Genomic DNA, 115,343 nt, shown 5'->3' on the forward strand with positions numbered 1-115,343 from the left:
GTCAGTGGCAAATATAACGCAATCAACTCAATAACTAGCACTTCGTGCTTCGTTCATCTCGCTGTATCGCGTCGGGATGCTGCGTATTCTATACAGTTTTGATTCGAGCGCAAGCCCATTTTATAAATTATTTATAAAATACGACCCAATTGATCAATTAACCATCTAATTTTCTATTTTTATCATTAAAAAGTGAAGAATTGAATCTTTTTTACACATTGGAACACTAAAAAACCCAGTCTTTGATTCAGTCCTGGGCTTTAAATAGAATATTTGAATTAATTAGCTTGTTCAGCAAGCCAACTCATAAATTTCTGCTTTTCTGCCTTATCTGCTTTTTTCCAAAGCTCAATTAACTGTTGGTCCACTGCATTTGATTTTGTAGTAGTTACAGCTTGCACTGGTACTGCTTGAGTGGTGCTAGTTGATTGTGCATAAACCGCAGGAGGTTGATTCACTGGCGCTGTCTTTTTTTGCGTTAAATCCATTGCTCCACCAAACATGCTGCGTCTAAGCCAAGGTTTCTGCTCTGTATTGGCACCAGTTTGCTGAACTAACACTTGTTGCTTTTTATCATATAGAGCCACTGTAGGCTGTTCGGCATATTTTTTAGCTTGTTCAAATGTTTTTGGTGCATTAATCAAAGCAAGTTGATACGTTTCATTATCTTGTAAATTTGGAGTTTTTATAGTCACCACACCAGATTTCACAATATCATGCTCACCTGACATATGCTCGAAATATTGAATATAGCGAAGACTGATACTAGAACTACCCGCATCTAATTTATAGACATTATTCTCTGATCGGAAAAGACCAGTGTTTACTTCTTGATCATTGACTGCAAGAATTTTGATTTCTTCTGGTGCTGTGACTGTAACTGCTGAAAATACCGAACCACTCATCAATAATGCTGCTGTAGCAAATGTTAAACGTAAAGCCATTTCGCCTTCTCTTCATTCATTGTTAAATTTTAGTTGCACTATGCAAGTTATAAATGACAGTTTTATGACAGAAAGGTTTGCGTTACACAACCTTCTTTTAGTCTTACTTTTATAGGTTTTGATTGATTTAATTTTAGCAATCAACAGCAGAGTTAACCGCAATAATGACAAATTCTACCAGGCTATAGTTGGCAGTATGAAAAAAGTCACAGCTCTAGAAGCTGTGACTACATGCGCTTAATTAAATGTTTTAAAGCGTACATTGTCATCCATATAGGTTTTTTCACCCGCAGCAGCTTCAATTGAACCCAATACCAACTGCGCCCGTAGTTTCCAACTTTCAGGGATTGCAAAAGTGGTTGCCACTTCTTCATCAATTACAGGGTTATAGTGCTGTAAAGATGCACCGAGATTATGTTCAGCTAAAATTGTCCAAACTGCATATTGTGCAATCGCCGATGAATGTTCAGACCAAACTGGAAAGTTATCTGCATATAATGCGAATTGTTCCTGCAGAGATTTAACTACCGCTTGATCTTCATAAAAAAGAACAGTGGCGTAACCTGCAGCAAAACTATCTAATTTCTTATTTGTATTTTCAAAGGCTTCAGCAGGAACCATTTTACGTAAAGTTTCACGCACGATATCCCAAAATTTATGATGAGACTCAGCAAACAACATCACGACACGGGAGGTTTGCGAATTAAATGCAGATGGGCTTTCACGAACTGCATCTTTCACCAGTTGCTCAATTTCACTTTGCTGAAGAGTGACATTTTTTCCTATTGAATAAATTGTACGGCGTTTTTTCATATGATCTAAGAATGCCATTTTTTTGTCCTCAATCTTATACAAGTTAAAAGCGTATGGTTTCGCCTATGACATTGTTCCATCTTAATCACTTTGTAAATTTAATAAATGTATCTCATAGTGACAGTGTGTCTTATATTTAGAACGCTAAATAATTGAATCCCGCATATTCATTAGCAATTCAATTGGATCTTAGATGGTTTGCTTAGCTTAAAACCATAAATTCAGCTTCATTCGGCAACATTGTTGTATTTTCAATGACTTGTTCTATAGAACCAAAAACCATTTGGGTTTGCAGCTTCCAGTGAGGGTTTATTTGCAAATGTTGCGAGACTCGATAATCGATAGCAGGATTATAGTAATTGAAATGAGCTCCTATCCCCTCATCAGCCAGCGCAGTCCAAACCGCATATTGAGCCATGCCTGCACTATGTGCTGACCATGATGGTAACTGCTCTGCATTTATCGCTAAAGTCTTTTGTAAGTTTTGTAGAATTGATTGATCTTCAAAAAAAAGTACCGTGCCATACGCTGCCAACGATTGATCGATTTTATACTCAATGGCAGAAAAAAATTGCTCTGGGACTTGTGTTCTTTGTATCTCTTTGACTAAATTCCAAAAATCTGCATGTGCTTTCGCCAGCAGAATCACGATGCGTGTAGTTTGTGAGTTTATGACTGATGGACTGCTTTTTACTGCAGATTGAATCAGCTCAATGAGATACGCGGGCTCATGTGGCAATTTTTTCCCTAATTTTTGAACACTCTTTCTTTGTTTTATTTGTTGTATATGGGCCGATTCGCTAAGCTCAGCCTGATTTTTTCGATTAAAAATAAAATCTGCGGTGATTTCAGTCGTTAGCACTTGACCTAGTTTATTTAACAATGCCATTGGTGTCCCCATCTAAGCCAGAATAAACACTTATTTTTTTTAGTGTTTATTATTCTAACGCCAAGACTTGAGCAAAATGTCATTTCATATTTTTTAATTGTTCTCTTTTAAATCAATTAATTAGCAAAAAAACAATAAACTCCGCATTTAGCGGAGTTTATGTGAAATCTACAACATTTTACTTTTCAGTTTCAAACAGTGCAGCAACGAATGATTTAGCAGAGAATGGACGTAAATCGTCAATTTTTTCACCCACACCAATAAAACGAATTGGCACATGGGTACGACTCGCGATATTAAACAGTACCCCACCTTTAGCAGTACCATCTAATTTTGTAATCGTGATACCGGTTAAACCAACCGCCTCATCAAATAACTCAACTTGGTTAATTGCATTTTGACCTGTACCCGCATCAACAACCAACATGATCTCATGCGGTGCAGTCGCATCAATTTTTTGCATGACACGTTTAACTTTAGTCAGCTCCTGCATCAAGTTACTTTTGTTATGTAAACGCCCAGCGGTATCTGCAATAAGTACATCAACCCCTTTTGCTCTTGCACTTTCAAAAGCATCAAAAATGACGGAAGCACTATCCGCACCATGACCTTGAGCCACGACAGAGATATTGTTACGCTCGCCCCAAATTTGCAATTGCTCAGTGGCTGCCGCACGGAATGTATCACCCGCAGCCAACATGACTTTTTTACCTTCACCTTGCAATCGTTTCGCCAACTTTCCAATTGTGGTGGTTTTACCCACACCATTCACACCAACAACCAAAATCACAAATGGGTTTTTATTGGGGTCGATATGTAGCGGTTTTACACGAGGTGCCAGTAGATCGACCAGTTCTTCTTGTAGCGCTTTATACAATGAATGTGAATAAATCAGATCGCCACGAGCCGTACGTTCAGTCAAATTCGCAATGATGGCTTTGGTTGCCTCAACACCAATATCTGCAACCAATAACTGTTCTTCAACTTCTTCAAGAAGTTCATCATCGATTTCTTTACCACCGATTAAGATATTGACCATACCATCGGCAAAGTTTTTACGGGTTTTAGTCAACCCTTCTTTCATACGACTAAAAAAGCCGCCTTTTGACTTTTCTTCTGACTGTTCGTTGGAAGTTTCTACTGTCGAAGCAATGACCTCTTCAGGCTTTGGTGATTCAACAATAGGAACATTGACCGCAGGTAAGCTGGGTAAAGTTACATCATCATCACCAATATCAGCATCAATCAAAAATTTATTTTGCCCTGTAGATTGTTGTTGCATGCCGAATCCTTTGAAAAGCAGCGCGTTAAAAGTAAATAATCTTAGCATAAAAGATCAAGATTTTCTTTATCTTGGCTTTCTCACAAAATCTCAGCACAAAAAAGACCAGACTGTGGTTGCATTTCATCCATAATTTCTGAAAAATGAACTTTAATCCCAGCATTTCAGAGTAAGACAAGTGTTTGGTGAAAATAATAAGAATATCCAGTCCCAATTTATGCTTTTTCTCAGCATTCTTGGTTTTTTTTGCCTCCTTCAACCTTCCACCAGTACTGCTAAACCGCAACCTAGACAAGCACGTACCACCATCGAATCTACCCTCGAAAATGGTCTTAAAGTCATTATCCGGGAAGATCACCGCTCACCGATGGTCATGACACAAATCTGGTATGGCGTAGGCAGCAGTGATGAAGTTGGAAATCATCTAGGGATTTCACATGTCCTTGAACATATGATGTTTAAAGGCACAACAAAAGTTCCAAATGATGAATTTACTCGCTTAAGCCGAATTTATGGCGGTAGTGTCAATGCCGCAACATCGAATAACTCCACCTATTATTATCAACTCTATCAGAAAAACTATTTAGCCCTTGCATTAGAGCTTGAAGCGGATCGCATGAATCATTTGGTGCTGCGTCAAGCAGATTTTGACACCGAAATTAAAGTGGTCAAGGAAGAACGCAGGCAAAGAACAGATGACAATCCGCGTGCATTAGCATTAGAACGATTTAAATGGATCAGCTATCCGACAAGTACTTATAGACAACCTGTGATTGGTTATATGAAAAATCTGGATCAGCTTCAGCTCGATGAAGTAAAGCAATGGTATGCCAAATGGTATGTTCCCAACAACGCTGTTTTAGTGATTGTGGGCGATGTAGATGCTGATCAGACACTTAACTTGGTTAAGCAATATTTTTCGTCGATTCCCTCAAAACCCATTCCTCTACGCAATAATGTCATGGAATATCCAGATCTCGGATATAGACATTTGGAAGCCGAATTAGCCGTACAAGTACCTAACCTCTACTTGGCATGGAATGTCCCATCCATCGCTACAGCCTCAAATCCTCAAGATGCATATACTTTAGCCATTATCAAAAATATTTTAGACAGCGGCATCACATCTAGATTGCAACGTAATCTAGTGCGAGAGCAAAAATTACTCGCATCTGCCAGTGTTTCCTATGAATTATACAATCGCGGCGATAGTCTATTTATTATCTCTGCGCTACCTGTAAATGGTATCTCGTTAGACACTATAAAATCCGCTTTATTAGCAGAAATAGAGCAACTCAAAACAACACCCGTATCAACTGAAGAAATTAATCGTGTGATGACTCGTCATATTGCGGATTTAATTTACAATCAAGATGATATTGCGGGACAAGCCAAAATGATTGGCACACTCGAAATCAATGGCTTAAGCTTTCAGCTGATTAATAAAATTCCACAATATTATCAATCTGTTACTCCGGAAGATATTCAGCGCGTTGCCAATACATATTTGATTCACTCTAATCTTGCCAGCATGTACATACAACCCAAGCAAAAATAAAACATGAAAGAAGGTGTAGAGATGCGAATAATACTGCCATGCTTCATAACCTGTCTGTTACTTTCAGCGCAGAGCTCAGCCGAACTGATTGATCTTACATTGAGTTCGGCTGATGAGCAGTTAACCGCATTTAACCAATTACAGAGTCTCAGATACATTCATCATCCTGATCTGGTCGCTGTACCCGATGTACACGAACTCAAAAACAAATTTTTGGTCCGTAGTTTGTTTGTGGAATCCAACGATTTACCCATGATTGATATCCAGCTGACATTCAATGCAGGATCATCGCGGGATCAAGAAATTGGTGCAGGGCTGTATGGATTAGCCAATATGGCGGCACAACTCATGGATGAAGGCACTACAAAATATTCAGCCGAAGAAATCATCTCTACTTTTGAAAGTGTCGGAGCAAAATTGAGTGTCACCGCTTATAACGATATGTTTGTAGTCAAACTGCGTGTACTTTCTAACCCAGAAAAATATGAACCCGCAATTGCCATGATGCTTGAAGTTCTGAAGCAGGCCACCTTTAGATCTTCGAGTATTCAACTGGTGTTAAGTAATACGGAAATAGGGCAAAAGCAACTGAAAGAGAATCCTGGACGAATGAAAAATATCGTCTTTTACCGCAGCCTTTATGCTAAGCATCCCTATGCAGAACCCACCACAGGCACACAAGCCAGTATTAGAAAAATTAGACCTGAAGATTTAGTGCAATTTCGAAAGCAATTTCTAGTTCGAAGTAATTTAAATATTGCGATTACAGGCAATCTAACCGTGAAACAAGCCCAGAGATTAGCTGAAAAAATTATCGAGAAGCTTCCTGCTGGTATAAAAGCACCGCCCCTTCCTGCTCCTATCGTCCAATCACAATTCAATATTTGTCATATTCCCTACGCATCAAGCCAAGCACATGTGGTGATGGGAGAAATCGTAACCACTCGTCATGATCCCGACTATTTAGCCTTACAACTTGCAAATCGAATATTTGGAAGCGGTGGTTTTAATTCCATCCTAAGCAAAGAACTGCGCGTTAAACGCGGACTAACATATGGTGCATATAGCAATTTTAGTTTTATGCAAGTAGCTGGACCATTTAGCTTAGGCTATTCTACAGAGCAGCAACACTTATTAGAAACGATACAAATCGCTCATAAAGCATTGGTCGACTTTGTTAATCAACCAATAGATCCTAAACAATTTGAAGAAGCAAAACAGGGTTTATTGCTTTCATTTCCGAATAGTTACAGCAGCAATGCTGCAATGAATGCGCAACTCGGATCAATAGGCTTTTATGGATTACCTAGCAATTATTTAAATCAATATTCAGAACAACTCAGCAAGTTGACCATTGAACAAGTACAACATGCTGTTCGCAAACATTTACATCCTGATCGATTAACCTTAGTCATTTTTAGCAGCACATTAGATAAAACCAAGCTAAATCAAATTTTAAACCATAATTTAACTTCTAATTCAGCCCTTCCTGAAGTACGACAAGCCCCCGTTATCGACGAGTTTCATCCGCCAAAGCCGGAAACTCCTTCGCCCGAGACTGCTCCGCATGATAGGCCCGCATTAATTTCAAATAATGACCAATTGTGACCTGTTGCTTTTTCATAAGCTCAGTCGCCATATCTTGTGTGGAAGGATAATAGGCTTGATGGGCCAATTGTCTCACTTGTTGATATTGAGAAAAACTGACAGGTCGAAACAAGGCAAAACTAGCAATAAAAAGAATTGCGACAATAATACTGAAAACCAGTAAATAGTAGAAATTTTCTAATTTGAATTGATGGAAAAAATGAAGAATTTTCTGTTTTGCACTATGCATACACTACCTCTAATGATGAGGTAGTGTAGGATGGCTAATCTAGAATCTCAAGTTGATTTACCCATTCTTCAGTTTAACGGATTGAAAATGAGCAAATATCACCATTAACCACTTGTGATATTACGTACTACTGCAAAATAGAGAATAAAAGCAATTAAAGCCAAAGCTAAAATAATGGCAAACACCCCCACGCCATGTTCAGCATCAGCAGGATGCAGGTCTTCATCATCTGCTATACGGCGCAATTCCCCATCATAAGTTTTATAAAATTCGACTCTCTGTTGTGGTTCCAGTGTGCGTGTAAAATCATAAACACGCTTACGCTGTGCCAAACAGTAATCCCCTAAATGAATTTCATTATGAAAAATTGCTTCATCTAATTGTTGACGATGATAATGTGCCAACTCAACAATTTTCTCAGCATTCAGCGGTAATTCAAAAGTAAAGCCGTCTATTGTATTTGTCATATTATTCTCCTTTTATTTACAGTATCCTGTAGTTCCATATTAATAAAAAAAGTTTTCGTCTATTGTTTAATCATGTAACTTGTTTTTATTAAAGTATGCCCCATATCTTATTTGACTTTTCACCCAATTTGTAATATTAGTTTAATAATACTTATGTAAATTAGTATGAAGACTAAAAAAGTCGAGCTGTGCAATCATAATTACAATAAGGAGTTACCTATGATTCAACAAATCTCTCAACATGACTTAGAGCATGTATATGCAACTGCGGTAAATACTATTCAATCGCAAAAAAACTTCGTTGACGCTGTTCAACAATTGGAAGAAGTTGCTCGTGCAGGGCATGGTAAAGCTGCAATGTTCTTAGCAGAACTTTATTTCCAAGGTTTCCGTGTAGAACGTGATTCACTTAAAGCGCAATACTGGCAAAAAATGGCCACCATGCAAGCATAATCAAACGTCACCTAGGTGGCGTTTTTTTTCCTCTGATTTTTTTGAAATATATTTACTTACGATTTTTCGCAAAGCTTACACTGAAATTTAATGTGTTTTTTTTACAATAACCCATGACTTCACAATGTCTGCTCAATATGAAACAAATTAGTCAATTACAACCGATAGCAAAAGACTTATTTTTTAAAATTACTGTTTTAAAATCCATGATGTACTGCGGTGTGTTATGGGGCTTATATGATCAAGGCTGGGCAATCATGTCCGATCAAGACGATTATATTTTTCCATTCTGGATGAATAGTGTGCAAGCGCATAAGTATGCGAAAATTCACTGGCCAAGTTACACACCGCGTAAAATTACTCCTGCTGATTTTCAAAAATCACTATTACCGACTCTGACTCGCCTAAAAGTCATTCCCGCTTTGTGTAATTCATCTAGCCAGAAGTTTAAACTGACCACTCAACAAATGCGTCATTTTTTCTTTTCAGATTTGCACCTACAACCCGCCTAAAGCCATATAAAGCCCAAGGGACTTGAACTAAAGTCCCTTTATTCTTGTATTAAATGCAATTTATGACTGAATAGGTATTTGCAATTTTTTCGTTTCAAGTTAAGTTAAATATCAAACAATAAACAACAACAGAGATGCTAAGTATGACCAAAGTTGCACAAGTCCTTCAAGATAAATCAGAACAAGCCATTTTCACCATTCGCCCAGATTCAACCGTATATGAAGCAATTAAGCTGATGGCTGATAAAGGTATTGGAGCGCTAGTTGTCACCCAAAATGAACAAGTAGTTGGCATTCTTTCTGAACGCGATTACACCCGTAAAGTCGCCTTAATGGAACGCTCTTCTTTCACAACCAATGTCAGTGAAATCATGACCGCCAGTGTCCTCACTGTTACCACAAGCAGTAGTGTCGAAGACTGTCTAGATTTAATGACTGAGCGCCATCTTCGTCATTTACCAGTGGTGGAAAATGATCGACTCATTGGACTCATTTCGATTGGTGACTTGGTTAAAGCCGCAATGGCTGACCAAAAAAACCTCATTGAACAACTACAGCAATATATTTCTGGTTAGGTTTTATAATTGCATAAAAAAGGTCAGCCCAATCGAGCTGACCTTTTTCTATTGCTGACTGATTAATTTAGTCCCAATTTCTCTGCAACATAGTCCGAATCCTTGTCACCACGACCAGACAGGTTCACGACGATTTTAATGTCTTTTGCTAGCTTTGGTGCTTCGCGTAAAGCCCATGCGACAGCATGAGAGCTCTCAAGCGCAGGTACAATACCTTCTACACGCGACAAGGTCATAAACGCATCTAAGCACTCTTGGTCTGTAGCCGAGGTGTATTCAACGCGTCCCAAATCTTTCAGAAAGCTGTGTTGCGGTCCTACACCTGGATAATCCAATCCCGAAGCAATCGAATGTACAGGCAGTGGTTCACCTTGCTCATCTTCAAGCACATAACACGCCATACCATGAATTTGGCTTGGCTTACCCAAAGTCAGTGTCGCTGAATGCATGCTTGTATCCAAACCATGTCCCGCAGGCTCAACACCCACCAGTTTCACATCCGCTTCATTCAGAAATGCTGTGAAAGCTCCTATCGCATTTGAGCCACCACCGACACAAGCCACGACGTAATCAGGATTTTGACCAAATCGGTCATGACTTTGAACTTTAATTTCATTGCCAATAATACTTTGGAAATCTCGAACCATTTTTGGAAATGGGTGTGGACCAACGACTGAACCAATCGCATAAATATAGTTTTCAGGGTCATTTAAATATTCTTCAAAAGCACTGTCTACCGCATCTTTTAAGGTTGCAGTCCCGCGTGTAACCGAAATAAGCGTCGCGCCTAAAATTTTCATTTTAACGACATTAGGGTGCTCTTTTTCGATATCTACCTGCCCCATATGAATTTCACAAGGGATGCCGACCAAGGCACACGCTGTTGCTAATGCTACGCCATGCTGCCCTGCGCCTGTTTCTGCAATCACTTTGCTTTTGCCCATATACTTGGCAAGTAAAGCTTCACCTAAGCAATGGTTAATTTTATGCGCACCAGTATGGTTTAAATCTTCGCGCTTTAAATAAATTTGCGCCCCACCCAACTGTTCAGATAAACGCTTGGCATGGAATAAGGGACTCGGACGCCCGACATAATTAGCAAACAAATCAGCGAGTTCATTTTGAAATTCTGGGGTATGACGAATTTCCTCATAAGCCTGATTAATTTCATCCATTGCTTGTTTTAAATGCGGAGGAATATACTGACCACCATAAGGTCCAAAGAAACCCTCTTCATTCGGTAAATCAATACCATTAATTTGTTGATTCATTGTTTATTCCCCTCTTATAAACTTATTCAATAATGTCTAAACTGGCAGCCCAAAGTCAGTAAATTTAACGGGCTAAATATTTCGTTAAATCCTCAATACCCTTGAGTGTCATCGGATACATATGCTGGTCAAAGATCTGTTTAATCGCACCAATAGTTGGTGTGTAATGCCAATAACTCTCTTCTTCAGGATTCAACCAAGCGGTCTTATCAAAATGATGTCGTAAGCGCTGTAACCAAACTTGCCCAGACTCATCATTCATATATTCAACCGAGCCACCCACCGAATTCAGCTCATAAGGTGCCATACTGGCATCCCCAACCACAATTACACGATAGTCACGACCATAAGTATGAAACAAATCCCAAGTATTCATACGGGTATTCGAGCGACGGACATTGTCTTTCCAGACATAGTCATATAAACAGTTATGAAAATAGAAATATTCGAGCGTTTTAAATTCAGTTTTTGCTGCGCTAAAAAGTTTTTCACACTGTGCAATATGGGAGTCCATCGACCCCCCTACATCAAATAACATCAATACTTTGACGCGATTACGGCGCTCAGGTACCAACTGAACATCCAAAATACCTTGTTTTGCAGTTTCTTTGATGGTGCCATCAATATCTAGTTCTTCTGCTGCACCCTGACGTGCAAACTTACGTAAACGGCGCAATGCCAGTTGCATCTGCCGCGTACCCAAAATCTGCTCATCATCTAGATTGCGATATTTACGCTGTTCCCAAACTTTGACGGCAGAGCGCTTGCGCCCTGGACCACCAATACGCACCCCTTCAGGATGATCGCCATAAGCACCAAATGGCGATGTGCCACCCGTACCAATCATGCGATTTCCCCCTTGATGTTTTTTATGTTGTTCGCGTAACCGCTCTTCTAACATTTTCATCAGCTCTTCGAGAGAACCTGCTTTTTTTAACTCTTCTCGTTGCTCAGGTGTAAGATGCTTTTCCAAAAGCTCCAAATCAAACCAATCTTTTGGCAATTGCTGAACTTGGCTTAACAATTCGTCTAAATCGAAGGTGGAAATGCCATCAAAATAGTCTTTCATGCCACGGTCAAACTTATCGAAAAACCGTTCATCTTTCACCATAATGGTTTTGGCGAGTTGATAGAATTCTTCTTGATCGGCAAATACCAAGCCTGATGCAACCGCCTCATTCAAATCAATGAGTTCGCGTGTAGATACAGGCACACCATATTTGCGTAAGGTATAAAACAAGCGCACAAACATGCGTGTTTCTCCTTAACGACGTGACATAAAGGCTAGTCGCTCAAGCAACTGTACATCTTGCTCATTTTTAATGAGTGCACCGTACAGCGGCGGAATGGCTTTGGACTTGTCGTGATTACGCAGCACATTTTCAGGCATGTCATCCGCCATCAATAAACTCAGCCAATCGATCAACTCTGAAGTTGAAGGTGGTTTTTTAAGACCTGGGATTTGACGTAATTTAAAGAAGACTTGAAGTGCTTCATTCACCAAGGCAGCCGAAACCTGAGGGAAATGCACATCAATGATTTCACGCATGGTGGCTTCATCAGGGAACTCAATATAGTGAAAGAAACAACGACGCAAGAAGGCATCTGGTAGTTCTTTTTCATTATTTGAGGTAATAATCACAATTGGACGTTGTGTTGCCGTAATGGTTTCGCCTGTTTCGTACACAAAGAAGGACATTTTGTCCAACTCATGCAGCAAGTCATTCGGAAACTCAATATCTGCCTTATCAATCTCATCAATTAACAGTACACAGCGCTCTTCGCTGGTAAAAGCTTCCCACAATTTGCCGGGTTTAATATAATTCTTAATGTCATAGACACGATCATCACCCAACTGGCTATCTCGTAAGCGGGAGACAGCATCGTACTCATATAAGCCTTGCTGAGCCTTAGTGGTCGACTTGATATGCCAAGTAATAAGTTTTAAGCCCAAACTCTGTGCAACTTGCTCCGCCAGTAAAGTCTTACCCGTTCCCGGCTCGCCTTTGACCAATAATGGTTTCTGCAATGCACGAGCAGCTTTAACGGCTAACTTCAAACTGTCAGTGGCGATGTACTGGCTTGTACCTGTAAATTGTTGAGATTCAACAGACATAAGATAACCTTATTTTTTATTTAAAGTGGTGAACTTTTCTTGTTAACAATATGAGTTTGGCGTTTATCCGCATATTTAGACCAACAATAGCCAACGATTAAACCCAAACCAAGCACACATAAAATAGCAGCTAAATTAAACCAAATCAGCGAGTGTTCTTTGGTCAATACACCAAACATTAAACCGAAAAATGCGGGTGCAATCGAAGCATTCGTACCTTCAGAAACCGTAGGTGTGAGCATGACTGCAAAAATAATCACCCAACTAATTCCACCAAAGGGTTTCGGCAACCGCTTTGCGATTGCATACCAGCACCATAAGATAATGATGCTGCCGATCAAATACACACTGACTGCAATCGTATCTTCAGGAATTGAGTCTAAAATTGAAAGTAAACTATCCACACTACAACTCCTGAAAAAAATTATGCACCACGTAAGCCTTCTGGAGCTACTGCATTCGGATTAATTAAACCCTCTGGTGGCATTTGAATAAAGAAGCCTTTCGTTTGAATGGAATCCATCACATGCAGTACGTTTGCGCGTGCTAGCTTACGCGTTTCTGTTAATTCAATATGCATGACAAACGTCGCACGGCCAAAAGCATTACGTAATACTTCAGGCACAACGTCTAATGGATTTGATGTTTCAGCTTCATTTTCAGAAGGTCGAGAGACGTAAAGATACATCTCGTCTTTTTTACTCGATTTATAAATTGAACAATGCATGCTTAGAACATTACTTTAGAAAACACAGCGCCAAGCATACAACAAAAAATACTCGGATACATTAATGATTATTAACGCAACAGTCGTGATGCGGCTTAAACGCAAATTCTTTAAACAAATTTTACCGGCGTTATACCGCTTGCATTTGCGTGGTTAAATATTGTTGATCTTGCTGCAACACTTGAATTAACGGTGTCGTCAGCATTTCGTAACGCCATCCGAGCAAATAATTTGGTAAATCTTGCTCATCACGACCAAAGACCACATGTTGATACAAGGCATTCAGCCATTTTTTACGTAACAATACTTCTTTAGGAATAGTGGTTTCATTGACTACCGCTTGAATTACCGCTTCAACCTTATTACCAATCTCTTTCGATGAATGACGAATTGGTCGAGCCATACGCAGTGGCCATTCTTCTTGTGCAGGTAAGAATTTGAGTAAATCGAGAATAGTTTTACCATATTCACGAAGCGTGTTTTGACGGATATCTTTGATACCACTGAGTTGAAAATGATTCTTTGGATTCTTCTCAACCAAATCAATAATGCTGGAGTTTTTTAAGATAAAACTACGCGGCTGATTCAAGGCTTTGACCATCTGCTCACGCCAAACAGCCAATTGCTGAATCTGCATTAATTGACGGCGAGAATGTCGATAATTTCCAATATCTTGATATAACTGAGGAATAGGCGTTTCTTGCCCAATTTCAAAAGTCAGATTTTGGCAATCTTCTTGAGCAAATGCCAATAAATGTTTTTCATCCAGACTACTGCGCACCTTGTCTGCTAGAGACATTAAGTACAGTACATCATTGGCAGCATACGTTAATTGTTCAGGAGACAGTGGACGAGCTAACCAGTCAGAACGCGTTTGATCTTTATCAATATCCACATTTAACATATGTTTTAATGCATTTTGATAACTGACTTGCAAACCATGTCCTAAAAATGACATGCCGACTTGGGTATCAAATACATTATTCAGCGATTTGTCTTGTGCATAATGGTAGATTAAATCAATATCTTCACCGCAAGCATGGAATACATTCAATTGGGCGGCAAAAATCTTTTTCCAGAACTGACTTAAATCCAGCGTGGTGCCATCCAACAAATAAACTTGCTCAGCAACATTAATTTGGAACACACCTAGTTTTGGCCATAAGGTGTCCACTTTAATAAATTCTGTATCCAATCCGTATATGGAATTTTGATCCATAATGGACAAAAAGTTATCTAAATCTGTCTGATGCTGAATAAACTGAAACATACTGCCGAGTCTAGGAATAGATTCTCTAAAAATATATCTTACCTGATATATAACAATTAGCTATAAAAATTTTAATTTTATCTAAAAGAATTACTTTATTTTTAGGGTATAAGCTCTATTTATCTGTTTATTTATACTTTTTTCCTATTAACTTATTATTTAAAAATATACCAATCGTTAAAATATTACATTTTAAATCAGCTAACAAATCCTCAAAAAAAAACATGAAATAAGTCAGGGCTTATTTCATGCGCATACGGTTATGAACGGCCTGACTTAATGTATGACTATCAACATATTCAAGCTCGCCACCTTGTGGCACCCCTTGAGCGATTCGGGTCATGTGTACAGGCAAATGCTTGCACGCTTCCACCAAGTAATGTGCGGTCGCTTGTCCCTCTACCGTGGCATTGGTCGCAAGAATAATCTCTTTAATTTTCCCATCGCTTAAACGCTGAATCAAATGCGGAATGCCTATTTCATCAGGCCCAATCCCATCCAACGGTGATAAGTGCCCACCCAAGACATGATATTTACCGCGAAAACTGCCACTTTGTTCAATCGCCATGACATCTGCTGGTGACTCGACTACACACAGCTGTTGTTCATCGCGCTCTGTAGACAAACAAATATCACAGACTTCATCTTCGGTCAGTGAATGACAAATACAGCATTCATGAATATGATTGGTCGCCTCATTTAATGCATGCGCCAAACCCACTGCCCCTTCACGATTCTTCATAATTAAATGTAGGGCCATACGTTGTGCAGACTTTGGACCTACACTTGGCAAAATTCTTAAAGCTTGAACTAACTGTTCAAATCGATCACTAAACACTGAAATTCCTAAATAAAAATACCTCCCTAATAAGGGAGGTAAAACACCACTAGGGATTAGAACATACCTGCAAGGCCTGGTGGTAAGCCCATACCTGAACTCGCCCCTTTAAGACGCTCTTCAGAAATAACTTCCGCCTGACGAGCAGCATCATTCATGGCTGCAGCGATTAAGTCTTCAATCATATCTGGATCATCTTGCAACAATTCAGGATTAATCTCGATACGTTTTACCACATTACGGCAAGTCATGGTCACTTTCACCAAACCACCGCCCGCTTCCGCGTGTACTTCAGTTTGTGCAAGCTCTTCTTTGGCTTTTTTAAGATTGCCTTCCATCTCTTTTTGCATGCGCTGTGCTTGCTGCATCAACATATTAATGTTCATAAAAATCTCCGAACAATATTTAAAACTTAAAGCTGTATTTAAATCAGATCTAAACCACGGTTTAAATCGCGAATAATATCATCAATATCTTCAATACCGACTGAAACACGGATTAAACCTTCACGAATACCCGCAGCTTCTTTTGCTTCAGGCGAAAGCTTACCATGAGTCGTGGTAGCTGGATGTGTAATTGTTGATTTCACATCGCCCAAATTACCTGTAATCGAGATAAATTGGGTATTGTCGATGACTTTCCAAGCCCCTTCACGACCACCTTTGACCTCGAAGGAAACAATGCCACCAAAACCTGTTTGTTGTTTCGCCGCCAATTCATGCCCCACATGTTCAGGCAAGCCCGCGTAGTAAACTTTTTCTACTTTTTCGTGTTGGTTTAAATACTCAGCCAGCTTTTGCGCACCTTCAGAATGTGCTTTCATTCTTAAGCGTAACGTTTCCAAGCCTTTAAGGAATACCCAAGCATTAAATGGGCTCATAGATGGCCCTGTGGTACGTACATAGCCAAACACTTCTTCTAGAAGCTTATGGCTACCAACGACCGCACCGCCTAAAGCACGACCTTGCCCATCCAAATATTTGGTTGCAGAGTAAACAATCAAATCCGCACCAAACTCGATGGGACGCTGTAATACTGGTGTACAGAAACTGTTATCAATCGCTAACAATGCACCATTTGCATGTGCAATATCAGCCAAGGCCTGAATATCCGCCACTTCAGCCAAAGGATTCGAGGGTGACTCGACAAATAACAACTTCGTTTCAGGTTTAACTGCATTTTTCCATGCGCTTAGATCGGTTAAATCAACAAAATCAACCGCAACACCAAATTTAGCCACATACTTTTCAAACAATGAAACCGTCGAGCCAAAAACAGCACGTGAACAAATCACATGATCGCCCATTTTTAAAAACGACATTGCAACAGCCATAATGGCTGCCATACCCGAACTGGTTGCAACTGCTCGTTCAGCACTTTCTAAGGCCGCTAAACGCTTTTCAAACATAGATACTGTCGGGTTGGTAAAGCGCGAGTAAATATTACCTGGCTCTTGTCCAGAAAACTTCGCTGCAGCTTCTGCCGCATTTTCATAAACAAATGAAGAAGTTAAAAAGATTGGCTCGCCATGCTCACCCTCAAAACTACGCGTATGACCAGTACGAATCGCTAATGTATCGAGTTGATATTCAATGTCGTCTTGTTGGCTCATTTCTACGATTCAGTTCTCAGAACTGCCTTTGTGAATAATTGCCAACATTTTGAGCGCCTAGCGCATTTCAGGTCAAGGTAAAATGTAAAATTATCGTTTAGACTTCGAGCAAATCTTTAGGCAGGTCAACAGAAATGTCCGCGATGTCAAAACTAAAACAACGGATCGCCCAGAAAAAAGTGCAAGTCTCTAATTTATCAACACGTATTTTAAAGCAGCACGCTCTGATTCTATCCGAATCAACACCCTATGACATCATAGCGTTCAACGATTACGCTAAAGTCCGTTATTACGCCGCCAATCAAAGAAAATATCTTGAGCCTCTAGTTTTCGTTGCACCTTTTGCCATCAATATGGCGATTTATGACCTGTTTCCTTATCGCTCTTTGGTTCAGTATTTTCAAGGTCAGGGCTTTGAAGTGTATTTGATCGAATGGAAACGTTTTGGATTTCGTGATCGACATATTGATTTCATGACAATTATTAATTATAGCCTGCCAGACTGTATTCGTCAGATTCGAGAACATGCCCATTCAGAACAGCTTTCCTTGCATGGCTGGAGTATGGCGGGGATTTTTGTCCTACTGTATAGCGCCTTACAACAACCAAATTTTGTTAAAAATCTGATTGTGTTAGGCAGTCCAATCGACAGTTATGCTTCGGGCTTTATTGGCAAACTCAATCAAGCAATGTACGATTTTATTCAGCACAATAAAAGCTTAGAGCAATGGTTATTCTCCAATAACATTCCTAAAAAATTTACCCATACGCCAGGCAAGCTCAATTCGATTGGTTTTAAAATTTTAGACCCCAAAGGATGGTATGCCAGTTATAAAACCTTACTCGGTAATCTAGATGATTTAGAAATCGTGAAGGAGAATGCCACGATCAGTAAGTTTCTCAACAATATGATTGATTATCCTGGTGGGATCAATCAGGACATGATTTTTAAAATCTGGCTTCAAAATGGTCTTAAACATGGCAATATTCTATTAGATCATAAGCATATACAATTAAATTCAATCACTTCCTCTCTATTGATTGGTGCAGGTCAGACTGATCAACTTGTCACTGCAAATGCAATTAAACCCTTATGTGAATTGACAAACAGCCAAGATGTCACGTTTACTCTTATCCCAGGTGGACATTTAGGCCTAATGTCCAGCAAAGCGAGTGCCGAACAATTTTGGCCTCAACTCACGGCTTGGCTAGCACAGAGATCAACAAAGATATAAAGGAAATAGCATGATTCATTCAGTTGCATTTATTGGTTTAGGCGCTATGGGTTATCGTATGGCAGCTCATCTTCCTAAGCACTTCGAAACCGTATTCGTTTGGAATCGTAATTTTGCCAAAGCTGAGCAACATGCAACTGAATATGGAACGCTTGCCGTATCGCTACAAGAAGCCGTACAAGCCGATATCGTTTTTTCCTGTCTTCCAACCAGCCAAGATGTCGAAACACTGATTGCTGGACTTGAACTCAAAGCTGGTAGTATCTGGATTGACTGCACCAGCGGAGTTCCTGAATCAGCGAAAAGAGTTGCCGAAGCTTTAAACATTCAACAGGTGGCTTTCCTCGATGCACCAGTCAGTGGGCAAACCATTGGTGCTGAAAATGCAACCCTTACGGTCATGGTCGGTGGTGATGCGGATGCTTTTAGCAAGGCATTACCAGCCCTGAACGCTATAGGCAAACTAATTAAACATGTCGGTGATTCTGGTGCAGGTTTTGCCGTGAAAGCCGTGAACAACATGTTGCTTGCTGTTAATTTATGCGCTGCTGCAGAAGGGTTTACAACCTTAAAAGCACATGGCGTAAATCTTAATGAGGCACTGGATTGTATTAATGCATCTAGTGGCAAAAGCGGTGTAACTGAAACCGTATTACCACAACGCGTATTAAATCGCAGTTTTCCTCTAACATTTGCATTACCTTTATTGGCCAAGGACACTGGAATTGCGCTAGATTTGGTCAGAGATGCCAAACTTTCAGCGCCTGTAATTGCACTAACACAAAGTCTTATACAGGCAGCAAGTGATCTTGCAGTAGAAGAAAGTGATTTTTCTAGTGCGGTGAAACTCTATGAATCTTGGAGCAAAATTACACTTGAGTAATAACTTGCCATTGAACTACTCGATTTAAACCCAATATTGTAATAAGGTGTTTAACATATACTGTTACAAACAATGAGGAAACTCTTATGAATAAGTTGCTGATTGCCTGTCTTACAGGTTTATCAACTTTAGTTGCGGCAAATGTGTTTGCTGCAACACCAGAGCAAGAGTGCCAAAAGTTGAAAAATGATCATGATGTCATTTATGCATCAAAAGGTTTCTGCTTTAAAGACCCGGAAGCAAAAGCAAAGTTTGGTAATGAAAACTGCTATACCACCAAGCCGAAGTTTTCTGAGAAAGAGCAACAACGTCTTGACGAAATCAAAGCACGCCAGAAAGAACTTAATTGTAAATAATGACTAAATTCCCCGATATAAGGGAAAATGATAAAGGATGCATCATGGCTTACGATGATCAAAATATTTTTGCAAGAATTCTACGTGGCGAACTTCCTGCCATTAAAGTATATGAAGACGATCAAGTTCTTGCTTTTATGGACATTATGCCACAAGCGGAAGGTCACACTTTAGTCATTCCAAAAACGCCTGCAGTGAGTCTACTGGATCTTCCAGCAGACGCTGCAGCCTATACCATTCAGATTACACAGAAAATTGCGCGTGCAATGGAAAAAGGTTTAGGGGTTGATGGCATTGTATTAATGCAACTCACCGGAGCCTCTGCTGGACAAACGGTTCCACATGTCCATTTCCATCTTATTCCAACCAATGTGCATCAATTAGGTAAACATGCCGCACAAATGGGCGATCAAGAAAAGATTAAAGCGCAGGCAGAAAAAATTAAGGCTGCTCTAGAAGAGTAAACAAGTAGTCACAATACTTAATGGAGCTTCGGCTCCATTTTTTTATTTTATAAAAATTAAAAATAAATTAAATCTGAGAGTTATCTATTCACGATTCGTCATCAAACTGTCATCTATTTTTCACTTTGCTGTCACAAAGTTTGCAGATACTGCATAGCAAGTTGGTGAGCTATGTAACGAATTGTACAGAAGCGAACTAAAAATAAGAGTTTGTTGGCACTTGCCATAAAAATTGTGTTTTGGAGAAATCTCAATGAAAAAATTGCTTCTTGCTGCAGCAGTAACAACGTTAAGCTTAAACGCAGCACAAGCAGCGCCAACTTTGTACGGTAAATTAAACGTATCTATCGACAATGTTGACAACTATGATTTCAAGGGTAATGACGTTTCTGAAGTAAGCTCGCATGCTTCACGCCTAGGGGTTAAAGGCGAAGAGAAACTTACAGACAACCTTTCTGCAATTTACCAAGCTGAATGGGCTGTTTCTACTGATGGTTCTGGTTCTGATACAGACTGGAGTGCACGTAACCGTTTCCTCGGTTTAAAATCTGAAGGCGTTGGTGCATTAAAAGTAGGTAACTACGACTCGTATTTCAAAACTGCAGCTGGCAAATATCAAGATATTTTTAATGACCACACTCGCTTAGACATGGGTAAAATCATGTATGGTGAAGAGCGTCTTAAAAACGTGATTGGCTTTGAAACTGATAAAAAATTAATGGGTGGCTTGCAGTTCAGCGCAATGGCACAGCAAGGCGAAAATAGCGCTTCAGATTACACTACTGAAAAACGCGATGGTTTCGGTGATTCAGTTTCTACAGCTCTCAGCTACGAAAACAAAAACATCGGCTTAGCTCTAGCCGTTGCTGGTAACTTCGGTGTACAAGGTGACTACGCGGCTTACAAACTAAAAGATGTAGAGTCTGATGCTATTCGCGTAACTGGCTCGTATAATTTTAAAGCATTAGGGCTTTCAGGTTTAACACTTGGTGGCTTATGGCAACAGGCAGAATTGTCAGACTCTCCTTCTGCTGCAGCATTAGAAGCTAATGCTTTAGTAAAAGAGGCTGCATCTCTTGAAGAGCAAGCTTGGGGTGTAACGGCAACATATAACTTTAATAACTCACCTTGGTCTTTAAAAGGTGAATACCATACTGCAGTATCTACAGCAGACGCTCAAGATGACCGCACTATTGATTTATATGGTCTTGGTCTAGACTACCAGATGAATAAGCAAGCGCGTATGTACACTTTCCTTGCACAACAAAAACGTGACTGGGTTAAAGAAGACGATATGATGACAGCTTTCGGTTTAGGCATGGAATACAACTTCTAAACCAATCCTTAAAAAAAACACGCTTCGGCGTGTTTTTTTTGCTTTAAGTTTCTAAAAACCAATTTTTCCAAGAGCTAGTACCACGCACCTCGATTGGTACCGTTTCAATAATTCGCTCTTTAAGCAGTACAGTTTGATTAACCTGTTGTGCCAATCGAGCCTTAATAGAGTGGATACATTCACGGTCTCCGAACTCACAGCGATCTAGAGTTGTTCCACCACAAGGACCATTTGCCAAGCCTTTTGGACATGTTTCTGGACAAATATAGAGTGTCTCTGCCAAACGGCATTGCCCACAACTTTCGCACCCTACCACACCATGTTTAGAAATATATTCTGACTTGAGTAACAACTTGCTTGCAAACTGACCTGACCAAAACTTGGAACTAAAGACCTTACTTCCAATGTTACGAGCCACCTTTGAATCAAACATTGCGTCATGCATGAATTGCATTGACTTATATTTTAATAACTGCTCACCCGAAACTGTCATTTCCTGAACTGCCAGTTGAGGCTTTAATTCATCCCCTTGTTCTATGTGATGCAGCTCAGTCCATTTTTGTACACATTGCTCTAGTGTTAGATTTTGAAATTCCTTTAGAACCTTCGCTAAAGCCTCCTGCTCATCACTTTTATGACAAGCCGATAAATGTACGCCAGCAAAGCCTAAATGCTGACAAATCAGAATTTGTAACGCACAACGTGCATAAACATTTTGCGCTGCCAGCTCTGGACTGATTGCTTTTTCTCGTCGCAACAGGTCGATTAAATGATCGGTCAAAACAATACCCGCAACTTGGTATTGATGCATAAATTCTGCACGTGGCAAAGTTAAAGGCATGACACATGCATAGAGCTCGATTTCAGCATGGTGTGTTTCTAAATATGTTTTGATTTCTTTTAATGCATCCAAATCAAATCCCAATTGCGTAACCACATAATCAGCACCAGCTAAAATTTTCTTTTCTAGCTTAAAGTACTGGGCGTCATGTTCGGCCTTTGCATATTTAAAAGGATTAAATGCCACACCAATTTTTAAATCTGGCAGAAGCTGCCTAGCATGTATCACAGCATTCACAGATTCTAAATAACGCGTACGAGGTTGATCTGAATCCAATCCATCTTGATGTTGCTTGAGCTTATCCCCCGTCAACAATAGAACATTTTCATGTCCTTCTTTTTTAACGACCTGCAGGAATTGTTGAAAATCTGATATATCTCGATCCTTACCCGAGAAATGTAAAATCTTGCGAAGCTGCGATGGATAGCTTTGTGCAATCGTTAATGGTACAGGGTCATGATCTGTACGCACCCGATCTGCAATTGTCATGGTTACAGGATAACCCGCCAAATCCGCAGGCACAGGCAAGACGTGTTTTGTGGGTAAATATTCTAGAAAAATAGAAAAATGCTGATGAGGCAAACAATTGGAGGGCTTAGACATATCGCTCGGGAGATTTTGACTAATGTCAGAAATAGAGCGCCATATTATAAAAGATGAGAATGTTTATATGCAAAATAAATAATAAGCTTGCAAAAAATTCACAAGCTTTTGCCGTGCTAAATATGTTTAATTACCAACGGAATTTATTCCAATTTTCAGGATTAGCCCAATATTTCGAATTAAACCAATCTGGAACATGCTTATAAGTTAAAATATTAAATTGCCAAATCGCAATATCCCCTTGCTGATCAGACTTCTCGATCAACTGGGTAAACCCCAAAGCACGCATCATTTTTTCATCTTGAGTTCGGGTAACCACCACCAATTTTTTGGCCATCAAATCACGCAGTTTCACTAAAAACTGGGATTTATACCCTTCCGATAATTCAGACATCTCAGGGCTATCTAGTAACACAAAACCCAAATCATAACGCTGCGTAAAAGGCAGACTTAGCAGCTCAGTTACGCTAAAATGACTCCAACGAATTGATTGATTCTGGTCATATTGCTCTAAATTTTGACCAATACACAATGCAGTTTGGATAGGCTGTTCCTGAGATAAATCGTCTAGCATAGAAGTGATGACATTCTGTTCAGCCATAACTGCATCCTTATTATTTGAGTGAGCTTTTCATGGAACTACAAGGCATTTGTCATAAAATGCATGCAGGTCTCAAGGACCTTAGTGTAACTGATCAACAGACTCGCAAGGCAAATGTTGAATACAAATTTATCTTAGATCGTGCAGAAATTGAGCTTCCATTCAGTTTAGGTCAAGAAATTGAACTTGAATGGACAGGTAAAATTTCCTGCGTTTCTTGTGGTAGCAAGACACCTAAGTCCTATTCGCAGGGACATTGTTTTAAATGTTTCAAAACCAAAGCTTCTTGTGACATGTGCATCATGAAGCCTGAAACATGCCATTATCATCTCGGTACTTGCCGTGAAGATAATTTTGCTCATGAAGTTTGCTTCCAACCGCACATTGTTTACCTCGCCAACTCCAGTGCGCTGAAAGTAGGAATTACTCGCCTTGGTCAGATGCCTACCCGTTGGCTAGATCAGGGGGCTACGCAAGCACTGCCGATTATGAAAGTTGGGTCGCGTCGTTTATCCGGTCAGCTTGAAGTGATGTTTGGCACGCAAGTTGCGGATAAAACAGATTGGCGTAAACTGCTCAAAGGCGAAGCAGAACCGCTGAACCTTATCGATGTTAGAGAACAACTGATTGAAGAATTTGCACCTAAAATTCAGACCATTCGAGATGAATTCAGCCAAAATCTTGAATTTAATGAAACAGTCGAATTGCTTGAAAATGAACAACCGCGTGAGTTTATTTATCCTGTAGCTGAATATCCTGAAAAAATTAAGTCCCATAATTTAGACAAGACTCCCGTAATACGTGGCAGATTACAAGGGATTAAGGGTCAGTACCTGATCTTAGATACTGGGGTAATCAATATTCGTAAATATACAGGCTATGAAATTATTCTTCGCTCTGAATAGTTTTTAAATGCGTGAGATATAAAAAAACCAGCCTCGGCTGGTTTTTTTATGAGGACTGATTATTTAATCTTAGCTTGACTCTTGAGGTACTGCGTATAGTCATCAAGTTCTTGCTGTCCACGTAATTGCTGATAAAGCTTAGACAACTCAGTTAATTGTTCTGGTGTTAAAGCATTCGCAGCAGTCTTATTCACATTTGAAATAGCCACAACAACAAACTCATTGGGTAAAGAAGCGGTAGTCACTGACCACATTCCAGCTTTTGGTGCTGGAACACTAAAGGCTGCACGCTCGATTTGACGTTTCAAACCCTGTGAACGAGTGAATACACCCACATCTTCAAAAACCAATGGGTTTTTCGCTAACACAGCTGAAGCAGCTTGAGTTTTAAACTCATCCAATGCTTTTTGGATTTTAGCTTTAGCCGCAGCGGTTGCTTTCACTTCAATCAATTTGGCTTTTACACGTGAATTTGCTTCAGCCAATGATTGCTCACCTGCCGCATGATAGTCACGAACTTTAACCCAAACGACATCACCGTTTGCCAATTGTATGTTACTCGATGCATTACGATCGCCATTTTTCACATCATCATTAAACAGCTTCGCTTTAACATTTGCATCACTTAAAACTGGGTGTTGCATACCTAAGGTTAAACCTTTAACCGACTGCACTTGTACACCCTTCACTTCTTGAGCGACGGTATCTAATGCATCGCTACCCACCACCATTTCATTCAGATTATTCACCGTATCTGAGAATGCATTCACAGTTTTTGCTTTTTGCGCTTCCGCAATTAAACGCGGCTTTTCTGCTTCAAACGAAGGTAATTTCAGCGCAGGCGCTTCCGCAGCAATTAAATGATAACCATATTGGGTTTTAACTGGCGCAGAAACCTGACCCGATTTTAATCCCGCAACAGCTGTATCAAATGCATCGCCAAACACGCCTTTATCATAAACAGCAACTACACCGCCATTCGCTTTAGATGCTGTGTCATCTGAATATTGTTTAGCTGCATCTGCAAAGCTCATACCTGCTTTTATTTTTGCAGCGACAGCATCCGCTAATTTTTTAGCTTCAGCATCAGAGCGAGCATCTGTAGTAATTAAAATATGTTTCACCAGAGGCTTCACTTTTGCTTTTTCAGCTTCTACAAATTTTGTATACGCTTGTTGCAATTCTGCTTCTGAAATTTGTACATTTGCAGCAGGTAGGTTGCTCGGGCTCAACACCACAAAATCAACATCTACGCTAGCCACTTGTCGAAACGCATTTTTGTGCTTGTTATAATAGTCAGTGATTTCTTGCTGAGTCACTTGAATATTTTTCTTATAATCATCCAATTTGATGCTTGCCAAATGAATCGTACGTTGCTCAGTTTGTAAATTGGCAATTTGCTGAATATCAACCTTGCTCACCAAAGCATAATCCATCACTGTCGAGGTCATCATTTTTAATGCATGATCTTGACGTAAGTTTTCAATTAAAGCCTGGCTCGTTAATCCGACTGATTTTAAGTAATTCGCATAAAGTGCTTCTGAAAATTTGCCATTTTCTTGCAAGCTAGGTTGTTGCGCAATCATTTGCTCAATTTGAGCATCGCTCAATGAAATACCCAGTTTCTCAGCTTGTTGCAATAACAAAGTTCGTGCAATTAGCGACTCCAACGCCTTATCCTTAATATATGACTGATTCAACATCGTTTCATCACCATTTACATAAGACAAATATTGCTGGCTATAGGACTTAGTCGCATTTTCCAGCTCTTTATTACTGATTGCTTGCCCGTTTACTGTTTTTGCAGCATCTTTCGAAGTTCCACTACTAAAATATCCTTCAATACCTACAAGTGCTAAAGGGGTCAAAAACAAAATGAGCAAAACTTTGCCCAACCAGCCCTTAATAACTTTACGAAAAGATTCCATAAGTATTCCAATATTTTATTTGTGCCGCATTTTAACCGAAAAGATAAAATGAATGAATGCGTTTAGATATTAAATCAGCATTATTAATAAAAAACGCGCCAAAAAGGCGCGTTTAGCAAACTGTTAAAAGATTAAGCTACAGAATCTTTTAAACCTTTACCCGCTTTGAAGCTAGGTACTTTGCTTGCTTTAATTTCAAGAGTCGCACCAGTTTGTGGGTTACGACCAGTACGTGCAGCACGCTCTTTCACATTGAAAGTACCGAAGCCTACAAGTGTAACTGTATCACCAGCTTTAAGCGCTTCAGTGATTGAAGCAATTGTCGCGTCTAAGGCTTTACCTGCGTCAGTCTTAGACAATCCCCCTTTTTCTGCAATTGCATCAATTAATTCTGATTTATTCATGAAGATGAAGTCCTCTAATATCGTTTATTTAAGGTTCAAGGATATAGTTTAAATTACCATAACGCCTTTATAGCAATGCTTTAGGGGAGAACGCAATACTCCTCTTGAGCTTTTATGCAAATTTAATCGCAAATTAGTCTGGAAAAAATATCAATCTCTCCAAAACTGTCACTTTTTTTCTATTTTCGCTTTCAGTTGTTCATTTTCTATAATCAAAGCATCAACTTTACTGTGCAATTGTAAAATTAGATTTTCTAAATGCTGAATATCCTTTGCCGTAATCAAACCTATGCGGTTTAAGGAATGATGCACACTATGATCAATGAGTCGCTCAACTTTATCTTTAGTATCCACCACAGACTCTTTGGCTTTTTCTGAAACTTTTTCTACCGTTTGGTCAGCTATTTCAGAGGTTTTTAACTCTAGCTCCTCACCTACCTTGACCAATGAGTCAAATAATTTATTGCCTTCTTCTTCTGCACGAGAAAATGCCCCCAACCCTGCAAGCCAGATCTGTTTGGTATATTTCCTAAAATCTAGACCAGACTTTGACCGCGTACGCATTTTGTGTTTTTGAACTTTTTCACTAGAGGAAAGCATTTCATCATCATTATTTTCTGTTTTTGTCGTTTTATTCATACACGCCACTCCTGCCTATTTATTGTCCTATCCTGCACTTAAACCGTACAAATAAACTCATCATAGCAAACTTAACACTTGATCGATTTGTAAAACTGTTCTACAAAGCTCGTCTAAAGTGCAATTTATTTCAGTCCTCACACCAATACAATGAGACAGGACACTCAGTTTACCCGTAAGGATTAGATTTTATGAGCGATTCGCAACAAAGACAAAATCAACCACATTTGTTGCTGACAACATCCATGATTGTTTTAGAAACGATTTTCACTTTTATAATTAAGCGCGATCCTGTTGTAGCATTACAGGCAAAAAAATTCGTCGAACAAAAAATAGCAATCAAAATTAATAGCTATGTCCCTTACTTTGACTTTTATGTTCAATTTAATGAACACGGCATTCTGTTCGATAGCAAAGCACCTGAAAAGCCTGTAGAACTGGATGTCAGAACCACATTGATGGATCTAATCAAAATTTTTATCTTTGCTAATCGACGTAGCATCAAAACCATGCGCATTGATGGTGATATCACCTTAAAAGATGAGTTTCGCGATCTGGTGCTTTTATTTAGTGCGCCTAAAGTACTGGCGGATTGGAAACAATGGTTCTTGCAACCCGTGGATGATGAGCAAAACATTACCTCTTCAAATAAACGCGTGGCGCCATTATTAGAGAAAATTGACCAGCAACGGTCTAAAATTAATTCACTAGAAGTAGAAGTAAAACAATACAAAAACCGAATTCGTCGTTTAGAGCAAAATCAAAAGCGGATCAATATCGCGTTTTTTGTAACCACAGTTATACTTATTATTTTATTTGTGTATAATGTTTGGCTTGCATAAATCACTCTTTTTATTATTAATTAAAACAAACTAAATCGTCTTAAAAAAACTTGACTATTTTAGTCAGGATTCATAGAATCTACACATCTAGTCTAAACATGTGTATCGAATCATGCGCTTAACAACTCGCGGTCGCTACGCGGTGACTGCTCTACTTGATCTAGCTTTGCAGCCTACTGAACAAACGATCACTCTAGCCGAAATTGCAGCTCGCCAAACTATCTCCGTTGCGTATCTTGAGCAGCTTTTTGCCAAGTTAAAACGCCATGGTCTAGTTTCTAGTGTTCGCGGTGCAAATGGTGGTTATCACCTTGCGCGTAATGCCGAAAGCATCACTGTGTTAGAAATTATTGAAGCTGTAAATGAAACTGTAGACGCAACGCGCTGTGACCATAAAGGCAATTGCCAAAATGGTGCCATGTGTCTGACTCATGATTTATGGCAAGAACTCTCTCACCACATTGCCGATTATCTCGCTAAAATCTCACTTGCTGATCTTGTAGCTCGCGACAACGTACAAACTGTTGCCATCCGCCAAAACACAGCATCTTTTGATTCAGCCCTTTTATCGGTTACAGGTAGTATTTGAAATGAAACGTCCGATTTATCTTGATTATGCCGCAACAACTCCTGTCGACCCTCAAGTTGCAGAGCGCATGATGGAATGTTTAACTTTCGATGGTACTTTCGGTAATCCTGCATCTCGTTCTCATGCGTATGGCTGGCAAGCTGAAGAAAAAGTTGAATACGCACGCGAACAAGTTGCAAACCTTATCAAAGCAGATCCTCGCGAAATCGTTTGGACTTCTGGTGCAACTGAGTCTGACAACCTAGCATTAAAAGGTGTAGCTCAGTTTTATGCTTCTAAAGGCAAGCATATCATCACCAGTAAAATCGAACACAAAGCTATTTTAGATACTTGTCGCGAATTGGAATCTGAAGGTTTCGAAATTACGTATCTTGAACCACTTCCACAAACAGGTTTAATTACTCCTGAAATGGTTCAAGCAGCTATTCGCCCAGATACCATTCTTGTTTCCCTAATGATGGTAAACAATGAAATTGGAACAGTCACTGATGTTGCTGCAATTGGCGAAATTACACGTGCAAACAAAATTTTCTTCCACGTTGATGCTGCTCAAGCTGCAGGTAAAGTTGAAATTGACCTTTCGACTTTAAAAGTTGATTTAATGAGCTTCTCTGCCCACAAAATCTATGGCCCTAAAGGCATCGGTGCTTTATTTGTCCGTCGTAGCCCGCGTGTTCGTTTAAAAGCACAAATGCACGGTGGCGGTCATGAACGTGGCATGCGTTCTGGTACTTTACCAACACATCAAATTGTGGGTATGGGTGAAGCATTTGAACTTGCAGGCAAAAATCTGGTTGCTGAACAAGCTCGCTTACGTGGACTCCGTGACAAACTTTGGAACGGTTTACAAGATCTTGAGCAAGTATTCCTTAACGGTCACCCAACACAAAACGTTGCTAACTACCTGAATGTCAGCTTCAACTTTGTGGAAGGTGAATCATTAATGATGTCACTTAAAGACGCAGCAGTTTCTTCAGGTTCTGCATGTACATCTGCAACCTTAGAGCCATCTTATGTACTTCGTGCATTAGGTCTTTCTGATGAGTTGGCTCATAGTTCAATCCGCTTCAGCTTTGGTAAATACACCACTGAAGAAGATATTGATCATGTGTTAAGCGTGACCCGAGCTGCTGTTGATAAGTTACGTGAACTTTCTCCGCTTTGGGATATGTATAAAGAAGGTATTGACCTTTCTACAGTCGAATGGGCTGAACACTAATTCTCAGCTTTCAATGAGATCATGCCAAATGATCTCATTGATTAAAACGAATTTAACCCCATATTAATATTAACGCTGACCCCGAGGTTTGGAGAAGCATCATGGCATATAGTGAAAAAGTAATTGATCATTACGAAAACCCTCGTAATGTAGGTGTTTTAGACAAAAACGCTGAAAATGTTGGTACTGGTATGGTCGGCGCGCCTGCTTGTGGCGACGTTATGCGCCTACAAATTCAAGTGAACGACGAAGGTGTAATTGAAGAAGCGCGCTTCAAAACTTATGGTTGCGGTTCTGCAATTGCTTCAAGCTCGTTGGTAACTGAGTGGTTAAAAGGTAAAACTTTAGACGAAGCTCAAGCCATCAAGAATATTGATATTGCAACCGAGCTTGCACTTCCACCAGTAAAAGTACACTGCTCTGTACTTGCAGAAGATGCAATTAAAGCTGCTGTTGAAGATTATCGCAACAAGCGAACTAAAGCTTAATTGTTTCCAGACCAGTGAAAGAATAACGGAGTTTTCATGATCAATTTAACTGAAAATGCTGCAACTCATATCAGCAATTATTTAAAAAATCGCGGTAAGGGTGAAGGTATTCGCGTTGGTGTGAAAACTTCAGGCTGTTCTGGTTTGGCTTATGTGCTCGAATTTGTTGATGATGTTGATGCGCATGACCAAGTTTTTGAACAGTTTGGTGTTAAAGTTTTTGTTGATCCAAAAAGCTTAGTCTATCTCAATGGTATGGAAATGGACTATGTCAAAAATGGCTTAAACGAAGGCTTCGAGTTTAACAACCCAAATAAAAAAGGCGAATGTGGTTGCGGTGAGTCTTTCACTGTCTAACACCATATTGTCCTCACCTATTAAAACAGTGTCTTTACACTGTTTTAATTCTATTTATTTACATGAAATAATTGCGGATCCCATCTCCCATGAATCATTTTGAGTTGTTTAACCTTCCAGTAGCGCTCGATATTGATTTAGCCAGTTTAAAAAATGAATTTTTAAAGCTGCAGCAACAATATCACCCTGATAAAGCTGAAGATAAAGATCAAGCCCTGATTAAATCAAGTGAAATTAATCATGCATTCAAAATCTTATCTCAGGTTGACAGCCGTGCTGGATATTTATTGGCGCTCAAAAAACAAGATTATCATCTCGACCAATCCATCAATGATTTTGAGTTTTTACAATCCGCGCTTGAAATTCGTGAACAATTAGATGAAGCATCATCTGCGGATGATCTGATCTCTCTTAAAAAAGAAGTTTCACAATGGATTGATGGCTTAGTCCGTGAATTCAAAATCGATTATCAAGATGAAGACTGGGCCGAGGCTCGAGATACCGTCCGTAAATTACGTTTTTTCCAAAAAGTCATGAATGATATCGACAAAGCTGAAGATCGTTTCTTAGATGATGACAGTTTTGATCTTGATGATGATTTTTAAGTTTTCAAATTTTACTGCTCAAAGGATGTAACGCATGGCACTTTTGCAAATTGCAGAACCGGGGCAATCAAGTGCACCACATGAACACCGTATTGCGATTGGTATTGATTTAGGCACAACCCACTCTTTAGTCGCAACTGTGCTTTCTGGTAAAGCCAAAGTTCTACATGATGAACAAGGTCGAGTGTTACTTCCTAGTATCGTTCATTACACCGAAAATCAAACCCACTACGGGGATGATGCGAAACCCTTTATTACAGCCGACCCTAAAAACACCATTGTTTCCGTGAAGCGTTTTATGGGTCGCTCTAAAGCCGACATTAAATTCCAACACCCATACACACTAGTGGGTGAAGATCATCAGATGCCGGCCTTTGAGACCGCTCAGGGACGTAAAACTCCAGTCGAAATTTCGGCAGAGATTTTAAAACAGCTCAAAGACCGTGCTGAAGCAAGCTTGCAAAATCCAGTAAATGGTGCAGTAATTACCGTACCAGCCTATTTTGATGAAGCCCAACGCCAAGCGACTCGCGATGCAGCTCAACTGGCTGGATTAAATGTACTGCGCTTACTGAATGAACCTACAGCTGCTGCTGTTGCTTATGGTTTAGATCAAGATACCAATTTAGCGACTGATCACAACTATGTCATCTATGACTTGGGTGGCGGTACATTTGATGTCTCTATTCTTCGCTTCTCGCAAGGTGTATTTGAAGTTTTAGCCACTGGCGGTCACACTGCTTTAGGTGGTGACGACCTTGATCGTCTGATTGTAAAATGGGCAAAAAAACAGCTCAACATTGAACACTTAGATGATGCCGAATACGCACATTTTGTAGTTGCCGCGCGCAAAGCGAAAGAAGCACTGAGCGATCAAACCACGGTTGAATTAAAGCTTTTAGATCAAAGCTTAAAGCTTGATCGCCCTACCTTTGAAAGTATTATTCAAGTTGCATTAGACAAGACCATCAGTGTATGTAAGCGTGTTATGCGCGATGCCAAACTTGAATTATCTGATATTCAAAATGTCGTTTTAGTGGGTGGCTCTACACGCTCTTATGCGGTACAAAAAGCGGTCCGTGATGTGTTCAATCAAGAACCTCTTTGTACCATCAATCCAGATGAAGTTGTTGCGATAGGGGCTTCAATTACCGCAAATCAATTGATTGGCAACTCTACAGATGGCTCTTTGCTACTGGATGTCACCCCACTGTCGTTGGGTTTAGAGACGATGGGTGGACTGGTTGAACGCCTCATTTCTCGCAACACGGCTATCCCCGTTGCACGTCGTCAGGAATTCACGACTTATCAAGATGGCCAAACCGCGATGTTGATTCATGTTGTGCAAGGTGAGCGTGATCTGGTTGAGCATTGCCGTAGTTTGGGTCGTTTTGTTCTACATGGCATCCCTCCGATGACAGCAGGTCAGGCCCGAATTGAAGTGACTTTCCAAGTCGATGCAGATGGCTTACTTACCGTTGCTGCCAAAGAAACTACATCGGGTGTTCATGCTCAAATCGACATTAAACCGTCATATGGTTTATCAGAAGCAGATACTGAACGACTGTTACTCGACGGTTTTAAATATGCCGAAGAAGATAAAAGCCTTCGTCATCTACAAGAAACCAAAGTTGAAGCGCAACGTGAACTTGAAGCGCTAACACAGGCTTTAAAAGTTGATACTCAACTGCTTAGCCCTGTACAGCTTGATGCGTTGAATCAAGCCAAGCTAAATCTTGAAACTAAACTTCAAGGCGATGATATTCAAGCCATTGAACAAGCAGTAGAGCAGCTTAAAACACATAGTGATCAATTTGCTGCATTACGTATGAATCAACATATTGATGCAGCGTTAAAAGGCACTAAACTCGAAGACTGGTCAAACTCAAACTAAATTAAGGTAAAGACTATGCCACGTATTAAAGTACTTCCACATGCGCAATTCTGCCCAGAAGGTGCTGAGTTTGAAGTTGAGAAAAATGCAAACTTATGTGAAAGCTTGCTAAAAAACAACATCAAGATTGAACATGCTTGCGACATGTCATGTGCATGTACCACTTGCCACGTGATTGTACGCAAAGGCTTTGACAGCCTAGAAGAAATGAACGATGTGGAAGCTGATTTGCTTGACCGCGCGTGGGGCTTAGAACCAGATTCTCGCCTCTCTTGCCAAGTTGAGATTGTAGATGAAGATTTAGAAATTGAGATTCCTAAATACACCATCAATCATGCATCAGAGAATCACTAAGTTGATTCAAAAAAACCACGCGGATTGCGTGGTTTTTTTACATCTATAAAATAAGTAAATACAATAAAATATTAGTGAATGCGCGAATCTTCTTCTATAGGCTGAATCACTTCATCCTCAAGCTTCAATTTCACAATCCCTTGTGAGTTGGTTAATTTTTGCTGTGTTTGAATACGCTTAATCATCTTATCCAATACCGAAATCAGCTCAGGATATTCAAAGTTTTGCACTTCATCCAAATTAAGCAATAAATGAAAACCTTTATATTCGTAATCAAACCAGCGCTGATAATCTGTTTTTTGCGAAGTATATTTTTCCATCACTTGCCATGTGCGTACAGGCCCCTGAATCCCTTTTAAATAAATCGGTGACTTAGGCGCACACAAATAGTCGTTTTTAATTAAGTTATAGGTATCATCTGAAATTAAAATTTCATCTACCGCAGCAGCACTCTGCAAGCGAGCCGCCAAGTTTGCATCACGACCAACAATGGTATAAGCCATACGATGTGCTGCACCATAGTTACCAACGTGGCAATAACCGGTACTAATGCCCATGCGAATATGCAAAGGTGGATATCCCATTTTAATCCAGCGTTCGCGCAGTAATTTCATTTGTTGACGCATGACCATGGCCATTTCTACACAAGTTTTTGCGTCTTGCTCCACCCCTTGTGTATTTGGATCACCAAAGAAAATTAAGATGGCATCGCCCATGAATTTATCGACTGTACCTTCATATTGCTTGGCAATTTCGGTCATATGGCTCAAATAGTCATTAAGCAAGTAGGCTAAATCATCTGGAATGAGCGTTTCTGATAGCTCTGTAAAACCTTGAATATCCGAAAAAAAAACGGTCATTTTTTTACGTTTATATTCAATTTTAGCTTCTGACTCACCTTTCATAATTGATTGCCACAACTGCAAGGGCGCATAACGACTTAACTGATTGGCAAACTCCATGTAGCGATTCATCTGATTATAATAGTATTCTCGCTTGGAATGGATATAACGAATACGACGGGTTTGATAAATAATACCCACACCAAAATAGGTAATCAAACACAAGAATGAGAGTACCGTAAGTTCTGAAGAAGTATGTTCAAAATACTCACCAAAACCAAAAATAAAAATATTACAAAAATAGAAAACAGCAACCCCAAACACACAGGTTAGCATTGCTGAAAAAAATGAGACTTTAGTATTTATTGATGAAAAAAGAACAGCAAAAATTGCGGTAAAAGTCAGCACCAAACTAAGATGAACTGCCGACAGCATGACGGCTATCACAATCACATCAAGCGCAAAAAGTGAATTGCGTTTGGCATGATAGCCATACTTAAATTCCAGCCAATGAGATAATTTGGGCAGAATTAAAGCAACCATTCCCATCAAAACAGGAACATAGATTTGATAGTGGGTTTCTGGTGAGGTGTAGTGATAAACAACTAAAAGTAGAGATAGCATTGCATAACCCATCACGCGATGAAGGTATTCAAAATGCTTAGGGTCTCTATCTAACCAATTGCTTAATGATAGCACTACCTACTCCAGAACCCGAATTTAATCACAATTCATCCATAAACAAATGATTTGTTCAGATTAATCCATGCGCCAGTCAAACGGCATATCACCCTGACCACGTAGAGCAAGCATTAAAGTTTGACGCATATGCGCAAGTACTTCGTTTGTATATGGAACTGCTGGTGTGCCCCAAACTGGTTTAGGCCAAGCCACATCGTTTTGATAACGTACAACATGATGAAAATGGAGTTGAGGCACCATATTACCCAATGCCGCAACATTCATTTTATCTGCGCGGAAAACACGTGCAAGCTGACTAGACAACCAGCTTGATTCACGTAAAAACTGTTCCTGATCAGCCTGACTTAATTCATACAGCTCAGTAACTCCAGGAACACGTGGAATAAGAATGAGCCAAGGAAACTGCATATCATTCATTAAACGACATGTAGAAAGCGGAAAATCGCCTACAAAAAACGTATCTTGAGCAAGTTGTGGATGCAAACTAAACATATCTTTATAAATGATGCAAAATTAGAATGATGGTTAATACTATCACATCAAACTAAGGCTGAGTATTCTATAAAAGGTGTTTCATTACAAATAAAGCACCAATTGACTTGAACTCAATCACATTTATTACTTTAATAATTTTCCCAAATAAATCAACCGCTTCTTTGACTATCCCTCCAATCTAACTTTTCGAAAGTCAAGCCAAAGAAGTGACTTCCTTCTATCAATTCAGGTCTTTAATCAAGTTTTCCAGTAAATCATTGATAAATTGAATCCTTTTTTCATAATCCTCCAGCATCACCATGACTTTTAAGCGCTGACCACCTTCCATACGGAAGAAGGTTGGATGCTTTTGCATCATATTGATGATACTCATGGCCTGCACTGGAGTATCTTGGGAAAATTCGATATGCCCGCCATTACTGTTGATATCAATTTTTGTAATGCCTAAAAACTCAGCCTTGAGTCTTAATTGATGCACTGCAAATAATTGCTTTACGGGTTGTGGTGGAATACCAAAACGATCTATCAATTCCATGCGGATATTATCTAGCTTGTCTTGGGTATTGGTATTACTGATACGTTTATAGAATAACAAGCGCTGATGCACATCGCCCAAGTACTCATCTGGAATTAATGCTGGCATATGCAGATTAATTTCAGCGGTAAGCGATAATGGCGCATCAAAATTCGGGGTTTTACCCTTTTGGATTGCTTTGGTGGCTTTCTCCAGCATTTCCATATACAAGCTATAGCCAATCGCTTGCATAGAACCACTTTGCTGTTCACCCAGCAATTCACCTGCACCACGGATTTCTAAATCTTCTGTCGCAAGCATAAAGCCTGCACCGAGTGTTGCTGCACGCTGAATGGCATCTAAGCGTTTTTCCGCATCACCCTTTAAGCCTTTCATGGATGGAACCAATAAATAAGCATAAGCCTGATGATGCGAACGCCCAACCCGACCACGTAACTGATGCAATTGTGCCAACCCGAGTTTATCCGCACGCTCAATTAAAATGGTATTGGCATTCGGCACATCAATCCCTGTTTCAATAATCGTTGAGCATACCAAGACATTATATTCTTTATGATAGAACTGTTGCATAACCTGCTCCAGTTCACGTTCACGCATTTGCCCATGTGCTACAGCCACGCGTGCCTCTGGTACTAGTTCACGGATACTTTCGGCGGCACGCTCAATACTTTCTACTTCATTATGCAAGAAATAGACTTGTCCCCCACGGAGTAACTCACGCAGAATCGCCTCTTTGATTGATTCTGAAGTATGCTCCTGCACAAAAGTTTTGACAGCCAAGCGTCGTGCTGGTGGCGTAGCAATGATCGATAGATCGCGCATGCCACTAAATGCCATATTTAATGTTCTAGGAATGGGAGTTGCCGTCAGGGTTAACATATCCACGTCTGCACGCAACGCTTTGATACGCTCTTTATCGCGCACACCAAAACGATGTTCTTCATCCACAATCATCAACCCCAGATTTTTAAATTGCACATTTTCTTGCAGAATCTTGTGGGTACCAACAACAATGTCGACTTTGCCATCAGCCAAATCTTCAATGGTTTTTAGATGTGCTTTACTCGAACCAAAACGCGACAATACCTCAATTCGAACTGGCCAATCTGCAAATCGGTCTTTAAATGACTCATAGTGCTGTTGTGCCAGCAATGTTGTCGGTACCAAAACGGCAACTTGCCTATTATTCTGTACCGCTACAAATGCTGCCCGCATGGCAACTTCTGTTTTCCCGAAGCCGACATCACCACAGACCAGACGATCCATTGGTTTTGCCAGTTGCATATCATGTAAGGTTGCTTCAATCGCATTGGCCTGGTCTAAAGTTTCCTCATAAGCAAAGCCACTAGCAAATTGCATATAAAGGCTATGATCAAGCTCAAAACTAATACCCGGTTTAGATTGGCGACGTGCTTGTATATGCAATAGCTCAGCTGCAACATCATGAATCTGTTCCAGTGCCTTACGTTTCGCCTTGCTCCAAGCATCGGTACCGAGTTTATGCAGCGGGGCTAAATCTGGATCACCACCACTGTAACGACTAATTAAATGTAAATTGGTGACCGGAACATACACTTTGGCAGCATCTGCATAATCTAGCTGCAAGAACTCATGTTCCTGATCATCAATACTTAGAGTGATTAAACCTGCGTAGCGTCCAACACCATGATCGATATGCACAACAGGTGCACCAATACTGAGTTCAGTTAAACTCTTGATTAAGAATTCTTCCGAGACTTCTTGCTGGCGCTTACGACGACGCTGCACAACCCGATGTTCATATAACTGATTTTCAGAAATGACACTCAGTTGATTTTGAATCACCAAACCACGATCTAAAGGCGCATTGGTAATGGCGATCGCTTGTAAAGATTGCTGAAAATCTGCGAAGCCATCAACACTTGGGATTTCGCCTAAATATGGACGTAGTGCATCTTTTAGTGTTTCACGTCGCCCCGCACTTTCTGCCACCAAAAGTACCGGATGATTGACTGTATCGAGATAATTTTTGACTGCTGCAAAAGGCTTTTCTTGTTTAGGATCGACAGCTAAACGCGGTGGTGGCTCAGTCGCTAAATTAATTGCACCCGCGCGTTCTTCGACTTCTTCGGTCGAAGCCAGAATTCGGCCAAATTTATTCAGGTGCTCCAAGACCAGATTCGGTGATAAAAAAAGTTCATCCGGCGGCAAGATTGGATGATCGACATTATGCCGACGATCCTCATAACGACGCAGAACTTCTTTCCAAAATCCAGACAAGCCTTCATCCAAACCTAAATCTGTAATGACAATGCCATTCTTTGGTAAGTACGCCATAAGCGTACTTTGACTTTGCATGGCTTGTTTCTCAAAAAACAGCGGTAAATAGAATTCAATACCCGGTGATGAAATCCCATCTAGCACATCTTGGTAAATGGGGTTTTTCTTCGGATTGGCCGTTGGAAAACTTTCCGCATAACGATCTCTAAATAAAGAACGCGCTTCCTTGAGTGGAAACTCTTTAGCAGGTAGTACACTAAATTGTTGTAAATTTTGCGTGGTGCGCTGTGTTTCAGGGTCGAAAAATTTTAGGCTCTCAATTTCATCATCAAACAGATCAATACGAATCGGTGCATTTTGGCCAGAAGCAAAAATATCCATAATGCTGCCGCGCACTGCAAATTCACCATGGTCGTATACGGTATCAACCAAATGATAGCCAGCCTGAATGAGACGCAATTTTTGCTTTTCAATATCGAATTTTTGTCCCACCTGAATATCGAAATGCTCGCCCAAAACCCAAGATGCTGGCGCTACGCGCTGCGCTAAAGTTGAGGCTGAAACGAGTAATACGCCTTGTTGCGGCATATTCGATAAAATCGCCAAGCGTTCAGACACGATATCTTGATGTGGGGATAAACGGTCATACGGTAGAATTTCCCAATCGGGGAAAATTGTCGGTTTAACGCCGTAAAATTCAAGCTCGCTTTCGAGTTGAGCCAGATGCTGACTGTTCCGAGCTACCAGAATAAAAAGCTGCTTATGTTGTATAGAAATTTCTTTAAATAATAATGCAGCAGCTGAACCTTGTAATTGTCCGATCCAGCGTTTTTCACCTGCTTTCAATTTAGACAGATTGAGTTGAGCAATTTCTTGTTGGAACATGTAGGTCGCTTTTTAGAGATAAGTCACTTGGTTACAATCTTATCACGAGGCCAAAAGCCAATAAAATTTTTATACGGTTACTTAACCCAGAATGTGTGAGACTTGTTGAACATACTACTCATCAACACGCATATGAGTGCTATAAATAGCTATATATAGTTAAGCTTTATTTTTCGCGTATAAAATTGCGATAGTAGTCATTCAGTTTTTGTACGATTTGCTTAAATTGCACTAGATTTTCTTCCGTATTGCCTAATCGTGTGACAAATCTCTGCTGCGCAATTTCCAAATCAATTTTTTCATTGATTAACATGGCCGCATAATAAAGTGCCTGCAAATCATCAAACTGTGTTAAGCGTCGGTTGGAATAGTATTCTAAGCGTTCAGACAATTCCTTATTGAGGATTATCCCATCCACGATATAGCCCTGCTCTGAATCAAACTGAATCGCATGCTCCAGTAAATAAGCTTCTTCTTCTTTCGCTTTTGAACTTTTAAATACATTTTTTAGCTTATTGAGCATCTTCCTGCTTCCCTTAACTATTGAAGCCACATTATATAATGCAATCAGAACGAACTTATCGACTGAATACACCATTTAATCCCTCTCTTCTTTTTTGCATCGTTGTTTTGTCCAAGCTTTAACCTTTTATTCGAAGTCGATAAATTTACATAAAACGTATATTTAGCTTGATTGCATTGCGCGCATAATTGAGATGAAATGATTCATCACTTAACGATTTTCACAAGTCATCAATACAATAAAAAAGGAGAATCGAGCCCCTAGGACTTAAATTTAGAGTAATAATACCGCAATAATTAAAACCCCTACGAGCAGCGCATAAACATGTCATTTTTGACTAATTTTCAAAATGACTGATTCATACTGGAGGTATTTCATCACTATCGAATTGAAATATCGGATTTTATTTTCAACCAACCAGATCTAAAAATGTAAACTTATGTAAACAGAACCACACGGATCAATTAAATTGAATACTTTTTATTCATATTTATTGAAAGTTCACATTATAAAAGGAAATATTCAAGCAAACTGCGTACATCTCTTAAACTGACTAGCCTGTTTTGTCATTTTTAGTTTTGTAAACAAAATTACATTTTGCTACACAAGATCACAACAAACACCCTAGAAATGTAACAGTAAGTAATTTTGCTTTTATGTTTGAATCAGCTCCTCGCTATTGCAGCTCAAAAAATCATCTTGGATAAATGGACAGATGGTTTTAGGACAAAGGATGGGCATATGAGTCAAGTGAACCCCACATTAATTACTTTTATTTTTTACATTGTCGCAATGGTCGGTATTGGCCTATATGCTTATAAGGCAACTTCAGATTTCTCTGACTACATCTTGGGTGGACGTAGTCTTGGAAGCGTTGTGACAGCACTTTCAGCAGGCGCGTCGGACATGAGCGGCTGGTTGCTTATGGGTTTACCCGGAGCAATTTATTTATCTGGTCTTTCTGAAGCTTGGATTGCCATCGGTTTGATTATCGGTGCTTGGTTAAACTGGCTTTTGGTTGCTGGACGTCTTCGTGTTCACACTGAATATCAGAATAATGCGCTTACATTACCAGATTATTTCACTGGTCGTTTTGGCGACAAAAAACGTATTTTACGTATTATCTCTGCATTCGTAATTCTTATTTTCTTCGCTATTTACTGTGCTTCAGGTATGGTTGCTGGCGCGCGTTTGTTTGAAAGCTTATTTGGCTGGGACTACTCAACAGCGCTTTGGATTGGCGCACTTGCGACAATTTCATATGTCTGTATCGGCGGTTTCCTTGCAGTGAGCTGGACAGATACTTTCCAAGCAGGCTTGATGATCTTTGCTTTATTGTTAATGCCAGTGATGGCTTACCTTGCTATTGATGATCATAGTCAACAGTTTGCTGTATTACTTGAAGCTGCCCGCCCACAAGCCATGAATATGCTTGAAGGTTTAAGTACCGTTGCCATTTTATCTTCAATGGCATGGGGCTTAGGCTACTTTGGTCAACCACACATTCTCGTGCGCTTCATGGCTGCAGATTCTGTTAAGACAATCCCTGCTGCTCGCCGTATTGGTATGGCTTGGATGATTTTATGTCTTGGTGGTGCGGTTGGTGCTGGCTTTGTTGGTATTGCTTACTTCCAGCAACATCCTGAACTTGCGGCAGTAGTTTCTCAGAACCCTGAAACGATCTTCATGGAATTAAATAAGATTTTATTTAACCCATGGTTAGCTGGTGTTATTTTGGCTGCGATTCTTTCAGCAGTAATGAGTACTCTAAGCTGTCAGCTTTTGGTTTGTTCAAGTACGCTTACTGAAGATTTATACAAATCATTCATCCGTAAAAATGCATCTCAAAAAGAGTTGGTTTGGATCGGTCGTTTGATGGTTGTTGGTATTGCTATCCTTGCTATTACAATTGCTCAAAACCCAGACAGTAAAGTTTTAGGTTTAGTGTCTTACGCTTGGGCTGGTTTTGGTGCTGCGTTTGGTCCATTGATTATCTTATCTTTGTTCTGGAAACGTATGACACTCAACGGTGCTATCGTGGGTATCCTTGTTGGTGCAATCACTGTAATCGTTTGGAAAAACACCATGGGCTACACAGGCTTGTATGAAATCATCCCTGGCTTCATCTTGTCTTTCATCAGCATTATTGTTGTGAGCCTTCTTGGTAAAGAACCTGCAAAAGATGTGGTTGAGCGTTTTGAAAAAGCAGATGCCTTCTACAAACGCGAAATGGCTGAGTTAAAGAACAAGTAATTGATCTTTATCGTGGCAAACAATAAAGGGGCTTAATGCCCCTTTATTTTTATCTATGCTTTTTGACTTTGAGATTCAGCTTACCGCTTTCTTTAATCACTTCCATGACTGGATAGCTACGCGTTTCCTTGATCCCTGGCAGTTGCCAGATCACCTGCCCTGAAATTTTGCGAAACTCTTCCATACTAGCGCAGCGAATCTTGACAACAAAGTCAAACCCACCACTGGTCATATGGCATTCGACAATCTCTGGATACTGTAATACTGCCTCGCAGAACTCATCTAATACATTCGGCGTCGTTTTATCGAGTAAAATCTCTACGAAGACCACAAAATTTGAGTTCAACATTGCAGCATTTAACTTGGCCTCATAACCAAGAATAAATCCATCTTTGCTGAGCTTCTGTACCCTTGCAAGCACAGCCGTAGGAGATAGGTTCACCTCTTCAGCCAATTTGATATTAGATATTCGTCCATCATTTTGCAGAATATCTAAAATTTTAATATCCGTTCGATCAAGCGATAAAATTTGGCTAGACATCTGAATTAATCTCTAAAAATAAGGGAAACAATAGTGAGTTATTCGGGTTTATTTCTGTAATCATTAATTATATACGGCAATTTGCTTAACTCAATCTTTTCAGTCACAGGAAGTTGGCATGAATACGATCATCTCCCCAATTGATGGAACCGAGCCTCATCAAGACTATATTACTCTTTTCAAAGAAAAGAGCGCTTATGAAACAGAGATTAACACTGCATGGCGCCGTGCCGAATCAGAATGTGTTGAAAATCTACTTGAGCATAGCAAAATTTCAGACGAATTGAATACTCGTATTCAAGACCTCGCATTTAACCTTGCGCATACTTTACGTGAGCGTAAAAGCTCTGCGGGTAAAGCAGGTATTGTTCAAGGCTTATTACAAGAGTTCTCTTTATCTTCTCAAGAAGGTATTGCCCTCATGTGCCTTGCTGAAGCGTTATTACGTATTCCAGATACTGCTACACGCGATTTGTTAATCCGTGACAAAATCAACCAAGGTAACTGGAAAGACCACGTTGGTCAAAGCAACCTGATGTTCGTTAATGCCGCTGCGTGGGGCTTAATGTTAACAGGTAAGCTGATGGAAACTCCTCAGCAAGCCAGCCTTTCTAGCATGCTTACGGGCTTAATTGCACGTAGTGGTCGTGGCATCATTCGTAAAGCCGTTGACGTTGCAATGCGTATGATGGGTGAGCAGTTCGTAACTGGCGAAACCATTAAAGAAGCGTTAAGCAATGCTGAACGTCTTGAAGACAAAGGTTTCCGCTATTCATACGATATGTTAGGTGAAGCTGCGTTAACGGATCACGATGCTGAGCGTTATTATGATGATTACACCAACGCCATTCATGCGATTGGTCAAGCATCTAAAGATAAAGACGTTTACAGCGGTCCTGGTATCTCAATCAAGCTTTCTGCATTACATCCGCGTTACCAACGTTCACAAACTGAACGTGTACATAACGAACTTTACGGTAAAGTACTTGAATTGGCGCGTTTGGCAAAAGGCTACAACATCGGTTTAAACATCGATGCTGAAGAATCTGAACGCTTAGAGCTTTCTCTTGAGCTATTAGAGCGTCTTTGCTTTGAGCCTGAATTGGCGGATTGGAAAGGTATTGGCTTTGTCATTCAAGCGTACCAAAAACGTTGTTTCTACGTTGTAGATTATATTGTTGATCTAGCGAAACGTAGCAATAAGCGTCTTATGATCCGTTTAGTTAAAGGTGCGTATTGGGACAGCGAAATCAAGAAAGCACAAATTGAAGGTATGACAGACTACCCTGTATTTACACGTAAAGTGCATACAGACTTGTCTTATATCGCATGTGCTCGAAAATTATTGGCTGCGCCAGAACAAATTTATCCGCAATTTGCAACGCATAATGCACAGACTGTTGCGACAATTTACGAATTGGCAGATCCTGCGAAATATTACGTCGGTCAATACGAATTCCAATGCTTACACGGCATGGGTGAGCCTTTATACGAACAAGTAGTTGGTCCAAAATCTGAAAACAAATTGGATATCCCTTGCCGTATTTATGCGCCAGTAGGTACGCATGAAACTTTATTGGCTTACTTAGTACGTCGTTTACTCGAAAATGGTGCAAACACATCATTCGTAAACCGTATTGCTGATAAGAGCTTGAAGATTCAAGACCTGATCGAAAACCCGCGTGAATCGATCTTAACTGCTGCGAAACAAGAAAAAGCGGTTGGCTTAAAACACCCAGCAATTCCATTACCTAAGAATTTGTATGGTGCATTACGCCAAAACTCTTCAGGTGTTGACTTAGCCAATGACAGCGAATTGTTAAGCTTAGACAAAACTGTTCAAGGTCTTATGTCACAGCAATGGTCTGCACAAGCGATGGGTCCTGGTTTAGCAGAAATTACTGCCGCTGCTGAAGTTGCCGTGATTAACCCTGCTGTGCATAGCGATCAAGTCGGTAGCGTGAAAGAAGCTTCTGCTGAACACGTCAACTTGGCACTGAGCAATGCTGCAACTGCACAAGCGGCTTGGGTAAACACTCCGAAAAATGAACGTGCTGCATGTTTAAACCGTGCTGCCGACATTATGGAAAGTCGCATCCAAGAGCTCATGGTCTTGTTATGCCGTGAAAGTGGTAAAACTTATGCCAATGCGATTGCTGAAGTGCGTGAAGCCGTTGACTTCTTACGTTACTACGCTGCTCAAAGCACGAATTTACCTGCAAATGCACAAATTGAGTCATTAGGTACTGTTTTATGTATTAGCCCATGGAACTTCCCGCTTGCGATTTTCAGCGGTCAGATCTCTGCTGCACTTGTAGCAGGTAACACGGTGATTGCTAAACCAGCTGAACAAACTCCGCTTATTGCAGCATTGGCCATCCAAATGCTTTGGGAAGCCGGTGTTCCAGAAGCCGTTGTACAGTTAATTCCAGGACGCGGTGAAACCGTTGGTGCGCAATTAAGTGCTGACCCACGTGTTCAAGGTATTATGTTCACTGGTTCTACTGAAGTTGCCAAAATTCTTCAGAAAACTGTTGCAAAACGCTTAGGCTCAAATGGTCAACCGATTCCGTTAATTGCGGAGACTGGTGGTCAAAATGCCATGATTGTTGACTCATCTGCATTAACTGAACAAGTGATTCTCGATGTTGTGAACTCGGCGTATGACAGTGCTGGTCAACGTTGTTCTGCCCTTCGTATTCTTTGTGTACAAGAAGACAATGCTGAAAGCGTAATTCGCATGCTGAAAGGTGCAATGCAGCAATTAACCGTGGGTAATCCTGCTCTGTTAAAAACTGACATTGGTCCAGTAATTGATGCTGAAGCACAAACCAATATCCAGAACCACATCCAAAAGATGCGTGGCAAAGGTTATACGGTTCACCAATTCATGCGCAACGACAATGCTGATGCGAGCTTAACTCAAGGTACATTCATTCCACCTACGTTGATTGAATTGCCGAACTTAAACGACCTAGAGCGTGAAGTATTTGGTCCTGTATTACACATCATCCGTTACCCACAAGGTAATGTGAAATCTGTAGTCGATCAAATCAATGCGAAAGGCTACGGCTTAACCATGGGTCTACATACACGTATTGATGAAACCATCAACACTGTAATTAACACTTCTGAAGTGGGTAACTTGTATATCAACCGCAACATCGTTGGTGCTGTTGTTGGCGTACAACCTTTCGGTGGTGAAGGTCTATCTGGTACGGGTCCTAAAGCGGGTGGTCCATTATACCTTTACCGTTTAATGCAAGAATGTAGCGCGAAACAGTTAAGTACACCTTTTGCGACAGGCAAAGTGTTACAACCAGCACCGAAAAATGAAGTGTATGAACAGTTTAGCGCTTGGGTGAAAAAGCAGTTCCCACAAGTGAAATTGCCTCAAGTTCCTGCACTTGCTTCTGGTCAAGTGTATGAATTGAATGGTCCTACAGGTGAAAGCAACCAATACACGATTGTTGCTCGTCACTGTGTATTGTCTCTTGCAGAGCAAGAACAAGACCAATTGGTGCAATTAAATGCAATCTTTGCAGTGGGTAGTAAAGCAGCTGTATTGGCAGACAATGTCTTTGCATTGAAGCATATGTCTTCTATGCCTAAAGTCGTTGCTAATCAATTCAAAGTCATCAACAGCATTGCGACTGGTGAGTTTGATGCGGTACTGCACCACGGTACAACCACACAAGTTCTAGAGTTGCAAACTGCGATTGCACAGCGTCCAGGTGCGATTGTAGGTATTACTCACTTACAACCTGCTGAACAAGACATTCCTGTTGAGCGCCTTGTAATTGAACGTGCCATCAGTATTAACACTGCTGCTGCAGGTGGTAATGCTAGCTTAATGACCTTGAACTAAGGTTAAAAGCATCCTGTTAGGGGCATATATTTCCCTTACCAAGCCATTACTGGTCTAATGGCTTGGTTTCTTTTTTTATAAGCGATCATTTTTGCTTTGCTAGATTCATCTCACAATCACCCTGTATTTTCTATATTTTCATGCAGAGTTGCTGAATTCACTTAGTCTTCTCCTGCAAACTTTGTTACCATCCCTGTTTTCTACGTTTTATGATTTTTGACTGCATATGACTTCATCTTATCAGCAACAACTTGATGCCAAAGTTGAACGTATTTCTGCGCAATTTGCCGAATTCAATCCCCCATCTCTTTCTGTATTCGCATCCCCTGAACAGCATTATCGTATGCGCGCAGAGTTTCGTATTTGGCATACTGATGACGATATGTTCTATGCCATGTTTGAACGCGATGAACAACAACAAAAACAAGTCATTCGTATTGATGAGTTCCCAGTTGCCGATGCGCACATTAATCAACTCATGCCAGTACTTTTGTCAGAATTAAAAAGTGATGAGGCCCTGTCCAAGCGCCTGTTTGAAGTGCATTTCTTAGCGACTTTAAAAGGTGAAATGCTGGTTTCACTGATTTATCGCTGCCCACTCAATGAACAATGGCAAGTCTTGGCCAAACAACTTGCAGAAAAACTCAAGATTAAAATTATTGGTCGTAGCCGCGGTCAAAAGCTCGTGCTTTCTGATGAGTTTGTAGTTGAAGTACTCCAAGTTTTTGAGCGTAAATATCAGTACAAACAAATCGAAAGTAGCTTTACCCAGCCGAATGCTCAAGTTTGCCAAAAAATGTTGGAATGGGCTTGTGATGCCGCGGGTCACTCAAACAAAGACCTGCTTGAACTCTACTGTGGTAACGGGAACTTCACCCTGCCTTTGTCGACTCGCTTTAAGCGTGTGTTAGCCACTGAACTTGCCAAATCTTCTGTATATGCAGCGCAATGGAACATCGAGCAAAATAACATTGATAACATTCAGGTCGCTCGCCTTTCTGCCGAAGAGTTTACTCAAGCCTACAATGGTGAACGTGAATTTAGACGTCTACAAGAAGCTGAAATTGAAATTAGCAGTTATGATTTTGATACCGTTTTCGTTGATCCACCGCGTGCAGGGATTGATGATGAAACCTTGAAGCTGCTGCAACGCTTTGAACGGATCATTTATATCTCGTGTAATCCCGATACCCTCTATGACAATTTGAAGCTTTTGACACAAACCCACAAAGTCACAAAGTTCGCATTATTTGATCAGTTCCCTTATACCCACCATGTTGAATCTGGGGTATTACTGGAAAAATTGTAAACAATTTTCCAATGTTAAAAACTGGGTCCTCAAGCCATTAAAATCAACCGCTTGAGGATTTTTTTATAGAAATAAATCAGTTAATTTCACCACTTTTATGCATGTGTCATAAAAACGTTAAACTGCGCCATTATGATTGAAATTTTGCGTGTTTAACTGCTGCTTTTATCACTCATGTAGACTTGCATTATTTATAGAATTGGCTATATTTCGTTCTATGTTATTCATGAATGAAGGCTCTATGAGTTTTTGGCAAAAATTGTTTACTGCACCTCAGCAGTTGAATGAGCATAAAAATCAAATCGCTTGTATCGAAAATGATTGCTCATGCAAAACCGACGAACAACTGTTAAATGCTCTTGCAAAAGCGACTGATGATGATGTCATTATAGGCATTAAGCGTGTACTCGCTTCACGCGGTTATAGTCGTAAAGAGCTGAATGAAATTACCCGCTCACCATTACAGTAAGCGCAGATTTCACAGATACAAAAAAGCATTGGCCGAAAACCAATGCTTTTTTATTGTGGCGATTATTGTGAATTAGAATGACATGCTTGATCATCAATATAAGCCAGCATTGGACCTAGGCGATGGGTTTGCGTATTTTGCGATGGTTCAGACAAATAGACAGCTGAAACAGATCCATCTAAATATAAAGCCTGCTCCAGTTCCAAATCATCTCGCATAAAACTGGCTAAGGTATAAAAATTCACAGATTGCTCTGTCAGCACAAAATACAATGTTTGGGATTTAATCCCCACGGCATTGCGTAATTTAAGTGAATCTGACTGCGGTATAAATATAGGATTAATCTGCTTATTTATGATGAGCATTGGACCCGATTGAGTGGCATAGTCCGCTTTAAATTTACGTTTCGTATATTGAGAAGTACTTAAGATTATTGCCTGCTTAGCGTTCCAAGCGAAAACACCATTAGGCTGTAAATAGAAATTTCCCCAACCATGATCTCGATTGATAGGAAATAGCTTTTTCTTGTTTTCAATATATAGGCCTACTGGATGGTAGGTTGAGTGAAACATGCCTGCATTCATGGCAAATGTCATCTGCTCGCAGGATTTTAGCTGATTTGCAATTTGACTGAAGTCATTCACTGGCGTTTCATCATTCTGTTCATTCAACATTAAACGAAGCTTGCTTAAATCATCCACTTCAATAACTGTGTAATTGTAATCATAATGTCGCGTATAGCTTTTCACCTGAGCCAATACGTTTATAGACATTAAGCTACCAATAAGCATTACGACCAGTTGTAGCACCTGTCTTACTCTTATATCCATATGAATTACGACACTTTGACCACTTAGCTTCTATTTTATTGCTTTTTGTAGCATTCGCATGCAACTAATCGCGTATCTCCACAATTCTAAGTAGACTACATGCTAATATACATGTGTAACTTTATTAGTTAAACGTCGCAATGCATCAGCAAAAAAAACGGTTTCCTATTGGAGCACATCTTGTTGTTAAACATTTCGCCTACTCCCATCACGGGATTTATATTGGGCGTGGACGTGTTATCCATTATTCAGGTTTTGCTCACTTTTTTAAAAAGCGACCGATTGAAATCACCACGCTAGAACAATTCTGTCATGGCAAAAAAATTAACGTCATTGACTATCAGCAGCCTAAATATTCAGGTCGCAAAGTGGTTCGTCGCATGCGTTCTCGCATGAAAGAAAATCACTATCATTTAATTATGAACAACTGCGAACATCTCTGTACTTGGGCAATTACCGGCGTAGAAAGCAGCCCGCAAGTGGTCAGAATGATGAATCGACTCACAACAATCGGTTATGTGAGTTCTATTATGAGCTATATGAACAGCATGCTATTAACCGTGACCACAACTTGCTTTGCGCTTGCGCTGTATATTAAAAAGAAATTACGCGACAAGGCAAAAATGCATACCCAAACTTATTTGTTCTTTAAAGATCAAGAGCATAAAAACCGTTAACACCTTGAGGACATTTCAGTCTCAGAATAAATTCAAAATATCTTAGCCAGCCGTATTCATAAATTTTGGCATAGCAATAAAAAAAGCCCCGAATCTAAACCTCGGGGCTTTTTTATATGGTGAATAAATGAATTATTTACCCGGTTTAAAACTGTCTTTTAAGTCCAAAATACGGTTAAACACAGGCTTTTCTGCGCTATGGTCATAACGATCAGCCACGAAATAACCTTCACGTTCAAACTGGAAGCGTTGTTCAGGCTCAGCTTGCGCTAGTGCAGGCTCAATAACCGCTTGAACAACTTGTAATGATTCTGGATTCAGATTCGCTAGGAAATCATCGGTTGCATCTGGTGCAGATTCGGTGAATAAACGGTCATAGATCCGAACTTCAGCAGGAATACCTTGGGTTGCAGATACCCAGTGAATTACCCCTTTGACTTTACGCCCTTCAGGGTTTTTACCCAACGTTTCAGGATCGATCGAACATTTCAATTCAACCACTTCACCGTTTTCATCCTTAATGATTTCATCACATTTAATCACATAAGCATGACGTAAACGCACTTCGCCTTCAGGTACTAAACGCTTGAAGCCTTTTGGTGGAATTTCTTCAAAATCTTTACGGTCAATATAGATTTCAGAAGTTAATGGAATCACACGTTCACCCATATCGACATTTGGATGACGCGCATGTACCAAGTCCAATGCTTCTGGTAAGTTGGTTAAAGTCACTTTCAGTGGATTCAATACCGCCATACCACGACCCGCAGTATTTTCTAGCGATTGACGGATACAGAATTCAAGCATGGCCACATCAACAATACCATCGGTCTTCGACACACCTACACGCTTACAGAAATCACGTAAACCTTCAGGGGTAAAACCACGACGGCGCATACCGACTACGGTTGGCATACGTGGGTCATCCCAACCATTCACATATCCACCTTCAACCAATTTACGTAATTTACGTTTAGAGGTAATGGTGTAATCAATATTTAAACGGCTCGATTCGTACTGACGTGGAACAGCTGGCGAATGTACCTTCTCAATCACCCAGTCATAGAATGGACGGTGGTCTTGGAATTCCAAAGTACATAAAGAGTGCGTAATCCCTTCAATCGCATCAGACAATGGATGCGCATAGTCATACATTGGATACATTTTCCACTTATCACCTGTTTGGTGATGTTCAGAATGTAAAACACGGTAAAGAATTGGATCACGCATATGCACATTTGGCGATGCCATATCAATTTTGGCACGTAACACCGCTTGTCCTTCACCCAACTCACCATTACGCATTTTTTCAAAGCGTTCGAGGTTTTCAGCAACCGTAGTATCACGATAAGGCGAGTTTTTGCCCGGCTCAACAAAGTTACCACGATTTAATTTAATTTCTTCAGGTGATTGTAAATCGACATAAGCATCCCCCTGTTCAATCAATTGCACAGCCCACGCGTATAACTGATCAAAATAGCCCGATGCATAACGTGGTTCGTCTTTCCACTCAAAACCTAACCACTTCACATCGTTGGCAATACCATCTACATATTCTTGTTCTTCGGCATCTGGGTTGGTATCGTCAAAACGTAGGTTACAATACCCACCAAATTCTTCAGCAATACCAAAATTTAAGCAAATTGCTTTGACATGACCAATATGTAAATAACCATTCGGCTCTGGCGGGAAACGCGTGACTACTGTTTGCGTACGTCCTGACGCTAAATCATCAGTAATGACTTGACGTACAAAATCCAAGCCAGGCTGTTGTTCTTGCTGCGCAGCATCGACAGAGGCATGATTACTTGGTGTCGGGTTATTTGGCAGAGATGCAACAACATCATTTGGCTTCATAGTAGATAGATCACTTCTAAAAATAAAAAACAGGATATTTTAAACGCAATTTCAGTATTTTTAACAAAGAAATGTACGTTTTTACTTGCCTTGTAGTTTACAGTTTGCTTATGCTTCTCTCAACCAAAAACCCATGGCTTTTATGTCCATGTTAAGGAGATTACACAATGAGTTTTCCTCAAGTCGAATTAAACACCAATAAAGGTCGTATTGTTCTTGAGCTTAACGCTGAAAAAGCACCTAAAACAGTGGCTAACTTTTTAGAATATGTTCGTGACGGTTTCTATGACGGCGTAATTTTCCACCGTGTGATTGATGGTTTCATGATCCAAGGTGGCGGCATGGATGAAAACTTCAAAGAAAAAGCAACTCGTGACTCAATTGAGAACGAAGCAGACAACGGTTTGAGCAACGATGTGGGTACAATCGCAATGGCGCGTACTCAAGCACCTCACTCTGCATCTGCGCAGTTCTTCATTAACGTGAAAAACAACTCTTTCCTTAACCACACTGGTAAAACAGCGCAAGGTTGGGGCTATGCCGTATTTGGTAAAGTAACTGAAGGTCTTGACGTTGTAGATGCAATCAAAGGCGTTCGTACGGGTAACCGTGGCTACCACGCTGACGTTCCTTTAGAAAACGTTGTAATTGAATCTGCAAAAATCATTTCTGAATAATAATCCCTCCTAACCTCCCTTTTATAAGGGAGGAAAGTCCCTCTTTTTAAAGAGGGATTTAGGGAGATTAAAAGGAATACAGCGTGACCTATCTGTTTATTTCAGATTTACATTTGTCACCCGATCACCCTCGACTCGTTCGAGGGTTTTTCGCTTTGCTCAAAGAATTTCAAAACAAGCAGACGCAGCTCTATATTTTAGGGGATTGGTTTAATGCTTGGATTGGTGATGACTATTCTGCCCCTTGGTTAGATGAAATAGTCGCTGCTCTACAACAATTTCATGCTGCTGGGAATCAGATCTATTTCCAAGTCGGCAATCGGGATTTTGCCTTAGGTCAGAAGTTTTTAGATCAATTTAAGGGCATCTTGTTGCCAGATGATTATGTCTTAGAGATAAAGCAGCAAAAGTTCCTCCTTGAACATGGCGATGCCTTATGTACCGATGACATCGGCTATCAGCGTTTTAAAAAGATTATCCGCAACCCTTTGGTGCTGGGATTCTTACGTAAAACACCATTAAGTTTCCGTACCAAACTCGCCAACGGCTTCCGTAAAAAAAGCCATGCCGCACAGCAGTTTAAAAGCTATGAAGTGATGGATGTGAATCAACATGCTGTCGAGCAAGCACTTGCAGATGTTGATATTCTTATTCATGGTCACACTCATCGTGCTGCAATACATCACATACAGGGTAAAAAACGCATTGTTTTGGGCGACTGGAAGCAGGACGCTGCGCAAATTTTGGTGATTGACCCGACACAACAAGATGCTGAATTGCAGTTAACCACCTTTAGCTATTAAGCATTGACGCTTTCCCTGTGCATGTTGCTTCATTGCTACCTTGTTTAATAGCACTTCAGAATTAATAGCCGCCTTTCACCTGCACTTCTTCAGCACCCTTTTTATATCTAGACAATAAACTTCGGAGTCCATTCATCAATACGCTCGTGTCTACCCCAACAGCGACAAATTCTGTACCCAAATCAAGATATTGTTGTGTCACCTCATCGATAGTCGACAAAATACCGGCGGCTTTACCGGCTGCACGAATCTTCTGTATTGCAGCAATAACGGCCTTTTGCACTTCAGGATGATTCGGGTCACCCTGAAATCCCATGGTTGCCGATAAATCAACAGCCCCAATAAACACACCATCAATGCCGTCGATTTGAAGGATTTCATCCAAGTTATTTAAGCCTTGTACTGACTCAATTTGAATCAATAGACAGATTTGCTCATGCGCATGTGCATAATAATCTGGAATACTATTCCAACGCGTTGCACGCGCCAATGCAGCCCCCACTCCACGGATCCCTTCAGGCGGGTAGCGTACAGCTTTCACCATCAGCATCGCCTGTTCTACAGTTTCCACCATCGGAATAAGTAAGGTCTGCGCCCCAATATCCAATAATTGCTTAATTAATTGCACACTGCCAATGGGTGGACGGACCACTGCTTGCGAAGCGTAGGCCGCCATGCTTTGTAATTGCAATAAGGTTGTTCTAAGGTCACTCGGGGCATGTTCACCATCAATTAAAAGCCAGTCATAACCCGCATTTGCTACAATCTCGGTCGCATAGGCATCGGCTAAACCAACCCAAAGTCCGATTTGCTGTTGGCTTTTTAGTCTTTGTTTAAAATGGTTAATGGTGTCAGGCATCATGATGAACGTGATTTAAAGGGCATGATGATTAGTAAATCGGTTCGTCGCACAAATTACCAATATTGATTTTCGATCTTATGATCGCATTCAACACTTAATCCAACATCATAGGGCGGAAATCTAATGATCGAACACACTTTGACATAACTTAGTTGCACTATGCTTGAATCTGAACCATGAAAAGATTAATGTGAATATTCCGCTAAAAACAGCACTTCTTTAACTCGGAGCTATTTTCATGGATCTTTTGAATATTTCAAAAACTCGTTATACCACTAAGGCTTACGACCCTTCCAAGAAAATTCCGCAACCACAGTTTGATCGTCTACTTGAAATTTTACGCTTAACGCCATCGTCCATTAATATTCAGCCATGGCATTTTTTTATTGCAGATCACAGTGCCGCAAAAGAACGTATTGCTAAAGCTTTGGTCGGGAAATATGCCTACAATGCACCAAAGGTGTTAGATTCCTCCCACACCATTTTGTTTTGCACCAAAGCAGATATCACCGAAGAGCATCTTGAGAATTTATTGCATCGCGATGATCTGAGTGGTCGTTTTAAAGATGCAACAGCCAAACAGGGTCAAAAAGACAGCCGTACGGGGTATGTCAATTACTATCGCAATGAAAAAGGCGATATTCAGCGCTGGGCAGAGAATCAAACCTTTATTGCACTGGGACAAATTTTACTTGCCGCAGGCATTGAAAATATTGATGCCACACCAATTGGCGGTTTTGATGAAGACTTACTCGCGGAAGAGCTACAACTCACCGAACAAGGGCTGATTCCCTCTGTTCTTTTGACTCTGGGCTATCGTAGTGACGCTGACTTTAATGCCAAACTACCGAAATCACGCCTCAATCAAGAAGAAATTTTCACCCGATTGTAAAATTTGACCTGCACACTCATAGGGACAATCAATTTGTCCCTTTTTTAGGTCCAAAATTTGCTTGTTTAAAATACATTTTCACTTTTTACAGAGGTCGGTCATGTCGAATTTAGTACAACTTCCGATTAAATTTGAGTGTAACCATTGTCAGCGCATCTATCTCTATCATTATGCCCACACTCCTTTACATGATCCGCGCTGTCCTGATTGTCAGCACACAGGCTTGTTAATGGGCGTTGCCGATAAAGTCGATTTATTCCGCTATCCAATGATGTTGCTCAACAGAATTATGAAACAGTCATGGCATAAGCTAAACAAAGCACACTCATAATTCCTAAGCCTAGACCAATACTGGTACTGGTTTTGAGTTTTTCCTTAAAGAATAGCAAACCACTCAATACCCCCAATATCACCACCATGATATTCATCCCTGCAAATACAATTGCAGGGGTATCTTTCAGCAACATATGCGCTTTAACGTAAAGTGCAATATTGGCAAAATTAAGTAGCCCTAAAAGTAAACCCAATGCAATATTTGGAATAGAACCCACACGTTTTGTGGTTAAAAGGATATATAACAGCGAAAATATAAAGGCGCAAATAAACATCAGGTTTAAAGCTACGGCAAATTGTACTCCCAAACCCGTGGTATATTTCAGTAAAATATCCACCAAGGCATAACCAACCCATACACTCGCCAAGTACAACATACCTGAAGAACTCGATCCGGATTGAGCATGATTATTACGATGGGAATACAGAATACATAGAACTGCTGTTATTCCGAGTCCAATGCCGAATAGTTTCAGTGCTCCAAACTGCTCATTAAAAATAAAATATGCTGCTCCGAGGGACAATACCACCGAAAGACGCTGCGCAACTTCTGTTTTGACAATCCCCGCTGTTTGTAAAGACTTAGACAAGCACAAGAACACACTGGGCAACAATAGACCGAGCGTCAAAATCAGCCACCACGGGGTATTTACCGGAGAGATATGCACAAGGTCTGGCTTAAACCAAAAGAAGCATAGAACACTCGCCACGGCATAATTCCAGCAAATCATTTGCATGGGATCAAAACCTTTACGCTTACAGATTTTCAGTAAGATTGACACCAGTACACTACACAGCGCAGCAGCAAGGATGAGTTGCATAACACCTTTTCCATTCTTATTATCAGTACAGCCATAAAAAAGCCCACATAGGTTATGTGGGCTTCAAATTATAAATAATTTGTGGAGCGATTATTTATAACGATCAACCATTTTCTCTAAAGAAATTGGACGAATTTTGTCTGCATTGCCCGCAGTACCAAATGCTTCGTAACGATCAACACAGATTTGTTTCATTGCATCTACAGTTTTTGCAAAGAATTTACGTGGATCGAATTCGCTTGGTTGCTCTGCCATCATACGACGCATCGCACCTGTAGAGGCTAAACGTAAGTCTGTATCAATGTTGATTTTACGCACACCATGTTTGATCGCTTCAACCAATTGCTCAACAGGAACACCGTAAGTTTCTTTGATGTCGCCGCCGTATTGGTTAATTACCGCCAACCATTCTTGTGGTACAGAGCTTGAGCCGTGCATTACAAGGTGGGTATTTGGAAGTGCCGCATGAATTTCTTTAATACGGTCAATCGCCAAAATATCCCCTGTCGGTGGGCGAGTAAATTTGTACGCACCATGTGAAGTCCCTACAGCAATCGCCAAAGCATCCACATTGGTATCGGCAACGAAGCTACGCGCTTCTTCAACCGAAGTCAGCAATTGAGAGTGGTCAAGAACGCCTTCAGCGCCTACGCCATCTTCTTCACCCGCCATACCTGTTTCAAGGCTACCTAAACAGCCAATTTCACCTTCTACAGAAACGCCACACGCATGCGCCATAGCAACTGTGCGACGAGTGACTTCAACGTTATAGTCGTAAGATGTTGGGGTTTTACCGTCTTCACCTAAAGAACCATCCATCATTACTGATGAAAAGCCAAGTTGAATTGAACGTTGACATACGTCTGGGCTTGTACCGTGATCTTGGTGCATAACCACTGGAATGTGCGGCCATTCTTCAATAGCAGCCAAAATTAAATGGCGTAAGAAAGGAGCGCCTGCATATTTGCGTGCACCTGCTGAAGCCTGAACGATTACAGGTGAGTTAGTTGCATCTGCAGCTAACATAATTGCGCGCATTTGTTCTAAGTTGTTTACGTTAAATGCTGGTACGCCGTAGCCATGCTCTGCAGCGTGGTCCAACAGCTGGCGCATAGAAATAAGTGCCATAGTGTCCTCCCAGGTAATGCGCCATATTCTACATGCTCATTAATTTCAATTCAGCAACTAAACACACTATTTAAAAAAAAATCCCTGCTTTTGCAGGGACTTTTCAACAAATTATGGCAATTTATTGTGCGGCAGCCTGAGAAGCTTCTGCTTCTGTCGCAGGAGTCGCTGCATCTGCATCAACATTCGCAATTTCTGCTGGTACGTCTGTGTTCTTTTCGTCCATAACAGGCTTGTCTAATGAATCAATTGCAGCTTGCTGTTCTGGCGATACTTTTTCTTCAACTGCCGCATCTGTTTTAGGTGCTTCATCTTTTTTTGCACATGCAGTTAAAGCCAATGGTGCGATTAATAAAGCAGCAAGTGTTAATTTTAGGTTCATCACATTATTCCTACAACAGGTGATTTAATGCCCATGATTTTATTTCAGATATGTGACAGTTTGATGACCTAAAGATGAATGCAATAAAAAAGGCTGACTGTCGTCAACCTTTTCATTTATTTCACCAAATGCGATGAATAAATTTTTTAAGCACGCTCTAAAAGCACTGCTACAGCTGGAAGTGTTTTGCCTTCAACAAACTCAAGGAAAGCACCACCGCCTGTAGAGATATAACCAATCTTGTCAGCCACTTCGTACTTATCAATCGCAGCTAAAGTGTCACCACCACCCGCAATTGAGAAACCTTCAGATTCAGCGATTGCCAATGAAAGTGTCTTAGTCCCTTCACCGAATTGATCGACTTCAAATACGCCTACTGGACCATTCCAAAGAATCGTTTTTGACGTTTTTAAAATTTCAGCAAATGCTTGTGCAGTTTCTGGACCTACGTCCAAAATCATGTCGTTATCAGCAACATCTTCAACTTTTTTCACCACAGCTTTTGCAGCCGCTAACGAACCCAAGAAATCATCAAAGTTGATTTCACTGGCATCAGCAACTACAACATCTGTTGGAAGCGGTACTGAGACTTTTGAAGCAATCGCTTTCGCCGTATCGATTAAATCATTTTCACATAATGATTTACCTACGTTGTAACCCGCTGCCGCCAAGAATGTGTTGGCAATACCACCACCTACAATCAATTGATCGCAAATGTCTGACAGTGAAGTTAAAACATCAAGCTTAGTCGATACTTTAGAACCCGCAACAATCGCTACCATTGGCTTTTCAGGTGTTTGTAAGGCACGACCTAAGGCATCAAGTTCAGCGGCAAGAAGTGGACCTGCTGCTGCAACTGGTGCTAAACGTGCAACACCTTCAGTTGATGCTTCCGCACGGTGAGCCGTACCAAAAGCGTCCATAACAAATACATCACAAAGTGCTGCATATTTTTGCGCCAATTCTGGGTTGTTTTTCTTTTCACCGAGGTTAAAACGGCAGTTTTCCAAAAGAACCACTTGACCCGCTGCAACGTCAACACCATCAAGGTAATCCGTCACTAACTGAACGTCTTGACCCAAAGCTTCAGTCAAATAAGCCGCCACTGGAGCTAATGATTGTTCAGCTTTTGGCTCACCTTCAACTGGGCGACCAAGGTGTGAATACACCATGACTGCTGCACCTTGTTCTAAAGCAGCTTTGATTGTCGGTAATGCCGCACGTAAACGTGCATCACTGGTAATCACACCGTTTTTAACAGGTACGTTTAAGTCTTCACGAATAAGAACTCGTTTACCTGCTAAATCAAGGTCAGTCATACGCTGAAAATTCATGTATAGCTCTCTGAATATATAAAATCGGCACGATTTTAAATGATTATGCAGAAAAAGGTTAGCTTCTTTTGTATAAAAGCTGCCGAAAGCGTCAGTTTTGATTATGATATTGAAAAGCCACAAATTGATTCATTGCTATGTCATTTCATCCAGATCCGCAAATTAACCGCTTGAACGTATTTGGCGAACCCTTAGCCAGTTGTTGTTTTGACCCGATTACGGGTTACTTCCGTAATGGGTTCTGTCATACCGCGACCACTGATTTAGGGCAACATACTGTCTGTGCACAAATGACATCCGAGTTTTTAAATTTTTCACAAAAAGTCGGCAATGACTTAATCACTCCAGTGCCTGAAGTAGGTTTTCCCGGCTTACAACCCGGTGATTTTTGGTGTATTTGTGTGACCCGCTGGGTTGAGGCTTATCAGGCTGGAATGGCTCCACCTATAAAAATTCATGCTTGTCATCAAGCCGTACTTTCTTATGTTCCTCTAAACGTACTAATGGATTACGCCATCTGATGAATACACATATCATTCTGGCTTCGAGCAGCCAAACCCGAAAAGATTTAATGGACCGCTTAAAGATCCAGTATGAATGTGTGGTCCCTGAAATTGACGAGTCGCCACAGGGTGAATTACATGCCGATGATCTAGCACGTCGTCTCGCCTTTGAAAAAGCCCATACCATTGCCCAAAAATACCCTGAATCTATTGTGATTGGTTCAGATCAAGTGGCTTGGCGTGAAGGCGCTCCTGATATTTTTATTGGTAAGCCATTGACCGAAGAAAAAGCGATTCGCCAACTTCAAGCCAATTCCGATAAGATTGTATATTTCAGTACAGCTTTAAGCGTTCAACAGCATTCGACTGGCTTTGAGCAAACACTGGTCGAACACTATAAAGTTAAATTTCGCAAACTGAGTCTGGCTGAAATTGAACGCTATGTGGCTGTAGAACAACCACTGCACTGTGCAGGTAGTTTTAAATGTGAGAGTTTAGGAATCAGTTTGTTTGAACAAATGATTGGGCAGGATCAAACCACTTTGATGGGTATGCCGATGATCCAGCTATGCCAAATTCTCCGTCAATTAAATATTTTAGTTCCTTAATTTAGGCTGTATTTTATGTCTCAAACTCTAGACGTTTTAGGCGGTATTACCGCAGAACAATTCCTTGCTGAATATTGGCAAAAGAAACCTTTGCTGGTTCGTAATGCTTTACCTGAGATTGTGAATATCTTAGAACCCAATGATGTGATGGAACTGGCTTTAGAAGAGCATGTCACGGCACGTTTAATTAAGCAAAAAGATAAAGATCCCAATCAGTGGTCAGTGAAGTCATCTCCGCTCATTAAAGGTGATTTCCAGAAAATGCCAAAATTGTGGACTTTACTGGTGCAGGCCGTTGATCATTACTCGTTTGACATTGCCGAACTCTGGAAAAAATTCCCTTTTATTCCACAATGGCGTCGCGATGACATTATGGTGTCTTACGCTCCTAAAGGCGGTTCTGTAGGTCAACATTTTGACTTCTACGATGTGTTTCTTGTTCAAGGCTATGGACATCGTCGTTGGCAGCTTGGACAAATGTGTGATGCCAATACTGAATTTGTTGCGGGTCAACCTCTTAAATTATTACCTGAAATGCAGGTTCATTTTGATGAAGTCCTAGCACCTGGTGATTTACTTTATGTCCCGCCCGGCCTCTCACATTATGGCGTTGCAGAAGATGACTGTCTCACCTTCTCTTTTGGTTTCCGTATGCCAAACATGGCGGACATGATGGATCGCATTAGCGACAAATTTGCCGAAAATACTTTCTTGAAGAATCCTCTGCTGGATATTCAAAGACAAACTCAAGCGCAAATCGGTGAAATTTCAAAATCCGAATTGAATTATCTAAAAACCTTATTACTTGAACGTTTACAGAACTCTAGCGAGCTTGATGCTGCGATTATGAGTTTAATGTCTGAGCCTAAATATCCAGACAACATTCCTGAGCCAGATGAAATTGAAGCGGATGATTTACGTGAAATTTTAGGCACAGGCTATGAAATTATGCTCGAACCTGCATCTCGCTTGCTTTATACCGAACAAGAGCAAGAGTTATTGTTCTGGGCCAATGGTGAACAGCTCTGTCTTTCCGAAGAGTTTTCTGCGCTTTTAAAGCAAATTGCAGATGGCAAGGTCTTGGCTTTTGATCAACACTTTGATCATGAGGAAATTTTGGAAGATATGGCTCAGCTCATGAATGATTCCATCTTGATGCTTCTGCCGCCAGCGGAAGAATAATCCAAAAAGCCCAAAGGTATTAAACGGTGTTTAATACCTTCTTTTTTATGAGCGTCATTTTATCTCCAATAAGGCCTGCACCACTGTTTTCCCCTTTTCAGAAGTCACCAATAATTCAGCACCCACACGTTCTAAACGCATTTTCATACTGCGAATCCCAATGCTCATCCCATTTTGAAAATTACTGGTGACATCAAATCCCACACCATCATCTTCAATGGTCAAAATGAGTTGCCTTTCATATGGAAACACCATTGAAACATTCACATGCTTTGCATGACTATGTTTAATCACATTAGTCAAACTCTCTTCCAAAACACGGATTAAGGTTAAGCATTGTAAAGCCGTTGGCACATAACCCCAGTTTTGCGGAAATGACCATTTGGACTCAATATCTAACTCATCCATCAGTTGACTAAAACGATGCCGAACAGGAGCTACCCATAAAATTGGATTTTCAGGTACACGCGATTCAAGGCTCGAACCACTATCAATGATTTGTCTTAGATCATCTCTCAACAGTTTTAAAATGGACAGAAACTGCTTATTGGACATATTGTGTTCTGCCTGATCCACAATAATCATGGAACGCACCAAGGAAGAGCCTAGACCATCATGTAAATCATGCGACAAATGTATCCGCTCTTGTAATCGCACATTTTCAAGTTCGAGTTTATGTTTCTCGTTCATACTCGAATATAAATCATGACTGACTTGATGAACTTTATCTTCCAAGCGTTGGTTAAACTTTTCTATACGACGCGTGTTACGTGCCAGTTTCACCCCTAAAATGAGCACCACAAAGAAGGTAATAATTGGCGATGTATAGGGTGATAAAGGCTTAATATCCTTATGTAAATCTGAACCCAACAAGACGGTATCAAACAAAGCACAAATTAGAATACCCGTTAGGCAGAGCAGTAAAAAAATATACTCTCGTTTTTTGGTTTTATAGGTGACATAACCCAAATAGAGATAGGTCAATACAAATAGCAGGATATAGAGCATGAAAATATTGATAAAAACCCTATCCAGCCACTCTACAGGGGTAAAGAAAATCAAGATTAATAAGATAAAGGTAATAAACCGAACTACACCTTCTATTTTTATAAACTTAACGCGAATAAAGCGTAATAAATAAGTACAAAAGCTCAGCATGTAAAGTATAAAAAAGCTGATGTTGGCCTGAACAGCCATGACCGTATTGGGGAATGGTTTGGTTTCAGTCACTAAAATATTAGAAATAAAGAGTACCCAAAGCACACAACTTAATGCAAACCAAGCAAAAGTGGTTTCCGAGCGCCTAAAAATCCAAATAGAAAAACACAACAGACCCAGCACAAGTGAAATAATAATATTGATTTCAAATAGTGTCCGTCGATTCCAGATTAACTGTTGCTGAAGGTCGTAAGCCGCCTGTACATTTTGAAATGAGATGGCTCCCAATCCAGCCTGTTGAAATGCATAGCCATACACATAGATTAAAATTTCATTCTCCCCTGCTCTTAAACTCGCAGGAGTAAGTACCCAATAACGCGGACTGTTCCAGCTTTTCGACAGCGGCTCTACTAAATTTTTATCGCGCCAAAGCAGGTTTCTGTTGAAATAGACAGCCCCAGCAGAATTCATATATTCCACGGTAAAGGCAAAGGATTGATTGAAGGTTCCAGAGGAACAGTCAGGTTTCCAACGTATTTTGTACCAAACACCACCGATGTAATCAGGTTCATGCATAGACCAGTTATCTGGTAAATCGACCTCCTTCCAACCCTGTTTAGGAATATGATGAAGGGAGTCTGTTCTCACAAACTGGATCGGCTGTACCTGAATTGAACACTTCGGGCTAATTGAAAAGTATGACTCTGCGGAAGCTTGCATTTGCATGCAAGCCAATGCAAGCATACACAAAATTCGCAGAATCACTTTCGTCATATAATGCCTAAAGTTCTAGCTGCACTGACTGCTTTGGTCCGTTTAGAAACCGAGAGTTTCCGATAAATGTGTTTGATGTGGCTTTCCACCGTATATCTCGAAACAAACAACTGCTCCGAAATTTCACGGTTACTTAAACCCTGCGCAACCAAATCTAAAATTTCTTTTTCACGGTTGGTTAAGGCCTCCATATCAGACGGAAGCTCTTCTTCACATTTATGCTGCGTTTCATCCCGCACTGCAATTTGCGCCAGAATCTCTCTGGCAATAAATGGATCGATTGGCGCACCGCCACGCAGAATGCTACGGATCGCAAGTAGTACTTCAGAGTCATCCCGCTCTTTGAGTACATAGCCTGTTGCACCCGCTTTAATCGCAGAAAAAAGACTAGATTGCGTACTCCAAGCCGAAATTACCAAAATCAATGCGGTGGCATCTCGTTCACGTAATTTTTCTATGAACTCTATACCATTGCCATCAGGCAAGCCCAGATCAACGAGCGCCAAAGAAATTGGTATTTCTTCCATCTTCTCAAATGCTTCTTTTAAATTAGAGACAAAATGTAATGTCTCGTTCTCGTAACCCAGTTCAGTTAAAATTATTCTTAAACGTTTTTGTATAATTGGTTCATCTTCCAGAATAACCACTGGTACTGGTAATACAGTTTCATTATCGTTCATGTAACACCCCATCTCTCGCTTTGCAATATACGCAGATTTTCAAGATGACTCATATCCCTATATTTGGGTAAATTGAAGCAATCTTCCTGATTTTCACTTCATCTATTCTTAAGATACACTCATCGGCGAGTTTTTACACAATAAAACTGTGCTGGCGCATCAATTAAATGAAAATAAACATAATCACTATATTTCCGGCTCGATGCTTCTATTGCTTTATTCTTGAGCAGTTCACACAAATCATTACTTGTGCTCCTGCCTGAATCTTGGCATTGTGAAATAAAATTTCCAACAGGCACAAGGATGAATTATAACAATGCCGAATCCTGCTCAAATTGTTCGTCATAAATTACTCAATACTTTTTTTTCTCGTCATTCTGTCTGGTTCACCTGTATTTTTATTGCTCTTAGCATCACATGGTTCAGACTAAATTACGCGCCACACTACATTTATTATTTTATTTCCGATACCGCGCTCAACTCGTTATGGTTGATTACCTCCATTTTAAGTGTGCTTGGATTATATGATTTACTGCAGAACAATCATTCCATCTTGAAAAATTATCCCATCATCGGGCATTTCCGCTTTCTGTTTGAAGAAGTTCGGCCTGAAGTTCGACAATACTTTATCGAGTCGGACAACGATGCCTTACCTTTTTCTCGTATGCAACGCAGTCTGGTTTATCAGCGTTCGAAAAATGAAAATTCGGATAAACCGTTTGGCTCAATCATTGACGTGTATCAACAAGACTACCGTTTCATGACGCACTCCATTCAACCTTGCCCCCCTGCTGATCCCTCAACCTTTCGGATTGAGATTGGTAGTTCGCAATGTACGCAGCCGTATAATGCATCCATCATGAATATTTCAGCCATGAGTTTTGGTAGTCTGAGCGCGAATGCCATTCGTGCCCTGAATAAAGGGGCTCAACTGGGCAATTTCTATCATGATACAGGTGAAGGTAGCCTGAGCCCTTATCATCTCGAATATGGCGGTGATATTGTCTGGGAGATAGGCAGCGGATACTTCGGCTGCCGTACGGAAGATGGTACTTTTGATCCCATCAAGTTTGCCCAGCAAGCTGTTCTGCCTCAAATCAAGATGATTGAAATTAAATTGTCTCAAGGGGCAAAACCCGGACATGGTGGTATCCTGCCGAAAAACAAAATTTCTGCTGAAATTGCTCAGATTCGCGGCATCCCGCGAGATCGAGATTGTATTTCTCCCTCCAAGCATTCTGCATTTAACACCCCCATTGAGATGCTGGAATTTATTCAGAAGCTTCGAGAACTTTCAGGCGGTAAACCCGTTGGTTTCAAACTCTGTATTGGGCAACCCTGGCAATTTATGGGCATAGTCAAAGCTATGTTGCATACCCAAATATTACCCGACTTTATTGTGGTCGATGGCTCTGAGGGAGGGACTGGGGCTGCACCCATTGAGCTGATTGATCATATGGGGACGCCATTACGTGAAGGTGTACTGTTTGTGCATAACACACTGGTTGGTGCTGGATTAAGAAAACAAATTAAAATTGGTGCAAGCGGCAAAATTATCAGTGCTTTCGATATTGCAAACACAATGGCAATTGGCGCTGATTGGATCAACTCAGCACGCGGCTTTATGTTCGCGATTGGATGTATTCAGGCGCAAAGTTGTCATACCAATCAATGCCCAGTAGGGGTTGCCACCCAAGATCCAGACCGCCAAAAAGCCATTAATGTTCCGACCAAGGCAGAACGGGTGTTTCATTTTCATAAAAATACCATGCATGCCTTATCTGAAATGATTGCTTCAGCTGGCTTACGCCATCCTGCTGATATTAAACCGCACCATCTCGCACAACGTGTGAATGACCGAGAAATTAAAAACTATGCACAACTGCACTTTTGGCTGAAAGAAGGTGAGCTTTTAAGCTGTGAACATCAAGATGAAGAGAACTTTTATTTTCGGATGTGGAAAATGGCGAAAATGGAATATTTTTAATCTGGCTCTAATTAAAAACATGACGCTCACATAACACGCAAAAATTTAAATGCGCTTCTCTCATGAAAATTTCATAAGAGAAGCGTTTGACTAGGCTTTAGATTGCCTAAGATTAGTAATATTCACCCGAACTATGCGCATGTAAAAATGCAGGAATCAGCCCAGTTAACGCAGCACGAATATCTGCCCGCTCATTAATCAGCTGATGTGACCCTTCTTCCAGCATAAGCAAAGTTTGTAGTCTAAATTTTTGACGAATAAATTCAATGTTATAACGCCAATCAACCGTCTGATCTAAAGCCCCCTGCGCTAACCATACAGGAATACGACAGGAAGGGCGTTCTTCCATCTGCTGCATCCACTTAGACATTGCCAAAATCCAGTCCATCCCCATCATGCGCGGTTGTAGTGGATCTTTTAAGCGCACGAAGCGTAAAAATTCTGGGTTATGATTATTTCTACGGAAATGACGCGGAACTTGACGTTTAATCCGACGAATAATGCCAAGCCCAACCGAATTATGCCACCATGCTGATTTCGCAGGTCGGATCAGGGGCGACAACAATAAAACTCGCTCGACATAAGGATTTTCACGGCGTTCTGCAAATTCAAGTAGATGATGCATCAAAATTGCACCACCGGTACTTTGCCCAATCCCCAACCAAGGCTTAGGCAGTTGTGATGCATTTTTTACATATTGATAAACCGCATGTAAAACACGCTGATAATGATCAAAATCCTGAATACTGGCAGGTGAACCATCACTCAAGCCATGCCCCGGCAAATCATAAGTTAAGACACTAAAACCTTGTTCAAGCAATTCACGAATAATCGGTTGATAGATACCGCTGTGTTCCAAATAGCCATGGAGTAAGAACACCGTTCCTTTAATGTCTACTTTTCCAGATTCATTCGCTTTGGGTTGGAACACCTGTACATGCAGCTTAAACAGTGGCATCTGTACAAATCCCTGCCAATGCTCACATTCCAAAAGATGTAAACCATATAATTTACGATAAGCCTGTAATTCAACCGAAGGAGAAAATGCATGATTCAGGTTAAGTGGGCTTAAGACTTGTGGTGTCGTATCACGACTAGGGACTGGCAAGTCGAGTTGTTTTAAGATGCTTGGATTTAAAAACGGAATTTCAGGCATTAGGGTACCTCTCGGCAATCGCTTGACCCAAACAACATGTCGCGAATGGTCGCCAACATTTCATAATTTGCACGTCGGCTATGGTCATAATTCTGTTGGCTCGGCTGCCAAGCTGTCAGTTGTGTTGGCATTGGAGCTTCGATTGGCATTGTTTCTATACCATTTAAGGCAAATAACCGGCGTGTTCTTGGCATATGGTATTGATCTGTAATTAAAATCACCGTCGGTGCTCCTCCTTTTTTTTGTAATAATAACGAGCTAAACCGTGAGTTTTCACAGGTGTTCATACTTCTATTTTCGAGCAGCTTAGCATCTACGCCACGCGCTTTTAACCAGCGTTGCATATAAGGAGCTTCTACACCACTCAGTACGATCGGTAACTTATAGGTTTTCTCAACTTCTAAGGTTTTTTCCAGTCTTAACTTAGTATAGTCATTAACCACAATATCTTTACGATTTTTATCTAAAGTTAAACCTCCACCTAGGACCACAATTGCATAAGGCTGTGACTTGGCAGATTTAGGCACTTCTTTTTGCTCTTGAATTTGAGCAATATCTTTTTGGATTTGCTGATCGTCAGTGTTTTCGACGACTTGCTCAACTTCGTGGGTCTGTAAAAACTCCAGATACTTTTCCATCAAGGCTTTATTTTCTTTACTGTCCAACTCCAATAAATCTTTGACATTTTGTGTTGGATCCTCAGCTTCGGAAGCTGCTTGTTCAGGATCTGCCAGTAACGGGACTTGAGGACGGTCTTGCTCTTCATCCTGTTGCTGCTGCTCTTGATTAATTAAGGCTTGTAAAGCGGTGTAACGTGCTTGAATTTGAGGTAAATTTTCAGAGTTGTTGTGCTGAATTTCCTGTTCCATTAACTTGAGATAGGCTTGTCGTGCTATCCACAAATTCGAACCTGGCTCTAAATTCTCTGCTTCGCTTAATGCAGCCATTTTCTGGCTTTGTGCTGCAACTTCATTCACTTCTACAGGCACAAAGGTATTTAAGCCCTTCACCACCAATTTGGAATAAAAAGGTGAATAAATAAAAATCACTAGACAGCCCAAAAGTACAAAGAGCAATGCTGCAATTTGTACTGATCGAACCATCCAATGCGTTTTAGCCATACATTATTCCGTATGTGATTGAATTAAACCAATAGAGTTAAATAAAACAGGCTCAGGTTCTAAAGCAATATTAAATTTCTTCAGTACGTCCTGCTGAACTGCTTGATACGTTGCTTGAACATCGGCTAATGTCGCCTGCTCATAATTCACAAGGACCAAGGCTTGTTTAGCAAACATCCCCACCATGCCCAAACGTTTACCTTTCCAACCCGCCTGATCAATTAACCAGCCTGCAGCAATTTTAATCTGTCCATTCGCTTGAGGGTAATGGGGTAATTGAGGGAATTTCGTATTTATTTGGTCAAAACATTGTTGAGAAATCACAGGATTTTTAAAAAAACTACCGACATTCGGAAACTCTTTAGGATCAGGTAACTTACTTTGACGTATTTGAATCACTTGATGCTGTAAATTTTCTGCTGTTTGTATTTCGCCAACTGCCTGCTTTAAATCCCCATAGCTCAATTTCAGATCTGGCTGTTTTAACAACTGAAAAACCACCTGAGTAATCACATAGCGCTCAGGCTCATCTTTAAAAATACTGTGACGATAGGCGAAATGACAATCTGAAGCTGAAATTTCAGAAAACTGACCGAGTTTTCGGTCATATACACGTACTGAGCGGATGAATTCCCCCACTTCAACGCCGTATGCACCGATATTCTGTACAGGAGAAGCTCCCACCAAACCGGGAATCAAAGCCAGATTTTGCAAACCATAGAGATGTTGCTCGGTACTCCACAACACGAAGTCATGCCAAGCTTGCCCTGCACCAACAGCAAGGGTTTTCGTCTGTTCGTTTTCATCAATTACTTCAATGCCTTGGATATCCATATGCAGCACTAAAGCATGGATATGTTCGGGTAATAGCATATTACTACCACCGGACAAAATAAGCGTATTTAATTGATTTTTCTCGGCATATGCCAAAGCTTCCAACAACATGCTTTCATTGACAATTTTCACATAGTGCGAAGTAATCGAACCCAAATTTAATGTATTAAAAGGCTGAAGTTGAACGTTATTCTGAATCTGCATGCTAAAACCCAAACTAGCCTTTCTGCTGTTGTTGAAATACCTGAACCCAAGCCAGACTACTTGATTCACATTGATCAAGTACCCGCTCAAATCCATCATCGCCCCCATAATAAGGGTCTGGCACAGCTTGTTGAAGAAATTTTTGATCGTGCTGACTCATCAGGGCAATCTTTGCGCGAAGCATGTGCTGCCCCAACATGGTTTGTGCCTGCTGCATCAACGCTTGAATATCTTCTAAATTTTCATAATCCATCGCCAAAATCAGATCAAACTCAGCAAAGTCTTGCAAATGCAACTGACGTGCGCGTAAAGCAGAAAGATCATAGCCTCGTTGTTTGGCATGTTGCTGGCTTCTTAAATCAGGTGCTTTGTTGGGATGATAATTACTGGTTCCCGCAGAATCGACCAAAATATTAAGCTGATACGCATCACAATAATGTCTTAACACCACTTCTGCAGTGGGTGAACGGCAGATATTTCCCAGACAGACACATAACACCTTATATGGCGTTTGCGATGACATAAGCACCTCAATAGATTGTTTATTTTGCAATGTCTTATGTTAAGTTATTTACAGGATGAATCCTACTAGAACTGTAAAACAAAAATGCCTAAATGATGATAAAGCGAGAAGGAATTGCCCATGTATGACTTTGAGTTTCAAACTGTTTCCCGAATTATTTCAGGGCTTGGTTCGATTCAACAATTAGCCATAATCTTGCCTGAACAGCGCTGCAAGAAAGTCCTACTCGTCACGGATATGGGCATGATACAACACCAGTTACATCTGCCCATTCTGGAGATATTTGAGTATCTGGGATTAGATTATGTCATTTTTTCAGATGTGATCGCTGATCCGCCCGAACAGGTGGTGATGAACGCGGTTGAGTTTGCCCGACAAGAACAGATTGATAGCGTGATTGGTTTCGGTGGTGGTAGCTCTTTAGATGTGGCGAAACTGATCGCAATATTGGCATATCCAGCGCAACAGCAAGTGCTTTCGGACCTCTACGGCATCAATAATGCAAAAGCACCACGACTGCCCCTGATTTTGGTTCCAACGACGGCGGGCACGGGCTCTGAAGTCACCCCTATTTCTATTGTAACTACAGGCGAAACTACCAAAATGGGGATCGTTTCACCTGTGCTGTATGCTGATATCGCTATATTAGATGCCACATTTACCCAGAATCTGCCCAGACATATTACTGCGGCAACCGGTATTGATGCGATGGTGCATGCGATTGAAGCCTATACTTCTAAAATAAAGAAAAATCCATATGCCGATATGCTGGCTAAACAAGCTTTGCGTCTACTCAATCAGAACTTAAAGCTTGTGCTTGAAGATGGCTCCAACCTGCAAGCACGACAAGCCATGCTGAATGGCTCGATGTTTGCAGGTCAGGCTTTTGCCAATGCCCCTGTCGGTGCGGTACATGCTCTGGCTTATCCCTTAGGTGGGCATTTTCATATTTCACACGGTCACAGTAATGCCTTGGTGTTGACTGAAGTACTAAAATTTAATGCACCTCAAGCCAAACATCTTTATGCCGAGCTTATGACCTGGATGGATCCTTATAGCACGGGCTGCACAGATGGTTTGTGTGACTTATTTATTGACCATATGCAAAATCACTTAGACCGCAGTGGTTTATGCTTGAAGCTGAATCAACTGAATGTGCCTGCACACTCGCTCACACAATTAGCACAAGATGCCATGCTACAAACGCGGTTATTACAAAATAATCCACGTCATTTACACCTAGAAGATGCGGAACAAATTTATCAGGCAATTTACGCTTAATCAGCCTTCACTGCACAGGATATGCCCATGAAACCTCAGGCAAAACATCGTGAAAATTATCCCTTTATTTTCCCCATACAAACACGTTGGTCCGACAACGATCTTTATGGGCATGTAAATAATGTGAATTACTATAGCTTTTTCGATACTGCTGCCAATGCACTCTTAATTCAAAAAGCCCACTTTGATATTCATCACTCTCCGATCATTGGCCTAGTGGTGAGTTCATCCTGCCAGTTTTTACAAGAATTATGCTATCCAGAAATCATTGATGTGGGAGTAGCAATCAGCAGAATAGGCAATAGTTCCCTAGAATATGATTTGGCGATTTTTAAAGCCCATCAATCTTTGGCCGCTGCACAAGGTCAATTTACCCATGTTTTTGTGGATCGAGCACAGCGCAAAAGCACCCCCATTCCTTTGGAGATGCGTCAGGCACTTCAAGCCTTTATGCAAGTTGCACCTGAGCCAAAATTTGTTTAGAAATTATTTTAATTGAATATTTTGTAATTCTGCATCAAAGCCTTGGAGTAAATCCCGTACCGCAGGCTCAGCCTGCAAGAGCTCAACGGCTCGCTGATGAGCATGCTCTTTACGTTGATGCTGCAAAAGATAAGGTGTGGTTTCCGTGACTGCACCATATTCAATTTTAAACTGTGTATTCGGCCATAGCTTCTTCAGCGCTTGTTCTAGAGAGTGCTGCGACTGACCCAATAATTGCTGATATTGCTCTGGAATATGGAACACAGATTCCGCATTAATATGCCCCGTCATTACACCGTGTTGTGCCAGTTCTTGCACGGCAGGAGATAATTCACTTTGTCTGAACCAGAACTCCCATTTACCTAAAGTCCATTCCCCTTCCAAGACATGCTCTTGCACACGTAAAATGTCTTGCGGCATCAACTCGGCTTGGGCACATTCAGCTTTCAGCTCTTTTTGTGCAGCAATTTCTGCTGTAGTAAGTTCAGGCAGTTCGGTCTTGGCTTCAGAGCTAACAGGCTCAGCAGCTAAACTAAATAATGAGTCTTGCTCTACCTCAACCGCTACAGATTGAACCGTCAAATCGACTTGTGCTTGAGAAGTTACATCTAAGTAATCAGTAACAGTAGCTTGCTCGTCAACGGGAAGTGGCGCAATTTCATCAAATAAGAAATCATCACTACTGGCTTCAGAGAATGTCGCAGATGTTGCATCTTCTTCATCCAAGTCAAACAACACATCATCACTGGCAGGATCAAACACAATTTGATCGGAAGTGCTCGCGACATCTGCTTCTGCTTCAACCTGTACAGATGTTGCTAAGGTTTCAGATTCATCTTGTGAATTTACTTCAGCAGCAGAGTTTTCTATAGATGAAACTCCCTGCTCCACTGTCAAATGTGCTTGATCTTGCGGAACAGCAACTTCAGGATTGATATGAGTTACTGTTTGCTCAGTTGCCAATACAGGCGCAGACTGCATTGCTGTAACAGGAGCCGATACCAAGACTTCATTGGGTTGCAATGGTCTGAATGCCAACAAGCGCAGCACGCACATTTCAAAGCCTTGCTCTTGAGTCACCGCCAGTTGTAAATCTGCGCGACCTTTACACGCAATTTGGTAATACAACTGCAAATCTTGATCCGCAATTAATTTGGCAAGTTGGCTAATTTTTTGATTAATTTCGGCACTGTATTTCAGGCTTAAATCCGGCAAATATTGCATCAAGGCCAGTTCATGCAAGGTCGAAATCAACTGATCTAAAACCAGGGATACATCTAAAGCTTGTTGTCTAAACTGTAACAGTAACTGGCTGACACGCGCTTTTTGGTTTTGATGAATTGCCAGCAACAAATCATAAATGATGGTGCGATCAATCAAACCCAGCATTTCTTTAACATCTTGATGCTGAATAGCACCCTGACCATAAGCAATTGCCTGATCCGTCAGCGATAAGGCATCACGTAACGATCCCTGTGCAGATTCAGCAATTTGCCAAATGGCATCTTGCTGAGCGGGAATTTGCTCTTTTTCTAAAATACGTGTGAGATGCTCGGTAATTTCATCCACCGCCAATGGGCGCAAGGTAAATTGTAAGCAACGAGAAATAACCGTAATTGGCAGTTTTTGCGGATCAGTGGTCGCAAACAAGAACTTTACATGTTCTGGTGGTTCTTCTAATGTTTTTAATAGGGCATTAAACGAGTGTGTCGAGAGCATATGCACTTCATCGATCAGATACACTTTATAGCGCCCTTGCGTTGGCGCATACGGTACGTTATCTAACAGCTCGCGCGTATCTTCAACTTTGGTCCGTGACGCTGCATCGATTTCAATTAAATCGATAAAACGCCCCTCATTGACCGCTTTACAGGTAGTACATACTTCACAAGGCGTTGCAGTGACGCCAGTCTCACAGTTCAAGCATTTCGCAAGAATACGCGCAATGGTGGTCTTACCGACACCACGTGTCCCCGTAAATAAATAAGCATGGTGTAAACGACCACGTTCTAAGGCACTACTGAGTGCACGTGACACATGGTTTTGACCCACCAATTCATTAAAATTACGAGGACGATATTTACGCGCAAGTACTTGATACATGTATGCTCCTTTTCATAGGCCTAAGCATACTGTTTTTTTAGCCAAGAGTGAATGAACAATCTGATGCTCAAGTCATGATTGTGGAAATTAAACCCGTTCCCACAACTTAACTTGTATCGTGCTGCGTCAATACCAACCGTATTCAAAGATAACTCTCAACTTTTCCGATTCAAAACCAGCAAAAAATGCGAATAAAGAGACTTAAAATACTCTTGCAGTTCGCTATGTTGAGTGAAGTGTTAAAACCAACCTTTACGTCCTTTCAACACTGCATCTGCACATCGTAAGGTTTCTTGGGTTAGCCCCCATAAACGATAGTCCCCAGTAATGGAAGCAGTGGCAAAATTATGCGTATAGGCAAAACTTAATTCACGCGCAGGATCACACCAAGCGCCTGAGCCATTGAAGCCCATATGCCCAAATCCTGTTGGGACTTGTTTACCGAGGGTCAATACTCGGTGATACCCTAAACGCCAGTGCATAGGCAATGGCATTATTCGATCGCGTTTTCGGTACTGAATTTGGCTCATTCTTTGAAATACTTCGGGTTGAATGAACTGTTGCTTTTGCCATTGTCCCTTTTGAGCCAACATGGCATAGATTTTTGCCAGACTCCCTGCGGAGAACACTCCGTTTGCAGCTGGAATCGTGGCTTGTAAACCCTCATCACTAAAGAAACTAAACTTTTTCATGCCTTTAGGAATCATCGCATCTTGAAAGTCTTGCGGGTTTTGACCGGTCCATTCTACGGCTCGATCAAAAAGAGAGACTTTCTTTTGAGCCGTTTGCGGAACTTTATTCTTGGCGTGATCGGGACTGACTTGAGCTTGAGCGAATACCCGCGCTACACGATGCAGTTGGTCTTTGGGTACGCCAAAATAGGCATTTTCAATCTCTAGAGGCTGGAATAGATACTCGGCCATTAAGTCGGACAATTGACGTCCTGTAGCTTTTTCAAGCGTACCACCAACCAGCCAGCCAAAAGTTAAAGGTTGATAGGCTGCATCCTGCTCCACAGCAAAGCGAGGTTTAATTTGTGCAATTCGGTCTAACATGGCATTCCAATCTGCCATGTCACGCGCCTCATTCACCGTATGACGAATGTCAAATAAGCCACTTTGATGGCTTAATAGATGAGCCAAAGTAATCTGAGATTTTTCATTTTGAGCAAATTCAGGCCAATAATCTGCCACTGGCGTATCATAATCGAGTAAACCCTGACTGACTAAAACATGTACCAAAGTGGCCAATACTCCTTTACCTGTCGAGTAACAGACTGACAAAGTATTCTGCCCCCAATGCTCAGTTGCGGACTTTTTCCCTACATAGATATCGACAACTTTCTTTCCCTGAAAATACACGCACAGCCCTGCCCCGCCGTGATCCTTTCTTGCATCCTGCAAGCGGCTAAACTGCTTTGCTAAATCTAGAAAGGCAGGATCAACCTCACCTTTATACTGATCGCTACTCGCAAGCAAATAGGCTTTCAACTCATTCATATCTCATCCCTGTATTTGTCATTTATATTGCTTTTAATCTCTTATTTTTAAAATAGAAAAGCCCAAATCAAGATTTGGGCTTTATTGCATTTATTTAGCGCGCTGTAATATGTCCCATTACATGCGGCTTTTTATTCTTACTGTTTTGAATCATGAAATCGATATTCTGGCCATTTTGAGCCGTCAAAAACTCAACTTTCGAAGGCAAATACATCGGCAGTTTGAACCAAACATCCGCTTCATAGCTGTCTGGTAAACTTAAATTGGCTAATGCCTTGGCTTTACTCCACATCCCATGGGCAATCGCTTGTTTAAAACCAAAGGCTTTAGCCGTAATCGCATGAATATGAATCAAATTAAAATCACCAGAAGTTAATGCATAACGGCGACCAATATTTTCAGAAACTTCCCATTCAGCTTGTAATGCGTAATTGGGTTGGCTTTCATCTTTGGCTTTCGCAGCAGCGGCTTTAACTTCTGTTTTTTGACGCGCCAGATAAGTGGTCACGCCCTGCATCACCACGTCATTACCCACTTTGGCTGTGGTAATAAAATCGAATTGAATGCCTTTATCGTGCGGTTTTAATTCACCAAACTGACATGAAAGACTTAAACTTTCATTTACACCAATCTTGCGGCTTTGTGAAACTTGATTGCGAATATGCACCAGACCCAAAATTGCAAAGGGAAAAGCTTCTTGCGTCATCATGTGCATCTGCAAACTTTGAGATAACACCGCCAAATAAATAGCCGGAATATAACCGTTGTTTTTAAAACCACAGACAGCGTTATAGGCTTTTAAATGCTTTTGATCTACTTTGAATGAATCCACCACATATTCAACTTGCGGAAGGACTTTCTCTCCTTTGGGCTTTTTAAAAATCAGTCCTTGCACAACCTTTGGGTAAGCCAGATAAGGTTTTGGAAGTTGAGAAAAATGGCGTGTATTCATATTGAACCTTTTAATTATAAATGTAACATCTAGATTTTTTCCTCTTCTAAGCAAGAGGTTCAAAAAGAGTGCCCTAGCACTCTTTTTGATAATTATTTCTGCGCAAGGATAAATAGGCGTGCTTATGCACCTAATAAACTTTGTCCACAAACACGAACAACGTTACCGTTTAAACCTGTTGAGGCGGTCGATGCGAATAATGCAATCGTTTCCGCTACATCTACAGGTAAACCACCCTGACTCATTGAGTTCATACGGCGCCCCGCTTCACGAATCGCAAAAGGAATTGCAGCGGTCATTTGCGTTTCAATAAATCCAGGGGCAACAGCATTGATCGTGATTCCGTTTTTCAAAATTGGAGCCGTAAATTTCACTACCCCAATGACACCAGCTTTTGACGCTGCATAGTTGGTTTGCCCTAAGTTACCCGCAATACCTGAAATTGACGATACACAAATAATACGGCCATTGGCATTTAGCCCGTCATTTTCAAGTAAGTAATCATTGACGCGTTCAATCGCAGACAGATTAATATTGATGACTAAATCCCAAAGCTCTGGCTTCATGTTGGCTAAGGTTTTGTCACGGGTAATCCCTGCATTATGAACAATAATATCTACGCCACCTTGCGCTGCCGCAGCGGCTTTAATTTTTTCACCCGCATCAGCCGCAGTAATATCAATCGCTAAAGTAGAACCGCCAATTTCACCCGCGACGCGGTCTAAATCCGCCTGTTGCTGCGGCACATCTAAACAAATCACATGTGCGCCATCACGAGAAAGTACATGTGCAATCGCTTCACCAATACCACGACTTGCCCCTGTTACAACAGCGGTTTTGCCTGTAAGCGGCTTAACCCAGTCCACATCAATCACAGCAGCTTTTGATACACGAATTACTTGACCAGATACATAAGCTGAACGTGGCGATAATGCAAAACGTAGGGTCGACTCTAAATTCGCTTCCGCACCGTCATCCACATAGACCAACTGTGCCGCAATCCCTTTTTTAAATTCTTTACCTACCGATTTAACAAAGCCTTCTAATGCGCGTTGCGCAATCGCTTGTTTAACCGTTTTGGCAGTTTCAGGTGTCGTGCCAACCACAATGACACGCCCCGAAGCTAAAATTTGACGCGAAATCGGGTTAAAGAAATTATAAAGTTCTTTCAGTTGTTCCGAGTTTTGAATACCTGAAGCATCAAAAATGACTGCTTTAAATTTAGATTCACGATCGCCCTCATTAAACGCATTGAGTTTTAGACCTTTGGTCGCAGCAACTTGTTGTAGTTCTGTATTGTTGCCTGCATAACTATTGGCATGAATATTTGCCAAAATCTGAGAGATTGCCCCAGACAATGGACTGGCTGGTGCTGCACCAACCAATACAGCGCCTTTAATGACTGGCGTCGCAGACACAAAACGATCTAAAAAAGTCGGTGCTGGTAAACCTAAATTTTTAATGACAAATTTGCCAATTGGAGATTTTGCGAATGCTTGGTATTGGTCAGTCATGTTTATTATCTCTCAAAACGAATTAAATTTATTTGATGGCTTTTAAACTACTGTTTAACTTCAATATCATGCCAAACACCTAGATTTCAATAGACCCATCAGTTTCCGTTGAATCATACTTGAGTTAAACCAGTGATGACTTGACCTGAATGTATTCTGCAATGTCATTGTAGTCAATTCGAGCTATGATGTATTGTGTTAATGTACACCTCAAGAATACTGTAACATGCTTGGAAAAGCCTTATGAGCAAAACAACTCAAGAAAATCCAGCAGTCGAAAATTCGGTGACTGACACTGTGTCAAATACATCAAAAGCGCGTACGCGTACACGCCAAACAACAGACACAGCTGCTTCGTCTACAGCCCCAACGACTAAAACAACTCGTACACGTGCAGCTTCTTCGCCTCGCAAAAAAGCAACACCTCGTACAACGAAAACTGAATCTACAACTCAAACTTCTGTCCTACAGGAAAAAATTATGAGTCAAAACACTACTCGCCGCGTTGCAATTATTGGTGGTAACCGTATTCCATTCGCTCGTTCAAATGGTGCTTATTTCACTGCATCTAACATGGATATGTTTACCGCAGCATTAAATGGTCTTGTGGAACGTTATAATCTTCAAGGTCAACGCTTAGGTGAAGTTGTTGCAGGTGCGGTGTTAAAACATAGCCGTGACTTTAACATGACTCGTGAATGCGTTTTAGATACGGCTTTAGCACCAGAAACCCCAGCTTATGACCTGCAACAGGCGTGTGGAACGGGTTTACAAGCGGCTTTCCAAGTGGCAAACAAAATCGCTCTAGGTCAAATTGAAGTTGGGATTGCTGGCGGTGTTGACACCACTTCAGATGCGCCAATTGCATTTGGTGATGGTTTACGTAAAGCACTTCTTGAACTAAATATTGCTAAAACAGGTAAAGACCGCTTAAAAGCATTAACCAAAATTAACCTGAAAGATTTGATGGATGCACCCAAAAATGGTGAGCCACGTACAGGCCTATCCATGGGTGACCATCAGGCGATTACCGCTTTAGAATGGGGTATTTCTCGTGAAGCTCAAGATGAGCTTGCTGCATCTTCACATCAAAAAATGGCGCAAGCCTATGAAGAAGGCTTCTTCGATGATTTGATCACGCCATTCTTGGGTTTACAGCGCGACAATAACTTACGTGCTGACTCGACCGCAGAGAAACTTGCGAAGCTTAAGCCAGTCTTTGGTAAAGGTGATGCCCGCACCATGACTGCGGGGAACTCAACGCCATTAACTGATGGTGCATCTTGTGTGTTACTTGCATCTGAAGAATGGGCGCAAGCTAATGGTCACGAAGTATTGGCTTATCTCAGCTTTACCGAAACTGCTGCTGTAGATTTCATTGGTAAAAATGGACCTAAAGAAGGTTTGTTGATGGCTCCTGCTTATGCGGTACCACGTATGCTTGAACGTGCTGGCATTACTCTGCAAGATTTCGATTATTACGAAATTCATGAAGCCTTTGCATCACAAGTGCTCTCTACTTTAAAAGCATGGGAAGATCCGCAATTCTGTAAAGAGCGCTTGGGCTTGGCAGCACCTTTAGGTTCAATTGATCGAACAAAACTCAACGTTAAAGGTTCTTCTTTAGCTGCGGGCCATCCATTTGCAGCAACGGGTGGTCGTATTTTAGCTACAGCAGCAAAATTGATTAACCAAAAAGGTTCAGGTCGCGTACTCATTTCGATCTGTGCGGCTGGTGGACAAGGCGTCACAGCAATTGTAGAAAAATAATTGATCTCATTCCTGTAAAAAAGCACTTCTTCGGAGGTGCTTTTTTATAACCGAACTCCTCTTCACGATAAAGCTTTCAGCATCTTTCTACCCCCCTATGCGTTGGCAATCACCTTAAACTATTTGTGTCTATTTTTACGCTGTATATACACACCAAAGACAATGCGTGCCCATAAAATACAACTGATTACCGCAAAAATAATGACGATGGAATGCTCATCCTGTATGAAATATTGCCAAAAAATATGAAACCCGTGGGATACCTGCAATCCTATACTCACCACCAGTAATGCCCAAATAAAACAGGCCAGCAAATTAATCAGCATATAGCGAAAAACAGGATATTTTTGGATGCCAATACTAATCGGAATAACTGTTCTTAAGCCCCAAGCAAAACGCATCAATAAAATACTCAGCGTAGGATATCTCTCAAGTAAGTAGGTGGCTTGCTGAAATTTTTGATTGAGTTTTGGGTGTCGGCTAATGAACTGATGGCCATACCTGACCCCAATCTGATAATAAAACTGATCGCCGATAAAGCCCCCGATCATGGCGGAAATCATAAGCCACCAAAAATTAAGCACATGTTGATGCACGGCATAAGCCCCGAGCAAAACAACGGTTTCTCCCTCAAAGAATGCACCCAACATGACGGCAAAATAGCCATAGTGTTGTAAAACATAACCCCAATCAAGCATAGTAAATATCCTATGTTGATGAAAAGATTGCTGAAGTGTAAATATGCTTTTCAGCGTCGATTGCTCAAATTCAATTTTATTCTAATCTGGATCGTACAAGAACGATGTCAATAATTGTGCAATTGGATCAATCATAATAAAAAAGCCACAACGATGTGTGGCTTTAGGGTGCTTAGGATTGGTGCGCAGGCGCATAACCTAAACGCATTTCAATATGGTCATAACACCACTGAAAGATAAAGGTATACACCAAAATACACATGGTCAGACTAAAATCCAGTAAAATTGCCTGCAAAATGGTCATATTCATCGCATAGGCAACCATAGGAATGGTGGCAAGCATTAATCCGCCTTCAAAACCAATCGCATGTAAAATCCGAATACCCACCGTACGTTTCAATTGATGGCGTTGTTCAAATTTTTCAAAGAAATGGTTAAAGATCATATTCCAAATTACGGAAGTGACTGCCATGGCGATTCCAAGGCTACCCGTGACCTCCATCGGCATATTAAAAATAAAACTTAAGGCAATCGCTATGATGACCAACAGGATGATCTCATAACTTAACGCATGAACAATCCTTCTCTTGGAAATCAACATTTAAAGCTACTCTTCTCTTCATTTTCGATATTTGCTATTTTATTTTTAATATTTTGATTAATCGAGTCAGGTTCTTTCAGTTTAATTGAAAGATAAAGCCTGCAGCTTTTTTTATTGACCTAAGCAAAAAACAGACCAATGAATATCAACCAAGACCAACTCATAATTTTTCAGACTGTTATTGAAACAGGTTCTTTTTCAGCTGCTGCGCGTAAACTCGGGAAAGTTCCCTCAGCCATTAGCATGTCAATTGCCAATCTAGAAATTGACCTAAACATCCAACTTTTTAAACGGCAAGGACGTGAACCCACACCAACAGCACAAGCCATGACCTTGTATGAAAAGACACAGCAACTGCTGATTGAAATGAACCAATGGAAACAGCATGCCTCTGCCTTATCTCAAGGTCTGGAGTCGAGTTTAAATATTGTGGTGGTTTCGGAGTTATTACATACCCATTGGACCGACTACATTCTTTTGTTAGAACAACGCTTCCCTGAACTACAAATCAATATTTTTTCTGCCCCCCAAGAAGATGCACTACAAATGTTACTGGATCAGTCTGCTCAACTGGCACTCATGTTTGAACGAGAACAACTGCAAAGCGGGGAACAGTTTGTAGAGCTGAAGCGCGAAGTACTCATAGCCGTCGCCTCCCGTCAGCATGCCTTGGCACAGTATGCTCAGATCAGTTATGAACAAGTCTTACAAAGTCGGCAAATTGTGGTCGCCAGTCGAGATCGCAGCCTAAAGCCTGAACTTCTATTTTCTAAAAACTACTGGCGTACCGATAACCATCATTCTGCCTGTGCCATGATTTTGCAAAACTTGGGTTGGGGGGTTTTACCTTTAGAAATGTTAAATGAAAATCCATCTTTAAAAGAGCAACTGAAGATACTCAATTTCCAAGATTTCTCTCCAAAATTTGAATATTACGTCGATTTAGTCTGGAGTCGGGAAAGCCAATTAGGGGCTGCTGCTCATTTTTTAATTAATCATATTCGTAATGGCAAAAAAAGTTTGAATTAAGTTTATCAGACACTGAGTTTTCTCTTGGGCTATGCAGAGATTGTGGTATAACTAAATCACGGGTACAACTTTTAAGAAATAGATTTCAATGACAGAAAATGCGTTAAACCAATTAAAAAAGATGACAACTATCGTTGCTGACAGTAGTGACTTAACTGCGATTGAAAAATTTCGCCCGCTGGATGCGACGACTAACCCTTCTTTAATTACTGCTGCGGCAAATCAACCTGAAAACAAAGTTTTAATTGAAGCTGCCTATGCGCAAGCCAAACACGAAGGCTATGTTTCAGATGAATTGATTGAACGTACGATTGATATTTTGACCGTCAAATTTGGGGTAGAAATCTTAAAACTAATTGATGGCCGAGTATCGACTGAAGTCGATGCTTCTTTATCGTATGACACTGAGGCAACCATTGCAAAGGCTAAAGAGTTACTAGCACTTTATAAAGCCTATGGCATCGATCAAAACCGTATCTTAATTAAGATTGCTTCAACTTGGGAAGGCATTCAAGCAGCTCAAGTACTGGAAGCGGAAGGGATTCACTGCAATTTAACTTTATTATTCGGTTTACATCAGGCCCGTGCTTGCGCAGATGCAAAAGTTACTTTGATTTCACCTTTTGTAGGTCGAATTCTAGACTGGTATAAAAAAGCAGAGAATGTACAAAACTATCCAATTGAGAAAGATCCAGGGGTCTTATCCGTTAAACACATTTATCAATACTATAAACAGCATCAAGTTAAAACCGAGATTATGGGAGCAAGTTTCCGTAGTATTGATCAAGTACTTGGTTTAGCGGGCTGTGACTTATTGACGGTATCGCCTGGTCTACTGGCTGAATTAGAGCTTGATACTCGCGAAGTTCAGCTTCAGCTCGATGCAAGTCAAGTGGCTATAAGTTCAGAACCAGCTACGGCTATTGATAAAGCAACCTTTAAACATGAATTGGAACATGACCTGATGGCCTTCCAGTTGTTACAAGGCGGTATCGATGGCTTTATTAAAGCCCGTGAACAGCTAAATAGTTTATTACGTCAAGCCTTTGGTTTAGATGCAGAAATCACAGCCTAAATTTACGCACCAAAGCTGTGCCAATCTTAAGCCCATTTTGTTACACTAGCAAAATGGGCTTTTTAATCACGAGTATATTGTGTTTGGTATTACGGATCTCAGTACCTATATTATAGGCACTATCTTAATTGTCATTTTGCCTGGTCCAAACTCATTATATGTCATGTCCATCGCCTCGCGCTTTGGTACACGTGTGGGCTATCTGGCCGCTTTGGGGGTATTCACTGGCGATCTGATTCTGATTCTCTGTACCATTTTTGGTGCAGCGTCTCTATTGCACAGCTTTCCGTGGCTATTTACCATTTTAAAAGTGGTCGGTGCAACCTATTTATCCTATTTAGGTGGGCGACTTATTCTTGCCAGTATCCATACTTGGCGAGGGACAACGGCTCAACAACTTGCAAGTTCGACTGATAATACCACCTATAAAGATGCACAGCCTTATCGTACTGCATTGACCATTAGTATTCTGAATCCTAAAGCCATTTTATTCTACCTGTCCTTCTTTGTGCAGTTTGTAGACCCTAGTTATGCTTATCCCGCAATTAGCTTTACCTTACTGTCTATAATTCTTCAAATTATTAGCATGCTATACCTAAGCATCCTCATTTTCTCTGGGGTTCGTTTTGCGGCTTATTTTAACCAACGCTACCGCCTTACTTCGGTTGCGGTCGGATTGGTTGGTTGCGCATTTTTAGGTTTTGGCATGAAACTGGCTTTTTCTACCCTGTAGTTGAATAAATTTCAGCAAATCTCGTAAAAACGTGAATTATCATTTATTTTTTAGATGGTCACTTTTCCAAGATATAGGTTAGGCGTATGATGCAAGACCTACACTTAACCCTTTGGTCAAATAGAATAAGTACGGATACATGCAAAAACTCATTCAAGATTTTTCTATTCCCGCAGTCTTCGCTGGTTTCATTACGTTCTTAATTGGTATCAGTGTTTCCGCAGTACTTGTGATTCAAGCTGCTCAAATTCTCGGGGCAAACACTGAGCAAATTACCTCATGGTTTTGGGCTTTGGGACTCGGCATTGGACTGGCTGGCATGATCTTATCCTGGAAACTAAAATATCCAGTTTCCACCTCATGGTCCACCGCAGGACTCGCACTTATTATTGCAACTGGCAGTGGTTATAGTTTAAATGAAGCCATTGGCGCATTTTTAGTTTGTGGCCTCATTACAGCCATTTTGGGTTATGTGGGTATTTTCGAAAAGGTGTTAACCCTTATTCCACAAAGTTTAACCAGCGCCATGCTTGCAGGTGTACTGCTAAAATTTGGGATTGAATTATTTGCCAGCCTGAAAACAGATTGGGGATTCATCCTCTCTTTATTAGCGGTTTATATTGTTTCGAAAAAACTTACTCCACGCTATTGCATCGTAGTGACGGTTATTGCCGCTGTTGTGCTTTGTCCATTATTTATGGATTTTCAAACCCCAACTATACAATGGAGCATGGCCCAACCGGTTTGGATGATGCCTGACTTTAGCTGGTCGGCCATTTTGGGACTGGCATTACCCTTATTTGTCATCAACATGGCTTCACAATATCTACCGGGTATTGCCATGATCAAAAGCTATGGCTACCAACCGCATGTCAATCAATTGATTGGCGGGACTGGACTTATTCAAACCCTGCTTGCCCCTTTTGGCTGCTACAGCGTGAATATTGCAGCCATTAGTGCCGCAGTCAGCCTAGATGACCAAGTGCATCCTGATCCTAATAAACGTTATATCGCAGGCATCAGTTGCGGCTTTTTCTATATCTTGATGGGCTTATTTGCGGCCACACTAACCAGCTTATTAATGTCTTTCCCGCATATTTTCATTGTTGCACTGGCAGGTATAGCGCTATTCGGAACCATTAGCCACAACATTGCATTGGCTTTTCATGAAGTATCTGACCGCGAAGCAGCACTGATGACATTTTTGTTTAGTGCCTCTGGGGTACAATTTTTTGGTATCGGCTCTGCATTTTGGGGCTTACTATTTGGTTTTGCCGTTTCATTTATTCTAAAATTAAAACTTAAAAAATAATCCCACGACAGCATAAAAGCATGTCTGCATGAACATGCTTTTATCGCTTCAAGCACAATTGCTGACCTAGTTAGGCATGCCCGATTGTATTTGAAAAAACATTCATTACAATTACACCGCCAACTATCATGGCAATCCCAATTAAGGCTGGCACATCCAAAATTTGCTTAAAAACAAAGAATCCTACCAGTGCAGTTAACACTATTCCGACGCCACCCCAAATCGCATAAGCGATTCCTAATGGGATGGTTTTAATGACTTGAGACAACAAATAAAAAGAAATCACATAAAAGAGCACAACCAATAGGCTCGGTCCTAATTTGGTAAAACCTGCCGATTTGACTAAAAATGCCGAGCCTGTCACTTCTGAAATAATGGCCAAAGCCAACATGAGATAGGCCAATAACATTGCATTCATATGCTGTTTCCCCGAATCACTTTCCGCGTGCAGCTTAACAGCTCAGATCGGCTAAATATATGATCATTCTGAATTTACAGCCTTAACCCACTATAAAAATGAATAAATTGTAAGGTCTGAGCAAATGTTGCTTGGCTGGCATTGAGTCGCATAAAGAATTGATATTCATGGATTAAAAGCTCTGTACTTTCGGGATAGAATACGGCCGTGACAGGCACATTCTGCTGCTTTAATGCTTGGACAAAAGGAATGGACTGACTTTCTGTAAGAAAATCTTTATTACCGCCACTAATCAATACTGGTGGAAAATTGTGCGTTAAATGCTGGCTCGGTGAAATCTCTGTAAGAAATGCAGCATCATTTTTACGCTCCCCAATATAGGCTTGAACCAGACTATCAATCCCCCATTCTATAATTTTACGTTCATCGGGTGCTGTCAAAACAAAGGAGGCCATATCGTAAATGCCACAATGCAAAATGAGTCCTTTTAATTGCTGCATTTGAATTGTAGGAACAAAAGCAGACTGTCGTGCAAAATCTTGATTGGTAAGTAAGGCTGCATAATGACTGGCCAAATTCGCCCCTGCCGAATCCCCTGCTAAATACAGTTGATTGGCATCTATGTGATAAGTTTCGGCATGTTCATCAATGAACTTCAGTGCCTGATTGATCTGTAATAACTGTTCTGGATATTGTACTTCTGGGGCAAATTGATACTCGACCGAAACCACATTAAAACCTTGTGCTGCAAGCAGTTTAAAATAGCCTCGCGCATGTTCCTTAGAACCCGACACCCAACCACCACCATGAATCCAGACCACTGTAGGGCGTGCGCCTAATTCAGCAATATATTCGGGTTGATAGAGATCTAAAGTCAGTTTTGGCTCCGACAAATACATCACATTCGAGTGAATCAAAACACCTGTTGGAGCATGCCGATCTAATAATTTTTGCTGAATTTGTGTAGCATGATTAAACGTCTTTGCTATCACTTGGTCACTGGTCGGTGTATGTTGACATCCCGTTAAGACCAATATTCCTATACACAACATCATCAACATGGTTCTGAGCATAGACTGTTCCCAACATTTTATGGATAAGGTTCAGGTGAGTTTTAAAAGTTCATTCATTTCATCAATTTCACTATAGTGTAGTACATGATTAACCGCTCTATGAAAATGCATTCACACTATTCAATATCAACAAAAAATTGATCTAAGAATTCCTAGAAAAACACTCAACTTTAAGCAGCGAAACATTTATGCCTCTAGCATAAAAAATAACTTTAATTTTATGAATTTACGCTATTTTTTTCATTTTACAAATTGAACCTAGACAAACAATGTGCTATCAATGAGTGAGTAGCAATAATGATAAACAACAGGAGTAAATCCGATGTCTTACAAACATATTCTCGTTCCAGTAGACGGCTCTGCAATTTCTTTTTCCGCAGTAAAACAAGCCGCAATTATTGCGAAGGCTTTCGGTAGTGAACTCACTTTAATTAGTCTCGTTGCTGAAGATCCATTTACAGAAGTCGACTTCTATTATTCTTCTGCAATTATGAAAGAATATTTTGTCCAAGCTTATGCCAATGCTGAAAAAGCCTTAAAAGAAGCATTGCCTATTGCTGAAGCTGAAGGCATTGAACCCACTACTCAAATTATCAAAGGACAAGTCTCTGCTGAAGGTGTAGTTAAGGCTGCAGAAGAGAAGAAATCCGATTTAATTGTGATGGGTTCACATGGTCGCAAAGGTTTCCAGAAATTCTTACTTGGCAGTTTCGCACAGGATGTATTACGCGGTACCCACTTACCTGTTTTAATCGTAAAAGAATAATTGAGCATGTGAACACCCACTGATGTGGGTGTTGCTTCTATCTCTTTAAATTTCTATCACATTATAAATTTTTACCTTATTTGACCATTCTCGAAGGTGTTCACTCATGACTTATCAACATATTTTAGTACCTGTCGATGAATCTCCTATTTCTTATACCGCTGTAGAACAAGCCCTTTCTTTAGCAAAACTTCTTAATTGTAGAGTGACCGTCATGTGTGTGGTTGCAGTCGATCCTTTTGTTGGGGTCGATTTCTATAAAGTTGCACCGGCTATTACCGATTACTTTATGCAAGCGGAAGAAAATGCACAGAAACGTTTGGCAGACATTAAGCAATCTTTTGATCGTGATCAAATTGAAGTCGACACCAAAGTGATTCGTGGCGTATCAGCAGCGGATGGTATTATCCAAATTGCGGATGAAGTAAGTGCTGACCTAATTATTATGGGTTCTCATGGGCGTACAGGCTTTAAAAAGCTGATGCTCGGTAGCGTTGCTCAAGCCGTCCTCACTCAGTCACCAATTCCGGTTTTAATTGTAAAAGTCTAAGCTTTAAAAGTTTAAGCAGCAAAAAATCCCTCGAAATCGAGGGATTTTTTATGAATATGTTTTTCCAATTCAATCCGTAATGCTTCTTTTTTCAGGCATACGGCTTCACATCTTTATTTACTCATCTGAATCGCACGTGCCATCACATCTTGTGGCACTTGATCTGTAAATACTACAGCTAGTGCTTTCTCATTTTTTGGCATTTTTTCTGTAGTCGCTTCTAACACTGCGTTAATATCTTCTGGTTTAAAGCTATACATTGCACCAGTTGCAGGGTCTACAGCTAACAAGCCAATTAAGCCACCAAAAATAATATTACCGAAGTACCAACCACTAATAGTGCCCTTAACGACAACTGTTTTTGGTGCAAATCCATCTTTACTGAAAGTCACTTGGTATTCTGCTGGCTTAAAATAACCTGACCCTTTCTTAAGGGTGACAGTTGTAGGCGTTTGCCCAACATGCACACTTTGCCCTTTACTATTTTTAATTTCAATTCTTGCCGACTCTGGAACACTGGTAAATGTAAGTGTTTGAGTCGAACCCTTAATAATACTTGCACAGCCTGTCATTAGCATTGTTGTAGAAATCATAGAAGCAACCAATAACTTTTTCATTTTTATCACTCTTTAAAAAATCGCAGAGAATGTAACAGAAAGTTAAAAAATTATGAATAAAATGTGCAACCAATCAGTTTAATTGATCAAATTTGTGACAGGTACATCAAAAAAATATTCTTTCCTGTAAAGAACTCCAAATTAAATGCCATTCCCGCCCTTTTTAATACTTTTTCTCCCCCATAAAAAAAGGCTATTCCTCATTTCTGAGAAATAGCCTGATCTTCATGTAAATTGTGAATTATTTAAATTAAATACTCAGCATGCTGTTTAGGGTTTCGACCACATTTTTCGATTTCACGTGTGGTTTTAACGCTTCTAGTGTTGCCAATACCGTTGCACGTTGTGGCTCGGCCAAGGTATACCAGCGTGATAAGACTTGTAATAAACGAGAACCCAAAATTGGATTTTTCTCATCTAAATATTTGGCTAAGTCGACAAAATGTTGAACTCCATAACTCCACGTATTTACTGGATTATTGCTTAAACCACCACTCACGGCACGAATACGGTTCGGTGTACCCAAATCATAATCAGGATGTTGAATTAGACTTTGAATCGTCTCCGCTGTCGCATTTGGGTGCGAAGCTTGAACCATAAACCACTGATCCAGAGACAGTGCTTCATCTTTAAAGCGGGTATAGAAATCTTCTAGTGCTGCTTTGGCTTGAGGTGCATCATTCCATACCAGTGTACGTAAAGCCCCTAAACGCTCAGACATGTTTCGTGTTGTCGTATATTGCGTATACGCCAGTTCAAATGCCTCTGCATCCCCTTGACGTGCCAGCATACTTAACATGATGTTCTTTAATGCACGTACCCCCATGGCTTGAGAAAACTCTTTCTGCATGTCTGGGTCTAAACTTAAATAGGTCTCTTTGCAGAATCCACCTAATTCACGGGCCAAAGTATTCAGCAACGCATTACGCTTTGCTTGAATTTCAACAGGATTATAATGTTCATCAATACGGCTACCTAAGTAACCTTCGCTTGGCACATCAAATAAACGAGAAGCCAATAATGGATCTTTTTCGACCAAGTCTGGCAAAGTCTTTTGAATCGCTTCTACATAAATAGCTGCATCATGGTCATTTAATAGCACACGCTCCAATAAGGTTTGCGTGGCTTGCCATTGGTTAAAGCCATTGGTTTCGTATTGAATTAAGAACGCCAACTCTTGGTCTGAATAGTTGAAATCTAAATTGACTGGTGCAGAGAAGTTACGCAACAGTGAAACCACAGGTTTTGCAGTTACCCCTGTAAATTCAATAGTGACCTGATCTTGTTCAAACAGATAGACACCATCTTTTACACCACTTTCAAATAGTGCTTCCGATTGTAAAGTGTATTGCTCGCCAGTTTCAGCATTAAACAATGCCAATGCGACTGGAATTGGCACGGCTTTTAAGTTTGGATATTTGGCATGTGCCTTTAAACTTTGTTTAAAGCTTAAACGATAAGTTTGTGCAGCGGCATCATATTCCCCAACGGCTTCCAGTTTTGGCGTGCCAGGTTGGTTATACCATGTTAGGAAGTTAGACAAATCAACGCCTGAACCTGCCGTTAAGGCCGCAACCCAATCTTCAACAGTTACCGCTTGCCCATCATGACGGCGGAAATATTCATCTGTCCCTTGACGGAATTTTTCTTTGCCGAGTAAAGTCGACATCATGCGGTTAATTTCCGCACCTTTCTCATACACAGTAGTTGTGTAAAAGTTATTAATTTCCACGAAATGGTCAGGACGCGGTGGATGCGACAATGGGCCTGAATCTTCAGGGAATTGATGCGCCTTTAATACCGCAACATCATCAATGCGCTGTACTGCTGCTGACTGTAAATCTTCCGAGAAAGATTGATCACGGAATACCGTCAAACCTTCTTTTAAACACAATTGGAACCAATCACGACAAGTAATACGGTTGCCTGTCCAGTTATGGAAATATTCATGCGCAATCACCGACTGCACACGCATAATGGCCGCATCGGTCGTGTATTCTTCATCAGCAAGCACACAAGAGGTATTAAAAATATTTAAGCCTTTATTTTCCATAGCTCCCATATTGAACTGGCTTACCGCGACAATCATATAATTATCGAGATCGTATGGACGGCCATAATGTTCCTCATCCCAACGCATAGAATGCTTCAAGGCTTCCATCGCAATGTGGCATTTTGGAATATCTTTCTCAATCGCATAAATTTCTAAGGCAACGTCACGACCTTCTGAAGTCGTATACCGGTCTTTCAATACCGCCAAATTTCCAATCACGCAGGCGAAAAGATAACTTGGTTTTTTAGTCGGGTCTTGCCAAATGGCATAGTGACGGTTTTCACCAGTCTCCCCTGTTTCTAAAAGGTTACCATTGGCCAAAAGTACTGGGTATTTCTTGTCTGCTTCTACACGTGTCGTAAAGACCGCCAAAACGTCTGGACGGTCTGGATAAAACGTAATTTTACGAAAACCCTCTGGCTCATTCTGGGTAACAAATAGATCACCCGCCTGATATAAACCTTCCAGCATGGTATTTGATTCTGGATGAATTACCACTGAAGTGTCTAAAATGACTTCATTTGGTGCATGCTGAATCACCAATTGCTCACTATCCAAGGTATAGTCACTTTCAGTGAGCAATTGACCATTCATCTTGATAGATTTAAGTTCGAGGTCACGGCCTAATAATACCAACTCACCTTCAGTCTGACGCTTCATCACCAGCGTGGCATCAACATTGGTATGATCCGAATACACCTGAATATCCAAATTGATTGAATCTACAAGAAAGACGGGCTTTTGATAGTCTTTTAAATACACTGTCTGGTCTGCTTCAACCACTGGATTTGCCGCAATATTCATATCATTTCCTATTTGTCTTTTCAGCATCAATAGCTCAGCCGCTTTGTAGCAACTACATCAGCAGCTATAGCATCTTTGCCTTTATTTACCTTTCAATATGGGTGTTTATTTTCTGCATTTCAATCATATTTGCGCATAATTTTCAGGAGATGTATTTTATTTATACGCTTTTTCCTCTCGTTATGCGTAGGTCGGCTGAAGATGAAAATACAACACCTGATTTACAGCATTGGACTGTCAAGTTTGGCATCGGTTGCAATTGCCGAGCCAAGTATTGAATATCTCGAATGCCTACAGTCTGAAACATCAGCTCATTTTGTTTTAGTGGCTGCGACAGAACATTCTCCCCACCTGAAACTGATGTATTACCCGTATTTAAAACCGATCGCCTTGCACTATATAAAAACTGAAGTAGTTGAAATGGCAGAAGGTCGTCCCTTTGAGCAGCACATATTTTACAATGAAAAAAATGGCAAACAGAACACTGGACAATATGAAGTGATTCAGCAAGGTGCACGTATTTATGCTGTGATCTACACCGCCCAGCAATCTGGTAAAGTCACCAATTTTCAAAATTACTTAACAGATGAACAAAGGTACAGGGTCAATCAACTACTGATTCCTCATAAACTCCAATGTATTTCATGATTCCCCCCAAAATTCGCCTACAACGTGTTACCCAACCATAGCCAGCATGACAGTTTTCTGCTTTTATTTTTAAACTGGCTAGAATTTGTGCACGTTTTTTGCTTGTCTCTAGATGTGCAAAGCGCACTTTAAAATGAGTTCAAATAAAAATTGAGGTGCAAGATGAACATTAAAGAACATGTGATACGCGCTGCAAATATTAAAATCATGCAAACTCTAGATCGTGCAGGCATAGACCACAAAGTAATTGCCACGTTTATGAGCTGCGAAGGCATTCAAATGCAATCTCATGAGGTGAGTAGTGTCCTGAACCAATATGATGCCTTAGGCATTAAAAAGCTCCCTTCCAAAAAAATCAAAGCCTTATTAAATGCCAAACAACTCGGAGAAGATGACGAAAGCTTACCCTGCCCAGCAGCCTATTAACACCCCATTCTAGAATCACAATCCAGAGCTATCCTTCGATAGCTCTTTTCATTGACTAAGATAATTTTTCAAAATTACAGCAAAGCTCAGCAGAATTGCACAACAGTTGGACGCGGCATCTCAGCCAAAGGGTGTATAATCATCACATTGAGATTATTTTATTGTCGACACCTCCTATGCTGCTGCAAATTCTGCAAAAACAATTAGATGAAAGCACAACTTGCCCACTTTGTCAGGCGGCAATGTATTGGGTGGAAGCTGAACAATATGATCAGGACATTCAGTTTCATGAATGTAGCCATTGTGCGCATCGTATCTATCAGAACAGTCAACTGACTTGCCATTGTGAACGCTGTACCGCTAAAAGAAAAAAACTCTTACAAGAAACGCGCTTACAAGAACAACGGAAACTTAAGCATAAAGAGATTGTTGAGCTTGAATTAAATCAGTTGAGTTTTTTACATAAACTGTTTCTCTTAAGCATTTTAGATAATCAAATTCAGGAATACAGCACTCACGATGAATATATTCATTGGGAAGCCATAAAATTCCAGCCCATTACGCCCAACTATTTTTTTCAAAGTACCTTGCTCAAGCAATTACTTAAAGACCAGATTCTAATTGCCAAAGACTTTGCCGAAGAAGCACATGAATACTATGTCAATGTGCGTTTGGAAGGCTATTCTGAGCCGAGCTTGTTCAGTATTACCCAACAATTACGTCAGTGGTTTTATGAGAACTTGCGACTCGGCATTCCCTTTAAAGAAGCCGATGAAGTTAAAAGCGCATTGTATTTGGTGCTTTATCAAGAAATTGTGCAGTTCATGCAATACTACTGTAGGTCTTGGGGTGTCCAGATTGCAGGCAATCAAAGCTTCCAGAGCTTTTGTTACCGCTTAATGGAGCATCTGGCTGTAGGGCAAATTTATTATCTAATTCAGACTGCACTCGAATATTTGCATGATAAAAAAGCCTTAAAACCGCGCAATGAAAATTTTATCAATACTAATTTGCTGAAAAAAACCTTACAGCAATACCGTGAACGTGCTTTGGCAGAAAAATGGGAAACCTCCACCCTGCCACGCTTACCGAATATGCCACTCAGCAAAATGAGCGAGATTCTTTTTTTTAAATTTCTTGGTTACGATGAGCGTATTTTCTTTCAACCCGTTTGGCGCTCTTGGAAAAAGATTGAACCGCGTCTGAATTTTTATTCAGTGAAACGCTGCATGTATTGTGGTTCTAATGATTTAGCTGTGGACTATGATGCGGAAGAATATGTTTCTTTATTTTGTCGCAACTGCAAACATCAGGACCATTATTTCACACGTTGAATGGTGAACATTATGTCTACTCAATCAACCCCTTCTACAATTGACTTTCAGGATGTCTCCTTGGATCAAACTGCACCATTACTTCAAAAAATTATTGAAGCGCATACTCAGCTTCGTGCCACACAACCTCTGGTGCAGTGTATCACCAACAGTGTCGCAGCCAACTATGTTGCCAATGTACTTCTGGCTACGGGTGCGTCTCCCGCCATGATTGATAATCCTTTTGAGGCAGAGAGTTTCACGCGCATTAGTGGTGCACTAAGCATTAACTTGGGGACACCAACCACGGAACAAATGCAAGCGATGCAGATTTCTGCCGCAACAGCTCAACAAGCTCTGATTCCGTGGGTGCTCGATCCTGTAGGCTATAGCAGCATTTTGCCTTGGCGCTCAGAAATGACGGATGAACTTCTTCAATATCATCCCGCTGTCATTCGCGGCAATGCATCTGAAATTAGTGCTTTAGCTGGCAATCAAGTTGAAAGCAAAGGAGTCGACAGTACTATCGCCAGTAGTGAAGTCTATATCCAAGCGTGGTCTTTACTAGAACATACTGAATGTATTGCAATTTCTGGTGAGTCAGATTTTATTTTATCCAAAGCAGAAAATTGCATTATTCAAGTCAATGGTGGTTCATCTTTACAGCCCCGTGTTACCGCAACTGGCTGCGCATTGGGGGCTTTAATTGCTGCGTATTGTAGTGTTACCGATGTTACGATTGCTGCCCTCACGGCACATGTGCATTTTGCCGTCGCGGGTCAATTGGCGTATCAAACCGCACAAACTGTCGGCTCATTTAATGTGGCATTTTTAGATGCCTTGGATTACCTGACTGCCGACCACATCAGCGAGCTTGCTGATATTCAAATTATAAACAGGTAAAAAATAGATGTGAGCATAATTCGAATATGCTCACATCTATTAACTTGCTGCACGCTCTATCGCATTTAAAATGGCGGCTTCCGTTAGCATTTTGGTATTCAGCTTACTGACACACATCATGCCCATACCATCAAAATAGTCAGGTGTATGTTGCATAAAGAAGTCGATATGTTGATCCGCTTGTTCATGAATCTGTATCGCTTCACCCAGTGTGGTTTCAGGAATCACTCTTGGGTGAACAAAAATATCTTCTCCCCGCTTTTGCACATCCGACTTTCTCACCGCGATTAACTTCAGTACATCCAAATAATCCTGTGGTGTTTGCGCATCTTTGCGCGGATAGAAGTTCTGCGCACAAGAGGCTAATAAAGCATAGGCTTTAGGTTGCATTACAGTTACGACGAACCATAAAGGAAATAAAGGATGTTTTATACTGTGCTGTACCGCAATTTTAATTACGGAGCTTAAAGTTTTATTACCGCGTTGATAATTCGGTAAAAAAGAACCTCGGCAATTCACCACAAAAATAGTTTTTTCGGAAATATTCAGTTTTAATATGGAAATACTGTTATACCCAATCAGCTGCACACCATCAAAATATTCAATCACTTGTACCGATATTGCATCTGCATCATGCATAAAATCATACAATTCCTGTTTGCAAGTATCGGGAAAAATAACAACATCGAAGGCTAACAGTTGTTCTAAATATTGATTCTGATGTTCGGGTGATAACTTCTTATAATCTATAATTGTTTCTGAAATATTCATAACTCCATCCGAGTTGAATAGACCTGACAATTGTAAACACACTTTGTCAGCTCTGACATCCCCTAAATTAGGTAAAGTTTGCTTTTAATTATTCAGAAAGATGAATAATCATCTTTTAAATCAAATAATTATAAAATCACTTATTCATTGAAATCAATAAGATATACTGAAAATACAACTTTTAAATAATTACAGTAGCTACATAAAGGCTACAATCTTATTCCATAAAATTTTTAAGTATTTTTATCAATCATCTTCTACAAAAAGATCATTTTGATTGATTGATCAAACATGGAATAGAAAAAAATAAAGAAAATGAACCAATAGCACCTTTTGGTCACCCTTCCCTAGAGGTGCTATTGATTCAATCATCACCATTAACCCATTAGATGATGATTTATATATTCAGTGTAATCATAAACTTGACTAAATGTTTCCTGTTTTTTAGCTATATTTAACTAAATTCAGCATAGAAATACAGTATATTTACATTTCACAGAAGATTCTTCTATGGAATGATTTTTGAACAGCACAGAATACACACTAGATAAGATAGATCGAAAAATTTTATCTGCTTTACGCAAAAATGGGCGCTTGACCGTCGCTCAACTGGCCGATGAAGTTGGACTTTCTTCCTCACCCTGCTGGACTCGACTTAAGCGTTTAGAAAATTTAAAAATTATTGACGGCTATACAGCCAACATTAATCCTAAAGCCATTGGTATTAATGAATTATTTTTTATTGAAATTACTTTAGAACGACATGATGATGAAATCTTGGAACAGTTTAGCCAAACCCTCGCAGAAATTCCTGAAATCATTGAAGCGCATTTAGTGACGGGTGATTACGATTATTTGGTTAAAGTGGCCGTGAAAAATGCCGAGCATTATGAGCGTTTTTTAAGAAAGAAACTGTATTCGATTAAAGGTATACGCCATACACGATCTACTTTTGCGCTACGCCCACTTAAGTCTGCAACCACGTCTGATTTAATGCTGATCGAATAATTAAAAACTCTTTTACTGCAATTTAAGTAAATCTATGTTTTAATACGCGCAGTATGAGATGAGCCTTATATGAGTATAGAAATATCTATACGACTAGCCCCGCGAAAGCGGGGCTTTTTATTGTCTATTTGACACTATAAATTCATAATAAATGTATATAACTGCTACGAAGAAAAAATGAATTGAGCCGCATTATGTTGTTATTGACGTCAATTATTGGTTGGACAAAATTAAAATCAGCCTTTTATTGAGAATATGTGACTCGCACTAGACTTTGACATCATCACTGTTCATTATTCATTCACATAATAACTATATTTTTTGGAGTGCGCTTCAATGGGGTTCAAACTCATACCCACCATAATTTCAGTATCACTTACCCTTATTATTTGGTTTTTCATCCCTATTCCACAAGATGTCTCTGCCAATGCATGGCTTCTATTTGCCATGTTTATTGGGGTAATTGCGGCCATTATTGGTAAAGCCATGCCAATTGGGGCAATTTCGATTATTGCCATTGCACTTGTTGCGATCACCCGAGTAACCAACGATAACCCCAGTGATGCCATTAAAGATGCATTAAGTGGTTTTGCCAATCCGCTGATCTGGTTAATTGGTATCTCAATCATGATCTCAAAAGGATTACAAAAAACAGGCTTAGGCGCGCGACTTGGATATTACTTTATTGCGGTTTGGGGCAAAAGAACCATTGGTATTGGATACAGTCTCGCATTATCTGAACTGATCCTTGCCCCCGTAACGCCAAGTAATACGGCACGTGGAGGTGGAATTATCCACCCCATCGTACGCTCCATTGCGACAAGTTTTGACTCCGACCCTGAAAAAGGCACAGAGGGTAAAATTGGTAAATATCTGGCTTTGGTCAATTACCATTCCAACCCCATCACCTCGGCTATGTTTATTACCGCTACAGCGCCCAATCCTTTAGTTGTTGAACTTGTAGCAAAAGCCACCAATAACCAGATTCACTTAAGTTGGACGACTTGGGCATTGGCCATGGTATTACCCGGCATTGTGGCTTTGGCTTTAATGCCGATTGCACTTTATTTTATGTATCCCCCTGAAATTAAAAAGACACCGAATGCGGCTCAGTTTGCCAAAGACCGTTTAAAGGAAATGGGACCCATTACCTTACACGAAATGATTATGCTGGCTGTGTTTGGAATTCTACTCCTCCTCTGGGCGGGTATTCCTGCAATGCTGTTGGGTGATATGTGGACATTAGACCCAACCACAACCGCATTTATCGGTTTATCTCTTTTATTACTTACTGGTGTTTTAACTTGGGATGATGTCTTAACTCAAAAGAGTGCATGGGATACCGTGACTTGGTTTGCGGCACTGGTGATGATGGCCACCTTTTTAAATAAGCTCGGCTTAATTGCATGGTTTTCTGGTGTATTACAAACCAGTATTGGGCAGCTTGGCTTAACTTGGGTTCCTGCTTCCATGCTTTTATTGTTTGCATATATGTACGCCCACTATATTTTTGCCAGTACTACTGCACATATTACCGCTATGTTTTCAGCATTCTACATTGCAGGTATTGCTTTAGGTGCTCCTCCAATGTTCTTTGCACTGATTATGGCAGCTGCTTCTAGCATTATGATGACACTGACTCATTATGCGACAGGTACATCCCCTATTATTTATGGTTCAGGCTATACAACGCTTGGTGAATGGTGGAAAGCAGGTTTTGCCATGAGCATCATTAATATGGCTATTTTTATAGTCTTAGGTGGAATTTGGTGGAAGATGTTGGGTTATTGGTAAGATCATTCAGCATTAAAAAAAAGTCCCTTGATCAGGGGCTTTTTTAACGTCTGTATTTTCAAGAGACTAAGCTACAACACTATTTATTGGACAAACCAATCAGATTCATTAATCAGGCTTAATGTCATAGACCCAATTTCTAGCTTGATTGTCTGTGGTTGTTTCACAAACATAGTAGTCGTGATCCCATGAGTCTTGATGGAAAATTTCCATTTTTCGATAAGTGACTTGTTTGCCATTTTCGACACAGACAAAGCTGCCACCTTGGTCTTTAACAGCAGAACCGTTAAGAAATCCACCTATGCAGAGGAAACGGGATTGTTTGGGCATTCGCTTAAATCAACTATAGAAATCATGTAACAATGTTGAGATTAAACGTTTAATTTAATCGAATGTAAGGTTTAGCCCAAGATATTATTATAAAATATTAATCAATTGATTCTAAATTAATTTTCACCAAAACCCGCTTCTCTATATCTTTCAAAATGACATTGGGTGCAATACTAAACAATAGCATTTCTAATAAATATGGCTTACTTCCTACTCCATACACCTCAATGGAGAGTTTTTTCATCAAATCACAGTATTGATGATATGCATTTTTGTGACCACGAAAAACATACTTCTTTCCACTCAACCTAAAGATCGTCTGCATGTCGTATTTAATTAAGTCACTATTACGACCCACTGGTTGTACAAATAAATCTACCTGAGGTGCATAGTTAAAAAGAAGCCAATTCAAAGCGTAAATCACTCTTGAATCATAAATTACGTAATCATTAGGGTTCAAAAAAGAAGCTACTTTAGAAAGTGATGAAATACGCTCAAAAGAGGTTTTTGTTAGATACTTTTTATCAAGTTCAGATAAAAAATTTATAATCTTAGCATCATTTACATCGTTTCTTTTAAATGAACCAATACCACCCCATTCCTGAATAATCCAATAATAAGTTAGCAGACAATCATTGTGGTTTAAACATTCTTTTAGATGCTCTTTTAGGTAAACATTTCGATCAAAATTCGTAATAATACTACTTGGTATTGGAATATGACAATTTTCAGGAATATCCCACTGATAGCTTTTTACATCATGTTGTACTGATAGATCTCTTAAAACAAAAATTAGTTTTTGCATCTATAAATTCTTAATTAATAAAATAAGGGCTGATTAATCAGCCCTTATTTTTAACTCATTAAAACTTAATTATCAATTAATTAAGTTAACTGAGCAGCAGCAATTTTCTTAGTATCTACTTTATCCGCAGCATCAGTATATTCACCGATACGGTCAAAGTTTAAATACTTGTAGATATCTGAAGACATGCTGTCAATTTGCGCAGCATATTGTTGGTATTCTTCAGGAGTTGGTAACTTACCAAGAACCGCAGCTACAGACGCAAGCTCAGCAGAAGCTAAGTAAACGTTAGAACCTTGACCTAAACGGTTAGGGAAGTTACGCGTAGAAGTAGACACTACAGTCGTGTTTGGTGCTACACGTGCTTGGTTACCCATACACAATGAACAACCAGGCATTTCAGTACGTGCGCCAGCTTTACCATAAATGTTATAGAAGCCTTCTTCCATCAATTGATGCTCGTCCATACGTGTTGGTGGAGCCAACCATAAACGAGTAGACAATGAACCGCTTGGTACTTTATCAAGTAACTGACCAGCTGCGCGGAAGTGACCGATGTTCGTCATACAAGAACCGATGAATACTTCATCAATTTTGTCGCCTTGAACGTCAGAAAGAAGTTTTGCATCATCTGGATCATTCGGGCAGCAAAGGATAGGTTCTTTGATGTCAGCAAGGTCAATTTCATACACTTTCGTGTATTCTGCGTCAGCATCAGCTTTAAGAAGTGATGGGTTAGCCAACCAGTTTTCCATGTTTTCAACACGGCGAGCCATCGTACGCGCATCACCATAGCCTTGTGAAATCATCCACTTAAGCATAGTGATGTTAGAACGTAGGTACTCAGCAACTTTCTCTTCAGAAAGCGTGATTGCACAACCAGCAGCAGAACGTTCAGCAGAAGCGTCAGAAAGTTCGAATGCTTGTTCAACAGTCAAATCAGTTTCCATTTCTGACAAGTCGATTTCTAAGATACGACCAGAGAAGATGTTTTTCTTACCTTTTTTCTCAACAGTAAGATCGCCTTCTTTGATTGCATAGTAAGGAATCGCATGTACAAGGTCACGTAAAGTGATACCAGGCTGCATTTTACCTTTGAACTTCACAAGCACTGACTCTGGCATGTCAAGTGGCATAACACCAGTTGCTGCAGCGAACGCTACAAGACCAGAACCCGCTGGGAATGAAATACCAATTGGGAAACGAGTATGCGAGTCACCACCAGTACCTACTGTATCTGGAAGAAGCATACGGTTTAACCAAGAGTGGATAATACCGTCACCTGGACGTAAAGATACACCACCACGATTCATGATGAAGTCAGGAAGCGTATGTTGCATTTGTACGTCAACTGGCTTTGGATAAGCAGCAGTGTGACAGAAAGACTGCATAACGAGGTCAGCAGAGAAGCCCAAGCAAGCTAAGTCTTTTAACTCGTCACGAGTCATAGGACCAGTTGTATCTTGAGAACCTACAGTCGTCATCTTAGGTTCGCAGTAAGTACCAGGAATTACACCTTGACCTTCTGGAAGACCACATGCACGACCAACCATCTTCTGAGCTAAAGTGAAGCCTTTGCCAGTTGCAGCAGGTTGTACTGGAGTACGGAACAATGTAGATGGAGCAAGACCTAAAGCTTCACGCGCTTTAGCAGTCAAACCACGACCAACGATTAAGTTGATACGACCACCAGCACGAACTTCGTCAAGAAGTACTGGAGTTTTAAGTTCAGATTCAGCAATTTGTTCGCCGTTTTTGAATGCAGTCACTTTAGCAGCAGCGTGATCGATTTTAAGAGTAACTTCGTCACCCATGTTCATGTTAGAAACATCGATCTCTACAGGTAAAGCACCCGCATCTTCCATCGTGTTAAAGAAGATCGGCGCAATTTTACCACCTAAGCAGTAACCACCGTCTTTTTTGTTAGGAATGTGCGCGATTTCGTCACCGAAGAACCAAAGCACAGAGTTAGTCGCAGACTTACGAGAAGAACCTGTACCAACAACGTCACCTACGTAAGCAACTTGGTTGCCTTTCGCGATAAGGTCTTTAATTTGGTTCAATGGACCAACTTCACCAGGAACTTCTGGATTGATGCCATCACGTACGTTTTTCAACATCGCATTCGCGTGTAATGGGATATCTGGACGGCTCCAAGCGTCTTGAGCTGGAGACAAGTCATCAGTGTTGGTTTCGCCAGTTACTTTGAATACAGTAAGTTTGATTTCTTCAGGAACATCTTTACGGCTAGTGAACCATTCAGCATCAGCCCAAGACTGAAGAACTGCTTGTGCATTTGCATTGCCCGCTTTCGCTTTGTCAGCAACGTCATGGAATGCATCAAATACAAGAAGAGTTTTTTTCAAAGCTTCAGCAGCTAAGCCAGCTAATTCAGCATTGTCTAAAAGCTCAACAAGAGGTGCTACGTTATAACCACCAAGCATAGTGCCTAGTAAGTAAACCGCACGTTCTTTAGAAACTAATGGAGAAGTCGCTTCACCTTTTGCAAGCGCAGCTAAGAAAGCAGCTTTTACATATGCAGCTTGGTCAACACCCGCTGGAACACGGTTTTCTAGTAAGTCGACTAAATACGCCTCTTCACCAGCTGGTGGGTTTTTTAATAATTCAACTAATGCAGCTGTTTGAGCATCATCAAGTGGCTTCGGTGGGACTCCGAGTGCGGCACGTTCTTCAACGTGTTGGCGGTAAGCTTCTAGCACGGTGTTATTCCTCTTTTTTAAAAAATTATCTATGAATTCCAGCTTATGCAAAGCTTCACAGATAATATGGACAGCAAAATTCTACTAAAAATCCAGTTAAAAGTTAATGCAAGTAAAGTGTTTCTTTGTGATGCTCATTATTTTATGGCGAAATGATGGCACTCAAATGACATAAAAAATCAACATAATTGGTTATACATTACCCCAGTAACAATTTAATTGAATCAGGCATAAAAAAGGCAGGTTTGATGTTGCCTGATTTGGTGATAAATGAACATACCACCTTAGTGGACAGTTGTTTGCTGTAAATAGCCTGTTAAAGCGCTTTTACTGCCTTCAAACTTGATCTGAATTTCATCATCATGCAGCATCATATGTGCTGCACCAACAAAGGAAATTTTTACGGCATACAATTTTGCATCCTTATCAATCGGATGTTGAATAAAGACACGATCCCCAAGTGTTAATAGGTAATGGCTTCCTCCAATTACGACACATCCAGTTTCATCTTCTAACAAAAGATCAGCATTATTCAGATATGCGACAACTTCCATATTACACCCCTTTTGATTGTTATTATGCGTTTTTAATTATTATGTAAAAGCCGCCTATTTACTATACAGATCATGCATTTTAAGCCGTTAAATTTGATAATGCTTAGGCTATTTTCTTGCGCAACCAACAGCGTGGTAAATCTGATTAATTTATTCAAAGTTTAAAAATTAATAAGCCTTGTGCTGCATCGCACAAGGCTTATGGTCAAGCAAGGCTGTCTAAAACACAGAATAGCTGTAGCAACGATTAGAACTGCTTATATTCTGGTAATTTATCGTGCGGTGTGACCAAACACTTCTCTGTAATCTGTGCCTTGATCTTATCTCTTGCAGCATCTTTATCTTGCTTAATTTCTGCCTCAGGAAGCGCATAGACTTGCTCGATGATGTCCAGAATAAAAGTTCGGGTAAACTCATCATCAATTTTTTTGGCATGTTCAATTGCTTTATCTTTTTCAATCGCACTTTGACGATCCAACATAATTGAACGAGCCGCATTGCCCATACTGGTACAGTATCCATGCCATTGTTCTTCAGGAGTCAATGGCTTCTTTTCAGAACATCCGACCAGTGCTGCCATCACAGCCAACAAATACACTTTTTTCATGAATACTCTCCAATTATGCGCCCTATGATACTCAAACTTCTGGCAAATAAGAAATCTATCTACAATATCGGCTGAAATGACTGCATATCGAGTTTTAATGCCTCTATCTCATTTGATTTATAGATTTTTTCTCGCTCACATCATCCATACATTGCAAAGTCATCATTTTTTAAAGCAATTCATTTCGCATGTCGTTTTATGACACAAAAAAAAGCTCATCTTGTGATGAGCTTTTTTTACTGTTCAACTATTTTGAGAGTCTCTCTCAAAATACAAGTTAAACCGCAACGATTCCGCTTGCTTGCGAACCTTTTTTACCTTGCGTAATGGTAAATTGTACACGTTGACCTTCGTGTAAAACTTTGAAACCGTTACTAACAATTTCGCTGAAATGAGCAAAAACGTCTTCACCAGAATCAGTGGCAATAAAGCCAAAGCCTTTAGTTTCATTAAACCACTTAACTGTACCAGTCACAGTATTTGACATAAAAATTCCTATTAAGCATTTATTCGCTTAAATTAAACAAAATTAAAATAATTAATTTTGAAATTTTGACATTAAAAGCAGACTTACAATTAAATATTTAAAACTTCAAAACTAGATTACCCAAACTCTTTAACCAAAAATATTTTCTGATTTAAGGTTAAGAATATGTTGTTTAAATCAACTTATAAAGTTGATTTAAACCTATATAAAAACTTCGACCATCTAAGTTCAGGTCTATTTTTTCACCTGACCTAAGTTCGATCATTTTTCCCACTTCAACACCAACAAAACCAGATGTGGTATTTTGGCTTCGCATTAGGGGAATTAACTGCACATCAATTAATTGACCATTAACTGCAATGGCTTGTTGCCATTCTACTGATAAATTCAATATAAATTACTCATCGTTTGAGCATTTGTGAAAAACTTAAAGAGGGGTCTTAAATCTTCTTTTAATAACTTGAAAATACAATAACTTGCTACACTTCAATATACTGGAAAATCTATATCACAAATAAAAATAAAATTGGTAGCGGGGGCTGGATTTGAACCAACGACCTTCGGGTTATGAGCCCGACGAGCTACCAGACTGCTCCACCCCGCAACTGAGTGAGACAGTTATACTCTCTTGCTATAAATAAAGCAAATTATATTTAAATTAATTTTCTATATTTTATCTTTTAAAAGCCTATTCAACATATATTCACTCATCACGCTCTATAAAAATTAAACTAAAACCACTGTTTTATATCACTTAAAACAACAAATCCTATTTAAAAATATATTCCAAAATAAAAAGCCATATATTTATGGCTTTTTATTAAATACGTAGAAATTAAAAGCGCCAGTTATAAAAAATATCAATTGCACGATCGACAGATTGACTCGCTTCCAAATATAACCGTTGATTCATTTGGTAACGTAGCGTCAATTTATTGATTGGCGTAAACACACCAACACCGTAACGAATATAGAGATCAGGTGTAATATAGCCTGTCACACTCACTTGTGTGTCATCACCCGTTCCTTGTGCATCTAAAGCCAAACCACTTAGTCCAAATGAACGACCGAGTTGGTTGGTAAAGGCACGTGTGCCACCTAAGCCCATACTGATCCCCGCAGCAGCAATCGTATTATTGACATCTGACTTGAAGGTTTCAGACTGATTAATGTTATTCGCACCTTCATTAATACGGCCTGTAATAATCGCATTCATTGCCTCTTGTTCAGACAAACCGCCATCGTTATAGACCTGAATATTTGGATTACTTGCAGTACCAGTCACACGTACGCCCACAATCGTGCCTTGTACATTTTTATTGGTATCTACGTCGAGTGTCGGATTCGCCAATGGACCGTTAAAACGTGCAATTGCTCGGTTTAAATCTAAACTTTGTCCATAGGCTTCAATTTTAACTTTCTGGCTTACCCCAATCGCACCATTGGCACGCATGGCAGCTTCTACCCCACGCTGTGAAAGGTATAAACGACCAACCAATGGAATTCGACTATTGAAACCCTGGAATACCACCTGATTACCTAAGTTGATCAAGACATCTGCTTTAATGTCCCAAGGTCGTGCCGATTTAAGAATGGCCAACTGGTCTTGTCCTTCATGCACAATTCTGACATCCGAGGAAACATTCACAACAGGCGCAGAAGACTCTGGCATTGAAATCAAAGCACGCGGTACATTTACTTCACCTTTTAACACCAGTTTTTTCTGGAAAGGTGTGACATCTAGACTAAAATCTGGTGTGACTAACGCGGTAATGAGTGGTGCTTGGCGAATTAACAAGTTGTCGCCTTTTAAATGTAACTGAATACGCGGTTCGCCTCGCCAGTCGACATTTCCTGTGAGCAAACCCACACCTTGCCCACTATTAAACGCGCCATTAATCGTTGCGTGATCACTCTGAATCGATGAGTACACTTGAATATTGCTCAAGTTTACTGGCAGTGAAATCATACTGATCGCGCCATCTTTTAAACGCATTTCACCAGTTAAGCGCGGTGCAGTAAGCTGACCACCGATCTTCCCTGCAAAGGACAATGTCCCACTTAATGTACGGATATCTTGAATAAAGGGTTTAAATACTTTGAGTTGCACCTCATCAAAGGCAATTTCACCTTGCATCGGTTTATTGGGTTTATACGGGTCAATAATAACGTTGGCATAACCCGTACCAATTTCAGGTGTTTTCACGTCAAAGCGCATTTGCAGACCTTGCGGCACACTTTTCGCAATGACCGAAATCTCGTCATATCGTAAAGTAGAACCGATATCTTGAGGATCTTCGGCTGCAATTCCAATAACACCTTGCCGCGTGACCAAACGTGCGTCAATTTTAGGTTTAGTGCCTTGCGCCCATGCCGCTTTAGCATAGCCGTTGACTTTACCTGTAATGGCCAATCCCTCTGGCATAAATGCTGCAAAATCGTTTAAATCCAAATTTTTCGTGACAAAGGAAATATTGCCTTTGGCTTTGCTGATGCGTATTGGCTGATCGAAACAGAGCTGACTCTGTTGACTCGCCCAACAATGTGCCCCTACAAACAGCTCTGCAGTGTTTTGATTATAGACCACTGAAGCATTTTGACGTTGTACCAAACGCACCCGCAGCGAGTCAAAATCACCCTTTTGAATTTGCCCCAACCAAGAATTTTGACCATTGAAACCACCTGCAAGTTGCACATAAAACTGACTAAGACGGTTATTGGCTTGTACTCTTAATACATGTGCTTTACGCGTTCCCGCCAAAGTCACAATGCCATTTTCAATTTCACGATTGCCACTGCGTAAATTATTCATTTCCGCTTTCAGCAAAGTTGGGGTCGTTTCAGCAGTTGGCAACTGTCCTTGTATACGTAACTTACGCATACTTAATAAATTTCCGAATCGGAAATCATCCACTGCCAGATTAGCCGTAGCTTGTAACCGCGGCTGAGACTGCACATTTAAATAGCCATAAGCACGACCCCGTAATCCACTGTAGATCTCATACAAGGCAGGGGCATTCACTTTAATTCTTAAGTTTTGAGCATTACCCGTGGCTTGAATCTGATTTTGTGCATAAGCCATAAACAAGTTATTGGCTTCAAATTGTTGTGGCAAAAAGCCTTTCTGGTTGTTATTAAAGACCAGCGCCAAGTTACCTGTACCACGCACTGGTTTATTATTGAGATAACCAGCAACATTCAGCTTCTGAATATTAATTCGTTTTAAGGTTTCCGACCAGAACCCTTCCGTTTGGATGTTGCCCGACAGCTCGCCCCGCAGTAATGACACAAAATATTGCGGCTTAAAATGAATTAACGATGCTTTGATATTCCAGCCAATCCCCTTGCTTAAATCAATTTTGCCATTGGCCTGAATTTTTCCTGCAGCGCCATCATGCTGGAATTCAGCAATTTTTAACAACTGAGGTGTGCCAGAAATTTTAATTTTTAATAAACCATTGCTTTCTTTAACTTTACTCGACTTCAAGGCGCCATCATAATTGACTGCAAAGCTTTTAAAACCACCTCCCGATTTCGGGTCATGGAATAAAACGGCAATAGTACTTTTACCTGTTAATTGCACAGACTCTTGCTGAGCTTGCTGTGGCATATGCCCTGTCAAGTTAACTGACTTGAGCTCAATAATATGTTGATTTGGCTTGGCATAACCACTGGCTAAGACTTGTCCATTGACCAAATCTACCGGGGCTGCCGCAACAACCGTTTGCGGATTAAAATCCTTTGCATTAAGTTTTGCATCCCATTTTAATTGGGCCTTTTCAGTCGGCAAGATCACATTGGCTTGACCTGTAAGACTTCCTTTCTGCGCAACATAGCTAAAACTTGGAACTTTCAAGACATTCTTTTTCAGTTCTAATTGTGCCTTATAAGCCCCTTCAGGTAGTAAAGCACTTTCATGCAACCCGACCTGAGTGGATACCAGAATATTTTGCTGACCCTCTAGTAAACGCAGCTGTACATCCCCTGAGTCACTTTTCAACCAACCAATATAAGGCATCGCGCGGTCAATATCCTTCCATGCGATATCCAGCAGCAACGGCGATGGTTGTTTCGCTTTGGCTTCATCTTGATTCAGTTTCAGATTCCATGTTTCATACTGATCAAAATCAACCAAACCAGTGAGATGTAGCCCTTTCTCCAAACGACCGGTCGAAGCAATTTTGGCATCCAAGCTTGGTGGCAAGAAATCTTTCACCACTTGCGGAATCAACTTATCGTTCGGATCAATTTTATTAAGACGACCTTGTACATCCCAATGTACATGCTTTTGCCAACTTACCAGTCCTTTTGCTGTGACCGTCCCCTTCATCACCTGACCATTAAATTGATCAATATTGAGTTGATGAATTAAATCGGTATGCATCACTGCCGTATATTTACCTTTGGGAATATTCTGCCCTGTTAAATCGGTAGATAAACCTAAATTTAAGCGTTGGATATTGCCTTTAAAATGTAAAGCTCCTGCTTGAGTAAATAATTTCTGCTCAGTGAGTAATGGCCAGTGATAATTCTTAAATTGTAATTGGCCAAACATAGGGACATGACTCCGTACAGGATGAACCACACCCCAGCCCGACAATAAATCTGGTGTATTGGTCGCGAAACCAGCACTAATGGTGTCTAAACTCCCCTTAGCCACCACATGAATATCTCGAACTTGCAAACTATGATTCAGTGCAGGAATATTAACCAAGGCCTTTGCATTCAACGGGTAATTCCCATGGAAATCCATATCACCAGCAGCATTACGGATAGATAAATAACCCATATCCACTTTAGAGTCTTTAAATTCTAATTTGGTGTTTGACCAAAGGGCTTCATTCAGCACAATATCGTTAAAATTGACCGACGCTGCATGGGTTTTTATTAATAGATGATCGACGTCTGCATGATCTAGACGCAACGTGAATGGCAGCTTAATTTCTTTGAATGCGAATGGCTTATCACTTGGCGGTAATTTGGTAATGATTTGCAAATTACGCACATCAGCACTGTATAAATGGATTTCTTTATGCACTAAGGCACGCCAACCCAGAGTCACATCTGCACGGTCAATTTTTACATCTACCGCTGCCAGCGTCACCTTAACATTTTTAAGAATAATTCCTTTTAAAAGATTACCGCCTTCATATTCATAATGAATAACATGCTGACGTTCAAGTACACGGTTTAATAAAAACTTACTGCCTTTATCTGTCGAAAACATGATGGCAAAAGCTGAAACTAACAAAACGATAAGAATGAACAGCGTTAAGATCACACTCCTAAAAACGCGGCGTTTTTTAGGTGTCGGTGCTTCAGGTAACTCTTGTTTTTGCTGTTCTACTTCAGCCATAACCTTCTCAAGTACAAATAAAGTCTAAATTTTAAAGTGGTGAACCAATAAAGAAATGCAAACGAATCGGGTGACCTTCATCCGATATGCCTGAAGCAACATCAATACGCAGTGGTCCAATCGGAGATTCCCAACGTACCCCTAAACCCACACTATATTCGGTATCATTACTAAAATCTTTATCATATGCATTACCAAAATCACTAAAGACTGCTGCACGCCAACCTTCTTTAAATTGATAATTGTATTCCAATGAGCCGACAGCTAAAGCTTGTCCCCCGACTTTATAACCATCAACCTCTGGAGATAAATTCTTATAATCAAAGCCACGAATCGACTGGTCCCCGCCTGCAAAAAAACGCAAGTTATAAGGAATTTTATTAAAATCTTCCGTCACGATATAGCCCAAATCACTGCGACCAATCAATTGATGATTATTCTCGTCACCCAGTGAATAGATAAAACGCCAACCGGCATTTAATATCGCCATATCTGCATCTGAGAGTAAAGCCTCACTCCCCAATTCAACTTTATAAATTTGCCTAAAGCCCTGGGTTGGATTGACACGTCTATCCATATCGACCCGTGAAGCCTCATAGCCCAACAATAAAGACTGTTGTTCAGTATCCGAGCTGGCTAAGAACGCATCAGGAATATCGTTTTCATTTACAACACCTTCTTGGGTTAAACGATCCAGTCGATAACGTACACCGAAGGTATGTTGCCAATTCCCCATTGGTTTTTTAATAATTCGGTCACCACCAATCACGGCGGATTCAATCGTTAACCCATTCCCTTTGGCCACATCATCACGTTCTTCACGTTCATAACCACCGACCAAACTAATATAGTCATTTAATGGATGGTTATAAGGAATGTTATAGCGACCATCTACCGCTTGACGAATTTGCGACAACTCTAAGTTTGCATCAAAAGAATGCCCGCGCGAATTGACAATCGAGCGACGATAAGTGGTTCTTAAACGAGGTCCCGTGTCAGACCCCCAACCGGCACCAATTTCCGCACTATTTAAGCGATCTGCATTTAAAGTAACGATCACAGGGACTTTAAGCTCTTCACGGGCCTGTAGCTTGAGGCGCTCTTCCTCTTCCAAGCGAGCATTCTGCGCAGCACGTTGAATTTGAACTTCTGAGTCCTGTTCCTGATCTTCCGTACCAGCAAATTGATCTTCATTGACCACCGATTGCGTCACTTCTTTAGCCGCATTCAGCTCTTGTTGATTTTGTACCTGTAAATCACTTTCAGCCAGCTTCTCCTGATCGACCAATTCCTGCAAATCAGGTGGCAATTCTAGGGGGATTATCACAGGATCTGGTTTTACCGCATCCACCAAGGTGTAATTAAAATACCTTGAGTTAGTTAGGTTATTGGCTAAGGTATTCACACGCCATAAGGTGTAATCTGCGCCATCTTCCCAAGGTACCATCATCCTTAAGATATCCATGTCCAGCGGAAATGGCTTGGAAGGATCACTCATACGGAATTCTGCACCTGCCAGTTTGTAGCGTTCACCCGTTTCAAAACGAAGATTAATATCCGCGGTATTTTGCGGCTGAGCGACTTTTACATCATGTAACCGCCAATAGGCATCAAAAAAACCGTTGTTACCAGCCGCTTCTAATATGCGTTGTTTGGTTTGCTCATATAAGCCATGATTCAATACATCACCAATATCCAAATCTGGTAAAACACTAATCACTTGAAATTGAGGGCGATTAGCACCAGCGCCTGAAAATTCAATATTTTGTTCTTCAACCAAGACTGGCATATTGGGCTTAATATAAACCGTAACTTTGCTTTCACTGGTTTTTTCAAATTTAAATTCGGCTTGATAAAAACCGACAGCCTGTGCTGCTAGCGTTGCCAAACTCCGTAATTGTGGTAAGGCCGCATTAAAATCACCATAAGACTCTTGGGTAAAACTCGAAAGCTTGGCGTTCACATTATTTTTTAAATTGGTAATCGCCTGCTGATATTCTTTTTCGGGTAAATCAGGATTGGTATTGGTAGCTTGAACCATGACAACATCAGCTTTAATACGAGGTACTTTAGCTACTTCTAAATCATTTTTGGATGGTCGTAATTTATAATACCAACGTTTAAAAAATCCTTTTTCCTCTTCCACATTGGTTTCAGTTTCAAGCCCTAACTCAGCCAGCGTTTTGCCCGATTCATTTGCTTCAACCACAATTTTACTGTCCGCATGAATGCTAGACATTAACTGATCAACATTTACAGGAGCCTGATTAATTTCAGTGAGCTCTTGCGGAGTCGGATTTGCCACCACCATGTCTTGGGTTTGACCTGCACGATATTTTTCCGCTTCGGCTTTTGCTTCATTGGCAACATTATAAATTTCGTTTGCCATCTCCTGATCCACAGGTGCGACTGGCAGCTCTGCAAGCTCATCAAACGTGATCGGCTTAAATACCTCTATTTCATTGCTATGCTGCTCTTGATATTGCAGCATGGCATAACTATCTAATGCAGGGTCGGTATTTTTGGAGTTTTCAATTTTTTCCGCTTGTTGCGCGCGACTTAAATTTTGTGCATCTGCTTGTATTTGCGCGTTCAATTCATCTTGTGCTGCTTGATTGATACTGCTCACCGTGGCACTTTCTGCGGAAACGGCATCCACTTCTTGCGCGAAGCTATAATGGGCAAAAAATATTAAAAAAGCACTCAAACACAATCTTTTGTTGGTATGATTCCACTGCATGATCGAGTTCACACTCAATGTCAGTGGTGACTTTTTAAAATTGATCTTAACAAGCATAGAATACTCTAAACTCATGATGGGTCTATTCTGTAGCCCTTCGTATTTATAGTGGAAAGTTTAAAAATTATACTGGCCAAAGAACTCAATTTTATTGATTTTTCACCACAGCATAGGATTAAAATATCATACATGATTTTCTTTGCTATTTTACCAGATGCTCACATTTCTTAATAAAACTTTATGAAGTTCACATTGTCATGGAAAAAAAAGAACATCTTTTAAGCTCACGTCGTTTTTTACCGATGTTTGCGACTCAGTTTTTTGGCGCATTGAATGACAATGTCTATAAACAAGCCTTATTACTCGTCATTACATATGGCTGGATTAACCAGCAAAATGCCGATGTGAGCACCTTGAATAATCTGGCGGCCTTGCTGTTTATTCTGCCTTATTTCATTTTTTCAGCCACTGCTGGGCAAATTGCCGATAAATATGAACGTGCACGCTTGGTTCAAGGCATTAAAGTGCTAGAAATTATCATTATGCTGATTGGTAGTGCCGGCTTTTTACTTGGACATTTATGGCTTTTGTTGCTGGCCTTATTTTTAATGGGCACGCACTCCACCTTCTTTGGCCCGATTAAATATGCAATTTTGCCCGAGATTCTAAAACCCAATGAATTGATGTCGGGAAATGCCTTATTTCAGTCTGGCACATCCATGGCCATTTTAATTGGTATGATTTTGGGTGGAGCGGTAATTTCCGCATCAGAAGGGAACTTACTCTGGATCAGCATCACGATTGTGACAATTGCGATACTCGGCTTTATCGCCAGTCGTTTTATTTTAAAACAAAATGTGACTTCGCCTGACATCAAAGTCGATTGGAATTTTTTGAGAACCAGTTTTGAAACCTTAAGATATGCCAGAAGTATTCCCTTAATTTACTTAGTCTTATTGGGAAATTCTTGGTATTGGTTTTATGGCGCCACCTATCTGACACAAATCCCTCAACTCACCCAACAAAATTTACATGCTTCGGAAAACGTCGTCAGTCTGCTGCTGACTTTTTTCTCTGTCGGTATTGGAATTGGTTCATTACTCTGTCGCAGACTTGGTGGAAGCAAAGTCAATCTCAAAATGGTGCCAATTGGGGCAATAGGATTAACCGTGTTTGCATTATATTTGGCCGCCAGTTTATCCTTTGTGCCAGTACGCACGGGTGAACTCTTACATTTAGCAGACGTTTTCCATCAAGGTTGGAGTTATTATCATGTGATGTTGGCTGTCACGTTGCTTGGAATCAGTGGCGGTTTTTATATTGTTCCGCTCTATGCCATGATGCAGGCCTATTCTCCACGCTCACACCGTGCACGGGTGGTTGCTGCCAACAATATTTTAAATGCTGTGTTTATGGTCAGTTCTGCAATTTTTTCAATTATTATCTTAAGTGTCTTAAAAATTGATATTAAAATACTTTTCTGTATTACAGCTGTTCTTAGCGCTTTGTTTAGTATTTGGCTTTTAGTGCGCCTAAAACCTTTACTGCAAAATACCCAAGTTTCTTTAGAGGAATAACCTATGCGTCACTACACTGGTATTGATAAGCTCATTCACTCATTTGACCAAGCCTTGCGCAGTTTAGTGCCTGGTACTACAGTAGCGCAACGTGAAAATCCGGCTTCTCCAGAAGAAACTCATTTGGCGGTGAGTGAAGCTCGTCATGTGGCAGGCTTAATGCGGGTCAATCATAGTGGTGAAGTCTGTGCTCAAGCGCTTTATCATGGTCAGGCTCTTACGGCCAAACTTCCCAATGTTCGACGCGAAATGGAACAAGCTGCGATTGAAGAACAAGATCATTTAGCGTGGTGTGAAGATCGCCTAAAAGAGCTCGATAGTCATACCAGTGTGTTCAACCCTATTTGGTATGGATTGTCTTTTGGTATGGGTGCCATTGCGGGCATTGCCGGTGATAAATACAGCCTAGGTTTTGTGGCTGAAACTGAGCGTCAGGTCAGCTTGCATTTACAGCATCATATTAGCCAACTGCCTGCTCAGGATAATCGTTCCCGTAAAATTCTCGAGCAAATGAATGAAGATGAATTACATCATCGTGATACAGCGCTGAATGCAGGTGGCGTAGATTTGCCTTTACCAGTCAAAATGACCATGACCGCTATTTCCAAGCTAATGACCAAAACCAGTTACTATATTTAATCATCGCAGGGTGCATTACATAAAAAAAGCAGTGTGACATACACTGCTTTTTTATTAGAGAGATTTTCTATTGAATTAAAACTTTATTGCCTGACTGTTGTAAATTACCGGTATATTTTGGCTGTAATGAAGGGTTACTTGGATAAGTTTGTCCATTAAATTGCAAAATGACTTGTCCCAAACCTCTAGTGTAGACCGATAAATCCGACCAACCTTGGGTTTGTGTATTTAAGGCATAGACGGGTACATCCGAAACCGTCATTTTACTCAATGGTTGGAACCTGTTTCCACTCATTCCCTGAAAAACCAAGAGCGTACAGCCACCTGTACCACACCAGTTCGCTCCTCTCAACAATACCACTGCATCTTGTAAACCATCTCGATTTAAATCCACAAATGCATATTGATACAACGCTTGTTCCTGAATATACAGATAAACAGCTTGTTTCAAAGCTGGTAATAAGGTCTCAGCATCGCTGCTCATCTCTGTAGAGGGAATGGTCGGCTGTGTGGTTCCTGTGTTATCGACTGGTGCGTTGGAACTACAACCTACGGCCAAAAGGCTTAAGAGTGCGGTTATATAAATTCGAATTTTCATGAGTAAAGCGTCTCTTAAAGCGACTGTCTTGTATATTTTAAAACAGCAAAGCGAACCAACTCGTTTTTATATGTTAATGACTTCTTGGCATTGCACAATAGGAAAATGCTGTTCGGGATGGATAAATAAAGGATGTGACCACAGATCCGACATCGGGATTTTGACATCAAGTGCAAGCGGCATTTTTTTGGGATTAAACTGCATCTGCTGCAAAGATTCACCCCAAGCAATCAAATCAACATCAAGTGAGATCTGGTGCGAAGGACGTACACGACCTGATGCGGCTTCCCACTGTTTTAAGCATTCAATAATGTGTTCGGGTTGATGTGATGAACGTAATAAACAAGCCGCATTCCAATAGTCTTCCCCTACACCATCCCGACAAGGAATAATATAAATATTGGAGAATTCAACTGAGCCAAGTTCACAAATGCGTTGATGTGCATATTGAAAATTGTGCTGAGGATTGAGGTTACTCGCCAGTGCTAAGGCGAAAATCGTGTCGGTGGCGTTCAAGACGAATTCCTACAGAATTTGCTTCTGCAATGATGGCAGGCTTACGAATCGTAATTTTAATCGATTCTATCACTGGATAGGTAGTAAAAAGCGCATTGAGTACCAATTTTGCAGCATGTTCGATTAATTTTGGTTGAGCTTTTTGAATGACGCTGGCAGAAATGCTGCAGATTTCAGCATAGTTTAAAGTGTCGTCTAATTCATCAGAATTGGCTGCAGCCTCTAAATCAGTTTGAATGATCAAATCCAACATTAAGGGTTGAACAATTTGTCTTTCCCAATTAAAACAGCCAATAACCGTATTGACCTTTAGACCTTCAATTACAATTGCATCCATAACCTGACTCTTAAATTTCAGATGGTTCATGGCTTAAAAAACTCGGCCTAAAGCCATGAACTGATCAAGAAAATTTGAGGTTTAATTTTTTAACATCAAATTCGGATCGATAGTTTGCACCATTTGTAAACGCTGGTCTGCATAAATATCGGTATAAGGCGCAAGGACG

General features: G+C 40.5%; 110 protein-coding genes and 1 tRNA gene (1 of these 111 running past the window's edge). 49 read left to right on the top strand and 62 right to left on the bottom strand.

The window, feature by feature from the left end:
* Positions 1-278 precede the first annotated feature (278 nt).
* The 4 genes from AC6CHI_RS11670 to ftsY all read right to left on the bottom strand — a co-directional run bounded on the left by AC6CHI_RS11670 (position 279) and on the right by ftsY (position 3,928).
* On the bottom strand, positions 279-944 hold the full coding sequence (locus AC6CHI_RS11670; protein WP_498121418.1) for a YccT family protein: 666 nt from the start codon (positions 942-944) through the stop codon (positions 279-281).
* 237 nt (positions 945-1,181) lie between these two features.
* Positions 1,182-1,775: a nitroreductase family protein gene (locus tag AC6CHI_RS11675; protein WP_498121420.1), complete on the bottom strand. Its 594-nt coding sequence runs from the start codon at positions 1,773-1,775 to the stop codon at positions 1,182-1,184.
* A gap of 184 nt (positions 1,776-1,959) precedes the next feature.
* Complete coding sequence (locus AC6CHI_RS11680; RefSeq protein WP_498121422.1) at positions 1,960-2,646, bottom strand: nitroreductase family protein; 687 nt, start codon at positions 2,644-2,646, stop codon at positions 1,960-1,962.
* A gap of 178 nt (positions 2,647-2,824) precedes the next feature.
* Positions 2,825-3,928: a signal recognition particle-docking protein FtsY gene (gene ftsY / locus AC6CHI_RS11685; protein WP_458892692.1), complete on the bottom strand. Its 1,104-nt coding sequence runs from the start codon at positions 3,926-3,928 to the stop codon at positions 2,825-2,827.
* A gap of 217 nt (positions 3,929-4,145) precedes the next feature.
* Between ftsY and AC6CHI_RS11690 the strand changes: the two genes are divergently transcribed.
* Both AC6CHI_RS11690 and AC6CHI_RS11695 read left to right on the top strand, forming a co-directional pair.
* The gene (locus AC6CHI_RS11690; RefSeq protein ID WP_498121424.1) at positions 4,146-5,486 is read left to right on the top strand and encodes a M16 family metallopeptidase; all 1,341 of its coding nucleotides are present in this window, start codon (positions 4,146-4,148) and stop codon (positions 5,484-5,486) included.
* 21 nt (positions 5,487-5,507) lie between these two features.
* Entirely contained in the window at positions 5,508-7,094 is a 1,587-nt protein-coding gene (locus AC6CHI_RS11695) for a M16 family metallopeptidase (protein WP_498121426.1), read from the top strand.
* 333 nt (positions 7,095-7,427) lie between these two features.
* Here AC6CHI_RS11695 and AC6CHI_RS11700 read toward each other — a convergent pair whose 3' ends face one another.
* Positions 7,428-7,790 (bottom strand): hypothetical protein, encoded by a 363-nt coding sequence (locus AC6CHI_RS11700; protein ID WP_498121428.1) that lies wholly within the window; start codon positions 7,788-7,790, stop codon positions 7,428-7,430.
* A 219-nt stretch (positions 7,791-8,009) separates the two neighbouring features.
* Here AC6CHI_RS11700 and AC6CHI_RS11705 point away from each other — a divergent pair, with 219 nt between their 5' ends.
* The 3 genes from AC6CHI_RS11705 to AC6CHI_RS11715 all read left to right on the top strand — a co-directional run bounded on the left by AC6CHI_RS11705 (position 8,010) and on the right by AC6CHI_RS11715 (position 9,330).
* On the top strand, positions 8,010-8,243 hold the full coding sequence (locus AC6CHI_RS11705; RefSeq protein WP_458892696.1) for an SEL1-like repeat protein: 234 nt from the start codon (positions 8,010-8,012) through the stop codon (positions 8,241-8,243).
* Positions 8,244-8,380: 137 nt separating this feature from the next.
* On the top strand, positions 8,381-8,755 hold the full coding sequence (locus AC6CHI_RS11710) for a DUF2750 domain-containing protein (protein ID WP_458892697.1): 375 nt from the start codon (positions 8,381-8,383) through the stop codon (positions 8,753-8,755).
* Positions 8,756-8,898: 143 nt separating this feature from the next.
* Entirely contained in the window at positions 8,899-9,330 is a 432-nt protein-coding gene (locus AC6CHI_RS11715; RefSeq protein WP_498121430.1) for a CBS domain-containing protein, read from the top strand.
* 62 nt (positions 9,331-9,392) lie between these two features.
* Here AC6CHI_RS11715 and trpB read toward each other — a convergent pair whose 3' ends face one another.
* The 9 genes from trpB to AC6CHI_RS11760 form a co-directional block, all read right to left on the bottom strand.
* Positions 9,393-10,601, bottom strand: coding sequence for a tryptophan synthase subunit beta (gene trpB, locus AC6CHI_RS11720; protein ID WP_498121432.1), 1,209 nt, complete (start codon positions 10,599-10,601; stop codon positions 9,393-9,395).
* Between the two features lie 64 nt (positions 10,602-10,665).
* Complete coding sequence (locus tag AC6CHI_RS11725; protein ID WP_498121434.1) at positions 10,666-11,853, bottom strand: vWA domain-containing protein; 1,188 nt, start codon at positions 11,851-11,853, stop codon at positions 10,666-10,668.
* Positions 11,854-11,865: 12 nt separating this feature from the next.
* The gene (locus AC6CHI_RS11730; protein ID WP_498121436.1) at positions 11,866-12,717 is read right to left on the bottom strand and encodes an AAA family ATPase; all 852 of its coding nucleotides are present in this window, start codon (positions 12,715-12,717) and stop codon (positions 11,866-11,868) included.
* Positions 12,718-12,737: 20 nt separating this feature from the next.
* Complete coding sequence (locus AC6CHI_RS11735; RefSeq protein WP_498121438.1) at positions 12,738-13,121, bottom strand: hypothetical protein; 384 nt, start codon at positions 13,119-13,121, stop codon at positions 12,738-12,740.
* A gap of 20 nt (positions 13,122-13,141) precedes the next feature.
* Positions 13,142-13,444, bottom strand: a complete 303-nt coding sequence (locus AC6CHI_RS11740; protein WP_458892703.1) for a YcgL domain-containing protein — start codon at positions 13,442-13,444, stop codon at positions 13,142-13,144.
* A 130-nt stretch (positions 13,445-13,574) separates the two neighbouring features.
* Positions 13,575-14,714, bottom strand: coding sequence for a ribonuclease D (locus AC6CHI_RS11745; protein ID WP_458892704.1), 1,140 nt, complete (start codon positions 14,712-14,714; stop codon positions 13,575-13,577).
* Between the two features lie 241 nt (positions 14,715-14,955).
* Positions 14,956-15,552, bottom strand: a complete 597-nt coding sequence (gene recR / locus AC6CHI_RS11750; RefSeq protein WP_498121440.1) for a recombination mediator RecR — start codon at positions 15,550-15,552, stop codon at positions 14,956-14,958.
* A 56-nt stretch (positions 15,553-15,608) separates the two neighbouring features.
* Entirely contained in the window at positions 15,609-15,938 is a 330-nt protein-coding gene (locus AC6CHI_RS11755) for a YbaB/EbfC family nucleoid-associated protein (protein WP_498121442.1), read from the bottom strand.
* 38 nt (positions 15,939-15,976) lie between these two features.
* A complete protein-coding gene (locus AC6CHI_RS11760) occupies positions 15,977-17,164 on the bottom strand; it encodes an O-succinylhomoserine sulfhydrylase (RefSeq protein ID WP_498121444.1) in 1,188 nt (395 codons plus the stop codon).
* 143 nt (positions 17,165-17,307) lie between these two features.
* Between AC6CHI_RS11760 and AC6CHI_RS11765 the strand changes: the two genes are divergently transcribed.
* The 5 genes from AC6CHI_RS11765 to AC6CHI_RS11785 all read left to right on the top strand — a co-directional run bounded on the left by AC6CHI_RS11765 (position 17,308) and on the right by AC6CHI_RS11785 (position 21,438).
* The gene (locus tag AC6CHI_RS11765) at positions 17,308-18,399 is read left to right on the top strand and encodes an alpha/beta fold hydrolase (RefSeq protein WP_498121640.1); all 1,092 of its coding nucleotides are present in this window, start codon (positions 17,308-17,310) and stop codon (positions 18,397-18,399) included.
* Positions 18,400-18,409: 10 nt separating this feature from the next.
* Positions 18,410-19,282 (top strand): NAD(P)-dependent oxidoreductase, encoded by an 873-nt coding sequence (locus AC6CHI_RS11770; protein WP_498121446.1) that lies wholly within the window; start codon positions 18,410-18,412, stop codon positions 19,280-19,282.
* Positions 19,283-19,368: 86 nt separating this feature from the next.
* Complete coding sequence (locus tag AC6CHI_RS11775; RefSeq protein ID WP_498121448.1) at positions 19,369-19,638, top strand: YARHG domain-containing protein; 270 nt, start codon at positions 19,369-19,371, stop codon at positions 19,636-19,638.
* A 44-nt stretch (positions 19,639-19,682) separates the two neighbouring features.
* A complete protein-coding gene (locus AC6CHI_RS11780; protein ID WP_458892710.1) occupies positions 19,683-20,102 on the top strand; it encodes an HIT family protein in 420 nt (139 codons plus the stop codon).
* A 253-nt stretch (positions 20,103-20,355) separates the two neighbouring features.
* Positions 20,356-21,438 (top strand): porin, encoded by a 1,083-nt coding sequence (locus AC6CHI_RS11785; RefSeq protein ID WP_498121450.1) that lies wholly within the window; start codon positions 20,356-20,358, stop codon positions 21,436-21,438.
* A 43-nt stretch (positions 21,439-21,481) separates the two neighbouring features.
* Here the strand turns inward: AC6CHI_RS11785 and AC6CHI_RS11790 are convergent, their stop codons facing one another.
* Positions 21,482-22,882: a methylenetetrahydrofolate reductase C-terminal domain-containing protein gene (locus AC6CHI_RS11790; RefSeq protein ID WP_498121452.1), complete on the bottom strand. Its 1,401-nt coding sequence runs from the start codon at positions 22,880-22,882 to the stop codon at positions 21,482-21,484.
* A 130-nt stretch (positions 22,883-23,012) separates the two neighbouring features.
* The gene (locus tag AC6CHI_RS11795) at positions 23,013-23,483 is read right to left on the bottom strand and encodes a DUF6231 family protein (RefSeq protein WP_498121454.1); all 471 of its coding nucleotides are present in this window, start codon (positions 23,481-23,483) and stop codon (positions 23,013-23,015) included.
* A 32-nt stretch (positions 23,484-23,515) separates the two neighbouring features.
* On the opposite strand from AC6CHI_RS11795, the gene AC6CHI_RS11800 reads away from it, so the two are divergent.
* Entirely contained in the window at positions 23,516-24,388 is an 873-nt protein-coding gene (locus tag AC6CHI_RS11800) for a DUF2797 domain-containing protein (protein ID WP_458892714.1), read from the top strand.
* A 59-nt stretch (positions 24,389-24,447) separates the two neighbouring features.
* On the opposite strand, the gene AC6CHI_RS11805 is transcribed toward AC6CHI_RS11800, so the two are convergent.
* The 3 genes from AC6CHI_RS11805 to AC6CHI_RS11815 all read right to left on the bottom strand — a co-directional run bounded on the left by AC6CHI_RS11805 (position 24,448) and on the right by AC6CHI_RS11815 (position 27,320).
* The gene (locus AC6CHI_RS11805; RefSeq protein WP_498121456.1) at positions 24,448-26,316 is read right to left on the bottom strand and encodes a SurA N-terminal domain-containing protein; all 1,869 of its coding nucleotides are present in this window, start codon (positions 26,314-26,316) and stop codon (positions 24,448-24,450) included.
* 131 nt (positions 26,317-26,447) lie between these two features.
* Entirely contained in the window at positions 26,448-26,720 is a 273-nt protein-coding gene (gene hbs, locus AC6CHI_RS11810) for a non-specific DNA-binding protein Hbs (RefSeq protein ID WP_004976639.1), read from the bottom strand.
* 168 nt (positions 26,721-26,888) lie between these two features.
* Positions 26,889-27,320 (bottom strand): phasin family protein, encoded by a 432-nt coding sequence (locus AC6CHI_RS11815; protein ID WP_458892870.1) that lies wholly within the window; start codon positions 27,318-27,320, stop codon positions 26,889-26,891.
* A 230-nt stretch (positions 27,321-27,550) separates the two neighbouring features.
* Here AC6CHI_RS11815 and AC6CHI_RS11820 point away from each other — a divergent pair, with 230 nt between their 5' ends.
* From AC6CHI_RS11820 to fdx, 8 genes are all read left to right on the top strand, one after another.
* Entirely contained in the window at positions 27,551-28,201 is a 651-nt protein-coding gene (locus AC6CHI_RS11820; RefSeq protein WP_458892716.1) for a hypothetical protein, read from the top strand.
* Positions 28,202-28,313: 112 nt separating this feature from the next.
* Positions 28,314-28,790, top strand: a complete 477-nt coding sequence (locus AC6CHI_RS11825) for an Rrf2 family transcriptional regulator (protein ID WP_458892717.1) — start codon at positions 28,314-28,316, stop codon at positions 28,788-28,790.
* Position 28,791: 1 nt separating this feature from the next.
* The gene (locus AC6CHI_RS11830; protein WP_498121459.1) at positions 28,792-30,009 is read left to right on the top strand and encodes an IscS subfamily cysteine desulfurase; all 1,218 of its coding nucleotides are present in this window, start codon (positions 28,792-28,794) and stop codon (positions 30,007-30,009) included.
* Positions 30,010-30,110: 101 nt separating this feature from the next.
* Positions 30,111-30,497, top strand: coding sequence for a Fe-S cluster assembly scaffold IscU (iscU, locus tag AC6CHI_RS11835; RefSeq protein ID WP_458892719.1), 387 nt, complete (start codon positions 30,111-30,113; stop codon positions 30,495-30,497).
* Positions 30,498-30,533: 36 nt separating this feature from the next.
* Entirely contained in the window at positions 30,534-30,854 is a 321-nt protein-coding gene (gene iscA / locus AC6CHI_RS11840; protein ID WP_498121461.1) for an iron-sulfur cluster assembly protein IscA, read from the top strand.
* An 89-nt stretch (positions 30,855-30,943) separates the two neighbouring features.
* Positions 30,944-31,459 (top strand): Fe-S protein assembly co-chaperone HscB, encoded by a 516-nt coding sequence (gene hscB, locus AC6CHI_RS11845; protein ID WP_458892721.1) that lies wholly within the window; start codon positions 30,944-30,946, stop codon positions 31,457-31,459.
* Between the two features lie 34 nt (positions 31,460-31,493).
* Positions 31,494-33,353 (top strand): Fe-S protein assembly chaperone HscA, encoded by a 1,860-nt coding sequence (hscA, locus tag AC6CHI_RS11850; RefSeq protein ID WP_498121463.1) that lies wholly within the window; start codon positions 31,494-31,496, stop codon positions 33,351-33,353.
* Between the two features lie 15 nt (positions 33,354-33,368).
* Complete coding sequence (fdx, locus tag AC6CHI_RS11855) at positions 33,369-33,707, top strand: ISC system 2Fe-2S type ferredoxin (RefSeq protein WP_458892723.1); 339 nt, start codon at positions 33,369-33,371, stop codon at positions 33,705-33,707.
* Positions 33,708-33,778: 71 nt separating this feature from the next.
* Here fdx and AC6CHI_RS11860 read toward each other — a convergent pair whose 3' ends face one another.
* From AC6CHI_RS11860 to AC6CHI_RS11875, 4 genes are all read right to left on the bottom strand, one after another.
* Positions 33,779-35,185 (bottom strand): adenylate/guanylate cyclase domain-containing protein, encoded by a 1,407-nt coding sequence (locus tag AC6CHI_RS11860; protein WP_498121642.1) that lies wholly within the window; start codon positions 35,183-35,185, stop codon positions 33,779-33,781.
* Between the two features lie 123 nt (positions 35,186-35,308).
* Positions 35,309-35,743: an HIT domain-containing protein gene (locus AC6CHI_RS11865; RefSeq protein ID WP_142768650.1), complete on the bottom strand. Its 435-nt coding sequence runs from the start codon at positions 35,741-35,743 to the stop codon at positions 35,309-35,311.
* A gap of 223 nt (positions 35,744-35,966) precedes the next feature.
* Positions 35,967-39,425 carry a transcription-repair coupling factor gene (mfd, locus tag AC6CHI_RS11870; protein ID WP_498121465.1) on the bottom strand — a complete coding sequence of 1,153 codons (3,459 nt, stop codon included), beginning with the start codon at positions 39,423-39,425 and terminating at the stop codon, positions 35,967-35,969.
* Between the two features lie 166 nt (positions 39,426-39,591).
* Complete coding sequence (locus tag AC6CHI_RS11875; RefSeq protein WP_498121467.1) at positions 39,592-39,948, bottom strand: hypothetical protein; 357 nt, start codon at positions 39,946-39,948, stop codon at positions 39,592-39,594.
* 741 nt (positions 39,949-40,689) lie between these two features.
* On the opposite strand from AC6CHI_RS11875, the gene putP reads away from it, so the two are divergent.
* Positions 40,690-42,201, top strand: a complete 1,512-nt coding sequence (putP, locus tag AC6CHI_RS11880; protein ID WP_498121469.1) for a sodium/proline symporter PutP — start codon at positions 40,690-40,692, stop codon at positions 42,199-42,201.
* Positions 42,202-42,250: 49 nt separating this feature from the next.
* Here the strand turns inward: putP and AC6CHI_RS11885 are convergent, their stop codons facing one another.
* Positions 42,251-42,742 (bottom strand): Lrp/AsnC ligand binding domain-containing protein, encoded by a 492-nt coding sequence (locus AC6CHI_RS11885; RefSeq protein ID WP_458892727.1) that lies wholly within the window; start codon positions 42,740-42,742, stop codon positions 42,251-42,253.
* A 118-nt stretch (positions 42,743-42,860) separates the two neighbouring features.
* Here AC6CHI_RS11885 and putA point away from each other — a divergent pair, with 118 nt between their 5' ends.
* The 3 genes from putA to AC6CHI_RS11900 all read left to right on the top strand — a co-directional run bounded on the left by putA (position 42,861) and on the right by AC6CHI_RS11900 (position 48,388).
* On the top strand, positions 42,861-46,610 hold the full coding sequence (gene putA, locus AC6CHI_RS11890; RefSeq protein ID WP_498121471.1) for a trifunctional transcriptional regulator/proline dehydrogenase/L-glutamate gamma-semialdehyde dehydrogenase: 3,750 nt from the start codon (positions 42,861-42,863) through the stop codon (positions 46,608-46,610).
* Between the two features lie 226 nt (positions 46,611-46,836).
* Complete coding sequence (gene trmA / locus AC6CHI_RS11895) at positions 46,837-47,919, top strand: tRNA (uridine(54)-C5)-methyltransferase TrmA (protein WP_498121473.1); 1,083 nt, start codon at positions 46,837-46,839, stop codon at positions 47,917-47,919.
* A gap of 241 nt (positions 47,920-48,160) precedes the next feature.
* A complete protein-coding gene (locus tag AC6CHI_RS11900; protein WP_498121475.1) occupies positions 48,161-48,388 on the top strand; it encodes a hypothetical protein in 228 nt (75 codons plus the stop codon).
* Between the two features lie 62 nt (positions 48,389-48,450).
* Here AC6CHI_RS11900 and AC6CHI_RS11905 read toward each other — a convergent pair whose 3' ends face one another.
* Positions 48,451-49,161 (bottom strand): phosphodiester glycosidase family protein, encoded by a 711-nt coding sequence (locus AC6CHI_RS11905; RefSeq protein ID WP_498121477.1) that lies wholly within the window; start codon positions 49,159-49,161, stop codon positions 48,451-48,453.
* Positions 49,162-49,358: 197 nt separating this feature from the next.
* On the opposite strand from AC6CHI_RS11905, the gene AC6CHI_RS11910 reads away from it, so the two are divergent.
* The gene (locus AC6CHI_RS11910) at positions 49,359-49,895 is read left to right on the top strand and encodes a lecithin retinol acyltransferase family protein (RefSeq protein ID WP_458892732.1); all 537 of its coding nucleotides are present in this window, start codon (positions 49,359-49,361) and stop codon (positions 49,893-49,895) included.
* A gap of 132 nt (positions 49,896-50,027) precedes the next feature.
* Here AC6CHI_RS11910 and AC6CHI_RS11915 read toward each other — a convergent pair whose 3' ends face one another.
* A complete protein-coding gene (locus AC6CHI_RS11915) occupies positions 50,028-51,752 on the bottom strand; it encodes a glutamine--tRNA ligase/YqeY domain fusion protein (RefSeq protein WP_498121479.1) in 1,725 nt (574 codons plus the stop codon).
* A gap of 167 nt (positions 51,753-51,919) precedes the next feature.
* Between AC6CHI_RS11915 and AC6CHI_RS11920 the strand changes: the two genes are divergently transcribed.
* On the top strand, positions 51,920-52,429 hold the full coding sequence (locus AC6CHI_RS11920; RefSeq protein WP_100241687.1) for a peptidylprolyl isomerase: 510 nt from the start codon (positions 51,920-51,922) through the stop codon (positions 52,427-52,429).
* Between the two features lie 83 nt (positions 52,430-52,512).
* Entirely contained in the window at positions 52,513-53,232 is a 720-nt protein-coding gene (locus AC6CHI_RS11925) for a UDP-2,3-diacylglucosamine diphosphatase (protein WP_498121481.1), read from the top strand.
* Between the two features lie 61 nt (positions 53,233-53,293).
* On the opposite strand, the gene hpaI is transcribed toward AC6CHI_RS11925, so the two are convergent.
* Positions 53,294-54,091, bottom strand: a complete 798-nt coding sequence (hpaI, locus tag AC6CHI_RS11930; RefSeq protein WP_498121644.1) for a 4-hydroxy-2-oxoheptanedioate aldolase — start codon at positions 54,089-54,091, stop codon at positions 53,294-53,296.
* A 241-nt stretch (positions 54,092-54,332) separates the two neighbouring features.
* On the opposite strand from hpaI, the gene nfsB reads away from it, so the two are divergent.
* Complete coding sequence (gene nfsB / locus AC6CHI_RS11935; RefSeq protein ID WP_498121483.1) at positions 54,333-54,986, top strand: oxygen-insensitive NAD(P)H nitroreductase; 654 nt, start codon at positions 54,333-54,335, stop codon at positions 54,984-54,986.
* A gap of 100 nt (positions 54,987-55,086) precedes the next feature.
* Positions 55,087-55,317, top strand: a complete 231-nt coding sequence (locus AC6CHI_RS11940; protein ID WP_498121485.1) for a hypothetical protein — start codon at positions 55,087-55,089, stop codon at positions 55,315-55,317.
* Here the strand turns inward: AC6CHI_RS11940 and AC6CHI_RS11945 are convergent.
* From AC6CHI_RS11945 to AC6CHI_RS11960, 4 genes are all read right to left on the bottom strand, one after another.
* Entirely contained in the window at positions 55,274-56,140 is an 867-nt protein-coding gene (locus AC6CHI_RS11945) for an EamA family transporter (protein WP_498121486.1), read from the bottom strand. The two genes, AC6CHI_RS11940 and AC6CHI_RS11945, sit on opposite strands and share 44 nt — an antisense overlap.
* Positions 56,141-56,230: 90 nt before the next feature.
* Positions 56,231-57,268, bottom strand: a complete 1,038-nt coding sequence (gene fba, locus AC6CHI_RS11950; protein WP_458892739.1) for a class II fructose-bisphosphate aldolase — start codon at positions 57,266-57,268, stop codon at positions 56,231-56,233.
* 121 nt (positions 57,269-57,389) lie between these two features.
* Entirely contained in the window at positions 57,390-57,650 is a 261-nt protein-coding gene (locus AC6CHI_RS11955) for a hypothetical protein (protein ID WP_498121488.1), read from the bottom strand.
* A gap of 146 nt (positions 57,651-57,796) precedes the next feature.
* Complete coding sequence (locus AC6CHI_RS11960) at positions 57,797-58,984, bottom strand: phosphoglycerate kinase (protein ID WP_498121490.1); 1,188 nt, start codon at positions 58,982-58,984, stop codon at positions 57,797-57,799.
* A gap of 137 nt (positions 58,985-59,121) precedes the next feature.
* Here AC6CHI_RS11960 and AC6CHI_RS11965 point away from each other — a divergent pair, with 137 nt between their 5' ends.
* Genes AC6CHI_RS11965 through AC6CHI_RS11975 form a run of 3 tightly spaced genes read left to right on the top strand, consistent with a single transcriptional unit; the run spans position 59,122 to position 61,277 of the window.
* Entirely contained in the window at positions 59,122-59,505 is a 384-nt protein-coding gene (locus AC6CHI_RS11965) for a DUF2237 family protein (RefSeq protein WP_458892742.1), read from the top strand.
* Positions 59,505-60,095 (top strand): Maf family protein, encoded by a 591-nt coding sequence (locus tag AC6CHI_RS11970; protein WP_498121492.1) that lies wholly within the window; start codon positions 59,505-59,507, stop codon positions 60,093-60,095. Before AC6CHI_RS11965 ends, AC6CHI_RS11970 begins: the two co-directional genes overlap by 1 nt.
* Before the next feature lie 15 nt (positions 60,096-60,110).
* A complete protein-coding gene (locus AC6CHI_RS11975) occupies positions 60,111-61,277 on the top strand; it encodes a ribosomal protein uL16 3-hydroxylase (RefSeq protein ID WP_498121494.1) in 1,167 nt (388 codons plus the stop codon).
* Between the two features lie 54 nt (positions 61,278-61,331).
* Here the strand turns inward: AC6CHI_RS11975 and AC6CHI_RS11980 are convergent, their stop codons facing one another.
* Both AC6CHI_RS11980 and AC6CHI_RS11985 read right to left on the bottom strand, forming a co-directional pair.
* A complete protein-coding gene (locus AC6CHI_RS11980; protein ID WP_498121496.1) occupies positions 61,332-63,209 on the bottom strand; it encodes a sensor histidine kinase in 1,878 nt (625 codons plus the stop codon).
* A complete protein-coding gene (locus AC6CHI_RS11985; protein ID WP_498121498.1) occupies positions 63,206-63,889 on the bottom strand; it encodes a LuxR C-terminal-related transcriptional regulator in 684 nt (227 codons plus the stop codon). The genes AC6CHI_RS11980 and AC6CHI_RS11985 overlap by 4 nt, the downstream gene beginning before the upstream one ends.
* A 316-nt stretch (positions 63,890-64,205) precedes the next feature.
* Here AC6CHI_RS11985 and AC6CHI_RS11990 point away from each other — a divergent pair, with 316 nt between their 5' ends.
* Positions 64,206-65,876: a glutamate synthase-related protein gene (locus AC6CHI_RS11990; RefSeq protein WP_498121500.1), complete on the top strand. Its 1,671-nt coding sequence runs from the start codon at positions 64,206-64,208 to the stop codon at positions 65,874-65,876.
* 112 nt (positions 65,877-65,988) lie between these two features.
* Here the strand turns inward: AC6CHI_RS11990 and AC6CHI_RS11995 are convergent, their stop codons facing one another.
* From AC6CHI_RS11995 to AC6CHI_RS12010, 4 genes are read right to left on the bottom strand one after another with little or no spacing between them, the layout of a single operon-like run.
* Positions 65,989-67,032, bottom strand: coding sequence for an alpha/beta hydrolase (locus tag AC6CHI_RS11995; RefSeq protein ID WP_498121502.1), 1,044 nt, complete (start codon positions 67,030-67,032; stop codon positions 65,989-65,991).
* Positions 67,032-68,153 (bottom strand): YdcF family protein, encoded by a 1,122-nt coding sequence (locus AC6CHI_RS12000; protein WP_458892749.1) that lies wholly within the window; start codon positions 68,151-68,153, stop codon positions 67,032-67,034. Before AC6CHI_RS12000 ends, AC6CHI_RS11995 begins: the two co-directional genes overlap by 1 nt.
* Positions 68,154-68,156: 3 nt before the next feature.
* Complete coding sequence (gene murB / locus AC6CHI_RS12005) at positions 68,157-69,191, bottom strand: UDP-N-acetylmuramate dehydrogenase (protein WP_498121504.1); 1,035 nt, start codon at positions 69,189-69,191, stop codon at positions 68,157-68,159.
* Positions 69,192-69,204: 13 nt separating this feature from the next.
* Positions 69,205-69,714 (bottom strand): low molecular weight protein-tyrosine-phosphatase, encoded by a 510-nt coding sequence (locus tag AC6CHI_RS12010; protein ID WP_498121506.1) that lies wholly within the window; start codon positions 69,712-69,714, stop codon positions 69,205-69,207.
* A gap of 120 nt (positions 69,715-69,834) precedes the next feature.
* Between AC6CHI_RS12010 and AC6CHI_RS12015 the strand changes: the two genes are divergently transcribed.
* Both AC6CHI_RS12015 and AC6CHI_RS12020 read left to right on the top strand, forming a co-directional pair.
* Positions 69,835-70,995, top strand: a complete 1,161-nt coding sequence (locus AC6CHI_RS12015; RefSeq protein WP_498121507.1) for an iron-containing alcohol dehydrogenase — start codon at positions 69,835-69,837, stop codon at positions 70,993-70,995.
* A 27-nt stretch (positions 70,996-71,022) separates the two neighbouring features.
* Entirely contained in the window at positions 71,023-71,478 is a 456-nt protein-coding gene (locus tag AC6CHI_RS12020; protein ID WP_498121509.1) for an acyl-CoA thioesterase, read from the top strand.
* A 3-nt stretch (positions 71,479-71,481) separates the two neighbouring features.
* On the opposite strand, the gene dnaX is transcribed toward AC6CHI_RS12020, so the two are convergent.
* The 4 genes from dnaX to AC6CHI_RS12040 form a co-directional block, all read right to left on the bottom strand.
* Complete coding sequence (dnaX, locus tag AC6CHI_RS12025) at positions 71,482-73,581, bottom strand: DNA polymerase III subunit gamma/tau (protein WP_498121510.1); 2,100 nt, start codon at positions 73,579-73,581, stop codon at positions 71,482-71,484.
* Between the two features lie 239 nt (positions 73,582-73,820).
* On the bottom strand, positions 73,821-75,080 hold the full coding sequence (locus tag AC6CHI_RS12030; RefSeq protein ID WP_498121512.1) for a serine hydrolase domain-containing protein: 1,260 nt from the start codon (positions 75,078-75,080) through the stop codon (positions 73,821-73,823).
* Positions 75,081-75,174: 94 nt separating this feature from the next.
* Positions 75,175-76,032 (bottom strand): MaoC family dehydratase, encoded by an 858-nt coding sequence (locus AC6CHI_RS12035; RefSeq protein WP_498121514.1) that lies wholly within the window; start codon positions 76,030-76,032, stop codon positions 75,175-75,177.
* Between the two features lie 122 nt (positions 76,033-76,154).
* Positions 76,155-77,546 (bottom strand): 3-oxoacyl-ACP reductase, encoded by a 1,392-nt coding sequence (locus AC6CHI_RS12040; protein WP_498121516.1) that lies wholly within the window; start codon positions 77,544-77,546, stop codon positions 76,155-76,157.
* A gap of 243 nt (positions 77,547-77,789) precedes the next feature.
* Here AC6CHI_RS12040 and AC6CHI_RS12045 point away from each other — a divergent pair, with 243 nt between their 5' ends.
* A complete protein-coding gene (locus tag AC6CHI_RS12045) occupies positions 77,790-79,316 on the top strand; it encodes an acetyl-CoA C-acetyltransferase (protein ID WP_498121518.1) in 1,527 nt (508 codons plus the stop codon).
* Between the two features lie 119 nt (positions 79,317-79,435).
* Here AC6CHI_RS12045 and AC6CHI_RS12050 read toward each other — a convergent pair whose 3' ends face one another.
* Positions 79,436-80,014 (bottom strand): DedA family protein, encoded by a 579-nt coding sequence (locus AC6CHI_RS12050; RefSeq protein ID WP_498121520.1) that lies wholly within the window; start codon positions 80,012-80,014, stop codon positions 79,436-79,438.
* A gap of 172 nt (positions 80,015-80,186) precedes the next feature.
* Complete coding sequence (aceI, locus tag AC6CHI_RS12055; protein ID WP_498121522.1) at positions 80,187-80,615, bottom strand: chlorhexidine efflux PACE transporter AceI; 429 nt, start codon at positions 80,613-80,615, stop codon at positions 80,187-80,189.
* Between the two features lie 138 nt (positions 80,616-80,753).
* On the opposite strand from aceI, the gene aceR reads away from it, so the two are divergent.
* From aceR to AC6CHI_RS12075, 4 genes are all read left to right on the top strand, one after another.
* Positions 80,754-81,644: an HTH-type transcriptional regulator AceR gene (aceR, locus tag AC6CHI_RS12060; protein ID WP_498121524.1), complete on the top strand. Its 891-nt coding sequence runs from the start codon at positions 80,754-80,756 to the stop codon at positions 81,642-81,644.
* Positions 81,645-81,732: 88 nt separating this feature from the next.
* Complete coding sequence (gene tal, locus AC6CHI_RS12065; protein ID WP_498121526.1) at positions 81,733-82,719, top strand: transaldolase; 987 nt, start codon at positions 81,733-81,735, stop codon at positions 82,717-82,719.
* 79 nt (positions 82,720-82,798) lie between these two features.
* A complete protein-coding gene (gene leuE, locus AC6CHI_RS12070; protein ID WP_498121528.1) occupies positions 82,799-83,452 on the top strand; it encodes a leucine efflux protein LeuE in 654 nt (217 codons plus the stop codon).
* Between the two features lie 139 nt (positions 83,453-83,591).
* Positions 83,592-84,764 (top strand): benzoate/H(+) symporter BenE family transporter, encoded by a 1,173-nt coding sequence (locus AC6CHI_RS12075; protein WP_498121530.1) that lies wholly within the window; start codon positions 83,592-83,594, stop codon positions 84,762-84,764.
* A gap of 70 nt (positions 84,765-84,834) precedes the next feature.
* On the opposite strand, the gene AC6CHI_RS12080 is transcribed toward AC6CHI_RS12075, so the two are convergent.
* Both AC6CHI_RS12080 and AC6CHI_RS12085 read right to left on the bottom strand, forming a co-directional pair.
* Positions 84,835-85,182, bottom strand: coding sequence for a DMT family transporter (locus AC6CHI_RS12080; RefSeq protein ID WP_458892767.1), 348 nt, complete (start codon positions 85,180-85,182; stop codon positions 84,835-84,837).
* A gap of 74 nt (positions 85,183-85,256) precedes the next feature.
* Positions 85,257-86,255, bottom strand: a complete 999-nt coding sequence (locus AC6CHI_RS12085; protein ID WP_498121532.1) for an alpha/beta hydrolase — start codon at positions 86,253-86,255, stop codon at positions 85,257-85,259.
* A gap of 322 nt (positions 86,256-86,577) precedes the next feature.
* Here AC6CHI_RS12085 and AC6CHI_RS12090 point away from each other — a divergent pair, with 322 nt between their 5' ends.
* Positions 86,578-87,021 (top strand): universal stress protein, encoded by a 444-nt coding sequence (locus AC6CHI_RS12090; protein ID WP_458892769.1) that lies wholly within the window; start codon positions 86,578-86,580, stop codon positions 87,019-87,021.
* A 106-nt stretch (positions 87,022-87,127) separates the two neighbouring features.
* On the top strand, positions 87,128-87,571 hold the full coding sequence (locus AC6CHI_RS12095) for a universal stress protein (RefSeq protein ID WP_498121534.1): 444 nt from the start codon (positions 87,128-87,130) through the stop codon (positions 87,569-87,571).
* A 113-nt stretch (positions 87,572-87,684) separates the two neighbouring features.
* Here AC6CHI_RS12095 and AC6CHI_RS12100 read toward each other — a convergent pair whose 3' ends face one another.
* Positions 87,685-88,188: a peptidase associated/transthyretin-like domain-containing protein gene (locus tag AC6CHI_RS12100; protein WP_458892771.1), complete on the bottom strand. Its 504-nt coding sequence runs from the start codon at positions 88,186-88,188 to the stop codon at positions 87,685-87,687.
* 250 nt (positions 88,189-88,438) lie between these two features.
* Positions 88,439-91,045: an aminopeptidase N gene (pepN, locus tag AC6CHI_RS12105; protein WP_498121536.1), complete on the bottom strand. Its 2,607-nt coding sequence runs from the start codon at positions 91,043-91,045 to the stop codon at positions 88,439-88,441.
* A 201-nt stretch (positions 91,046-91,246) separates the two neighbouring features.
* Between pepN and AC6CHI_RS12110 the strand changes: the two genes are divergently transcribed.
* The 4 genes from AC6CHI_RS12110 to thiM all read left to right on the top strand — a co-directional run bounded on the left by AC6CHI_RS12110 (position 91,247) and on the right by thiM (position 94,335).
* Positions 91,247-91,693, top strand: a complete 447-nt coding sequence (locus tag AC6CHI_RS12110; RefSeq protein WP_498121538.1) for a hypothetical protein — start codon at positions 91,247-91,249, stop codon at positions 91,691-91,693.
* 162 nt (positions 91,694-91,855) lie between these two features.
* Positions 91,856-92,119: a hypothetical protein gene (locus AC6CHI_RS12115; protein WP_458892774.1), complete on the top strand. Its 264-nt coding sequence runs from the start codon at positions 91,856-91,858 to the stop codon at positions 92,117-92,119.
* 176 nt (positions 92,120-92,295) lie between these two features.
* The gene (locus AC6CHI_RS12120) at positions 92,296-93,453 is read left to right on the top strand and encodes a hypothetical protein (RefSeq protein ID WP_498121645.1); all 1,158 of its coding nucleotides are present in this window, start codon (positions 92,296-92,298) and stop codon (positions 93,451-93,453) included.
* Positions 93,454-93,513: 60 nt separating this feature from the next.
* Positions 93,514-94,335 (top strand): hydroxyethylthiazole kinase, encoded by an 822-nt coding sequence (gene thiM / locus AC6CHI_RS12125; RefSeq protein ID WP_498121647.1) that lies wholly within the window; start codon positions 93,514-93,516, stop codon positions 94,333-94,335.
* 39 nt (positions 94,336-94,374) lie between these two features.
* Here thiM and AC6CHI_RS12130 read toward each other — a convergent pair whose 3' ends face one another.
* Positions 94,375-95,106, bottom strand: a complete 732-nt coding sequence (locus AC6CHI_RS12130; RefSeq protein WP_498121540.1) for a hypothetical protein — start codon at positions 95,104-95,106, stop codon at positions 94,375-94,377.
* 522 nt (positions 95,107-95,628) lie between these two features.
* Here AC6CHI_RS12130 and AC6CHI_RS12135 point away from each other — a divergent pair.
* Both AC6CHI_RS12135 and AC6CHI_RS12140 read left to right on the top strand, forming a co-directional pair.
* A complete protein-coding gene (locus AC6CHI_RS12135) occupies positions 95,629-96,114 on the top strand; it encodes an Lrp/AsnC family transcriptional regulator (RefSeq protein WP_498121542.1) in 486 nt (161 codons plus the stop codon).
* A gap of 336 nt (positions 96,115-96,450) precedes the next feature.
* Entirely contained in the window at positions 96,451-97,908 is a 1,458-nt protein-coding gene (locus tag AC6CHI_RS12140; RefSeq protein ID WP_498121544.1) for a DASS family sodium-coupled anion symporter, read from the top strand.
* A gap of 108 nt (positions 97,909-98,016) precedes the next feature.
* On the opposite strand, the gene AC6CHI_RS12145 is transcribed toward AC6CHI_RS12140, so the two are convergent.
* The 10 genes from AC6CHI_RS12145 to AC6CHI_RS12190 all read right to left on the bottom strand — a co-directional run bounded on the left by AC6CHI_RS12145 (position 98,017) and on the right by AC6CHI_RS12190 (position 111,564).
* Entirely contained in the window at positions 98,017-98,238 is a 222-nt protein-coding gene (locus tag AC6CHI_RS12145; protein WP_498121546.1) for a hypothetical protein, read from the bottom strand.
* Positions 98,239-98,335: 97 nt separating this feature from the next.
* Positions 98,336-99,043, bottom strand: coding sequence for a hypothetical protein (locus AC6CHI_RS12150; protein ID WP_458892780.1), 708 nt, complete (start codon positions 99,041-99,043; stop codon positions 98,336-98,338).
* A gap of 80 nt (positions 99,044-99,123) precedes the next feature.
* A complete protein-coding gene (locus tag AC6CHI_RS12155; protein WP_458892781.1) occupies positions 99,124-101,763 on the bottom strand; it encodes a bifunctional aconitate hydratase 2/2-methylisocitrate dehydratase in 2,640 nt (879 codons plus the stop codon).
* 284 nt (positions 101,764-102,047) lie between these two features.
* The gene (locus AC6CHI_RS12160; protein WP_458892782.1) at positions 102,048-102,317 is read right to left on the bottom strand and encodes a hypothetical protein; all 270 of its coding nucleotides are present in this window, start codon (positions 102,315-102,317) and stop codon (positions 102,048-102,050) included.
* A gap of 247 nt (positions 102,318-102,564) precedes the next feature.
* The gene (locus tag AC6CHI_RS12165; RefSeq protein WP_458892783.1) at positions 102,565-102,924 is read right to left on the bottom strand and encodes a hypothetical protein; all 360 of its coding nucleotides are present in this window, start codon (positions 102,922-102,924) and stop codon (positions 102,565-102,567) included.
* Positions 102,925-103,201: 277 nt separating this feature from the next.
* Positions 103,202-103,411: a cold-shock protein gene (locus AC6CHI_RS12170; protein WP_458892784.1), complete on the bottom strand. Its 210-nt coding sequence runs from the start codon at positions 103,409-103,411 to the stop codon at positions 103,202-103,204.
* 172 nt (positions 103,412-103,583) lie between these two features.
* Positions 103,584-103,802 (bottom strand): transposase, encoded by a 219-nt coding sequence (locus AC6CHI_RS12175; protein ID WP_458892785.1) that lies wholly within the window; start codon positions 103,800-103,802, stop codon positions 103,584-103,586.
* A gap of 136 nt (positions 103,803-103,938) precedes the next feature.
* Positions 103,939-104,015 (bottom strand) — tRNA-Met (locus AC6CHI_RS12180).
* Positions 104,016-104,246: 231 nt separating this feature from the next.
* Entirely contained in the window at positions 104,247-108,767 is a 4,521-nt protein-coding gene (locus AC6CHI_RS12185; protein ID WP_498121548.1) for a translocation/assembly module TamB domain-containing protein, read from the bottom strand.
* 31 nt (positions 108,768-108,798) lie between these two features.
* On the bottom strand, positions 108,799-111,564 hold the full coding sequence (locus AC6CHI_RS12190) for an autotransporter assembly complex protein TamA (protein ID WP_498121549.1): 2,766 nt from the start codon (positions 111,562-111,564) through the stop codon (positions 108,799-108,801).
* A 200-nt stretch (positions 111,565-111,764) separates the two neighbouring features.
* Here AC6CHI_RS12190 and AC6CHI_RS12195 point away from each other — a divergent pair, with 200 nt between their 5' ends.
* Positions 111,765-113,084, top strand: a complete 1,320-nt coding sequence (locus tag AC6CHI_RS12195; protein ID WP_498121551.1) for an MFS transporter — start codon at positions 111,765-111,767, stop codon at positions 113,082-113,084.
* A gap of 3 nt (positions 113,085-113,087) precedes the next feature.
* The gene (gene coq7 / locus AC6CHI_RS12200; RefSeq protein WP_458892789.1) at positions 113,088-113,723 is read left to right on the top strand and encodes a 2-polyprenyl-3-methyl-6-methoxy-1,4-benzoquinone monooxygenase; all 636 of its coding nucleotides are present in this window, start codon (positions 113,088-113,090) and stop codon (positions 113,721-113,723) included.
* A 67-nt stretch (positions 113,724-113,790) separates the two neighbouring features.
* Here the strand turns inward: coq7 and AC6CHI_RS12205 are convergent, their stop codons facing one another.
* From AC6CHI_RS12205 to AC6CHI_RS12220, 4 genes are all read right to left on the bottom strand, one after another.
* A complete protein-coding gene (locus AC6CHI_RS12205) occupies positions 113,791-114,321 on the bottom strand; it encodes a COG3650 family protein (protein ID WP_498121553.1) in 531 nt (176 codons plus the stop codon).
* A gap of 66 nt (positions 114,322-114,387) precedes the next feature.
* Entirely contained in the window at positions 114,388-114,837 is a 450-nt protein-coding gene (locus AC6CHI_RS12210; protein WP_498121555.1) for a 2-amino-4-hydroxy-6-hydroxymethyldihydropteridine diphosphokinase, read from the bottom strand.
* Entirely contained in the window at positions 114,794-115,174 is a 381-nt protein-coding gene (gene folB / locus AC6CHI_RS12215; RefSeq protein ID WP_498121556.1) for a dihydroneopterin aldolase, read from the bottom strand. Before folB ends, AC6CHI_RS12210 begins: the two co-directional genes overlap by 44 nt.
* A gap of 81 nt (positions 115,175-115,255) precedes the next feature.
* On the bottom strand, positions 115,256-115,343 hold the 3' portion of the coding sequence (locus AC6CHI_RS12220; protein WP_498121648.1) for an ABC1 kinase family protein. The gene runs 1,211 nt beyond the window's last position; 88 of the gene's 1,299 nt are visible here — the last part of the coding sequence; its start codon lies off the right edge, out of view; its stop codon occupies positions 115,256-115,258.

Source organism: Acinetobacter sp. GQ146, assembly GCF_059758585.1.

Coding starts and splice junctions, on each gene's coding strand:
- AC6CHI_RS12110 (WP_498121538.1), top strand. CDS start 91,247: ATGAAAATACAACACCTGATTTACAGCATTGGACTGTCAAGTTTGGCA.
- AC6CHI_RS11780 (WP_458892710.1), top strand. CDS start 19,683: ATGGCTTACGATGATCAAAATATTTTTGCAAGAATTCTACGTGGCGAA.
- AC6CHI_RS12165 (WP_458892783.1), bottom strand. CDS start 102,924: ATGAAAAAAGTGTATTTGTTGGCTGTGATGGCAGCACTGGTCGGATGT.
- AC6CHI_RS11920 (WP_100241687.1), top strand. CDS start 51,920: ATGAGTTTTCCTCAAGTCGAATTAAACACCAATAAAGGTCGTATTGTT.
- AC6CHI_RS11740 (WP_458892703.1), bottom strand. CDS start 13,444: ATGCATTGTTCAATTTATAAATCGAGTAAAAAAGACGAGATGTATCTT.
- AC6CHI_RS12030 (WP_498121512.1), bottom strand. CDS start 75,080: ATGAATGAGTTGAAAGCCTATTTGCTTGCGAGTAGCGATCAGTATAAA.
- AC6CHI_RS11725 (WP_498121434.1), bottom strand. CDS start 11,853: ATGTTTGTGCGCTTGTTTTATACCTTACGCAAATATGGTGTGCCTGTA.
- trmA (WP_498121473.1), top strand. CDS start 46,837: ATGACTTCATCTTATCAGCAACAACTTGATGCCAAAGTTGAACGTATT.
- AC6CHI_RS12095 (WP_498121534.1), top strand. CDS start 87,128: ATGACTTATCAACATATTTTAGTACCTGTCGATGAATCTCCTATTTCT.
- tal (WP_498121526.1), top strand. CDS start 81,733: ATGACAGAAAATGCGTTAAACCAATTAAAAAAGATGACAACTATCGTT.
- AC6CHI_RS12190 (WP_498121549.1), bottom strand. CDS start 111,564: ATGCTTGTTAAGATCAATTTTAAAAAGTCACCACTGACATTGAGTGTG.
- AC6CHI_RS12075 (WP_498121530.1), top strand. CDS start 83,592: ATGCAAAAACTCATTCAAGATTTTTCTATTCCCGCAGTCTTCGCTGGT.
- AC6CHI_RS11765 (WP_498121640.1), top strand. CDS start 17,308: ATGTCAAAACTAAAACAACGGATCGCCCAGAAAAAAGTGCAAGTCTCT.
- AC6CHI_RS12010 (WP_498121506.1), bottom strand. CDS start 69,714: ATGTCATCGCAAACGCCATATAAGGTGTTATGTGTCTGTCTGGGAAAT.
- AC6CHI_RS11995 (WP_498121502.1), bottom strand. CDS start 67,032: ATGCCTGAAATTCCGTTTTTAAATCCAAGCATCTTAAAACAACTCGAC.
- iscU (WP_458892719.1), top strand. CDS start 30,111: ATGGCATATAGTGAAAAAGTAATTGATCATTACGAAAACCCTCGTAAT.
- AC6CHI_RS12020 (WP_498121509.1), top strand. CDS start 71,023: ATGAAACCTCAGGCAAAACATCGTGAAAATTATCCCTTTATTTTCCCC.
- coq7 (WP_458892789.1), top strand. CDS start 113,088: ATGCGTCACTACACTGGTATTGATAAGCTCATTCACTCATTTGACCAA.
- iscA (WP_498121461.1), top strand. CDS start 30,534: ATGATCAATTTAACTGAAAATGCTGCAACTCATATCAGCAATTATTTA.
- AC6CHI_RS11690 (WP_498121424.1), top strand. CDS start 4,146: ATGCTTTTTCTCAGCATTCTTGGTTTTTTTTGCCTCCTTCAACCTTCC.
- AC6CHI_RS11800 (WP_458892714.1), top strand. CDS start 23,516: ATGGAACTACAAGGCATTTGTCATAAAATGCATGCAGGTCTCAAGGAC.
- AC6CHI_RS11770 (WP_498121446.1), top strand. CDS start 18,410: ATGATTCATTCAGTTGCATTTATTGGTTTAGGCGCTATGGGTTATCGT.
- AC6CHI_RS11785 (WP_498121450.1), top strand. CDS start 20,356: ATGAAAAAATTGCTTCTTGCTGCAGCAGTAACAACGTTAAGCTTAAAC.
- AC6CHI_RS11900 (WP_498121475.1), top strand. CDS start 48,161: ATGAGTTTTTGGCAAAAATTGTTTACTGCACCTCAGCAGTTGAATGAG.
- hpaI (WP_498121644.1), bottom strand. CDS start 54,091: ATGCCTGACACCATTAACCATTTTAAACAAAGACTAAAAAGCCAACAG.
- AC6CHI_RS12170 (WP_458892784.1), bottom strand. CDS start 103,411: ATGTCAAATACTGTGACTGGTACAGTTAAGTGGTTTAATGAAACTAAA.
- murB (WP_498121504.1), bottom strand. CDS start 69,191: ATGCAGATTCAGAATAACGTTCAACTTCAGCCTTTTAATACATTAAAT.
- AC6CHI_RS11980 (WP_498121496.1), bottom strand. CDS start 63,209: ATGACGAAAGTGATTCTGCGAATTTTGTGTATGCTTGCATTGGCTTGC.
- AC6CHI_RS11670 (WP_498121418.1), bottom strand. CDS start 944: ATGGCTTTACGTTTAACATTTGCTACAGCAGCATTATTGATGAGTGGT.
- AC6CHI_RS11955 (WP_498121488.1), bottom strand. CDS start 57,650: ATGAACCTAAAATTAACACTTGCTGCTTTATTAATCGCACCATTGGCT.
- AC6CHI_RS11970 (WP_498121492.1), top strand. CDS start 59,505: ATGAATACACATATCATTCTGGCTTCGAGCAGCCAAACCCGAAAAGAT.
- AC6CHI_RS11965 (WP_458892742.1), top strand. CDS start 59,122: ATGTCATTTCATCCAGATCCGCAAATTAACCGCTTGAACGTATTTGGC.
- AC6CHI_RS11990 (WP_498121500.1), top strand. CDS start 64,206: ATGCCGAATCCTGCTCAAATTGTTCGTCATAAATTACTCAATACTTTT.
- ftsY (WP_458892692.1), bottom strand. CDS start 3,928: ATGCAACAACAATCTACAGGGCAAAATAAATTTTTGATTGATGCTGAT.
- aceI (WP_498121522.1), bottom strand. CDS start 80,615: ATGTTGATTTCCAAGAGAAGGATTGTTCATGCGTTAAGTTATGAGATC.
- aceR (WP_498121524.1), top strand. CDS start 80,754: ATGAATATCAACCAAGACCAACTCATAATTTTTCAGACTGTTATTGAA.
- nfsB (WP_498121483.1), top strand. CDS start 54,333: ATGGATCTTTTGAATATTTCAAAAACTCGTTATACCACTAAGGCTTAC.
- hbs (WP_004976639.1), bottom strand. CDS start 26,720: ATGAATAAATCAGAATTAATTGATGCAATTGCAGAAAAAGGGGGATTG.
- AC6CHI_RS11820 (WP_458892716.1), top strand. CDS start 27,551: ATGAGCGATTCGCAACAAAGACAAAATCAACCACATTTGTTGCTGACA.
- AC6CHI_RS11790 (WP_498121452.1), bottom strand. CDS start 22,882: ATGTCTAAGCCCTCCAATTGTTTGCCTCATCAGCATTTTTCTATTTTT.
- AC6CHI_RS12185 (WP_498121548.1), bottom strand. CDS start 108,767: ATGGCTGAAGTAGAACAGCAAAAACAAGAGTTACCTGAAGCACCGACA.
- AC6CHI_RS12035 (WP_498121514.1), bottom strand. CDS start 76,032: ATGAATACACGCCATTTTTCTCAACTTCCAAAACCTTATCTGGCTTAC.
- AC6CHI_RS12140 (WP_498121544.1), top strand. CDS start 96,451: ATGGGGTTCAAACTCATACCCACCATAATTTCAGTATCACTTACCCTT.
- AC6CHI_RS12100 (WP_458892771.1), bottom strand. CDS start 88,188: ATGAAAAAGTTATTGGTTGCTTCTATGATTTCTACAACAATGCTAATG.
- AC6CHI_RS12120 (WP_498121645.1), top strand. CDS start 92,296: ATGCTGCTGCAAATTCTGCAAAAACAATTAGATGAAAGCACAACTTGC.
- AC6CHI_RS11730 (WP_498121436.1), bottom strand. CDS start 12,717: ATGTCTGTTGAATCTCAACAATTTACAGGTACAAGCCAGTACATCGCC.
- AC6CHI_RS12080 (WP_458892767.1), bottom strand. CDS start 85,182: ATGAATGCAATGTTATTGGCCTATCTCATGTTGGCTTTGGCCATTATT.
- AC6CHI_RS12015 (WP_498121507.1), top strand. CDS start 69,835: ATGTATGACTTTGAGTTTCAAACTGTTTCCCGAATTATTTCAGGGCTT.
- pepN (WP_498121536.1), bottom strand. CDS start 91,045: ATGAATATTGCGGCAAATCCAGTGGTTGAAGCAGACCAGACAGTGTAT.
- AC6CHI_RS11865 (WP_142768650.1), bottom strand. CDS start 35,743: ATGTTTAGTTTGCATCCACAACTTGCTCAAGATACGTTTTTTGTAGGC.
- AC6CHI_RS11975 (WP_498121494.1), top strand. CDS start 60,111: ATGTCTCAAACTCTAGACGTTTTAGGCGGTATTACCGCAGAACAATTC.
- AC6CHI_RS11945 (WP_498121486.1), bottom strand. CDS start 56,140: ATGCAACTCATCCTTGCTGCTGCGCTGTGTAGTGTACTGGTGTCAATC.
- AC6CHI_RS11830 (WP_498121459.1), top strand. CDS start 28,792: ATGAAACGTCCGATTTATCTTGATTATGCCGCAACAACTCCTGTCGAC.
- AC6CHI_RS11795 (WP_498121454.1), bottom strand. CDS start 23,483: ATGGCTGAACAGAATGTCATCACTTCTATGCTAGACGATTTATCTCAG.
- AC6CHI_RS12000 (WP_458892749.1), bottom strand. CDS start 68,153: ATGGCTAAAACGCATTGGATGGTTCGATCAGTACAAATTGCAGCATTG.
- AC6CHI_RS12205 (WP_498121553.1), bottom strand. CDS start 114,321: ATGAAAATTCGAATTTATATAACCGCACTCTTAAGCCTTTTGGCCGTA.
- AC6CHI_RS11915 (WP_498121479.1), bottom strand. CDS start 51,752: ATGAAGCCAAATGATGTTGTTGCATCTCTGCCAAATAACCCGACACCA.
- AC6CHI_RS12050 (WP_498121520.1), bottom strand. CDS start 80,014: ATGCTTGATTGGGGTTATGTTTTACAACACTATGGCTATTTTGCCGTC.
- AC6CHI_RS12160 (WP_458892782.1), bottom strand. CDS start 102,317: ATGGAAGTTGTCGCATATCTGAATAATGCTGATCTTTTGTTAGAAGAT.
- AC6CHI_RS12090 (WP_458892769.1), top strand. CDS start 86,578: ATGTCTTACAAACATATTCTCGTTCCAGTAGACGGCTCTGCAATTTCT.
- AC6CHI_RS12145 (WP_498121546.1), bottom strand. CDS start 98,238: ATGCCCAAACAATCCCGTTTCCTCTGCATAGGTGGATTTCTTAACGGT.
- AC6CHI_RS12130 (WP_498121540.1), bottom strand. CDS start 95,106: ATGAATATTTCAGAAACAATTATAGATTATAAGAAGTTATCACCCGAA.
- AC6CHI_RS11775 (WP_498121448.1), top strand. CDS start 19,369: ATGAATAAGTTGCTGATTGCCTGTCTTACAGGTTTATCAACTTTAGTT.
- AC6CHI_RS11710 (WP_458892697.1), top strand. CDS start 8,381: ATGAAACAAATTAGTCAATTACAACCGATAGCAAAAGACTTATTTTTT.
- AC6CHI_RS12195 (WP_498121551.1), top strand. CDS start 111,765: ATGGAAAAAAAAGAACATCTTTTAAGCTCACGTCGTTTTTTACCGATG.
- AC6CHI_RS11760 (WP_498121444.1), bottom strand. CDS start 17,164: ATGAGCCAACAAGACGACATTGAATATCAACTCGATACATTAGCGATT.
- AC6CHI_RS12150 (WP_458892780.1), bottom strand. CDS start 99,043: ATGCAAAAACTAATTTTTGTTTTAAGAGATCTATCAGTACAACATGAT.
- AC6CHI_RS11905 (WP_498121477.1), bottom strand. CDS start 49,161: ATGTCTATAAACGTATTGGCTCAGGTGAAAAGCTATACGCGACATTAT.
- putP (WP_498121469.1), top strand. CDS start 40,690: ATGAGTCAAGTGAACCCCACATTAATTACTTTTATTTTTTACATTGTC.
- AC6CHI_RS11960 (WP_498121490.1), bottom strand. CDS start 58,984: ATGAATTTTCAGCGTATGACTGACCTTGATTTAGCAGGTAAACGAGTT.
- AC6CHI_RS11675 (WP_498121420.1), bottom strand. CDS start 1,775: ATGGCATTCTTAGATCATATGAAAAAACGCCGTACAATTTATTCAATA.
- mfd (WP_498121465.1), bottom strand. CDS start 39,425: ATGTTCCAACAAGAAATTGCTCAACTCAATCTGTCTAAATTGAAAGCA.
- AC6CHI_RS11695 (WP_498121426.1), top strand. CDS start 5,508: ATGCGAATAATACTGCCATGCTTCATAACCTGTCTGTTACTTTCAGCG.
- AC6CHI_RS11805 (WP_498121456.1), bottom strand. CDS start 26,316: ATGGAATCTTTTCGTAAAGTTATTAAGGGCTGGTTGGGCAAAGTTTTG.
- AC6CHI_RS11680 (WP_498121422.1), bottom strand. CDS start 2,646: ATGGCATTGTTAAATAAACTAGGTCAAGTGCTAACGACTGAAATCACC.
- fba (WP_458892739.1), bottom strand. CDS start 57,268: ATGGCACTTATTTCTATGCGCCAGCTGTTGGACCACGCTGCAGAGCAT.
- hscB (WP_458892721.1), top strand. CDS start 30,944: ATGAATCATTTTGAGTTGTTTAACCTTCCAGTAGCGCTCGATATTGAT.
- AC6CHI_RS11910 (WP_458892732.1), top strand. CDS start 49,359: ATGCATCAGCAAAAAAAACGGTTTCCTATTGGAGCACATCTTGTTGTT.
- AC6CHI_RS11705 (WP_458892696.1), top strand. CDS start 8,010: ATGATTCAACAAATCTCTCAACATGACTTAGAGCATGTATATGCAACT.
- AC6CHI_RS11715 (WP_498121430.1), top strand. CDS start 8,899: ATGACCAAAGTTGCACAAGTCCTTCAAGATAAATCAGAACAAGCCATT.
- AC6CHI_RS12085 (WP_498121532.1), bottom strand. CDS start 86,255: ATGCTCAGAACCATGTTGATGATGTTGTGTATAGGAATATTGGTCTTA.
- AC6CHI_RS12115 (WP_458892774.1), top strand. CDS start 91,856: ATGAACATTAAAGAACATGTGATACGCGCTGCAAATATTAAAATCATG.
- AC6CHI_RS11745 (WP_458892704.1), bottom strand. CDS start 14,714: ATGTTTCAGTTTATTCAGCATCAGACAGATTTAGATAACTTTTTGTCC.
- folB (WP_498121556.1), bottom strand. CDS start 115,174: ATGGATGCAATTGTAATTGAAGGTCTAAAGGTCAATACGGTTATTGGC.
- AC6CHI_RS11700 (WP_498121428.1), bottom strand. CDS start 7,790: ATGACAAATACAATAGACGGCTTTACTTTTGAATTACCGCTGAATGCT.
- trpB (WP_498121432.1), bottom strand. CDS start 10,601: ATGAATCAACAAATTAATGGTATTGATTTACCGAATGAAGAGGGTTTC.
- AC6CHI_RS11825 (WP_458892717.1), top strand. CDS start 28,314: ATGCGCTTAACAACTCGCGGTCGCTACGCGGTGACTGCTCTACTTGAT.
- putA (WP_498121471.1), top strand. CDS start 42,861: ATGAATACGATCATCTCCCCAATTGATGGAACCGAGCCTCATCAAGAC.
- dnaX (WP_498121510.1), bottom strand. CDS start 73,581: ATGTATCAAGTACTTGCGCGTAAATATCGTCCTCGTAATTTTAATGAA.
- AC6CHI_RS11755 (WP_498121442.1), bottom strand. CDS start 15,938: ATGAACATTAATATGTTGATGCAGCAAGCACAGCGCATGCAAAAAGAG.
- AC6CHI_RS12045 (WP_498121518.1), top strand. CDS start 77,790: ATGAGCAAAACAACTCAAGAAAATCCAGCAGTCGAAAATTCGGTGACT.
- AC6CHI_RS11885 (WP_458892727.1), bottom strand. CDS start 42,742: ATGTCTAGCCAAATTTTATCGCTTGATCGAACGGATATTAAAATTTTA.
- AC6CHI_RS11940 (WP_498121485.1), top strand. CDS start 55,087: ATGTCGAATTTAGTACAACTTCCGATTAAATTTGAGTGTAACCATTGT.
- fdx (WP_458892723.1), top strand. CDS start 33,369: ATGCCACGTATTAAAGTACTTCCACATGCGCAATTCTGCCCAGAAGGT.
- hscA (WP_498121463.1), top strand. CDS start 31,494: ATGGCACTTTTGCAAATTGCAGAACCGGGGCAATCAAGTGCACCACAT.
- AC6CHI_RS11860 (WP_498121642.1), bottom strand. CDS start 35,185: ATGGGTTATGCAATGCTATCTCTACTTTTAGTTGTTTATCACTACACC.
- AC6CHI_RS11815 (WP_458892870.1), bottom strand. CDS start 27,320: ATGCTTTCCTCTAGTGAAAAAGTTCAAAAACACAAAATGCGTACGCGG.
- AC6CHI_RS12040 (WP_498121516.1), bottom strand. CDS start 77,546: ATGACTGACCAATACCAAGCATTCGCAAAATCTCCAATTGGCAAATTT.
- AC6CHI_RS11875 (WP_498121467.1), bottom strand. CDS start 39,948: ATGCTCAATAAGCTAAAAAATGTATTTAAAAGTTCAAAAGCGAAAGAA.
- AC6CHI_RS11985 (WP_498121498.1), bottom strand. CDS start 63,889: ATGAACGATAATGAAACTGTATTACCAGTACCAGTGGTTATTCTGGAA.